The organism is Paraburkholderia sejongensis (assembly GCF_020880815.1).
Lineage (GTDB): Bacteria > Pseudomonadota > Gammaproteobacteria > Burkholderiales > Burkholderiaceae > Paraburkholderia > Paraburkholderia sejongensis.
The window spans coordinates 1-115343 of sequence record NZ_JAJITD010000014.1 but is presented as its reverse complement, the minus strand read 5'-3'; the positions used below and the strand labels follow the sequence as shown (position 1 = coordinate 115343).

General features: G+C 64.9%; 101 protein-coding genes, 1 rRNA gene and 1 pseudogene (1 of these 103 running past the window's edge). 37 read left to right on the top strand and 66 right to left on the bottom strand.

The window, feature by feature from the left end; all coding sequences use genetic code 11:
* A protein-coding gene (locus LJ656_RS25135; RefSeq protein ID WP_230512231.1) for an ABC transporter substrate-binding protein crosses the window boundary here: on the bottom strand, positions 1–362 show its beginning. It extends 1228 nt beyond the left edge of the window; 362 of the gene's 1590 nt are visible here — the first part of the coding sequence; its start codon is at positions 360–362; the stop codon falls past the left edge of the window.
* Between the two features lie 11 nt (positions 363–373).
* Positions 374–955: an OsmC family protein gene (locus LJ656_RS25130; protein WP_230512230.1), complete on the bottom strand. Its 582-nt coding sequence runs from the start codon at positions 953–955 to the stop codon at positions 374–376.
* A gap of 412 nt (positions 956–1367) precedes the next feature.
* On the opposite strand from LJ656_RS25130, the gene LJ656_RS25125 reads away from it, so the two are divergent.
* From LJ656_RS25125 to LJ656_RS25105, 5 genes are read left to right on the top strand one after another with little or no spacing between them, the layout of a single operon-like run.
* A complete protein-coding gene (locus LJ656_RS25125; protein WP_230512287.1) occupies positions 1368–2510 on the top strand; it encodes an LLM class flavin-dependent oxidoreductase in 1143 nt (380 codons plus the stop codon).
* Between the two features lie 46 nt (positions 2511–2556).
* Positions 2557–3618, top strand: a complete 1062-nt coding sequence (locus tag LJ656_RS25120; protein ID WP_230512229.1) for an ABC transporter substrate-binding protein — start codon at positions 2557–2559, stop codon at positions 3616–3618.
* Between the two features lie 39 nt (positions 3619–3657).
* Complete coding sequence (locus LJ656_RS25115; RefSeq protein ID WP_230512228.1) at positions 3658–5283, top strand: ABC transporter substrate-binding protein; 1626 nt, start codon at positions 3658–3660, stop codon at positions 5281–5283.
* Between the two features lie 38 nt (positions 5284–5321).
* A complete protein-coding gene (locus LJ656_RS25110) occupies positions 5322–6377 on the top strand; it encodes an aldo/keto reductase (RefSeq protein ID WP_230512227.1) in 1056 nt (351 codons plus the stop codon).
* The gene (locus LJ656_RS25105) at positions 6374–8038 is read left to right on the top strand and encodes an ABC transporter substrate-binding protein (RefSeq protein ID WP_230512286.1); all 1665 of its coding nucleotides are present in this window, start codon (positions 6374–6376) and stop codon (positions 8036–8038) included. The genes LJ656_RS25110 and LJ656_RS25105 overlap by 4 nt, the downstream gene beginning before the upstream one ends.
* Before the next feature lie 56 nt (positions 8039–8094).
* Here LJ656_RS25105 and LJ656_RS25100 read toward each other — a convergent pair whose 3' ends face one another.
* From LJ656_RS25100 to LJ656_RS25085, 4 genes are all read right to left on the bottom strand, one after another.
* On the bottom strand, positions 8095–9813 hold the full coding sequence (locus tag LJ656_RS25100; RefSeq protein ID WP_230512226.1) for an ABC transporter ATP-binding protein: 1719 nt from the start codon (positions 9811–9813) through the stop codon (positions 8095–8097).
* A 60-nt stretch (positions 9814–9873) separates the two neighbouring features.
* Entirely contained in the window at positions 9874–10866 is a 993-nt protein-coding gene (locus tag LJ656_RS25095; RefSeq protein WP_230512225.1) for an ABC transporter permease, read from the bottom strand.
* Between the two features lie 70 nt (positions 10867–10936).
* Positions 10937–11917: an ABC transporter permease gene (locus LJ656_RS25090; protein ID WP_230512224.1), complete on the bottom strand. Its 981-nt coding sequence runs from the start codon at positions 11915–11917 to the stop codon at positions 10937–10939.
* Between the two features lie 46 nt (positions 11918–11963).
* Positions 11964–13574 (bottom strand): ABC transporter substrate-binding protein, encoded by a 1611-nt coding sequence (locus tag LJ656_RS25085; RefSeq protein WP_230512223.1) that lies wholly within the window; start codon positions 13572–13574, stop codon positions 11964–11966.
* 432 nt (positions 13575–14006) lie between these two features.
* Between LJ656_RS25085 and LJ656_RS25080 the strand changes: the two genes are divergently transcribed.
* Complete coding sequence (locus tag LJ656_RS25080; protein WP_230512222.1) at positions 14007–15236, top strand: porin; 1230 nt, start codon at positions 14007–14009, stop codon at positions 15234–15236.
* A gap of 81 nt (positions 15237–15317) precedes the next feature.
* Here LJ656_RS25080 and LJ656_RS25075 read toward each other — a convergent pair whose 3' ends face one another.
* On the bottom strand, positions 15318–16535 hold the full coding sequence (locus LJ656_RS25075) for an acyl-CoA dehydrogenase family protein (protein WP_230512221.1): 1218 nt from the start codon (positions 16533–16535) through the stop codon (positions 15318–15320).
* A 407-nt stretch (positions 16536–16942) separates the two neighbouring features.
* Here LJ656_RS25075 and LJ656_RS25070 point away from each other — a divergent pair, with 407 nt between their 5' ends.
* The gene (locus LJ656_RS25070; protein ID WP_230512220.1) at positions 16943–18523 is read left to right on the top strand and encodes an amidase; all 1581 of its coding nucleotides are present in this window, start codon (positions 16943–16945) and stop codon (positions 18521–18523) included.
* Positions 18520–19740 (top strand): acyl-CoA dehydrogenase family protein, encoded by a 1221-nt coding sequence (locus LJ656_RS25065; protein WP_230512219.1) that lies wholly within the window; start codon positions 18520–18522, stop codon positions 19738–19740. Before LJ656_RS25070 ends, LJ656_RS25065 begins: the two co-directional genes overlap by 4 nt.
* A 32-nt stretch (positions 19741–19772) precedes the next feature.
* Here the strand turns inward: LJ656_RS25065 and LJ656_RS25060 are convergent, their stop codons facing one another.
* The 15 genes from LJ656_RS25060 to LJ656_RS24990 all read right to left on the bottom strand — a co-directional run bounded on the left by LJ656_RS25060 (position 19773) and on the right by LJ656_RS24990 (position 35248).
* The gene (locus tag LJ656_RS25060; RefSeq protein ID WP_230512218.1) at positions 19773–20138 is read right to left on the bottom strand and encodes a DUF4148 domain-containing protein; all 366 of its coding nucleotides are present in this window, start codon (positions 20136–20138) and stop codon (positions 19773–19775) included.
* Positions 20139–20235: 97 nt separating this feature from the next.
* On the bottom strand, positions 20236–20664 hold the full coding sequence (locus LJ656_RS25055; RefSeq protein ID WP_230512217.1) for a PaaI family thioesterase: 429 nt from the start codon (positions 20662–20664) through the stop codon (positions 20236–20238).
* 11 nt (positions 20665–20675) lie between these two features.
* A complete protein-coding gene (locus LJ656_RS25050) occupies positions 20676–22190 on the bottom strand; it encodes an aldehyde dehydrogenase family protein (protein ID WP_230512216.1) in 1515 nt (504 codons plus the stop codon).
* A complete protein-coding gene (locus tag LJ656_RS25045) occupies positions 22187–23836 on the bottom strand; it encodes a GMC family oxidoreductase (RefSeq protein ID WP_230512215.1) in 1650 nt (549 codons plus the stop codon). Before LJ656_RS25045 ends, LJ656_RS25050 begins: the two co-directional genes overlap by 4 nt.
* An 87-nt stretch (positions 23837–23923) precedes the next feature.
* Positions 23924–24700, bottom strand: coding sequence for an enoyl-CoA hydratase/isomerase family protein (locus LJ656_RS25040; RefSeq protein ID WP_230512214.1), 777 nt, complete (start codon positions 24698–24700; stop codon positions 23924–23926).
* 9 nt (positions 24701–24709) lie between these two features.
* The gene (locus tag LJ656_RS25035) at positions 24710–25372 is read right to left on the bottom strand and encodes a 4-carboxy-4-hydroxy-2-oxoadipate aldolase/oxaloacetate decarboxylase (protein WP_230512213.1); all 663 of its coding nucleotides are present in this window, start codon (positions 25370–25372) and stop codon (positions 24710–24712) included.
* Positions 25369–26037: an RraA family protein gene (locus tag LJ656_RS25030; protein WP_230512212.1), complete on the bottom strand. Its 669-nt coding sequence runs from the start codon at positions 26035–26037 to the stop codon at positions 25369–25371. The genes LJ656_RS25035 and LJ656_RS25030 overlap by 4 nt, the downstream gene beginning before the upstream one ends.
* A gap of 6 nt (positions 26038–26043) precedes the next feature.
* A complete protein-coding gene (locus LJ656_RS25025) occupies positions 26044–26700 on the bottom strand; it encodes an RraA family protein (protein ID WP_230512211.1) in 657 nt (218 codons plus the stop codon).
* Between the two features lie 77 nt (positions 26701–26777).
* Complete coding sequence (locus LJ656_RS25020) at positions 26778–27776, bottom strand: DODA-type extradiol aromatic ring-opening family dioxygenase (protein ID WP_230512210.1); 999 nt, start codon at positions 27774–27776, stop codon at positions 26778–26780.
* Between the two features lie 34 nt (positions 27777–27810).
* Positions 27811–29040 (bottom strand): CaiB/BaiF CoA transferase family protein, encoded by a 1230-nt coding sequence (locus LJ656_RS25015; RefSeq protein ID WP_230512209.1) that lies wholly within the window; start codon positions 29038–29040, stop codon positions 27811–27813.
* Positions 29041–29064: 24 nt separating this feature from the next.
* Complete coding sequence (locus LJ656_RS25010; RefSeq protein WP_230512208.1) at positions 29065–29550, bottom strand: Zn-ribbon domain-containing OB-fold protein; 486 nt, start codon at positions 29548–29550, stop codon at positions 29065–29067.
* 3 nt (positions 29551–29553) lie between these two features.
* A complete protein-coding gene (locus LJ656_RS25005; protein ID WP_230512207.1) occupies positions 29554–30717 on the bottom strand; it encodes a thiolase domain-containing protein in 1164 nt (387 codons plus the stop codon).
* Entirely contained in the window at positions 30714–31859 is a 1146-nt protein-coding gene (locus LJ656_RS25000) for an acyl-CoA dehydrogenase family protein (protein ID WP_230512206.1), read from the bottom strand. Before LJ656_RS25000 ends, LJ656_RS25005 begins: the two co-directional genes overlap by 4 nt.
* Before the next feature lie 14 nt (positions 31860–31873).
* Positions 31874–33055, bottom strand: coding sequence for an acyl-CoA dehydrogenase family protein (locus tag LJ656_RS24995; protein ID WP_230512205.1), 1182 nt, complete (start codon positions 33053–33055; stop codon positions 31874–31876).
* Between the two features lie 30 nt (positions 33056–33085).
* Positions 33086–35248 carry an acetate--CoA ligase family protein gene (locus tag LJ656_RS24990; RefSeq protein ID WP_230512204.1) on the bottom strand — a complete coding sequence of 721 codons (2163 nt, stop codon included), beginning with the start codon at positions 35246–35248 and terminating at the stop codon, positions 33086–33088.
* 318 nt (positions 35249–35566) lie between these two features.
* On the opposite strand from LJ656_RS24990, the gene LJ656_RS24985 reads away from it, so the two are divergent.
* From LJ656_RS24985 to LJ656_RS24955, 7 genes are all read left to right on the top strand, one after another.
* Positions 35567–36310, top strand: a complete 744-nt coding sequence (locus tag LJ656_RS24985; RefSeq protein ID WP_230512203.1) for a GntR family transcriptional regulator — start codon at positions 35567–35569, stop codon at positions 36308–36310.
* A 30-nt stretch (positions 36311–36340) separates the two neighbouring features.
* On the top strand, positions 36341–36718 hold the full coding sequence (locus LJ656_RS24980) for a RidA family protein (protein ID WP_230512202.1): 378 nt from the start codon (positions 36341–36343) through the stop codon (positions 36716–36718).
* Between the two features lie 55 nt (positions 36719–36773).
* Positions 36774–37775 (top strand): amidohydrolase family protein, encoded by a 1002-nt coding sequence (locus tag LJ656_RS24975; protein WP_230512201.1) that lies wholly within the window; start codon positions 36774–36776, stop codon positions 37773–37775.
* 32 nt (positions 37776–37807) lie between these two features.
* A complete protein-coding gene (locus LJ656_RS24970; protein ID WP_230512200.1) occupies positions 37808–39049 on the top strand; it encodes a Rieske 2Fe-2S domain-containing protein in 1242 nt (413 codons plus the stop codon).
* A gap of 19 nt (positions 39050–39068) precedes the next feature.
* Positions 39069–40052, top strand: a complete 984-nt coding sequence (locus LJ656_RS24965) for a PDR/VanB family oxidoreductase (RefSeq protein WP_230512199.1) — start codon at positions 39069–39071, stop codon at positions 40050–40052.
* A gap of 68 nt (positions 40053–40120) precedes the next feature.
* The gene (locus tag LJ656_RS24960; RefSeq protein ID WP_230512198.1) at positions 40121–40903 is read left to right on the top strand and encodes a crotonase/enoyl-CoA hydratase family protein; all 783 of its coding nucleotides are present in this window, start codon (positions 40121–40123) and stop codon (positions 40901–40903) included.
* 7 nt (positions 40904–40910) lie between these two features.
* Positions 40911–42248, top strand: a complete 1338-nt coding sequence (locus LJ656_RS24955; protein ID WP_230512197.1) for a 3-hydroxyacyl-CoA dehydrogenase — start codon at positions 40911–40913, stop codon at positions 42246–42248.
* Positions 42249–42324: 76 nt separating this feature from the next.
* Here the strand turns inward: LJ656_RS24955 and LJ656_RS24950 are convergent, their stop codons facing one another.
* On the bottom strand, positions 42325–43338 hold the full coding sequence (locus LJ656_RS24950; RefSeq protein WP_230512196.1) for a Gfo/Idh/MocA family protein: 1014 nt from the start codon (positions 43336–43338) through the stop codon (positions 42325–42327).
* Between the two features lie 344 nt (positions 43339–43682).
* Here LJ656_RS24950 and LJ656_RS24945 point away from each other — a divergent pair, with 344 nt between their 5' ends.
* Positions 43683–44531, top strand: a complete 849-nt coding sequence (locus tag LJ656_RS24945) for a hypothetical protein (RefSeq protein ID WP_230512195.1) — start codon at positions 43683–43685, stop codon at positions 44529–44531.
* A 68-nt stretch (positions 44532–44599) separates the two neighbouring features.
* Positions 44600–44860 (top strand): annotated as a pseudogene (locus LJ656_RS35130) (DUF4062 domain-containing protein); the annotation flags it as partial.
* A gap of 189 nt (positions 44861–45049) precedes the next feature.
* Here LJ656_RS35130 and LJ656_RS24935 read toward each other — a convergent pair.
* Positions 45050–45328 (bottom strand): hypothetical protein, encoded by a 279-nt coding sequence (locus LJ656_RS24935; protein ID WP_230512193.1) that lies wholly within the window; start codon positions 45326–45328, stop codon positions 45050–45052.
* Here LJ656_RS24935 and LJ656_RS24930 point away from each other — a divergent pair.
* From LJ656_RS24930 to LJ656_RS24920, 3 genes are read left to right on the top strand one after another with little or no spacing between them, the layout of a single operon-like run.
* On the top strand, positions 45221–47773 hold the full coding sequence (locus tag LJ656_RS24930) for a tetratricopeptide repeat protein (RefSeq protein WP_425606004.1): 2553 nt from the start codon (positions 45221–45223) through the stop codon (positions 47771–47773). The genes LJ656_RS24935 and LJ656_RS24930 overlap by 108 nt on opposite strands.
* A complete protein-coding gene (locus LJ656_RS24925) occupies positions 47770–48195 on the top strand; it encodes a PGDYG domain-containing protein (RefSeq protein WP_230512191.1) in 426 nt (141 codons plus the stop codon). The genes LJ656_RS24930 and LJ656_RS24925 overlap by 4 nt, the downstream gene beginning before the upstream one ends.
* On the top strand, positions 48098–49480 hold the full coding sequence (locus tag LJ656_RS24920) for a tetratricopeptide repeat-containing protein (RefSeq protein ID WP_230512190.1): 1383 nt from the start codon (positions 48098–48100) through the stop codon (positions 49478–49480). Before LJ656_RS24925 ends, LJ656_RS24920 begins: the two co-directional genes overlap by 98 nt.
* A 78-nt stretch (positions 49481–49558) precedes the next feature.
* Here the strand turns inward: LJ656_RS24920 and LJ656_RS24915 are convergent, their stop codons facing one another.
* The 3 genes from LJ656_RS24915 to LJ656_RS24905 form a co-directional block, all read right to left on the bottom strand.
* Entirely contained in the window at positions 49559–50305 is a 747-nt protein-coding gene (locus LJ656_RS24915) for a GntR family transcriptional regulator (RefSeq protein WP_230512189.1), read from the bottom strand.
* 272 nt (positions 50306–50577) lie between these two features.
* Positions 50578–51672 carry a porin gene (locus LJ656_RS24910; protein WP_230512188.1) on the bottom strand — a complete coding sequence of 365 codons (1095 nt, stop codon included), beginning with the start codon at positions 51670–51672 and terminating at the stop codon, positions 50578–50580.
* 396 nt (positions 51673–52068) lie between these two features.
* Complete coding sequence (locus LJ656_RS24905) at positions 52069–53478, bottom strand: spinster family MFS transporter (RefSeq protein ID WP_230512187.1); 1410 nt, start codon at positions 53476–53478, stop codon at positions 52069–52071.
* Between the two features lie 489 nt (positions 53479–53967).
* On the opposite strand from LJ656_RS24905, the gene LJ656_RS24900 reads away from it, so the two are divergent.
* Positions 53968–54219 (top strand): DUF4148 domain-containing protein, encoded by a 252-nt coding sequence (locus tag LJ656_RS24900; protein ID WP_230512186.1) that lies wholly within the window; start codon positions 53968–53970, stop codon positions 54217–54219.
* Between the two features lie 79 nt (positions 54220–54298).
* Here the strand turns inward: LJ656_RS24900 and LJ656_RS24895 are convergent, their stop codons facing one another.
* Positions 54299–54931 (bottom strand): helix-turn-helix transcriptional regulator, encoded by a 633-nt coding sequence (locus tag LJ656_RS24895; RefSeq protein ID WP_230512185.1) that lies wholly within the window; start codon positions 54929–54931, stop codon positions 54299–54301.
* 236 nt (positions 54932–55167) lie between these two features.
* Here LJ656_RS24895 and LJ656_RS24890 point away from each other — a divergent pair, with 236 nt between their 5' ends.
* From LJ656_RS24890 to LJ656_RS24880, 3 genes are all read left to right on the top strand, one after another.
* Positions 55168–56139 (top strand): ornithine cyclodeaminase family protein, encoded by a 972-nt coding sequence (locus LJ656_RS24890; protein WP_230512184.1) that lies wholly within the window; start codon positions 55168–55170, stop codon positions 56137–56139.
* A gap of 24 nt (positions 56140–56163) precedes the next feature.
* Positions 56164–57138: a threo-3-hydroxy-L-aspartate ammonia-lyase gene (locus LJ656_RS24885; RefSeq protein WP_230512183.1), complete on the top strand. Its 975-nt coding sequence runs from the start codon at positions 56164–56166 to the stop codon at positions 57136–57138.
* A 118-nt stretch (positions 57139–57256) separates the two neighbouring features.
* On the top strand, positions 57257–58003 hold the full coding sequence (locus LJ656_RS24880; RefSeq protein WP_230512182.1) for an HAD family hydrolase: 747 nt from the start codon (positions 57257–57259) through the stop codon (positions 58001–58003).
* Here the strand turns inward: LJ656_RS24880 and trpC are convergent.
* The 8 genes from trpC to LJ656_RS24840 all read right to left on the bottom strand — a co-directional run bounded on the left by trpC (position 58000) and on the right by LJ656_RS24840 (position 66806).
* Positions 58000–58782: an indole-3-glycerol phosphate synthase TrpC gene (gene trpC / locus LJ656_RS24875; RefSeq protein ID WP_230512181.1), complete on the bottom strand. Its 783-nt coding sequence runs from the start codon at positions 58780–58782 to the stop codon at positions 58000–58002. The genes LJ656_RS24880 and trpC overlap by 4 nt on opposite strands.
* A 105-nt stretch (positions 58783–58887) precedes the next feature.
* Positions 58888–60009 carry a porin gene (locus LJ656_RS24870; protein ID WP_230512180.1) on the bottom strand — a complete coding sequence of 374 codons (1122 nt, stop codon included), beginning with the start codon at positions 60007–60009 and terminating at the stop codon, positions 58888–58890.
* 115 nt (positions 60010–60124) lie between these two features.
* Positions 60125–61363 (bottom strand): dienelactone hydrolase family protein, encoded by a 1239-nt coding sequence (locus LJ656_RS24865; protein ID WP_230512179.1) that lies wholly within the window; start codon positions 61361–61363, stop codon positions 60125–60127.
* Between the two features lie 52 nt (positions 61364–61415).
* The gene (locus LJ656_RS24860; RefSeq protein WP_230512178.1) at positions 61416–62129 is read right to left on the bottom strand and encodes an SDR family NAD(P)-dependent oxidoreductase; all 714 of its coding nucleotides are present in this window, start codon (positions 62127–62129) and stop codon (positions 61416–61418) included.
* 95 nt (positions 62130–62224) lie between these two features.
* Positions 62225–62530 carry a Zn-ribbon domain-containing OB-fold protein gene (locus tag LJ656_RS24855; protein ID WP_230512177.1) on the bottom strand — a complete coding sequence of 102 codons (306 nt, stop codon included), beginning with the start codon at positions 62528–62530 and terminating at the stop codon, positions 62225–62227.
* On the bottom strand, positions 62527–63693 hold the full coding sequence (locus LJ656_RS24850; protein WP_230512176.1) for a thiolase family protein: 1167 nt from the start codon (positions 63691–63693) through the stop codon (positions 62527–62529). Before LJ656_RS24850 ends, LJ656_RS24855 begins: the two co-directional genes overlap by 4 nt.
* Positions 63694–63717: 24 nt before the next feature.
* Positions 63718–65073: an MFS transporter gene (locus LJ656_RS24845; protein WP_230512175.1), complete on the bottom strand. Its 1356-nt coding sequence runs from the start codon at positions 65071–65073 to the stop codon at positions 63718–63720.
* Between the two features lie 110 nt (positions 65074–65183).
* Positions 65184–66806, bottom strand: a complete 1623-nt coding sequence (locus LJ656_RS24840; RefSeq protein WP_230512174.1) for an ATP-dependent acyl-CoA ligase — start codon at positions 66804–66806, stop codon at positions 65184–65186.
* An 86-nt stretch (positions 66807–66892) separates the two neighbouring features.
* On the opposite strand from LJ656_RS24840, the gene LJ656_RS24835 reads away from it, so the two are divergent.
* The gene (locus tag LJ656_RS24835) at positions 66893–67801 is read left to right on the top strand and encodes a LysR family transcriptional regulator (protein ID WP_230512173.1); all 909 of its coding nucleotides are present in this window, start codon (positions 66893–66895) and stop codon (positions 67799–67801) included.
* 48 nt (positions 67802–67849) lie between these two features.
* Here the strand turns inward: LJ656_RS24835 and LJ656_RS24830 are convergent, their stop codons facing one another.
* Positions 67850–68212 carry a winged helix-turn-helix transcriptional regulator gene (locus tag LJ656_RS24830; protein ID WP_230512172.1) on the bottom strand — a complete coding sequence of 121 codons (363 nt, stop codon included), beginning with the start codon at positions 68210–68212 and terminating at the stop codon, positions 67850–67852.
* Between the two features lie 137 nt (positions 68213–68349).
* Here LJ656_RS24830 and LJ656_RS24825 point away from each other — a divergent pair, with 137 nt between their 5' ends.
* Entirely contained in the window at positions 68350–68985 is a 636-nt protein-coding gene (locus LJ656_RS24825) for a glutathione binding-like protein (protein WP_230512171.1), read from the top strand.
* A 92-nt stretch (positions 68986–69077) separates the two neighbouring features.
* Here the strand turns inward: LJ656_RS24825 and LJ656_RS24820 are convergent, their stop codons facing one another.
* The 15 genes from LJ656_RS24820 to LJ656_RS24750 form a co-directional block, all read right to left on the bottom strand.
* Positions 69078–70379, bottom strand: a complete 1302-nt coding sequence (locus LJ656_RS24820) for an APC family permease (RefSeq protein ID WP_230512170.1) — start codon at positions 70377–70379, stop codon at positions 69078–69080.
* Between the two features lie 218 nt (positions 70380–70597).
* Positions 70598–71440 (bottom strand): helix-turn-helix transcriptional regulator, encoded by an 843-nt coding sequence (locus LJ656_RS24815; protein WP_230512169.1) that lies wholly within the window; start codon positions 71438–71440, stop codon positions 70598–70600.
* 87 nt (positions 71441–71527) lie between these two features.
* On the bottom strand, positions 71528–71860 hold the full coding sequence (locus LJ656_RS24810) for a Rieske (2Fe-2S) protein (RefSeq protein ID WP_230512168.1): 333 nt from the start codon (positions 71858–71860) through the stop codon (positions 71528–71530).
* 3 nt (positions 71861–71863) lie between these two features.
* Positions 71864–72175, bottom strand: coding sequence for a YciI family protein (locus LJ656_RS24805; RefSeq protein WP_230512167.1), 312 nt, complete (start codon positions 72173–72175; stop codon positions 71864–71866).
* Positions 72176–72177: 2 nt separating this feature from the next.
* Positions 72178–73053: an intradiol ring-cleavage dioxygenase gene (locus LJ656_RS24800; protein WP_230512166.1), complete on the bottom strand. Its 876-nt coding sequence runs from the start codon at positions 73051–73053 to the stop codon at positions 72178–72180.
* Between the two features lie 64 nt (positions 73054–73117).
* Positions 73118–74185: a maleylacetate reductase gene (locus LJ656_RS24795; RefSeq protein WP_230512165.1), complete on the bottom strand. Its 1068-nt coding sequence runs from the start codon at positions 74183–74185 to the stop codon at positions 73118–73120.
* Between the two features lie 7 nt (positions 74186–74192).
* Positions 74193–75659, bottom strand: coding sequence for an aldehyde dehydrogenase family protein (locus tag LJ656_RS24790; protein WP_230512164.1), 1467 nt, complete (start codon positions 75657–75659; stop codon positions 74193–74195).
* 118 nt (positions 75660–75777) lie between these two features.
* The gene (locus LJ656_RS24785; protein ID WP_230512163.1) at positions 75778–76797 is read right to left on the bottom strand and encodes a hydroxyquinol 1,2-dioxygenase; all 1020 of its coding nucleotides are present in this window, start codon (positions 76795–76797) and stop codon (positions 75778–75780) included.
* Between the two features lie 42 nt (positions 76798–76839).
* Positions 76840–77340 carry a cupin domain-containing protein gene (locus LJ656_RS24780; RefSeq protein WP_230512162.1) on the bottom strand — a complete coding sequence of 167 codons (501 nt, stop codon included), beginning with the start codon at positions 77338–77340 and terminating at the stop codon, positions 76840–76842.
* A gap of 172 nt (positions 77341–77512) precedes the next feature.
* Positions 77513–78442, bottom strand: a complete 930-nt coding sequence (locus LJ656_RS24775; protein WP_230512161.1) for a LysR family transcriptional regulator — start codon at positions 78440–78442, stop codon at positions 77513–77515.
* A 140-nt stretch (positions 78443–78582) separates the two neighbouring features.
* Complete coding sequence (locus tag LJ656_RS24770; RefSeq protein ID WP_230512160.1) at positions 78583–79893, bottom strand: MFS transporter; 1311 nt, start codon at positions 79891–79893, stop codon at positions 78583–78585.
* A gap of 482 nt (positions 79894–80375) precedes the next feature.
* Complete coding sequence (locus tag LJ656_RS24765) at positions 80376–81668, bottom strand: TRAP transporter large permease (RefSeq protein ID WP_230512159.1); 1293 nt, start codon at positions 81666–81668, stop codon at positions 80376–80378.
* On the bottom strand, positions 81665–82219 hold the full coding sequence (locus LJ656_RS24760) for a TRAP transporter small permease (RefSeq protein WP_230512158.1): 555 nt from the start codon (positions 82217–82219) through the stop codon (positions 81665–81667). Before LJ656_RS24760 ends, LJ656_RS24765 begins: the two co-directional genes overlap by 4 nt.
* Positions 82216–83232: a TRAP transporter substrate-binding protein DctP gene (dctP, locus tag LJ656_RS24755; RefSeq protein ID WP_230512157.1), complete on the bottom strand. Its 1017-nt coding sequence runs from the start codon at positions 83230–83232 to the stop codon at positions 82216–82218. Before dctP ends, LJ656_RS24760 begins: the two co-directional genes overlap by 4 nt.
* A 234-nt stretch (positions 83233–83466) precedes the next feature.
* Complete coding sequence (locus LJ656_RS24750; RefSeq protein WP_230512156.1) at positions 83467–85050, bottom strand: alkaline phosphatase family protein; 1584 nt, start codon at positions 85048–85050, stop codon at positions 83467–83469.
* A 102-nt stretch (positions 85051–85152) separates the two neighbouring features.
* Here LJ656_RS24750 and LJ656_RS24745 point away from each other — a divergent pair, with 102 nt between their 5' ends.
* Positions 85153–85962 (top strand): IclR family transcriptional regulator domain-containing protein, encoded by an 810-nt coding sequence (locus tag LJ656_RS24745; RefSeq protein ID WP_230512155.1) that lies wholly within the window; start codon positions 85153–85155, stop codon positions 85960–85962.
* Between the two features lie 74 nt (positions 85963–86036).
* Here LJ656_RS24745 and LJ656_RS24740 read toward each other — a convergent pair whose 3' ends face one another.
* The 4 genes from LJ656_RS24740 to LJ656_RS24725 all read right to left on the bottom strand — a co-directional run bounded on the left by LJ656_RS24740 (position 86037) and on the right by LJ656_RS24725 (position 89717).
* Positions 86037–86654 carry a hypothetical protein gene (locus tag LJ656_RS24740; protein ID WP_230512154.1) on the bottom strand — a complete coding sequence of 206 codons (618 nt, stop codon included), beginning with the start codon at positions 86652–86654 and terminating at the stop codon, positions 86037–86039.
* Between the two features lie 5 nt (positions 86655–86659).
* Positions 86660–87832 (bottom strand): glutathionylspermidine synthase family protein, encoded by a 1173-nt coding sequence (locus LJ656_RS24735; RefSeq protein WP_230512153.1) that lies wholly within the window; start codon positions 87830–87832, stop codon positions 86660–86662.
* A 1-nt stretch (position 87833) separates the two neighbouring features.
* Positions 87834–89252 carry a saccharopine dehydrogenase C-terminal domain-containing protein gene (locus LJ656_RS24730; RefSeq protein ID WP_230512152.1) on the bottom strand — a complete coding sequence of 473 codons (1419 nt, stop codon included), beginning with the start codon at positions 89250–89252 and terminating at the stop codon, positions 87834–87836.
* 207 nt (positions 89253–89459) lie between these two features.
* Positions 89460–89717 (bottom strand): hypothetical protein, encoded by a 258-nt coding sequence (locus LJ656_RS24725; protein ID WP_230512151.1) that lies wholly within the window; start codon positions 89715–89717, stop codon positions 89460–89462.
* A gap of 131 nt (positions 89718–89848) precedes the next feature.
* Here LJ656_RS24725 and LJ656_RS24720 point away from each other — a divergent pair, with 131 nt between their 5' ends.
* Positions 89849–90754, top strand: coding sequence for a cation diffusion facilitator family transporter (locus LJ656_RS24720; protein ID WP_230512150.1), 906 nt, complete (start codon positions 89849–89851; stop codon positions 90752–90754).
* Here the strand turns inward: LJ656_RS24720 and LJ656_RS24715 are convergent.
* On the bottom strand, positions 90729–91715 hold the full coding sequence (locus LJ656_RS24715; RefSeq protein WP_230512149.1) for a LysR substrate-binding domain-containing protein: 987 nt from the start codon (positions 91713–91715) through the stop codon (positions 90729–90731). The two genes, LJ656_RS24720 and LJ656_RS24715, sit on opposite strands and share 26 nt — an antisense overlap.
* 249 nt (positions 91716–91964) lie before the next feature.
* Here LJ656_RS24715 and LJ656_RS24710 point away from each other — a divergent pair, with 249 nt between their 5' ends.
* Entirely contained in the window at positions 91965–93353 is a 1389-nt protein-coding gene (locus tag LJ656_RS24710) for an MFS transporter (RefSeq protein WP_230512148.1), read from the top strand.
* Between the two features lie 236 nt (positions 93354–93589).
* Positions 93590–94279: a CBS domain-containing protein gene (locus LJ656_RS24705; protein ID WP_230512147.1), complete on the top strand. Its 690-nt coding sequence runs from the start codon at positions 93590–93592 to the stop codon at positions 94277–94279.
* A 9-nt stretch (positions 94280–94288) separates the two neighbouring features.
* On the opposite strand, the gene LJ656_RS24700 is transcribed toward LJ656_RS24705, so the two are convergent.
* The 7 genes from LJ656_RS24700 to LJ656_RS24670 form a co-directional block, all read right to left on the bottom strand.
* Positions 94289–95284, bottom strand: coding sequence for a 2-hydroxyacid dehydrogenase (locus LJ656_RS24700; RefSeq protein WP_230512146.1), 996 nt, complete (start codon positions 95282–95284; stop codon positions 94289–94291).
* Between the two features lie 51 nt (positions 95285–95335).
* A complete protein-coding gene (locus LJ656_RS24695; protein WP_230512145.1) occupies positions 95336–96925 on the bottom strand; it encodes an aspartate:alanine exchanger family transporter in 1590 nt (529 codons plus the stop codon).
* 64 nt (positions 96926–96989) lie between these two features.
* On the bottom strand, positions 96990–99101 hold the full coding sequence (locus tag LJ656_RS24690; RefSeq protein ID WP_425606003.1) for a glycogen debranching protein: 2112 nt from the start codon (positions 99099–99101) through the stop codon (positions 96990–96992).
* Positions 99085–101547 (bottom strand): glycogen/starch/alpha-glucan phosphorylase, encoded by a 2463-nt coding sequence (locus LJ656_RS24685; RefSeq protein WP_230512285.1) that lies wholly within the window; start codon positions 101545–101547, stop codon positions 99085–99087. The genes LJ656_RS24690 and LJ656_RS24685 overlap by 17 nt, the downstream gene beginning before the upstream one ends.
* Before the next feature lie 149 nt (positions 101548–101696).
* On the bottom strand, positions 101697–103499 hold the full coding sequence (gene ptsG, locus LJ656_RS24680) for a PTS glucose transporter subunit IIBC (protein WP_230512143.1): 1803 nt from the start codon (positions 103497–103499) through the stop codon (positions 101697–101699).
* A 33-nt stretch (positions 103500–103532) separates the two neighbouring features.
* Positions 103533–106148, bottom strand: coding sequence for a phosphoenolpyruvate--protein phosphotransferase (gene ptsP, locus LJ656_RS24675; RefSeq protein ID WP_230512142.1), 2616 nt, complete (start codon positions 106146–106148; stop codon positions 103533–103535).
* A 109-nt stretch (positions 106149–106257) separates the two neighbouring features.
* Positions 106258–108657 carry a phosphoketolase family protein gene (locus LJ656_RS24670; RefSeq protein WP_230512141.1) on the bottom strand — a complete coding sequence of 800 codons (2400 nt, stop codon included), beginning with the start codon at positions 108655–108657 and terminating at the stop codon, positions 106258–106260.
* A 419-nt stretch (positions 108658–109076) separates the two neighbouring features.
* Here LJ656_RS24670 and LJ656_RS24665 point away from each other — a divergent pair, with 419 nt between their 5' ends.
* On the top strand, positions 109077–109601 hold the full coding sequence (locus tag LJ656_RS24665; RefSeq protein WP_425606001.1) for a hypothetical protein: 525 nt from the start codon (positions 109077–109079) through the stop codon (positions 109599–109601).
* Positions 109602–109648: 47 nt separating this feature from the next.
* A complete protein-coding gene (locus LJ656_RS24660) occupies positions 109649–109873 on the top strand; it encodes a hypothetical protein (protein ID WP_230512140.1) in 225 nt (74 codons plus the stop codon).
* Positions 109874–109921: 48 nt separating this feature from the next.
* Here LJ656_RS24660 and LJ656_RS24655 read toward each other — a convergent pair whose 3' ends face one another.
* Entirely contained in the window at positions 109922–110836 is a 915-nt protein-coding gene (locus LJ656_RS24655) for a LysR family transcriptional regulator (protein ID WP_230512139.1), read from the bottom strand.
* A 194-nt stretch (positions 110837–111030) separates the two neighbouring features.
* Between LJ656_RS24655 and LJ656_RS24650 the strand changes: the two genes are divergently transcribed.
* From LJ656_RS24650 to dmpG, 5 genes are all read left to right on the top strand, one after another.
* A complete protein-coding gene (locus LJ656_RS24650; protein ID WP_230512138.1) occupies positions 111031–111240 on the top strand; it encodes a tautomerase family protein in 210 nt (69 codons plus the stop codon).
* Positions 111237–112052 carry a 2-keto-4-pentenoate hydratase gene (mhpD, locus tag LJ656_RS24645; RefSeq protein WP_230512137.1) on the top strand — a complete coding sequence of 272 codons (816 nt, stop codon included), beginning with the start codon at positions 111237–111239 and terminating at the stop codon, positions 112050–112052. Before LJ656_RS24650 ends, mhpD begins: the two co-directional genes overlap by 4 nt.
* On the top strand, positions 112049–112816 hold the full coding sequence (locus LJ656_RS24640; protein WP_230512136.1) for a 2-keto-4-pentenoate hydratase: 768 nt from the start codon (positions 112049–112051) through the stop codon (positions 112814–112816). The genes mhpD and LJ656_RS24640 overlap by 4 nt, the downstream gene beginning before the upstream one ends.
* Positions 112817–112911: 95 nt before the next feature.
* Positions 112912–113871, top strand: coding sequence for an acetaldehyde dehydrogenase (acetylating) (locus tag LJ656_RS24635; RefSeq protein ID WP_230512135.1), 960 nt, complete (start codon positions 112912–112914; stop codon positions 113869–113871).
* Positions 113871–114935 (top strand): 4-hydroxy-2-oxovalerate aldolase, encoded by a 1065-nt coding sequence (gene dmpG / locus LJ656_RS24630; RefSeq protein ID WP_230512134.1) that lies wholly within the window; start codon positions 113871–113873, stop codon positions 114933–114935. Before LJ656_RS24635 ends, dmpG begins: the two co-directional genes overlap by 1 nt.
* 294 nt (positions 114936–115229) lie before the next feature.
* On the opposite strand, the gene rrf is transcribed toward dmpG, so the two are convergent.
* Positions 115230–115343: ribosomal RNA gene (rrf, locus tag LJ656_RS24625) — 5S ribosomal RNA — on the bottom strand.

Here is a 115343-nt window from a genome sequence, read left to right as displayed (position 1 = left end):
ATCGAAAACGCCACGTCGGCCGAAGTGAACGGCTTGCCGTCATGCCACTTCACACCATGACGCAGATTGAAACGGTATTGCAGTCCGTCCAGGCTGACCGTCCATGAGGTGGCCAGCAGCGGCTTCGGGTTCAGGTTCGGGTCGTAGGTCAGCAAGCCTTCGACCACCTTCGGTCCGATCTCCGCATTGCCGCCGGCGGTGGTCGTCAACGGCACGATCGACGCCGGTTCCGGGGTCACCAGCCAGGTCAACGTGCCGCCGCTGGCGGGCGCGGCGCTCGCGGCGGCGCTCACGCCGGCAAGCCACGCACCGACCAGCAGCGCGCCGAGCACGCGCGCTCGTGCGCCATGAGTCGTTCTCATCGGGATCCTTATTATTTTGCGGAAGCGGTTACCAGATGTCGCGCCGACTCGCCGGGCGCGCGGGCCACGCTGACGTGACGCAATTCGCCGGCGATCACCTGCGGGTTCTTCAGCAGGTTGTAGATCGGGCACACCGCCTCCACCGCCTCATGCAGCGCGCGAATCGCGGCGGCCGGCTCGGGCGACACGATGTCGAGCGTATAGCGGATGTTGTGCGGAAAGATCGGCACATGTTCGAAGCCCGGCTGCTGCGCGAGCGGATGCTGGTCGCCGGTGACTTCCACGTCGATCGAATCGATTCGCAAGCCGCGCTCCGCCGCCTGGATCAGCGTGATGTGCGTGAGGCAGCTGCCGAGCACGCCGAGCTGCAATTCCGGCGACGCCGGCCCGAGGTTGTAGCCGGCGAAATCGGCCGGACTGTCGCTGATCACCTGGAAATCGCGAATGCGGATTTCGCGCACGCCGCTGCGCCCTAACGCGCGCACATTGGCCTTGAGCCGGTTGGCCTTGAGATCCGGATCGTTGCGCGCGGCTTCGCGTTTGGCAAGCCAAGCCGCGCGCTTCTGTACGAGGTACTCGTTGAGCGTCGTCATGTGTGGGTGGTTCGATTGAGCGGATTGAGCTGATTGAGCGGATCGAGCGGTGAGTCGAACGATACGGATACGCCGCACAGGATAGCTAGCCGCCGCGCGCGCACGAACCAAGCGATTCTGCTTTGCTTACGCGTGTGCGTCATTTCCGGCGGGCGCCTGGCACCGAGCGCCGGGCGCCGCGCTATCAACGCAGATAAGGATAGAAATTATTGTTCGTTGTCCGATCGGTCGAGTTGCCGGTAAGTTTTCACGGTTCGGCGATCGCTCCGAGCCGCTCGCCGCCACCGCCCCTCTCTACGCCCAACGACCGATTCTCATCGTGACCGAAACCGCCGAAACCCCCGAAACCCGCGAACTCCTGCGCGCCGCCGCCTCGCGCGCGTCCGCGCCATCTCCGGACGCCACGCCGTTCATGCCGGTACGCTCGCCCGCCGAATTTCCCAGCTCGCCGGTTGCGCGCGCACTCGAACAACCGCTGTTGCTCGGCCTGTTCCTGCCGATTCAGGCCGGCGGCTGGAGCGCGTCGACGCTGCCGCGCAGCACCGACTGGAATTTCGACTACAACCTCGGCTTAGTGCAGAAAGCGGAGAGCCTCGGCTTCGACCTGGTGTTCGCGCTGTCGCAGTGGCTGCCGAAAGGCGGTTATGGCGGCGTGTTCAACGGCGAGGCGCTCGACTCGTTCATGTCGCTCGCGGCGATGACCGCGCGCACCGAACGAATCATTCTGGTCGCCACCAGCCACGTGCTGTACGGCCCGTGGCATCCGCTGCACTTCGCGAAGTTCTGCGCGACGCTCGATCACATTTCGAAAGGCCGCTGGGGCATCAACGTGGTGACCGGCCATCGGGCGATCGAACACGAGATGTTCGGCTGGCACCGGATCGAGCACGACCGCCGCTATGAACTCGCGAGCGAATTTCTCGACGCGGTCCAGCAGCTATGGGCGCAACCGGATAACTTCAGCTTTGCGCCGTTGCTGTCGAGCTGGAAGCTCGACAAGGCGTTCGTCACGCCCAAACCGCAATTCGGGCGCCCGTTGCTGGTCAACGCGACCGGCTCGGACGCCGGCATCGAATTCGCCGCGCGGTACTCGGACGTGGTGTTCATCACCAGCCCCGCCGGCTCGGAAATCGAGGCCGCGCTGGCCGCGTTGCCCGCGCACACCGCGCGCGTGAAAGCCGCCGCCGCGAAGCACGGCCGCAAGATCCGCACGCTGATCAATCCGATGGTGATCTGCCGCGAAACGGCCGCGGAAGCGCTCGCCTATCGCGATGCGATCGTCGCGCACGGCGACGAGGGCAGCTTCCACCGCTTCGAGAGCGACGCGCACGCATGGCGCGGCAACGCCGAGCAGCGCAACCAGGCGGCCGCGCGCGCGGTCGGCGGCAACATCTCGATCGTCGGCTCGCCGCAGCAGGTCGCCGATTACATCGTGCGCCTGCATCGGGCCGGGATCGACGGCGTGCAATTGAGCTTTTTCGATTTCCAGCCGGACCTCGACTTCTTCGGCGCGCGCGTGTTGCCGCTATTGCGCGAAGCCGGTCTGCGCGTTTGAGCGTGCGTTCGAATTGCCGTTCTCCTTCCACTTCATGGTGAAACGCATGAGCCGACTCTGGTACACCCGCTGCCCCGCCCCCACTCCTTTCGGCATCGCCGCGCAGAAAGGCTGGCTCGACGAGGAATTCGCCGCCGACGGCATCGACGTAAAAGCACTGCAGGACGCCGACGACGTCGCGATCCGCCGCTCGCATTTCACCCACACGCAACCGTGGTCGTTTCGGCAGGGCGGCAATATTCCCGCGCTGTGGGCGCGCTCGCAAGGCAGCGATACGCGGTTGATCGGCCTGAGTTGGGTCGACGAATTCCAGGCGCTGATTACGCTCGACCGGCAACTCGATGCGAGCGCCGACGCGCTGGCCGGCCGACGCTTCGGACTGCCGCGCAATACCCGCGCGAGCGTAGTCGATTTTCATCGCGCGACCGCGTTGCGCGGCTTCGGTTCGTTGCTCGGCGCGCTCGGCGCGACGCTCGCGCAGGTGGAACTCATCGACCTGCCGCATACGCCGCGCGGTCTCGAAGACGCCAAACCCGCCGCTGATGCGCCGCTCGCGAGCTGGCTCGACGCGCAGCGCTCGCACGAATTCGCGCGTGAAGCCGCGGCCCTGCTGCGCGGCGAAGCCGACGTCGTGTTCGTGAAGGGCGCGACCGGCCTCGATATCGCGAATCTGCTGAACGCAAAGATTCTCGTGGATATAAACGCGCAGCCGAACCGGCTGCTGCACGCGAACAACGGCACGCCGCGACCGCTGACGGTCGACGCGCAATTGCTGCGCGAGCGTCCCGATCTGGTCGAGCGGGTGCTGGTCCGCACGCTCGATAGCGCCGACTGGGCCCAACGTCATGCCGGCGAGGTCGCGCAATACGTCGCGCGCGAAACCCGCAGCGCCGAACATTGGGTGCAGCGCGCGTATCCGGGTGGGCTTCACACGCAATTGCAGATCGGTCTCGACCCGCAAGCGTTGGCCGCGCTCTCCGACTTTAAGCAGTTCCTGTTCAAGTCGGGCTTTATTCCCACCGACTTCGATTTCGACGCATGGATCGATCCCGCGCCTTTGCGCGCCGCGCTGGCGCGCCGTGAAGCAGCGGCGCCCGCCACGGTCTGACGCGCGGGTTTTCCTCTTCTCTTTCTACCCAACCGTACGATGACCCATGTCACCTCGCTGGCGGCACCGCGCCGCCGCGGCTCGCTTTTGTCGCGCGGCGCGCTCGGACTCGGCGCCGCGCTGCTGATCGCGCTGTCCGGCTCCTTTGCAATTGCACAGACGCCGCAACGCGGCGGCACGCTGAACTTCGTCGTCACACCGGAGCCGACCGCGCTCGTCGATCTCGCGACCACCGCGACCAATGTGCTGAAGGTCAGCCCGAAAGTCGTCGAAGGCCTGCTCGATTACGACTTCAAGTTCCAGCCGAAACCATCGCTCGCGACCTCATGGGAAGTCGCCGACGACAGCCGCAAATACGTATTCCACTTGCGCCACGGCGTGAAGTGGCACGACGGCCAGCCGTTCACCTCCGCCGACGTCGCGTACTCATTGCAAACGCTGCGGCAAGTGCATCCGCGCGCCAAAACGACGTTCGCGAACGTCACTGAAATAGCCACGCCCGATCCGTACACGGTCGTCATCACGCTGTCGAAGCCGGCGCCGTATCTGATCAAGGCGTTCTCTTCGTCGGAGACGCCGATCGTGCCCAAGCACCTGTACGAAGGCACCGACCCGCTGACCAACCTGGCCAACAACGCGCCGGTCGGCACCGGGCCGTTTCGCTTCGTCAAATGGATGCGCGGCAGCTACGTCGAATACGCGCGCAACGACGACTACTGGGACAAGGGCAAGCCCTTTCTCGACAAGATCGTCGTGAAGATCATCACCGATCCGGCCGCGCGCACCGTCGCGTTCGAAGACGGCTCGGTCGATCTGAGCGGCGACACGCCGGTACCGCTGTCCGACCTCCAGCGGCTGAAGAACAATCCGAAGCTCGCGCTGGATTCACGCGGCTACGAGTTCCAGGCCGGCGTCACGCGCATCGAGTTCAATCTCGACAATCCGGTCCTGAAAAATCTTCAGGTACGCCAGGCGATTGCGTCGGCGATCGATCGCGACGTGATCCGCAAGGTGATCTTCTACGGCTACGCGACGCCGCTGGCGAGCCCGATCATCCCGTCGAACCCGTACCACGACAGCGCGCCGGCGCCCTATCCGTTCGACGTGGCGCGTGCGAACGCGCTGCTCGACGCGGCTGGTTACCCGCGCAAGGCCGACGGCACCCGCTTCACGCTGACGGTCGATCCGCTGCCGATCGGCGATCTGCCCACCCGCACCGCTGCTTACGTGAAATCGGCGCTCGCGAAAGTCGGCATCGCGGTCACCGTGCGCAGCCAGGACTTGCCCGCGTATCTGAAGCGGATCTATACGGATCGCGATTTCGATTTCTCGGTCAACGGAATGAGCAATCTGTTCGATCCGGTGGTCGGCGTCGCGCGGCTGTATACGACCGATAACTTCCGCCGCGGCGTGCCGTTCACGAACGGTTCGCACTACAGCAATCCGCAGATCGACCAGTTGTTCGCGCAGGTCGCCGAAGAAACCGACGAGGCCAAACGCAAACAGCTGTTCTCGCAGATCCAGCGGATTCTGGAGCGCGACCTGCCCGATCTGAATCTGGTGGCGCCGCAATACCTGACCGTCTCCTCGCGCGCGGTCCACAACCATACGAGCGGCCCCGACGGCGTATCGGCGAGTTTCGCCGACGTCTGGCTGCAACGCTGAAACGATTTCAACCCACACCCTGACGGAACTGCACACATATGGAATACAGACAACTCGGCCGCAGCGGCATCAAGGTCTCGACACTGACGCTCGGCACGATGATGTTCGGCGGCCCGACCGACGAAGCCACCGCCGCGCGCATCATCGACCAGGCGCTGGAGCAAGGCGTCAATTCGATCGACACCGCCGACGTCTACGGCAAAGGCGAATCGGAGCGCGTGGTGGGCCGCGCGATCGCCGCGCAGCGCGAGCGCTGGGTGCTCGCCACCAAGTTCGCGAACCCGCTCGACGAGCGCGACGTGAACGCGCGAGGCGCATCGCGCAAGCATATCCGGCGCGCGGTCGAGGCGAGCCTGCAGCGCCTGGGCACCGACTATATCGACGTGCTGTACCTGCATCGCGAAGACCACCAAACGCCGGTCGAAGAAACCGTGCGCGCGTTGAACGACCTGATCCGCGCCGGCAAGCTGCGCTACTACGGGCTGTCGAATCATCGCGCGTGGAGAATCGCCGAGTTCAGCCATACCGCGCAGGCGCTCGGGCTCGATGCGCCGGTTGCGAGCCAGCCGCTCTACAACATCGCGAACCGCCAGGCCGAAGCCGAACAGTTGACGGCCGCGCACCGCTACGGCCTCGGCGTGATTTCATACAGCCCGCTCGCGCGCGGCGTGTTGACCGGCAAATACGAACCCGGTGCGACGCCCGGCGCCGACACGCGCGCCGGCCGCAGCGATCGGCGCTTGCAGCAAACCGAATGGCGACCCGAATCGATCGAACTGGCGCGGCGGGTGCAGGAACATGCGCAGGCGCGCGGACTGACGGCCGGCCAATTCGCGCTCGCGTGGGTGCTCAATAGCCGCTACATCAGTTCGACGATTGCCGGCCCGCGCACCGAAGCGCAATGGCAGGACTATCTGCCGGCGCTCGGCTATCGGCTGAACGCGGAAGACGAGGCCTTCGTCGACTCGCTGGTGACGACCGGACATCCGTCCACGCCGGGTTTCAACGATCCGGGGCATCCGTTCTTCGGGCGCCTCGCGCGCGATGGCGCGCAGCAGGACGACCGCGCATGGCCGGCACAGGTGTCGCGATGAGCGTCGATCGGCGCGATTTCATCCAACGTTCGCTCGCGATGCTGTGGGCCGGCACGCTCGGCGCCGCGTGGCCGCTCGCGCACGCCGCCGCGGCCGGCGCATCGGGCGGCGCATCCGCCGGTACATCGACCATTCCGTCGGCCGCCAGCGCGGTGACGCCGACGCGCGGCGGCACGCTGACCTACGCGGTGCAGCAGGAGCCGCCGTCGCTGGTGTCGCTGCTCGACACCAACACGGTGATCCGCAACATCAGCGCCAAAATCACCGAGGGACTGTTGCGCTACGACGCGCAGTTCAATCCGCAGCCATTGCTGGCAATCGCGTGGAGCACCAGTGCCGACGGCCTGCAATACACGTTCAGGCTCAGGCCGGGCGTGAAGTGGCACGACGGCGAGGCTTTCACCTCCGCCGACGTGCGCTACTCGATCCTCACGCAAAAACGGCTCGGCCCGCGCGGCCGTATCACGCTCGCGAACGTCGAACGGGTCGATACGCCCGATCCGCTGACCGCCGTCGTCGTGCTCGGCAAGCCCACGCCGTACTTCCTGAAGGCGTTGTCGTCGGCGGAATTGCCGATCGTGCCGCAGCATCGCTACGGCGACGGCGATCCGCTGACGAGCCCGAATCTGAGCGCGCCGGTCGGCACCGGTCCGTTCGTGTTCGATCAGTGGGTGCGCGGCAGTCATGTCAGCCTGCGCAGGAATCCGCACTACTGGCGCGCGGGTGCGCCGTATCTGGACCGGGTGGTCTACCGGATCGTGCCCGACCAGGGCGCGATTTCCGTCGCGCTGGAAACCGGCGAGGTCGATGCCGCCACCAACGTCGGTCTCGCCGATCTCGGCCGCCTCGCGAAGCTGCCGCATTTGAAGATCGACGACACCTACGACGCCTATCTGAACAATGCGGCCTTCCTCGAATTCAACCTCGACAATCCGGTGCTCGCGAAGCCCGAAGTGCGCAAGGCGATCGCCCAGGCGATCGATCGCAACTTCATTCGCGACAACGTGTTCTACCGGCGTTCGAGCGTGGTGGATTCGCCGGTGCCGAAGGTGCTATCGAGCTATTACGACGACAGCACGTTCCACTACCCGTTCGACGTGGACGCCGCGAATCGCCAGCTCGACGCCGCCGGCTATCCGAAGCAGGCCGACGGCCAACGCTTTGCGGTAAAGATCAATTACATCACTGGCTCGGATTTCCGCCGCGCGGCCGAGTATCTACGCGCGGCGTTGGCGCGCATCGGCATCAAGGCGACGATCCTCGACGGCGATCTGCCGACCTATCTGCGCCGCGCTTACACGGCGCGCGACTTCGATCTGAACCTGAACGGCCTTGGGCGCCTTTACGACCCGACGGTCGGCGTGCAGCGCATCTACTGGTCCGACGGCGTCAAGCATCCGCTGATCTGGATCAACGCGTCGCATTACCAGAATCCGCAAGTCGACGAGCTGTTCCGCACGGCCGCGATCGATACCGACGACGCGCGCCGCGCGGCCGCGTTCCGGCAGATTCAGCAGATTGTCGGCCGCGAACTGCCGGTGCTGCCGCTCGTCACGGTGCCGGCGTTGCAGGTGTATCACAGCCGCGTACATCACCTGAACAACAGCATCGATCTGACCGCCGGCGATTTCTCCGACACCTGGATCGAAGCGAAGAGCTGATTTTTAGGCCGGCGCCCCCGGTTGGATCGGGCGGCGCCGCATCCTGCCTATGAGAATCACGCCGCCCGCGCGTCGTCGAACGTACGGCCCGGAATCGCGTCGAGCAGCGTGCGCGTGTACGGATGCCGCGGCGCGCGCCAGATCTCGTGGTGGTCGCCGCTCTCGACGATTCGCCCCGCCTGCATCACATGCACGCGGTCCGCGATATAGCGCACCACCGACAGGTCGTGCGAAATGAACAGATACGCGAGCCCGAGGTCGCGCTTCAGATCGACCAGCAGGTTCAGAATCTGCGCCTGAATCGACACGTCGAGCGCGGACACCGGCTCGTCGCAGATCAGCAGAGCCGGTTCGAGCACCAGTGCCCGCGCAATCCCGATGCGCTGCCGCTGGCCACCGGAGAACTCGTGCGGATAGCGACCCAGCGCGCTGTTCGGCAAACCGACGCGGTCGAGCATCGCGGCAATCCGCGCGCGGCGCTGCTGCGCGTTGCCGATCCGGTTGACCACCAGCACCGTATCGAGAATCTCGGCCACGGTGCGGCGCGGGTTGAGCGACGCATAGGGATCCTGAAAGACCATTTGCACATGGCGTCGCAAAGGCCGCAATTCGCGTTCGCCGAGCGGTACGAGGTCCGTGCCGCGCAAGCGGATTTCGCCGGCCGCCGCCGGCACCAGCCGCAGGATCGCTTTCGACAGCGTCGATTTTCCGCAGCCCGATTCGCCGACGAGGCCGACCGTCTCGCCGCGCGCGATGCTCAGCGACACGCGCTCGACCGCCGGCAACGCCGCGTGGCCGCGCCGCTGCGGGTACTCGACCCGCAGGTCGCGCAATTCGAGCAACGGCGCGTCGCCATGCGCCGCCGACTGCGCTGCCGGAACGGTCGCCGCCACGGCAGGCTCGGTGCGCGCCGAGCGCGGCAGCACGGTAAACGACGGCCGGCCGTCCGCGCCGAGCCCATGGCGAATCTCCGGCAGTTTCCAGCCGCGATAGTGCAGATCGTCCGCCAGATTCAGCGACGCGCCCAGCAAGCCGCGCGTATACGGATGCTGCGGCTGCGTGAACAGACGCGCGACCGGCGCCTCCTCGATCTTCTCGCCGGCCAGCATCACCGCGACCCGGTCCGCGTGCTGCGCGACCACGCCCAGGTCGTGCGTGATCAACAGCAAGGACATCGACAGTTCGCGCCGCAAGCCGTCGAGCAATTCGAGAATGCGCGCCTGGATCGTCACGTCGAGCGCGGTGGTCGGCTCGTCGGCGATCAGCAGGCGCGGTCGGCAGGCCACCGCCATCGCGATCATCACGCGCTGCCGCTGGCCGCCCGACAACTCGTGCGGATAGTCGTGCACGCGCCGTTGCGGCTCCGGAATTTGCACCAGTTCGAGCAGTTCGACCGCGCGTTTGAACGCCGCCGCTTTCGACAAACCTTCGTGCTGGCGCAATGTCTCGACGATCTGCGCGCCGATCGACAACACCGGGTTCAATGAAGTCATCGGCTCCTGAAAGATCATCGAGATGTGCTGGCCGCGTATTTCGCGCACTTCGCGCGGCGACAGTTCGAGCAGCTCGCGGCCGTCGAAGCGCAGACTCCCGCTCACGCGCCCCGGCTCCGGCACGAGCCGCATCAGCGACAACGCGGTGGCCGATTTACCGCACCCGGATTCGCCGACGAGCGCGAGCGTCTCGCCTTGCGCGATATCGAAACTCAGGCCGCGCACCGCTTCGTGCGCGCCGAAACTCACGCGCAGATCGCGTACTTCAAGCAGATTGGCCACAGGGACTCCTCGATCACATTGCCGGCCGCGCGCGCAGCGCGGCCGCTTTTCAGGTTGCTGTCAGGTTCGTTCGCGCAGGCGCGGGTTCAGCGCGTCGTTCAGACCGTCGCCGAGCAGATTCAGCGCGAGCACCGCCAGCACGATCGCCGCGCCGGGCACCGCGGTCAGATACCAGGCAGTGCGCAGCGAATCGCGGCCCGCGCCGATCATCGCGCCCCAGCTGACCACGTTCGGGTCGCCCATGCCGAGAAACGACAGCGACGATTCGATCAGGATCGCGCTCGCCACCATCACCGACGCGGTGACGATCACCGGCGGCAACGCATTCGGCAGGATCTCGCCGAAGATGATGCGCGCGTTGCCGAAGCCCTGGCTGCGCGCGGCCAGCAGGAAGTCCGAGCGGCGCAGGCTGCGAAATTCGGCCCGCACGATCCGCGCGACGGTGGGCCATGACGCGATGCCGATCGCGAGCGCGATGATCGTCACGCTCGGATGGCCGATCGCGACGATCACGATCACCAGCAGAAACGACGGCACGGTCTGGAACAGCTCGGTGATCCGCACCAGCACGTCGTCGACCACGCCGCCGAAGAAGCCGCCGATCGCGCCGACCAGCGTGCCGATCACGAGGCCGATCCCGGCCGCGCTCGCGCCGATCAGCAGCGACACGCGGGTGCCGTGCGCGATGCCGGCCGCCACGTCGCGCCCGAGCGAATCGGTGCCGAGCCGGTATTGCGGATCGCTGCCCGGCCATTCGAACGGCGCCGCCACCATGTCGAGCGGGTCGCCCGGAAACAGATGGCCGGCGGCGAGCGCCAGCGCGACGAAGGCCGCGAGCAGCACGAGCCCCGCGAGCGCCGACGGATTGCGCAGCAGCGCGCGCCACACGCCGCGCCCGGCCGGCCGCTGTGACGGGTTTGCCGGCTCGCCGGCGGCCGCGCCGCGCCGCGTGCCGAAGCGTGAGCCGAACAGCGTGCCGCCCAACTGGCGGCGCCAGCTCGATGCGCGAGGCTCGGGCTGCGGCGAAATCAGATTCGAAGAGTCGGGAGCCATGTGATCTCTCTGTGAAAAAACGCCTGGCGCAAAGGGGGATGCGCGTTTCGTTCAGCCATTGCAGCGGCCTTCACGCGATGCGCGGATCGAGCCACGCCTGCAGCAGATCGACCAGCAGATTGGCGACGATCACCAGCATCGACGACAGCAGCAGCACGCCGAGCAGCACGCTGAAGTCGCGCGCCATCACCGCATCGAGCGCGAGCCGGCCGAGCCCCGGCCAGCTGAACACCGTTTCGGTGACGGCCGCGCCGCCCAGCAGCGTGCCGAAATGAATGCCGACGATCGTCGTCAGCGGGATCAACGCGTTGCGCAGCACATGACGCACCGTCACGCGCCACGGATGCAGGCCCTTCGCCTGCGCGGTGCGCACGAAATCCTGGCGCTGCACTTCGAGCATCGCCGCGCGCGTGAGCCGCGCGTAGATCGCGACGAAGAAAGTCGACAGGGTCGCGGCCGGCAGCAGCACGTGCCTGAGCGCGTCGACGAAATACGCGAAGCCGTGCAGCTGCACGCCGAGCGTGACATTGCCGCCGCTCGGCAGCCAGCCCAGATGCACCGAGAACAGCACGATCGCAAGCAGGCCGATCCAGAAGCCCGGCGTCGAGTAAAACAGCAATGCGAGCACCGACAGCACGCGGTCCGGCCACTTGCCGGCCCAATGCGCCATCACCGCGCCGAGCGCCACGCCCGCGACGATCGCGAACGACAGCGCGACGCCCATCAGCAGCAGCGTATTGGGCAGCCGCGACAGAATCAGCTGCATCACGGGCATGTCGTAGCGCGGCGAATAGCCGAGACTGAAATGCGCCAGATGCGCGAGATACGACCACAACTGCTGCAACACCGGCTGATCGAGACCGAACTTCGCGCGCAGCACCTGCATCGTTTCGACGGTCGCCGAACCGGACTCGCCGGCCAGCACGTCGGCCGCGTCGCCCGGCATCAGCTTCAGCAGAAAGAAGTTCAGGATCACGATGCCGATCACGGTCGGCAACGCCTGCCACGCGGTACGCCGCGCAATCGCGGCAAAACGCAGACCACGGCTCATCGTCTCGCTCCCTTGTGCTCAGTCATGGGCTCATTCATGCGTTCATTCATGCGCTCAGATAAACGTCCGCCAGATTGCCTTCGAGGCCTTGCGCGGACACCGTATGGTTATGAACCCGCCGGTTCGCGAGCGTCACCATGCGCGGCGCGACGAGGTTGAGAATCGGCAGATCGCGGTAGACGATCTGCTGGAACTGCTGATACAGCGCGACGCGTTTGCTCTCGTCAGTTTCGATCGCGGCGGCTTCGAGCAGGCGGTCCACCTCGGCATTGCTGTAGTGCGGCGCGTTCGAGAACGGCACGCCTGGGCGAATGTTCTGCGACCAGTACAGACGCTGCACGCCGACACTCGGATCGAACAGCGTATTCACGCCGATGCTGCTGAAGTCGAACTGACGGTCCGCGTACACGCGCTTCAGGAACGCGGGCAAGTCCTGCGAGCGCACCGTCACGTCGATCCCCACCTTTGCGAGCGCCGATTTCACGTAGTCGGCCTGGCGGCGGTACATGTCGCCGTACGGCAAAAAGTCGTGCGTGAGACTGAAGCGCACGCCGCCGGCCTTGCGCGGATAACCGGCGGCGTCGAGCAGCTGTTCGGCGGCGGCGGTATCGAATGCGTACGGTGCGAGCTTCGCGTCGTGATACGGGGAGCCCGGCGTGATCGGCGTCGGCGACAGGTCGGCGTAGCCATACGCGACCGTGCGCAGCACCACTTGCGGATTGATCGCATGCGCGATCGCCTGACGCACCCGCAGGTCCTTCAGGATCGGATGCTGAAGATTGAAGTCGATCTCAGCCAGCGGTTCGAGAAAGCGGTAGCCGCGCGTTTCGACAGCCAATTGCGGCAATTGCGTGAGGCGCGGCAGATCGGTGAGCGGCACCGGATTCTCGCCGCCCAGATCGAGGGCGCCGGTTTCGAACGCGGCAGAGCGCGCGGCCGCGTCGGGAATGACCTTCAGCACCAGCGCGTCGATATACGGCTTGCCGGCGTCCCAGTAGTCCGGATTGCGCTCGTAGACGATATTCGCGCCGCGCGTCCACGACTTGAAGCGAAACGGCCCGGTGCCGACCGGCGCGTTGTTGTGCGGATTGGTGAGCGGATCACCGGACGCATACAGATGCTTCGGCACGATCGGCGACTCGCCGGCCGACAGCGCCTTCAACAGATACGGCGCGGGCTTCGATAGTTCGATCACCGCGGTGCGCGCATCGGGCGTCGAGACTCGCGTGACGTTCGCGAAGGTACTGCGGCCACGCGGATGAATCGACTTCAGCAATTCGATCGAGAACGCGACGTCCGCCGACGTAAACGGTAGGCCGTCATGCCAGCGGACGTTTTCGCGCAGCGTGAAGATGTACTTCAGGCCGTCGGGACTGGTTCTCCATGCGGTCGCCAATTGCGGCTTGGGCCGCAAATCGAAGTCGTACGCTAGCAGACCTTCGAGCACTTTTGAACTCGCGACCAGCGCGGGGCCGGTGGTCTGAAAAATCGACACGAGCACCGGCGGCTCGGGATTGATCAGCATGTTCAGCGTGCCGCCGCGCGTGGGCGCCGCACCATTGGTGGCGCTCTGCGCGAAGCTTAATGCCGGCATGCCGGAGACCGCCAGCGCGGCAGTCGAGGAAATCAGAAAGGCGCGGCGATTCAGTCCTGCCATGTGATTCACATCCTTGTATCTATGCGTCGGTCTAAACGGGTTGGCCCGCGAAAGAGTTTCGAGCGCGCAGCGCCGCTCGTGCAGCACTTACGATAAAGGCGCAGCCGCGCTAATAGAACCAATGGTTGCGCATATGCAAAGCAGCTTGCGGACGAAGGCGATTTCGTTCTCTGCGAAACCACGCTCGACGACTAATCCAACAGCACGGTAATCGCGAATCCAATAAGGATTGCAAATGCATTGCCGGCGCTCGTCGATATCGCCGATCTATTGGCGTGCCAACATTTTTTCGAAATAAACCACTGAAATCGATATTGGATTTGATTGTTTGTTTCGCCGTTCGATTCTGCTTATCGTTCACGCCGGCTGCACCAGAACTCTTTCCCGGTCTCTCGCTCACCTCTCCTTCTTCAAACAACGTTTCGAACAACTATGAAAAAACTGCTTTTCGCTTTCAGCATGTCTTCGTTGATGATCGGTACCGCCAGTGCTCAAAGCAGCGTCACGCTTTACGGGATCGTGACCGGCAACGTCACCTACGTGAACAACGCGCAGACCGCTGCGACGTCCTCCTCCGGGCGGCCGCGCGGCGGCTCGCAAGTCGCACTGTTCGATAACGGCACGTCGGGACTTTCGTCGAGCCGCTGGGGCCTGAAAGGGGTCGAGGATCTGGGCAATCAGATCAAGGCGATCTTCGCGCTCGAGGGCGGCTTCAGCATCGCCAACGGCTCACTCGGGCAAGGCGGCGCGCTGTTCGGCCGCCAGGCGTACGTCGGTTTCACCGCGCCGCGGTACGGCACCTTCACACTGGGCCGCCAGGGCGACGCGCAGGTCGAACTGGTGTCGCCGCTGATTTACGGGTGGTATTGGGGCAATCTGTCGATCCACCCTGCCGACCACGACAATCTGAACTTCACGCACCGTATCAACAACTCGCTCAAGTATCTGTCCGATACCTACGGGGGCTTGCGCTTCGCCGGCCTGTACAGCCTCGGCGGCGTCGCTGGTAACGTCACGCAGAACCAGTACTGGTCACTCGGCGCGAGTTATACCGGCGGTTCTTTCGCACTCGCCGCGTCGATTCTGAATGCGCGCAATCCGAATACGTCGCTATACGGCACCAACCCGAATGCGAGCAGCACCGGCAATAATCTCGGCTCGGCCGGCTCGGCCACCACCGCCGAATCGAATCCGGCCATCGCGGGCTTCGCGTCGGCCAATACGCAGCAGACCGTGTCCGTCGCCGCTACTTATACGGCGGGCAGCGCGATCTTCGGTCTCGCATATGCGAATACCCAATACCGCGGGCTCGGCGCCAATCCCACGCTCAATACGCTGAACTACAGCGGCACCGCGGTGCTCGGCACCGTCAGCGCGAGCCTGCGTTATCAGGCGACGCCGTTCCTGCGCTTCGGCACTTCGTTCGACTACACGTCGGGCGGCAGCGTGAACGGCAAGGAAGGCGCGAAGTACGAGCAGGTCAATCTCGGCGCCGCGTATTCGCTGTCGAAAGCGACCGACCTGTATGTGACCGGCGCATTCCAGCACGCGAGCGGCACCGATTCGCTCGGGCGTCCGGCGGTCGCGGCGATCGGCTATCTGACGCCGTCCGCGACGAACAAACAGGTGGCCGTGTCGGCGGGCATCAAGCATACGTTTTAAAACGAAACATCCCGATCCGGCGACGGATCGGGATGTCTTTTGCCGCACACGCTACGACGGCCAGGCGCAGCCGCCCGCCGCTCAGAACACGCGCCCTTCGGTCAGATGCGTGGTCACGCCGTTCAACTCGTAATCGCCGATCACCCGCGCTTTGTGCAGCAACGGATTGTGGCTGAAGATGGTGCGCAGATTGCGCCAGTGACGGTCGAAGTTATGCGTGCGCCCGGTGGCCGATGCGCCGCCGATCTCGAACAAACGCTCGCCCGCATGCAGCGCGAGCTTGCTGACCACCAGTTGCGTCTTGGCGGTGGTCAGCGCGCCTTCGAGTACGCGTTCCTCCGCGTCCGCCGCGCCGCTGTGGATCGCCTGCGCCGAGCGGTCGAGGGTGCGCGCGTTGCTCGCGATCAGCGCATCGATGGACAGGCTGTGCGCGGCCAGTTCGCCGACCACCTGCTGCACGAAGCCGTCTTCGCGCGCGGACGGCGCGGGACTATGCAGCACCGGCCGGCCGTATTGCGTGACGTAGCGGCGCGCATCGGCGACGATATTGCGCACGATCCCCGCCGCGACCGACACCAGATGCAATTGCCGCACCGCGCTGCCATGCCGGCCGGCGAGACTCGTATAGCCGCGCGTGGCGACTTCGTCGGCGAACACCTGGACGTTCTCCAGCACGAGGCTGCCGCTCGCCGTCATGCGCTGGCCCATCCCGTCCCAATCGTCGAGCACGCTCAGGCCTTCGCGCGACACCGGAATCACGATCGACACTTTTTCGTCGTTCTCGTCCTGCACGTTGATGCGCGCATAGTCGGCAAACGCGGTGCCGGTCGAATAGTATTTCCGGCCCGTCACGCGGAAGTGCTCGCCGTCGCGCACCAGCTTCGTGACGATCTCACCCGGGCGCGACGTACCGAGCTCGGTCGACGCGCCGCCGAAAATCGCGCCTTCGCGAATCCGTTCGATCTGCCGGTCGTTGAACGCGGAACGCGGCGACAACAACAATTGCTCGGTCAGGTCGTAGTGAATCCGCAATGCGTGCGCGACATTCGATTCGTGCGCGGCGAGCGTCGCGATCACCTGAAACAGATCTTCGAGCGAGCCGCCCAGGCCGCCCCATTCGAGCGGAAAACGCAGCACGCTCAGGCGCGATTCGCGAAACAGCGCGAAACGGTCGAACGGCAACTCGCGCCGCAGTTCGCGCTGCGCGGCATCTTCGCCGATGGCCTGAGCGAGCGCCGGCAGCGCGGCGAGCGCCGCGTCCAGTTGCGCGCGCGCCGGATTTTGTTGTGAGACCTGCATGCATCGAGTCCTTGTAAATACGCGCGGATCGTCGCGGATCCGGCAGTTCGGAAAATCGAACCGGCACGCGCGCAGCGCGCGTGCCGAAGTGACGAATCAGTATAGGGACAGGCTCGCGCGCGCAAAACCAGTGAATCGAGCTATTTATATGCGTGATTCTGAAATGCGCGGCGCCCGGCATCCGCAGATAGTCAGGAATCCATTTCAATCGCTTGAGACCGGACCGTCGGGCTGCCGGCTGCTCGAAGCGAATTACTTAGCATGATTCGTTGGTTGGCGATCGGCGTGGCGCCGTGATCTACTCGATTTCCACAAAGGCATGCGCATGCTCAATCACCGCCTCGCCCGACGGCCGGCGCATTGCCGCCGCCGACCTGGCGCTTCCTGACTCCCTCGCTACCGCTCCTATGACCGCTATTCCGGAAACCGCCACCGAAACCGCGACGGACGCTGCAACAGACACCGGCACTGCCATTGCCGCGGACGCATCGGCTCTACTCGACACGCTCACGTTCGCGAGTGCCCGCGAGCAAGCCCGCGCGCTCGCCAATGGCCGCGTGTCGGCGGTCGATCTGCTCGAACATCTGCTGGCGCGGATAAATCACTTCGATGGCGCGCTGAACGCGCTCCCGGTACGTGACGTCGAGGGCGCACGCCGCGCCGCCCGCGAGGCCGACGCGGCGCTCGCGCGCGGTCAGCGCAAGCCGCTGCTCGGCGTGCCGATCACGGTCAAGGAGTCGTTCGATGTCGCCGGACTCGTGACGAGCGGCGGCGATCCGCGCCACGCGCAAAACCGCGCGACCAGCGATGCACTGGCGGTCGTCGCATTGCGCGAGGCGGGCGCGGTGATCGTCGGCAAATCGAACGTACCGCTCGCCAACGCCGATCTGGAGAGCTACAACGACGTATACGGCGTGACCCGCAATCCTTGGGATCCGGCACGCTCGCCGGGCGGCTCGTCCGGCGGTTCGGCCGCGGCGCTGGCGGCAGGCTATGTCGCGCTCGAACTCGGCTCGGACATCGGCGGATCGATTCGGATCCCTGCGCATTTCACCGGCGTGTTCGGCCACAAGCCCAGCTATGGAATCGTCCCGATGCGCGGCACCGGCGCACCGGGCGGCCGGATCGCCGACCGCGACCTCAGCGTCGCCGGGCCGCTCGCACGCAGCGCGCTCGATCTCGAACTCGCGCTGGACCTGCTCGTCAATCGCGAGCCGCTCGCCGCCAAAGGGTGGCGCTTGACGCTGCCGCCCGCGCGGCACACCGCGCTGCGAGAGTTTCGCGTGCTGGTGCTCGACGCATGGCCGAGCACCGAAGCGAGTCTGTCGGAACGCTGGGTGGTCGAGCGCGTGGTCGAACGGTTGCGCGCACAGGGCACGCGCGTGACCCGCGCAGCCGATTTGCCGGCAGGCGTGTTGCCGGACCTGAACGTGTCGCACGCGTTGTTCAGGACACTGTCCGGCTCGTCGCTGGCCGAGCCGCCGCCGTTGAGCGCGCAGTCTCTGAAGCAGCTCGAAGCATTGCATCCCGACGACCGCAGCGCGCGAGCCGCGCAACTGCGCGCGCCGGGCTTGTCCCATCGCGAATGGCTCAAAGCCAACGAGCAGCGCTATGTGCTGCGTCATGCGTGGGAAAAGCTGTTCGCCGGATTCGACGTGGTGGTCACGCCGGTCGCGCCGACGCCCGCGTTCGAACATGGCCATCAGGTACCGAAAGACGAACGCAGCTATCCGGTCGCTTATGCGGACGGTGTGCGCGACGTGCCGTTTTTCGATCTGTTTTATTGGGCCGGCCTGCCGGTATTGCCCGGCCTGCCCGCGACGAGCTTCCCGCTCGGCCTCGGCGACGACGGCCTGCCGGTCAGCGCGCAAGCGGTCGGCGCGTATCTGGAAGATCGCACCACGATCGCGTTCGCGCATGCGTTCGAAACCGCCTATGGCGGCTTCGTCGCGCCGCCGGCCTTTACCGCTTCCGTGAGCGCGCGATGACGACAGTTCAAACCTTCGAGGCGGCGCACGACGCGTCGCGCATCGCCGCGTGGAGCGAACGGGCCGCCGCGCTCGCCCGCGAGTTCGAGCAACTCGCCCCGCACCACGATCGCACTGGCGAAGCGCCGGCCGCGCAGTTCGACGCGTTGCAGAAGGCGGATCTGCTCAGGCTGGTGGTCGCGGCCGCGGATGGCGGCCACGGCGCGGGGCTCGCCGCGGCAAGCGCGGTCGTGCGCGAAATCGCTTATGGCGATCCGTCGGTCGCGCTGATCCTCGCGATGCACTACAGCCAGCACGCGGCGATCGTCTATTCCGAGCGCGAGGGCCTGGGCGACTGGCCGTCGCATCTGGCGCGCCGGCTGTCCCGCGCCGCCGCGACCGGTCCCGCGTTGCTGAACGCGGCGCAGGTCGAACCCGGCCTCGGCTCGCCGTCGCACGGCGGGCTGCCGGACACCGTCGCGCGACGCGACGGCGATTACTGGCGCGTGTCGGGCCACAAGCTGTACGTGACCGGTTCGACGCTGCTGTCCTGGATCAGTGTGCTGGCCCGCACCGACGAAGCCGAACCGCGCCTCGGCCAGTTTCTGATTCCGCGCGATGCGCGCGGCGTGCGCATCGTCGAGACATGGGACCCGCTCGGCATGCGCGCGAGCATCAGCCACGACCTGCTGCTGACCGACGTGGCCGTGCCGCTCGCCGACGTGGTGGCGCTCAAGCCGGCGACGCTCGGCTTGCAGCGCAGCGCGCATACCACCGCGTGGTATCTCACGCTGGTCGCCGGCGTCTACGACGGCGCCGCGCGCGCGGCGCGCGACTGGCTCGTGCAGTTTCTCAACGAGCGGCGGCCCAATGCGCTCGGCGGGGTGCCGCTCGCCGGTCTGCCGACCATCCAGCAGAGCGTGGGCGCGCTGGAGCTGCTGCTGCAAACCAACGACTGGCTGCTGAAAAGCTCCAGCGCCGCGCTCGATCACGGCAACGCGCCCGATTCGCTCGCCGCCACCGTCAAGCAGACGGTTGTCGACAATGCGATCAAGGCGATCGATATTGCACTGGAACTAGCGGGCAATCATGGGCTCGCACGTGCCAATGCGCTGGAGCGGCATCATCGCAACGTGCTGTGCAGCCAGATCCATGCGCCGTCGAACCGGCTGCTCAGCGGCAACACCGGCCGCGCGATCCTGACCGCCTGGCAAGCGCGGCCGGCTGCGCGGGATTGAACGTCGCGGGATCGGCGCCGCGATTGGCGACTTTACTGACTCGCGCCCTGCGCGGCCGCGGCCTTGCGTTCCGCCTTCTGGATATTCTCCGGATAGTTCGGATCGTTCTGGCCGGGCTGATAGCCCGCATCCTTGAGCCGCTTGATTTCCGCGGCATTCTTCGCTTTCGCCTCCTTGCGCGCCGCCTTGCGTTGCGCTTTACGCTCCGCTTTGCTGAGCGGCGCCGACGCGGCCGGCGTCGGCTGCACCGCGGCATTCGCGGCATTCGCGGCATGCGTGGCATTCGCACCCGCGTCGCCGCCCGCCGGCGTTTGCGCGAACGCACCGCCGCTCACGCCGATGGCCAATGCGATCGATCCCAACAGTACAACCCGTTTCCCTGCGTGCGCTACGTTCATCAGTCTCCTCCCAAGTGGTTTTCAACATGAGTGCCGGCGTCGCCGTTCACTGCGAACGGCGCCGGCGTTGCTTCGTCTTGCGACGAAATACCTGCTGCTAGCCGCCGCGCGCGACCATGCACACCGCCGACGCGGTCGCGACCAGCTTGTCCCCTTGCCACAATTGGCCGTCCGCGTTGCACACATTGCGGCCTCGGCGCGCGAGCGTCGCGATGCCGCGCAGCGGACCCGCGCCGGCTGCGCGCAGAAACGACGTGTTCAGATTCAGCGTCGCGCAATGCTCGTGTTCGGCAAGCGCGGCGGTGACAAGCCACGCGGTCACGTCGTCGAGCATCGCCGCGAGCATGCCGCCCTGCACCTGGCCGGCGGGATTCAGAAAACCTTCGCTGGCGGCGTATTCGCATTCGATCCGGCTGCCGTCGGCGGCCAGCGAAACGATCCGGCCGCCCAGCGTGGTCGAGATCGGCGGCGGCGCCACTTCGCCCAGTTGCACGCGCCGCACATAGGGATTGAGTTCGTTGTTCACCGGCTAGTCCCTCAAGCGCTCAGATCGACGGCGACCGATTTCAGCTCGGTATACGCTTCGAGACCTTCGCGGCCGTTCTCGCGTCCCCAGCCCGATTGCTTGAAGCCGCCGAACGGCATCGCGAAATCGAGCGCGCCGGCCGCGTTGATCCGCACGTTGCCCGCGCGAATGCGTCGCGCCAGCCGGTGCGCGTTCGAAATATCGCGGGTCCAGATGCTCGACGACAGGCCGTAGTCGGTGTCGTTCGCGCGGGTCGCGAGTTGGTCGAGCGTGTCGTCGTCGAAGATCTGCGTGGTCAGCACCGGGCCGAAGATTTCCTCGCGGACCGCGCGCATCGTCGGCGTCGTATTGACCAGCACGGTCGGTTCGACGAAATAGCCGTCGCGCTGCAACGCCCGGCCGCCCGCCGCGATTTGCGCGCCTTCGCTGCCGGCGCCGTCGATATAGTCGAGCACGCGGCGTTGCTGCTGCGCCGAAATCAGCGGACCCATTTCGGTGTCCTGCTCGATGCCGGCGCCCACTCTCAGTTTGCGCGCGCGTTCGGCGACCCCGCTGACCACGCGCTCGAACACCGCGCGCTGCACGAATAGCCGCGAGCCGGCCGCGCACACCTGGCCGCTATTGGCGAAGATGCCGCGCGCGACCGCGTCGATTGCGCGTTCCAAATCAGCATCGGCGAACACGAATACCGGCGACTTGCCGCCCAGTTCGAGCGACACGCGCTTCAGATTGCCCGCCGCCGACGCGAGAATCTTCTTGCCCACCGCGGTCGAGCCGGTAAATGAAATCTTGTCGACGCCCGGATGATCGACGAGCGCCTGGCCCGCTTCGCCGCCGAGCCCGGTCACCACATTGACGACGCCCGGCGGAAAACCCGCCTGCTTGATCAGCTGCGCGAGCCGCAACGCGGTCAGCGGCGTCAGTTCGGCGGGCTTGAGCACCACCGTGCAGCCGACCGCGAGCGCCGGCGCGATCTTGCTGACGGCCATCGGCAACGGCACGTTCCACGGCACGATCAGCGCGGCGACGCCGATCGGCTCGCGCAGCGTGTACGCGTGCCATTCGCCCGGCAACGACACGGGCCGCGTTTCGCCGTTGAACTTGGTCGCCCAGCCGGCGTTGTAGCGCAGGCATTCGGCCGCGTGCGCGACGTCGAACGCGCGCGCGATCTTCAACGGCTTGCCGGTGTTCAGCGTCTCCAGCAGCGCCAGTTCGTCCGCGTGCTGATCGAGCAGATCGGCGAGCCGCCACAGCAGTTTCGCGCGCTCGGCCGGCCGCGCGGTGGACCACGGGCCGCTGTCGAACGCGCGGCGCGCGGCGCGCACTGCGAGATCGACGTCGTGCGCGGTGCCCGCGGCGGCGCGCGCGATCACGCGGCCAGTCGACGGATCGATCACGTCGTGATGTGCTTCCTGATGCGCGGCTTGCCAGCGGCCGTCGATCAGCATCTGCAATGGCCGTGCGAGCCACGCGTCCACGCTCGCGCGCACCTGCGCGAAGTTCTGGTCGTTCGAATGTGCAGTCATAGTGTTGCTTCGAGTGAGGTGGGTTGTGCGGCCGCGCGCAGCGTCCGGCCGCGAATCAGGTCCGCGGCTTTTTCGCCGATCATCACGGTCGCCGCATTGGTGTTGCCGCCCGGAATCGTCGGCATCACCGACGCATCGACGACCCGCAGCCGTTCGACGCCGCGCACCCGCAACTGCGGGTCCAGCACCGCGTCGGGGCCGCTGCCCATCGCGCAGGTGCCGACCGGATGGTGGGTAATGCCGCCGAGTTCGCGGATCGCCGCGTCCAGCGCATCGTCGCTGAGCACGTCGGCGCCGGGGATCGTTTCCTTGTCGATCAGCTCGGCCTGCGGCGACATCCGGTAGATGTCACGCGCGGCCCGCACGCCGTTGCGCATTGTTTCGAAGTCCGCAGGATCGGAAAACAGATTCAGCGCGATCCGCGGCTTGTCGCGCGGATCCGCGCTGCGCAGACTCACGTGGCCGCGGCTCGCCGCATGCAGCTGGCACACGGTGATATAGAAGCTGTGCTCCTTCGGCTTGACGACGCCGGGAAACCACAGGTTCGCGTCGAGCCGCACCGGATTGCACAGCAGCTGGATGTCGGGCCGCCGCAGCGACGGATCGGTCCGCAACAGCACGGTGCCGCTGCAAATCTGCGTCGCGAACGTGCCCTTGCCGAACAGCGCCCACTTCAGCACCGACGCGATCGCGCGATCGAAGCGCAACTGGTTGGTGAACGTGACCGGCCGGCTCGCGCGGTATTGCAGCATCATGCGCGGATGCTCGACCAGGTTGCGGCCGACGCCCGGCAGATCGGCGACCACGCCGATGCCGTGCTCGCGCAGCTCGGCGCCACGGCCGATGCCCGACAACATCAGCAATTGCGGCGAGTTGTACGCGCCGCCGCAGACGATCACCTCGCGCCGCGCGCGCAGAATTTGCAGCGGCCCGCCGCCGATACTGAATTCGACGCCGGTCGCGCGGCCGCCCTCGACGACGATCCGATGCACGAGCGTGTGCTTCAGCAGCTGCAGATTGGCGCGCGCCAGTACCGGATGCAGATACGCGCGCGCGGTGCTCGAACGGCGCCCGCGCGCATCGATCGCGACATCGCCGCGCGCGATTCCTTCGCCGTGCTCGCCGTCGTAGTCGTCGAGCACCCGGTGCCCGGCGCGCGCGGCCGCTTCGCGCAGCGGCGCATCGAGCAGATGCTTGCCGTCGATCGCGCGGATCTGCAACCGGCCGTCGCCGCTGTGAAACCGGCCGCTACCGCGCCAGTTGCTTTCCGAGCGCAGAAAATAAGGCAGCACGTCGTCATAGCCCCAGCCGGTGCAGCCGAGCTCGCGCCATTCGTCGAAGTCGAGCCGATGGCCGCGAATATGGAACATCCCGTTGATCGACGACGACCCGCCGAGCAGCCGCCCGCGCGGAATCGGAATGCGCCGGCCGTTCAGAAACGGCTCGGGCTCGCTCTCGTACTGCCACGTCAGCTCGGGCTTGCGCAACGCGCTCATGAAGCCGACCGGCATCCGCACCAGCGGATGATTGTCGCCGCCGCCGGCTTCGAGCAGCGCAACCGACACATCGCGGTCCTCGCTCAGCCGGTTCGCCACCACACAGCCGGCCGAACCGGCGCCGACCACCACGTAATCCGCTTCCTGCATGCCGTCTCCTGTTGCCGGCGCGCATCGCCGGCGAGATTGTTGTGCGCGACCTGCGTTGCGTCGTTGGCTTCGTTTGCGTCGTTGGCGTCAGTTGCCGGTAAACACCGGCCGGCGCTTCTGTTGCCACGCGAGCGAACCTTCGCGCAGGTCGTCCGACGCATCGGCCTGCGCGACGTCGCGCGCGAATTGCGCCGCGTCGAGCGTGCCGCGCGCGATCTGGTTCAGATGCTTTTTCATCCCGAGCAGCGCGAGCGGCGCCATCGTCGCGAGTTCGGCGCTCAGCAGATTCGCTTCGCTCTGCAAAGCTTCGCCATCGACCACGCGATCGAGAAAGCCGCACTCGAGCATCTGCTGCGCGTCGAAGGTGGCCGCGCCGAGCAGCAGCTTCTTCGCGACGTTCAGCCCGAGCCGCGACACATAGCGTTGCAGCCCACCGCGATAGAACAGCAGGCCGAGTCGCGCGGCCGGCACGAACATCTGGCACGCGGGCACGCCGAGGCGGAAATCGCAGGCGAGCGCGAGATCGGTCGCGCCGCCGTAGACGCCGCCGTTGATCATCGCGATCGTCACCGGCCGCGCGGCTTCCAGTTCGTCGACGAAGCCCTCGAAGCGGGCGCCCGCGCCGCTGTCGGCGAGACTGCCGATATTGAAGCCCGCGCAGAAGTGCTTGCCGAGCGCGCGGATGCGCAGCACCAGCACGCCGCGCATCGCGTTCACGTCGCGCACGAAGCCGCGCATCAGGTCGAGATCGGCGAGTTCGAGCCGGTTCGCGACGCCCGGGCGGCGCAGCGTGATGGTCGCGATCGCGCCGTCGATCGTCAGTTCCGGCGCGTCGCCGGTTGCATGTTGAGCAGGCTGCGTCATGGTCGTCGCTCAGTGGAAGTGGTAGACCTGCATCGTGGTTTCGCCGGCTTCGATCCGCGTCAGGATGCGTGCCTCGTCGGCTTCGCGTTGCTGCGCGCTCTCCACCACCGCGGCCGCGCGCTCGCGTTCGATCGCGACCACGCCGTCGCGGTCGCCGACGATCAGGTCACCCGCGCGCACCGCGACGTCGCCGATCAGCACCGCTTCGTTGAGCCAGCCGATTGCGCCGTAGTCCTTACCAGTGCCGCGAATGCATAGACCGCGCGCGAACACCGGAAAACCGATCTGCTCCAGCAGGTCGCCATCGCGCACGCAGCCGTCGATCACGAGCCCGGCGAGACCCGCGCATTTCGCCGCGGTCGTCATGATTTCGCCCCAGTAGCCGTGTTCGTATACGCCGCTCGTATGGACGACCAGCACGTCGCCGGGCTGCGCGAGATCGAGCGCGCGATGCAGCCACAGGTTGTCGCCGCCGGGCGAATGCACGGTCAGCGCCGGCCCGCAGATGCGAAAACCGGGCGCGACCGGCTTGATCGCCGACGGCAATGCGCCGGTCTTGCCGGCGGCCTCATGGAGCGTCGCCGCCGGCAACGCGCGCGCGGCCGCCACGACGTCACTGCCGACCCGCGCGAATTCGCGCCGGATCGTACTCGCTGCATCGTGTTCTTTCATGACTGAGCTTCCCGCGTCTGCAACTGGTGATAGCGGAACTGCTTGCGCGCTTCGTCGAGACGCATGCCGTCGCGCACCGCCGCCCGAATCGCGTCTTCCGCGCGACCGATGGCCTCGGCCGCGTCGAGCACCGCTTCTTCGTGCTGGCGGGCAATCACGATCACGCCATCGGCGTCGCCGCGCACGATGTCGCCCGGCTGCACGCGCGCGTCGCCAATATTGACCGGCACGTTGACCGCTTCGACCTGCACGCGGTCCTTGCCGGTGCGCATCCAGTGATCCTTGCTGAACACCGGGTAGCCGAGTTCCGTGCACAGCGCGACGTCGCGACAGACGCCGTCGATCACGGTGCCGGCCACGCCGCGCCGGTACGCGATCTCGGTCAGGATGTCGCCCCATACCGTGGCGTTCTCGCGCCCGCCGTTATCGAGCACGATCACGCTGCCCGGCGGCACGTCGTCGATGTAGTCGCCGACCGTGCCGGGCGGATTCGCGGCCGGTCCGTATTGCAGCGTGTACGCGCGGCCGCTCATGCGGAATTCGCCACTGCGCGGCTTGATCCGGTAGCACTGGCCGGCGATGCCGAGTTTGTCGAGCGCGTCGCTGAGCGTCGCGGTGTCGAGCGCGGCTGCGCGCTCGACGTTCGCGTCAATGATCTGTTCCATGTCGTATCAGTCCCTGAGCATGTGCTCGTAGTTGCCGCCCATTACTTCGTTGATCGGCGTGCCGGCCAGAATCGCCTTGGCCATCGCCGCCTCTTTCGCGACGATCGCCTCGGCCGCGTCCAGCACGCGCTCGATGTCGTTCGCGCCGATAAAGATCACCGCGCTGCGATCGGCGAGCACGTAGTCGCCTGCATTGACGGTCGCGTTGCCGATCTGCACCGGCACCTGGGTGCCCTTCTCGACCACCCGGGCCCGCGCGGTGAACGCGGTCACGCTACGGCAGAACACCGGCAACCCATAGCCGCGCGCTTCGTCGATATCGCGCACCGGGCCGTCCGCGACGATCCCGGCCACCCCGCGCACCTTCGCGCCGAGCGACAGTAGACCGCCCCAGCAGCCCGCTTCGACGCCGCTGCGCTGTTCGACGACGATCACGTCGTCGGCGCCGGCGGCGAGCACCGCGGTGCAGCCCAGATGTACGGGCGGACCCGACGGCGGCTCGCCGACGCCGAGCTTGACGGTCACCGCGCGGCCGGCGATACGGCCTTCGCCCGAGCGCTGCGGCAGCCCGGTGACGACGCCCGTGAGCTTGAGCTTGTCGAGCGCATCGGAGACCGCGCAGCAGTCGAGCCGGCGCAAGCGCCGTACGTTGTTATCGGACATACAGTTATCCTTAAGAATCAGATTGGGTGCTTTGGCGGGTGAAGTTCGCTATGCGTTCGTTGCGCTTTCGTTGCGCATCAGGCCAACGTCTTCCACGCCGCGAAGCAAAGTCCGGTGCCGGTCAGCGCCGGGCTGCGATAGCCGGGCGTGTACGACACCCACTCCAGATCGAGCCCCTGCAACGCCTCGACCGCGATCAGCCAGTTGCGGATTTCCGAGCTGCCCGCCTGCAACTGGCGCGGATCGAGACTGGCCAGATACGCGGTGTCCTTCGCGCGGATCGCGTCGATGATCGACTCGTCGAGCGCTTCGTCGACGACGAAATGGCTGAGGCCGCCCGAGGCCAGCACGCCGACCCGCAGATCGGCCGGATAGCTGGCGATCAGCTCGCGCAGCGCGGCGCCCAGTTGCACGCAGCGGCGCGGGGTCGGCTGGTTCGGCGGATCGAACGTGTTGATGATGACCGGCACGATCGGCAGTTCGACGTCCTGCAGATAGCGGCGATGAATGAACGAGAACGCGTGCCCCTCGAACTGGCCGCGCTCCAGACCGTCCATCGCGGCGATGTCGAAATCGCGGTCGCACAGCTCGCGGATCAGCCAGCGCGCGAGCTGGCTGTCGACCGGATAGTCGCGGTCGGCGTCCGGTTCCTGACGCGCCATCCGCGCCTTCTTGTACCAGCCGTCCGACGCGCCCTCATCGCGCTTCGCGTTGCGGATCGTGTCGCCGTAGTAGATCGCGAACGCCGGGTTGTTGGTGGTCCGAAAGAGTTCGGTCTGGTCGTCGCCGACCACCAGCAGCACGTCCAGACGCGCCGCGCGAATCCGTTCGCGCAACTCGTCCATCGCGGCTTCGACCCGGTCGTAGCGCTCGCCCATCTTCTCTTCGGTGACCATCGCCTCGGCCTCGGCCGGCGCGCCGGCAAGCAGTTGCGCGTAGGTGGTGGGATTGCCCTGCCGGTCGAAGTAATGCGGATTCTTCGGATCGACCTGCTTGAAACCGTGCTGCCAGTCTTCGCGCTGGCAAACCAGCATGATGCTGTGCGACGAACCGAATCCGGCGACCAGTCGTGCCATGAGTCTGTCTCCTTATAGTATTGCGGTCCGCGCGTCAGACCACGAAGGTCTCGCGCCACCGGTCGATCTGCTCGTCCGGATAGCCGAGTTCGTTCAGGATTGCCTGGGTATGCGCGCCCTGTTCGGGTGCGAGGCGCGGCGACTGCGCGCGCGGGTAGCGCGACAGCCGGAACGGCTGGCCGACGAACGCGACCTCGCCGCGGCCGGGCACCGTCGCCGGCCATGCGATGCCCAGGTGCTTCACCTGCGGATCGTCGAATACTTCGTTGATCTGATAAATCGGCCCGCACGGCACGCCGACCTTCAGCAGCAGTTCGGTCCATTCGCGCGTGGTGCGTGTCAGGAATACCTCGCCGATCGTCTTGTTGATCGTGTCGCGGTTCTGCACGCGCGCCGGGTCCGATTCATAGCCGGGCTGGCCGACCAGGTGCTGCAGGTTCATCGCCTCACACAGCCGCGCGAACATCGCGTTGCCGATCGCGGCGAGGTTCAGATAACCGTCTTTGGTCGCGAACACGCCGGTCGGCACCGTCAGCGGATGCTCGTTGCCGACCTGCTCGGGCAGCTTGCGATCCACCAGCCATTGCGCGGCCTGGAAGTCGAGCATCGCGATCTGCGCTTCGAGCAGCGAGGTCTGCACCCACTGGCCTTCGCCCGATGCTTCGCGTTCGAGCAGCGCGGTCATGATGGCCTGCGCGCAGAAGTGCCCGGCGCACAGATCGGCAATCGGAATGCCGACCCGCATCGGCCCTTCGCCCGGCTTGCCGGTCACGCTCATCAGACCGCCCATCCCCTGCGCGATCGAATCGAAGCCGGGCCAGCGCGCGTACGGGCCGTCCTGGCCGAAGCCCGAGATGCTCGCGTAGACGAGCCGCGGGTTCAGCGCGCGCAGCGCGTCGTAGCCGATGCCGAGCCGGTCCTTCACGTCGGGACGGAAGTTCTCGATGAACACGTCCGCGCGTTTGACCAGGTCGTGCAGGATCGCGAGACCGGCCGGGTCCTTCATGTTCAGCGTCAGGCTTTCCTTGTTGCGGTGCAGGTTCTCGTAGTCGGCGAGATTGTGATTGCGCCCGCCGATCATGTCGTCGCCGCCGGGCGCGCCGGGCGGGATCTCCAGCTTGATCACGCGCGCGCCCATGTCGGCGAACACGCGCATCGCCGCCGGGCCGGCGCGCACGCGCGACGCGTCGATGATCGTGAAGCGCGACAGCGGGCCTTTTTTCGGGTCGTGTCGCCGGTGCTGTTCTTTGAAGTCGGTAGGCATACCAGTTCGTCTCCTGCTTGTGGTTCAGGCCGGCGTGAACATCGGCACCGGATAACCGCCGTCGCTCGGCTTGAACACCAGCCTGACGCGCTGGCCGATCGTGAGCGCCGCCAAATCGCAGTCGACCAGATTGGTCAGCATCGTCACGCCTTCGTCGAGCGTCACGTAGGCCAGCGTGTAGCGCGCTTCGTCCTTGCCCATCGGGCTGAACGTATAGATCGTCCCGAGGCCCGTCGCGTCGAGCCATTCGGTGTTCGCGCTCAGGCAGTGCGGGCAGATGTCGCGCGGGTAGTAATGGGTTTGCCCGCAGTCCACGCAGCGCTTGACCAGCAGCCGCCCTTCGTTGGCCGCTTCCCAGAACGGCAGCGCTTCGGGCAGCACGCGCGGCGCGGGAATGCGGCGCGGACCGGCGGGCGGCCTGGCGGGCTTGTCGGTTGGCTTTTCCGCTGGCTTGCCGATTCGTTCGGGGTGCGAATCGAGTACGCCGGCTGTCGGCTGATTGGTGCTCATCTATTACTCCCGTTCGAGGATCAACGTCGCCGCGGTATGACGCGACGCGAGCGCGCCGCCGATACCGTTCGCGAGAGCGATGTCGCAATCGCGGACCTGCACGGCCGGATGCGCTTCGCCGCGCAGCTGGCGCACCGCCTCGATCACCTTGGTGACGCCGCCGCGATTGGCCGGATGGTTGTTGCACAGGCCGCCGCCGTCGGTATTGAACGGCAGCTTGCCGACGCCCGAAATCAGATTGCCGTCCATCACGAAGCGGCCGCCCTCGCCTTTCTTGCAGAAGCCGAGATCTTCGAGCTGCATCAGCACGGTGATCGTGAAGCTGTCGTACAGCGACGCGTATTTGATGTCGTTCGGGCCCAGACCGGCCTCGGCGAACGCCGCCGCGCCGGACCAGCGGGCCGCCGACCACGTCAGGTCGATGTTGCCGCCGGCCGCGTGCTTCGGCGCTTCGCCGGTGCCGCGCACCTTGACGAGCGGGCGCTTCAGCTGCCGCGCGATTTCCGGACGCGCGACGATCAGCGCGCCGCCGCCGTCGCTCATCACGCAGCAGTCCAGACGATGCAGCGGATCGGCGACCATCGGCGAATTGACCACGTCCTCGACCGTGACGACGTTGCGCAGCATCGCGTGCGGATTGTGCTGCGCGTGATGCGACGCGGCCACCTTGATCCATGCGAGTTGCTCGCTGGTGGTGCCGAATTCGTGCATGTGCCGCTTCGCGACCATCCCGTACAGGTTCTGCGTGGCCGGGCCGAACGGCAGTTCGAACTGCACTTCCGGCGCGTCCGGGTCCGGCGCCTTCAGCGACAGCGCGGCACCGGCCGCGCGCGGCCGGCCCGCGAGCGTGATCAGCGCGACGTTGCAGCGGCCCGCCTTGATCGCCTCGGCCGCGTGCGCGACGTGCAGGATCGGCGCCGAGCCGCCGCACTCGGTCGAATCGACGTGGCGCAGTTCGAGGCCCAGATATTCGGCCACCGTGGTGGTGCCCAGACCCGGCGCATCGCCGGCGCAGAAATAGCCGTCGATGTCGTCTTTGGTCAGGCCCGCGTCTTCGAGCGCGCCTTTGGCGACGTCCGCATGCAGGCGAAGCACCGACAAATCATCGGCCTTGCGGGTCGGGTGCTCGTAAGCGCCGACGATATACGCGGCTCCGTTCAGGCTCATGCGGCCTCCCGCGCGGCGCGCAGTTCGGTGAAGCGTTGCAGATGCCAGCTCGCGTCGCCGTAGGTCTGGTTGATCGCGAACATCCGCTTCGCGTAGTGACCGGCGCGGCACTCTTCGGTCATGCCCATCCCGCCGTGCAGCTGGATCCCCCACTCGCCGGCCGCGCGGCACGCGTCGCCGACATAGGCCTTGGCGGCCGACACGAAGCGGCGCCGCTGTTCGGCATCGGCGCCGTCGACGGCCATCGCCGCCGCGCAGGCCATCGACTTGCTCTGTTCGAGCGCGATCAGCATGTCGGCGATCCGGTGCTGGAGCGCCTGGAATTTCGCGAGCGGCGCGCCGAACTGCGTGCGGGTGCGCAGATGTTCGGCGGTATGGTCGAGCAGCGCTTCGAGCGCGCCGACCGATTCCGCGACCAGCGCGGCGTTCGCGCGATCGAGCGCGGCTTCGATCAGTTCGTAGGCCTCACCAACCTTGCCGAGCAGGTCCTGCCTGCCGACCGCAACCTGATCGAAGCTCACGTGCGCGGCTTCGCGCGCGTCGATCGTTTCGAACGTGCGCAGGTGAAGACCGGCGGCTTGCGCATCGACCACGAACAGCGACAGACCGTGCCGGTCGCCGCGCTGCCCCGAGGTCCGCACGGCGACCACGAAGGCGTCCGCATCCGCGGCATCGAAAACGATCGTCTTGGTGCCGTCGATGCGCCAGCCGTCGCCGGTTTCGACCGCCGCTACCGCGATGCGCGCGACGTCGTAGCGCGACTCGGCCTCGCCGACCGCAAACGCGAGCAGCTTGTCGCCGGACGCGGCCGGCGCGAGCCAGCGGTCCTGCTGCGCGGCGCTGCCGGCCGCGCCGATCAATGCGGCGGCCGGCAGCCCGCTCGCGAGCCAGCCCGCGCCGCCGAGCGCGCGGCCCAACTCCTGCGCGACCAGCATCGTTTCGACCGCGCCGTAGCCGCTGCCGCCGTGCTGCTCGCCGATCGCAAGACCGGTCACGCCCAGTTCGGCCAGACCCCGGCGGCGGCTCGCCGCGAGTTCGCGCGATTGCGCATCGCCGCGCCGATGGGCGGGATACTCGCCGTCGCAGAAGCGCCGCACCGCGTCCTGCAGCGCGACGTGATCTTCAGTCAGAGAAAAATCCATATTCGTCTTTCGCCTCAAGCATTGAAGAACGCGCGACTGATCAGGTTGCGCTGCACTTCGTTGGTTCCGCCGTAGATCGATACCTTGCGCGCGTCGAAATAGTTCGCCGCCACCGCGATCAGTTCATCGGGACTCGGACCTTCGTAGCCGGCCTCGTCGAGCAGTGCGCGCTCGTCGAACGGCAGCGCGTACGGGCCGGCGATATCGGCTAGCAACGCGTAGATGCCCTGGCGCAATTCGGTGCCGCGCACTTTCAGCATCGGCGCCTCGACCATCGGCACGCGGCTCGATTGATGCGCGCTCAGCATGCGCAGGCCGGTGAATTCCAGCGCCATCAGTTCGGTCTCGAAGCGGCTGATGCGCGCTTGCAGCAGCGGATCGTGCTGCAAGCCCTGCTGCTTCGCGAGCTGTTTGGCCCGCTCCAGCTGCTGCTTGCATGAGCCGATGCCGGCGATGCCGGTGCGCTCGTGGCCGAGCAGGAACTTGCCGTAGGTCCAGCCCTTGTTCAGCTCGCCGACGAGGTTCTGCTTCGGCACCCGCACGTTGTCGAGATAGACCTCGTTCAGGTCGGTGCCGCCTTCGAGCATCCTGATCGGCCGCGTTTCGACGCCGGGTGCATGCATGTCGATCAGCAGAAACGAAATGCCTTCCTGCGGCTTCGCGTCCGGGTCGGTGCGCACCAGCGCGAACATCATGTCGCACCAGTGCGCGTACGAGGTCCACACCTTGTGACCGTTGACGACGAAGTGATCGCCGTCGAGTACCGCGGTGGTGCGCACCGCGGCCAGATCGGAACCGGCGCCCGGCTCCGAAAAGCCCTGCGCCCACCAGGTTTCGCTGCGCAGAATCTTCGGGATATACGCGGCTTTCTGTTCAGGTGTGCCAAACGCATTGAGCACCGGGCCGAGCATGTTGATGCCGCTTGCGACGATCCGCGGCGCGCCGCCGAGCAAGGTTTCTTCGTCGAAGATATAGCGCTGCACGTGGGTCCAGCCCGGGCCGCCGTCTTCCTTCTTCCACGACGGCGCGATCCAGCCTTTCTCGTACAGCCTGGTGTACCACTCGAGATAGTCGTCGCGTTCGAGACGCAGGCCGAGTTCGGCCTTGCGCTTCAGACGCGGCGACAGATTCTGTTTGACGAACTCGCGCACTTCGGCGCGAAAGGCCTGATCCTCGGCAGAGAATTCGAGCTTCATCGGGTTGTGTCTCCTCTGTCTGGTTGGGGCCTAATGATGAGCGGGACCATGAGCGGAACCATGAGCGCCGCACACGACCAGCGCGTCGAGCGCCAGCACGCGATCCGGATAGGCGACCAGCGGGTTCACGTCGATCTCGGTGAGCGCGGGGTTCGCGCGCATCTGCTCGCCGATCGCGGCGACCGCGCGCGCCACCGCGTGCACGTCGACCGCCGCGGAGCCGCGCACGCCGTGCAGCATGGCGGCGGCCTTCAAACGGTTCAGTTCGACCACGATGTCCTGCTCGGCGAGGTCGGCCGGCAGCAGACGCACGTCCTTCAGCACTTCGATAAAGATGCCGCCGAGCCCGACCAGCACCACGGGTCCCCAGTCCGCATCGCGCTTCGCGCCGACCACCAGTTCCAGACCCCGCGGGCCCATCGTCTCGACCAGCACGCCGTCCAGTTGCAGGTCGGGACGCTGCGCGGCGACGCTGGTATGCAGCTTGTCCCAGCCGGCGCGCAGCGCGGCCGCATCGGCGAGACCGACCACCACGCCGCCGACGTCGCTCTTGTGCGGCAGCTCGCTCGCCTGCGCCTTCAGCACGACCGGATAGCCGATCTGCTGCGCAATCGTCAAAGCGTCGTCGAGCGAACGCGCGAGATCGCCGGCCGGCACCGGCAGACCGGCACGCGCGAGCCAGCCCTTGCCCTGGTATTCGGCGAAGATGCCGTTGGCCGGCACCGCGCCGGGCAGCGGCAGCGCCGCCGGCTGATCGGTGCGAGCCCGCTCAGCGCGCGCCAGCGCTTCGCCGTACGCGGCGACGCGGGCACACGCGCGCAGCGCGCGGTCCGGCGAACGGAATAGCGGCACGCCGCTCGCGGCGATCGCCTCGGAGAAGAATTCTTCGAGCGGCTTGTCGTCGCCCATCACCGTCAGTACGGCCGGCTTGGTTGCGCGCGCCAGCGCCGGCACCAGGTGATCGGCCTTGTCGCGCTGCGCGATCGCCGGGCCAGCCATGATCGACAGCACCAGAGAGCCGATATTCGGATCGGCCAGCACCGTGTCGATCAGCTCGCCGATCAGACCCGGGTTGCGCACGCCGATCGTCGTGTAGTCGAGCGGGTTGTCGGCCACCGCGTAGTCAGGCAACAGTTCGGTCAGCTTAGCGATCGTCGCTTCGGTGAGCGGCGGCAGCGTGAGGCCGATATCGTCGGCGAAGTCGAGCGTGATGTTCTTGACCGCGCCCGACGCCGTCATCACCGCGGTGCCGGCGGCCGGCGGGACCGGGAAGCGCGCGAGGATCGTCGCGGTATCGAACAGTTCGTCGAGCGAAGCGACCACCACCACGCCTTCGCGCGCCAGCAGCACGCTGGCGGTCGCGTGGTCGCCGGCCAGCGCGCCGGTATGTGACTGCGCGGCTTCGCGGGCCCGCGCGCTCTTGCCCGGCATCAGCATCACGATCGGCTTGCCGGCCGCGCGCGCGTCGCGCGCCAGTTGCAGGAACAGTTGCGGACGACGGATCTGCTCGGCGTAGATCGCGATCGCGCTAGTCTGCGGATCGGCGATGAACCAGGCCAGATAGTCTTCGATGCCCAGGTTCGCTTCGTTGCCGGTGGAGACCGTCGCGGTCAGCGGCTGGCCTCGGCCCATGAACGCGTCGCGCAGATTGGCGGCCATCGCGCCGCTTTGCGCGACCACGCCCACGCCGCGGCGGCCGCCGTTCGAATACGGCGCGACCGCTTCGAAGGTCACCGGCACGCCGTCCGCGAAATTGGTGAAGCCCATGCAGTTCGGGCCGATCAGCGCGACCCCGCCGGCCGCGGCGACGCGCGCCAGCTCGTCCTGCTTGACGCGGCCGGCCTCGCCCGCTTCCGCGTAACCGGACGCGAAGATCACCGCGGCGCCGGCGCCCAGCGTGCCGAGCGTACGCACCGTATCGAGCACGCCCGCTTCTGGAATACAGAGCACCGCCAGATCGATGCCTTGCGGCAGCGCGTCGACGCTGCTCACGCACGCACGGCCGTTGATCTGCGTGCTGCTGCGCGACACCAGATGAATCTCGCCCGCATAGCCGAAGCGTTCGAGGTTTTGCAGTACGAAGTTGCCGAACGCGCGCGGATCGGCGGACGCACCGACGATCGCGATCGACTTCGGTCTCAGCGCGCGCTCGACGGAGCGCACGCCAGCCATCCCGGTAAAGGTCTTGCTCATCTTGCCTGACTCGATGGAGTGGATCGGAAGCCCTGAAGCGATACAGCGGTTCCGGGGCACATGCGTTGCATTCTGGCATACACAAATCGGCTTCTCAATACACCAGACCCCTCAAAACCACCCTAGTATTTTCCCTAGGCGGGAACGGTGCAGCGCAAGCGAAACGCGCTAAACCGTTGATCCATATGAGCTCCGGCCGACGCTCATCAATAAAACCCAGAGGACTAGGAGCACCCGAATAAAAACCCTATGTTGCATACCACTAAACCACATTGGTATATTTTGTCCCGTCAATCACATACCGGACCGGTCATCGCGATGAAATCTGCAACCGCCCTTCCCATTACGAGCGCTCCCGCCCCGGCCCCCGGGTCCGATGCGCCGGCTCCCGGCCGGGCGAGTCTCGCGAGCGATATCCGCGACACGCTGCAGGCCGAGATCGAACAGGGCGTGTTGGCGCCGGGCGCGCTGATCGACGAACGCGCGCTCGCGGCGCGCTTCAACGTATCGCGAACGCCGGTGCGCGAAGCGCTGCAACACCTGGCCGCGCGCGAACTGGTGGTGATCTCGCCGCGCCAGGGGATCACGGTCGCGCGGCTGTCGATCGCCAATGTGCGCGCGATGCTCGAATACATCGGCGAACTCGAGGCGCTGTGCGCGCGTTTCGCCGCGCGCCGTGCCGGCGACGAACTGCACGAACAACTCGACCGCTCGCTGATGATTTGTCAGCAAGCCGCGGTGGCCGGCGATCCGGCGCAGTACGCGCTCGCCAACACGGCCTTTCACGAACTGATCTACGAAGGCAGCCGCAATCAGTATCTGGCCGGGCAAATCCGGCTCGCGCGCCGCCGCTCGGAGCGCTACCGGATCGCCGATCTGCGCAGCCGCGGCCAGATTGCGCGCTCATTGCAGGAGCACTTCGAGATCGCCCGCGCGATCCAGAGCGGCGACGAAGCGAAGGCCGCCGCCGCGATGCTGCAGCACGTGCCGGCCGGCACTACCGGTTTTTCCGAATTCCTCGCGTCGGTGCCGCGCCACTTTTTCGACGTCAGCGCGGACTGAGCCGCGCTCACGCTTTCCCACGGAGAACTCATGCCTGAATCCATCGACGTCCCCGGTCTCGCGCACAAGGTCCCGATCCCGGTCGGCGCGCGGATGGGCAATCTGCTGTGTTCGTCGGCGCTGGCCGGCAAGGATCCGGCCACCGGCCAGCTGGCGGCGACGCCGGCCGAGCAGGTCCGGCTCGCATTCGAGAACCTGCAACGCTTCCTCGCCGCCGGCGGCGCGACGCTCGATCACGTGGTGAAGCTCGCGATCCACGTGAAGGACGACTCGGTGCGCGAGTACCTCAATTCGCACTGGCTCGCGTTCTGGCCGGATCCCGCGCGCCGGCCGGCTCGGCACGTGACCGTGCAGGACTTGCAGCACGGCATGGCGATCCAGCTCGAAACCATCGCGGTGATCGCCTGAGCACCGCCCCCCGTAGTTCTACTGAACACCTCGAAACGAAAGCAAAGGCTCAATCATGATCATCGACTCCCACGCCCACGTCGTCATGCCCCCGCAAAGCTTCCGCTACATGGCTGAACTGGTCGGCGGCCGCGCCAATCCGTCGACCACGCCGAACATCCCGGACGAAGCGGTCCGCAAGCAGGCCGAAGAACTGGTGCGCAGCATGGATTCGGTCGGCACCGACGTGCAGTTCATCTCGCCGCGCCCGTATTTGCAGATGCATTCGGTCAAGCCGGCTCGCGTGACCGAACTGTGGACGCGCCACTGCAACGACCTGATCAAGCGCTTCGTCGACATGTTCCCGGACCGCTTCCGCGGCGTCGCCGGGCTACCGCAATTCATGAACGAGTCGCCGGCCGACAAGTGCGTCGCCGAACTGAAGCGCTGCGTGAACGAGCTGGGTTTCGTCGGCACGCTGCTGAACCCCGATCCGACCGAAGGCGAAGGCCCGGCGCCGGCGGGCCTGGGCGATCCGTTCTGGTATCCGCTGTATGAAGCGATGACCGAACTCGACGTGCCGGCGCTGATTCACTCGGCCGGCAGTTGCAATCCGCGCGAGTCGTACACGCTGAAGTTCATCAACGAAGAGAACATCGCGGTGATTTCGCTGCTGCAATCGCAGGTGTTCGAGAAATTCCCGGGCCTGAAGATCATCGTCGCGCACGGCGGCGGCGCGATTCCGTATCAGATGGGCCGCTTCCGCTCATGGGCGGTGCGCCGCAACGACGCGCAAACGTTCGACCAACAGCTGAAAAAGCTCTATTTCGACACCTGCAACTACTCGAAGGATTCGATCGAGCTACTGCTGAAAGTGGCCGGCACCGACAACGTGATGTTCGGCACCGAAAAACCCGGCACCGGCAGCGCGCGCGATCCGGTCTCGGGCCGCGACTACGACGACATGAAGCCGGTGATCGAAAGCATCGAATGGCTGAGCGAAGAACAGCGCAAGAACATCTTCGAATGCAATTGCACACGCGTCTATACGCGTGCATTCCGCAACTACAAGGCGTGACGCGCTAGCGCGCCGCGCGAGGAGAACTGGTCATGGCGATGAGCCGCGAAGACAACGAACTGCTCACCCGCGTCGAGAACGGCGCGCCGATGGGCGAGATGATTCGTCAGCATTACTGGATTCCGGCCGTGCCGTCGGCCAAACTCGAAGCGGACGGCGCGCCGGTGCTGGTGCGGCTGCTCGGCACCAATTACGTCGCGTTTCGCGCGACCGACGGCCATGTCGGCCTCGTCGACGAACTGTGCCCGCATCGCCGCACGTCGCTGATGATGGCGCGCAACGAGCACAACGGTTTGCGCTGCATCTTTCACGGCTGGAAAGTCGATGCGAGCGGCGCGGTGATCGAGGCGCCCAATCAGGTCGGCGATCAGGCGCAGTTCTGCAAGCGCGTGAAGACCAGCGAGTATCGCGTGCAGGAACGCGGCGGCGTGGTGTGGGTGTGGCTCGGCAAGGGCGAAACCGCGCCGCGTTTTCCGGAGCTGCCGTTCATGGACCTGCCGCCCGAGCACCGTTCGGTGACCAGCGTCGAAGTGCCGACCAACTGGGTGCAGGCGGTCGAGGCGTCGATGGATTCGTCGCACGTCGGCGTGCTGCACGAGTCGACCACGCAGATCACCGCGGGCGGCGGCAACGAACGGATGCTGATGAGCAAGGCGCTCGCGCCGCGCTTCGAATTCGAGGACCGGCCGTACGGCTATCGCTATGCGGCGCTGCGCGATACGCCGGACGGCAAGGTCTACGCGCGCGTGAACAACTTCGTGATGCCGTGGTACGGGATCATCTGCCCGCCCGACGCGAAAGGTCCGACCACGGTGTTCCTGTCGACCCCGGTCGACGACGTCACGCACCGCGCGTGGTTCATCCAGTACAACCCGCACCGGCCGCTCGGCATGACGATCATGTCGGCCACGCCCGACGTATGGAATTTCCCGCCGCTGCCGCCCGGTCCACGCGAACAGAGCTTCGGCCAGAACCGCGATCTGATGAAGCGCGGTCACGCGACCGGCTTTTACCAGCACCTGGGCACCGAAGACTTCGCGATGTTCCTGGGCCAGGGGCCGATCTACGACCGCACCCAGGAGCAGTTGTGCTCGGCCGACGGCGCGGTGCTGCGGGTGCGCGCGCAGTTGCTGAAGGCGGCGCGCGAATTCCTCGCGGGCAAGACGCCGACGCTCGCCGACAGCCCCGAACTCGATTACACCCAGGCCGTGTCGGTCGGCGGCGTGGTGGATGCCGGCACCGACTGGCGCGTGCTGACGCGCACCGCCGGCTAAGTCTCACGGAACGACTCCGATGCTCGCTGCTACTCTCGAACTGCGCGTGGTTGCCGTCGATGCGCCGACCTCGCTGATCAAGTCCTTCACGCTCGAAGCCGCGGACGGCGCGCTGCTGCCCGGCTACGCGCCCGGCGCGCATCTGCAGGTCGAAATCCCCGGCGGCGACGGCGCCGCCCCGCAGTGGCGTTCGTACTCGTTGATCAACCTCGAACCGGGTCTCGATACGCGCGCCGGCGTGCGCGCGTATCGGCTCGGCGTACGGCGCGAGGACGACGGCCGCGGCGGTTCGCGGCACATGCATACGCTGCGGGCCGGCGACACGCTGACCGTGCGCGCGCCGCTCAATCACTTTCCGCTCGCCGCGCCGCCGGCGGTGCTGCTGATCGCCGGCGGAATCGGCATCACGCCGATGGCGGCGATGGCGGCCGAACTGCACGCGCAGCAGCGCGACTACACGCTGCACTTCAGCGGCCGCACGCGCGACGCGCTGCCGTTCGTCGACGAATTGCGCGCGTTCGCGGGCGAGCGGCTCGTGCTGCACGCGGACGACGATCCCGCAAGCCGGCTGTCGATCGACGCGCTGCTCGCCGGCTGCGAACTCAATCAACCTATTTACGTGTGCGGGCCGGCCGGCATGATCGACGCGGTACTGAGCGCGGCCCACGCGCGCGGCTGGCACGACTGCGATCTGCACTACGAACTCTTTACCGAAATCGCGCCGCTGGCAGGCGATCAGCCGTTCGAAGTCGAACTGAAAACGTCGGGCAAGGTGCTGACGGTCGCGGCCGACAAATCGCTGCTCGACACGCTGCTGGAACACGGCACCGACGTGATGTACGACTGCCGCGCCGGCTACTGCGGGCTGTGCTCGACCGCCGTCTGCGCGGGCGAGATCGACCATCGGGATACCTATCTTTCCGACGCGGACAAGGCGGCCGGCAAAACGATGCAGGTGTGCGTATCGCGCTGCCGCGGCGCACGGCTGGTGCTCGATCTATAGCTCCATCTATAAGCGCGGCCCCGCGCCGCTAAACACTCTCACAAGACCTGATTCCAACGGAGCGCCGTATGAGCGAAACACTGGTTACCTATGAACTCGACGGCGCGGTCGCGCTGATCGGGCTGAATCGTCCCGACAAGCGCAACGCGATCAACGAAGAGGTGATCGCGCAACTGCGCGACGCGGTCAATCGCGCCGGCGACGAAGCGATGTGCGCGGTGCTGTTCGGTCACGGCGGCAACTTCTCGGCCGGCCTCGATCTGCGCGAGGCACTGGCGCGCGCAAGCGGCCAGAGCGCGCCGCCGAAAAAACGCCGCCGCCACTCGTGGCACGAGGTGTTCGACATCATCGCGCGCGGGCCGATTCCGTTCGTCGCCGCGCTGCACGGCGCGGTAGTGGGCGGCGGTCTCGAACTGGCGACCGCCGCGCACGTGCGGGTCGGCGACCAGACCTGCTTCTTCGGCCTGCCCGAGGGACAGCGCGGGATTTTCGTCGGCGGCGGCGGCACCGTGCGCATCCAGCGCGTGGTCGGCTACACGATGATGGCCGACATGATGCTGACCGGCCGCCTGCTCACCGCCGAGGAAGGCCAGCGCGAACACATCATCACGTACCTGACCGAGCCGGGCGGCGCGCTCGCGAAAGCGCGCGAACTCGCCGCGAAGATCGCGCAGAACGTGCCCGACACCAACTGGCGCATCACCAACCTGCTGCCGCGCGTGAACGATCTGTCGCACGAGGACGGTCTGTTCCTCGAGTACATGAGCTCGAACATGATGCGCTCTCCCGAAACCTCCGCGCGTCTGCAACATTTCGTGGACGGCAACGCCAGGCTCGTCAAGCCGGAGTAATCAACGCATGAACGCCCCCGCAGAACTGAACCCGCAGGAAGCCGCCGCGCTCGCGCACGTGAAGGCCGCCGAACGGGCCGCCGCCAACATCCCGGTGGCGCCCGGCGTGCAGCCGCGCAGCATTGAACGGGCCGCCGTGATCGGCGCCGGCACGATGGGCGGCGGCATCGCGATGGCGCTCGCCGCCGCCGGCATCCCGGTCACATTGATCGACGCCGACGACGCCGGCCTGCAACGCGGCCTCGCGCGCATCCGTGACAACTACGAGCAGAGCATCAAACGCGGCAAGCTCGATCCGGCCACGCGCGACCAGCGGCTCGCGCTGATCGTCGGCTCGACCGCGCTCGCCGATGTCGCGAGAGCCGATATCGTGATTGAAGCGGTATTCGAGGATCTCGGCCTCAAACAGCGGATTTTCGACGAGCTGGACCAGTACGCGAAAGCCGGCGCGATTCTCGCGACCAACACGTCGGGCCTCGACATCAACGAGATCGCCGCGGTCACGCAGCGCCCGCAGGACGTGGTCGGCGCCCACTTCTTCAGCCCCGCGCACGTGATGCGTCTGCTCGAAGTCGTGCGCGCCGACCTCACTTCGGACGACGCGGTGATCACGCTGATGGAACTGGGCCGGCGCATGGGCAAGGTGTCGGTCTATTCGCTCGTGTATCCGGGCTTTATCGGCAACGCGCTGTTTCGCAATTACAACCGTGAAGCGCATTTCCTCGTCGAGGACGGCGCGCTGCCGCATGAGGTGGATGCCGCGTTGAAGGACTTCGGCTACGCGATGGGGATTTTCGCGGTGCACGATATGGCCGGCAACGACGTCGGCTATCAGACTCGCAAGGCGCAGATGGCGACGCGGCCGACCGACCGGCGCTGGAACGATCTGATCATGAAGCTGGTGGAGATGGGCCGGCTCGGCCAGAAAAGCGGCAAAGGCTGGTATCGCTACGAAGCCGGCGACCGCAGCCCGCACCGCGACCCCGAAGTCGAGCAGTACATCGTCGACGAGTCGGCGCGCATGGGCATTACGCGCCGCGCGATCTCACGCGAGGAGATCATCAAACGCTGCGTGTACGGGATGATCAACGAAGGTGCGAAGCTGCTCGAACAACGCATCGCATTGCGCGCGAGCGATATCGACGTCGTCTACGTGACCGGCTACGGCTTTCCGGCCAAACGCGGCGGCCCGATGTACTACGCCGATCAGATCGGGCTCGATAACGTGTATCGGGATATCTCGCGCTTTTATGCGCAGGACGGCTACTGGTGGAAGCCGGCGCCGCTGCTCGAACGGCTCGCGCGCGAAGGCAAGAAGTTCGCCGATCTGCCAACGCTTGCTTGAGGTGAAGGCGTGGAAGCGGGCTCCCAGCGCTTCCGTTGGCCGGCGCGGCTTGATGGCCGCGCCGGTTTTTTTGCGCTTACTTGTCCGTGATTTTTTCCCACTCGCCCGAGCGGCCCGAGCGGAACACCGCGTCGATCACCCGCATATTCGCGCGCGCGTCCTCGAGCGAATTAGCCTGCGGCGTACCGCTGAGGATCGCGTCGGCGAACGTCGCGGCCGCCACCCCGTACTGATCGCAGGCAGGAATTTCCAGCCAGCGTTCGGTCACGACACCGTCGTCGCCACGCTCGCTCAGCAACAAACGAGTCGGCCGATCGTTCGGCGCATTGAACGGAATTTCGACTTCGATCCGTCCTTTGTCGCCGTGGAACTGCATCCGCTGGTATGGCTGCGTCTGCGTCGAATAAAAGAAACTCGCCTGCACGCCGTCGAAATCCATCAGCACCGAACCGAGCCGGTCCACCTTGAATACCGGATCTTCATCGATCAGCGCGACCACTCGCGCGGGCTCGCGGCGCAGCGCGAAACGCGACGTCGTAATCGGATAACAGCCGATGTCGAGCAGACCGCCGCCGCCGAATTCCGGGCGGTTGCGGATGTTGTCCGCGTTCGTGTTGTGATAGGTGAACGCACCGGTCACGGCCCGCAACTGGCCGATCGCACCGTCGTCGATCAGGCTGCGCACCTGCAGCCATTGCGGGTGCGTGCGGACCATGAACGCTTCCTGAATGTAGCGGCCGGTACGGTCGCGCGCGGCGATCAGTTGCTCGATCTCGTCAGCGTTCAGACCGAGCGGCTTTTCACACAGTACGTGCTTGCCGGCCTCGACGGCGCGGATCGTCCATTCGACGTGGACGTGATTGGGCAGCGGAATATAGACCGCGTCGATTTCCGGGTCCGCCAGCAGTGCTTCGTAACTGTCGTACGCAACCGCCAGACCGTATTTCGCCGCGGCTTCGCGCGCCTTGTCGGCGGAGCGCGAAGCAATGCCTTTTACCCGGCATTTGGGCGCGTGGTGCATCGGCACGACAACTTTGTCGTTGATCTTTGCGGCGCCCAGGATACCCCAGACGATTTCGTTCTTTGCCATGCGATTCCTTTTCGATCGAGTATCCCAGCGGTCGAACGGCCTGAGCATTCGCGAGAACCGGCTAATCGGCGAATAAGGCAAATCGGCGAGTCCGCGCATTTGGGAAAGGCGCTCAGTTTACACTCGGCCGCCGCGCTTCACGCGGGTAATCCGCATCGTGCGGCGGGTCAATCCGCTATGTCGTAAGCGTCCCCTAAAGTTTCCGAAAGCTAAACCGTTAAAAAGAGGATCGCTGCCAGGGCAACCGCCGGATTTCTCACCGCACCCTCTCCATGAAGCTTCTCCATTCCCGCTTTCCAGATCTGCATTCGTTACACCTGAAGACGTTGGCTCTGGTTGGCCGCATGTTTCATATCAGGCGCCACGCTGCCGCGCCAGCTCGCATCGCCGATGCCGGCGACTTCGAGTACCTCGACCGGCAGGCCGACAAATGGGGGCGACGATACCGGGGCGCGGGCATCCTGATCGGCTATCTCGGCATCGCGGTGATCTTCTGCGCGATCGCGCCGGTCGCGTTGCAGATCGAGGACGCCCATACGCTGCAAACGATGGGCGCGCTGAAGGTCGCGATGATGATCGCGACGCTGGTGCTGATCCTGCGCGTGAGCGGGCCCAATGGCGCGAAACAGCGCTGGATCGCTGCCCGGCGCGCGGCCGAGGCGCTTCGCTATCGGCCTTTACAGCGTCTGCTGCTCGAATTCGAAGCCACGTTGAAACACGGCGCTGTCGACGGTGCCGCCGTCAGACAGCAGCTTCACGAGCGCATCCGGATCGATCTCGAGCAACAGGTGGCTTACAACCGCAAAAAGCACCACGATTGCGAACTCATCGAACAAGGTGCGAAACGTCTGAGCTGGCTGGTGTTTTTCGTCGCATTGGGTTGCGCGATCGGGCTCTTGCTGTCGGAGCTGGAGCTGATCGGTCACCATCCGTGGCTGATTCTCGGGACCGCCTTCCTGCCCGCACTGCTGGGCGGTATTCACGGCATCAATGCATTCCTCGATATCAGCGGTCTGGCCGAACAACACGAGCGGATGGCCGGCACGCTCGACACTATTCTGAAGCGGGTTTCGTCGGCAACGCTAACCGATGCGCAATTGATCGCGGAAGCGCGCAGCGCGTGGCTGATGCTCAGCGAGCGCGACAGCGAATGGGCCGACAAGTCCAGCGCCAGCGAATTGATCCCGGGCTAACGATCGGTCCACCGGCTCGTTAGGCCTCGTCGGTTCTGCTTCTATCATCCGCAAGCACGAAATACGAAATGTCTGCTACCCAGTCGTCGGCGCGTGAAATCCGCGTGTTTCTCTCCAGTACTTTCAACGATATGGAGAGCGAACGCACCTATCTCGCGAAGTACGTGTTTCCCAAAGTTCGGGCGGCCTGTCTCGCTCGCAATGTCGGCTTTACCGAGATCGATCTGCGCTGGGGTATCACCGAAGAGGACGCGAAAAATGGCGCGACAGTCGAAATCTGCCTCGCTGAAATCGACCGGTGCCGCGACTTTCCGCCGTTCTTTATCGGTTTTCTGGGCGAGCGCTACGGCTGGATTCCGACCCGTCAGGAACTGGCTTCGTACTGGGAAACCCGCGCCGACTCTCCGTATGCGCAGCCCATTCGAGCGGCGATCGAGCAGAACATCAGCATCACCGAACTCGAAATGGAACTCGCGGTGCTGGGTGCGGACGCCGAAGCGAAACTGCAAGGGCATGCGCTATTTCTGTTGCGCGACCCCGCGCTTACCGAACGGCTCTGCGGGAAGGAAACGGGTTCGCGCGCCGCTCTCGCCAATCCGCGCTTTTACGACAACGCCAATGGCAAACTCGCCGCGCTGAAAACGCGAATTCGCCAAAGCGGCTATTTCACCGGCACCGACTACGCGGAAATCGAGCAGTTCGGACAATGCGTCGAAGATTATCTGCTCGCGCAACTCGACGCCGCGTTCCCGCAGGATGCCACCCCGACGTCGCTGCAGCAAAGCGAGCAAGCGCACGCGAGCTTCCGGCAGCAGCGTCTGCAGAATTTCATTGCGCGTCCCGAGGTCACCGACGCGTTACTGCGCGCGATGTATCAGCGTGTGGAAAAACCGGCTCGCGGCGCAATCCTTTTGAGCGCGCCATCGGGATTCGGCAAAAGCTCGATCATCGCGGACCTCGCGCAGCAACTCGAAACGCAGTCGCATAGCCTCCAGTGGCATGTTTTCGATCACTATTTCGGCGCCGACAAGATCAATACGCTCAACGGTTGGTTACAGCGCCTTTACGAGACACTGCACCCGCAGATCGCGGATCTGACTGGCCCGATTCCGACCAGTCCCGCGCAGCAATGGCAACAGCTATCAACCTGGCTCTCTCATGCCGCTCGCCGCCTCGAACAGAAGGCAGGCGCGGATAGACCGGTCCGATTTGCACTACTGCTGGATGGCCTCGATCAACTGGTGGACGGTGGGCGCAATCTGTCGCCGTTCACCGCGGCCCTTTCAGCGGATGCCGTGCTCGTTGTCAGTGCCGCCGAAAACACCCCGGCTCACGACGCGGCCAGAAAATTCACCGGCATCGCGGTCCCAGCTCTGGATGACGCAAGCAAAGCCACGCTGGTCCGGCAAACATTGCGGCGTTATTCGAAAGCTCTCCCCGAGGCCGGTATTCGCAAGTTGAGCGACGCCGCGCAAACCGGCAACCCGCTGTACCTTACCCTGGCGCTGGAAAAACTCCGCCTCGATGCCAGACACGCGAGTCTCGACACACTGCTCGATAGCGTGCTGGCTTCGCCCGATGCATCGCACCTGTTCCTGCATCAGTTCCTGCTCGATCCGGCCTACAACCGCCCGGAGCAGCCGACCCTGGCCGCCGATTTCATGGCGCTGCTCGGCGCCGCGCGCAACGGACTCGGCGAAAGCGAAATCGCCGGGCTTCTGGCTTTGCCGGCGGACCCGGTCGACGCGAGTACCGGCAAGCCGCGCTTGCCGCAAATTTATCTGTCACGGCTGATCAACACGTTCCAGGCCGTTTTGCTCAGCAAACAGGGCAATCGTGCGTCGATGCACCGGATGCTCGACGCCGCCGTGCTCGCCCACGCCGGCGAAGCGGCGATCCGGCGGCGTCTCTACGCGTATTTCAGTCCTGCTTACGACACAGCGATGCGGGACGCGCAACTGCGCGCGGCCAACGAGGCGTTGACGCAAATAAGCTGGCTCGCGCGGATTCCCGGCGCGGATCAGGCGGCCGCTCGCGAGCGGTTGCGGCAAGACCTCGGGTTCCTGCCGTTGCCGCTCGGGTTGTATCAGGAAGAATGGGCGACCCTGCGCGCCGCCATCGATACGCTCGGCGACGAAATAAACGCCGTACTGGAGTGCTGGCAAAACACCATCGACGCTTTTTCGACCGAAGAACTGCTGGCAAAGAAAACGTCCATTAGCGGATTGGCAAGTCTGCTCGGCGTGTTTGCCGTCGATCACCATCGCCCGGCGCGCGCGCTGCTGGAGTCGCTGCTGAAGCGACTGGAAGCGGCCGCCGATGCCGCCGCTGACGCAGCAGATACAGGGGCGGCTCTCGAGCGCGAACGCGTGGACGCACTCGACCAGTTGGGCATGGTCTGCCACCGGCAGCAGGATTTCGCGGGCGAACGCCGCTACCTCGAGCGAGCCTTTGCGATCAGCGAAGGCATTGCGGAACTCGAAAGCGATGTCGCTCACCGCTACAACAATCTGGCCGAGTGCCTGATTGCATCGAACGATCCGGATGACTTTATTGCAGCCCGGGCTCTCTACGAGAAAGCGCTCAGCGCGATCGAAGCCACGCATGGCCCGCACGACAAAGCGGTTGGCGACGTCTGCTGCAATGTCGGTAAATATCTGCGCGAAACCGATAAGCCGGCGGATCGCACGAGGGCACGTGAACTTCTGCTCCGCGCCCATCGGATTCACACAAATGCGACCGAGCCCGATTGGCTCAGCATAGCGAGCGCCAATATCAATCTGGCGCTGTGTTTAGAGGACTCGGGCAACATTGAAGAATTCGGCCTCTGCCGCGGTCTATTCGAGCAATCGCTGCGGATTCGCGAGACGATCTTCGGACCATGGCATCCCGATGTCGCCGACAGTTGCAACTATCTCGCGACGTACCTGAAGAAAACCCAGCGGCGTGCCGATTTTGTGCAGGCTCGCGCGTTGTTCGAAAGGGTGCTGGAAATTCGCGAGGCCGCTCTTCCCGAGCAGCATATGGATACTGGCGAAGCGTGCTATCAATTGGCGCAATATCTGCATGCGTCCGCGAACCCATTCGAGCGAGGCAACGCGAACCGGCTGTTCGAACGCGCGCTCGCCATTTTTATCGCCAATGGCGAGACCGGCGCGCGCCGGGCGCATGAAATGCGGCAGTTGATTACGCTCAATAGAATGAAGCCGCGCACGAGCCCGAGAAAAGGACGCCGCAAATGAACAGAGTGAGCATCGCCGCCAGAGCCGGCGCGTTCCGCACATGCAAGCGCCCGCTGCGGGTGCAGGTGTCGTTTGCCGGCGCTGCCGGCCAGCTCGAAACGCTCGAAGGCACCGTGCAATACGCGCGCGGCGATGCGTTGCTGACCGGCGTCGAGGGCGAGCTCTGGCCGGTGCCAAGAGAGCGGTTCTTCGCGACCTATGCGCCGCTTGCGCCGACCCGTCACGGTGAAAACGGCAGCTATGTGAAGGTGAGCGAGCAGGTATGGGCGTGGCGCGCGGACGCGCCGACCGACCTGGCGCTTGCGGGTGCGCGCGGGACTTTGCATGTCGCCAGCGGGGACTTCATCGTCGAAAGCGACAGCGGCGAAGTATGGGTCGTGGCCGCGTCGATATTTGCCAAAACCTACGAGGCCGAAGCTTAGCGTCGTCTCATCGCTTCTTCCGCCGCACAATCCGCCGCATACTCCGCCGCCTTTTATCAAATTCGCACTTATGTCCAGTACATGGGAACTGCCCCACGAAGCGTCGCTTGCCGTCTGCGCCAATTTCCACGTCGGCCCTGAAACCCTGCTCGATGAATTGAAGAAGCTGGCGAGACTTCACCTAGCAGGCCTGCCCGATGCGGTCGCGTTCTATGCCGGCCGTATCGTCGAGGGACTCGCGAGCGCGGCGCTGCAGATTCATCATCTATACGCGGGCTCAACGGTGATAGAGAGCCTGGATACGCTCGCTCTATCCGGCAAGGTCAGCGACGGTGCGCTGTTGTGCGGGCATGCGATCCGCAGACTGGCGAACGAGGCACGCCACCTCGAACGTTCGGTTCTCGTCGATGAGGAAGCGACCATCGTCGCGTTACTGCAATTGTGGGTGGAATGGTTCGTGTCCGCCTGCGGCGCGAGCACTGCATCGCAGTCATTTTCATGGAACGACTGGTCGTCCCGCACCCCGATGCTGCGCACGCTGGCGGCAGGCAGTCAGCCCGAAATGGTCGCGCTGTCCACGCACGAAGATCAGCTTCAGCCGTTGCTGGCCGATTCGGCCACTGCCGCATTCGTCGCGGAACGCCTGGTCGACTGCAACGCCGCAACGGCGGATCGCTTTACCCGCGCAGCAAAAGACAGGTTTCCTCACAATCGCCGGATCACTCAGATTCGGGCGCTGCATTTCAGCCGCGCACAAAATCCCGAACAGGCAATACGTCTGTTGCTGCCGCTGCGCAACGGCAATCCGCGGCGGCTCGATATCGAAACCATCGGCATCCTCGGCGGCGCTTATAAAACGCGCTGGCTACAGTCGCGGATCAGCGCTCATCTAAAGTGCGCGTACGACACCTACACGCTGCCGGTTGCCGATGCGCCCAGAAGCCATTATCTGCAGATCAATATCGCGGCGACGGCTCTCTGGATGGACAAAGCCGCGCTCGCGCGCTCGCATGCGCAAGCCGCCATCGATCTGCTGGCGGAGCAAAAGATCACCAGCGACGAGGCTCTGGAAGGCACGGTGAATTACTGGATGGTCGCGACGCTGGCGGAGGCTCAACTACTGGTCGGCAACGATTGGCTGGCTTCGGTTCTCTACGCGAAAGCCAGCGCGACCGACAACCCGACAGGACCATGGGCGCGCACCGCCGCGCAATTGCGGGTGCATCTGGAGTTCCTGCCGAAAACCCGCTATTGGGAAACGATGCACGCGCTCGTTTCGCGCTGACGCAGAACTAGCGAGGCGCAGCGGATGCCCGCGCGAACCAGACGCGTCGGGCGATCGGCGACCGCCCCGCCCTCACTGCTAGCCCGCGTTATCCTGCGGCGTCAGCGCCCCGCTATTGCCCGCGCCGGAAAAGTCCGCCGCCACCGGCGCCGCGGTACTGAAGTACTCGGGCGGCAACGTCGCCAGAAACTCGGAGAAGCCCGCCGCACCGACCGGCGCGTGTTCCATCATCAGCGTTTGCGCGGCTGCCTCGTCGCCCGACAGCAGCGCGTCGCCGAGCTTGCGATGCTCTTCGAGCGCCTTTGCGCGACGCACCGGCGTCAAAAAGAGCTTCGGCCGGTAGCGACCGATCAGCCGGCGAATCGAACGGATCTGACCGGCCAGATATTCGTTGTGGCAAGCCGCGTAAATGACGTCGTGAAACGCCTCGTTGGCCTTGGCGAAGCCCCGGCCGTCGCCCGCTTCGAGTGCTTCGACGCCCGCGTTGATCGCGCGCGTCAGCGCATCGCGTTGCGTGTCGCTCATCCGCCGCGCCGCGAGCTTCGCGGACACCGCTTCCATTTCGCCGAGCAACTCCAGCATCTCGCGCAGTTGCGGCACGGTCATCTTGGCGACGAACACGCCCTGGCGCGGCACGATCTGCACGAGGCTCTGCGCGGCCAGTTGCTGTAGCGCCTCGCGCACGGGAGTACGGGAAACGCCGAAACGCGCGGCAAGCGCACGCTCGTCCATCGATGCACCCGGTGGCAACTCGCCCTGTTCTATTTCTGTTTCGAGAATCGATTTGATCTCGGTCGAGCGGCTCGGTCTCGGAACCTGATTCATCGTTAGTCCTGCCTGGGGTAGTGATATTGAATTTGTCGTCGAATGCGCGCGGCGGGCCGAACCTCGCGGGCTGCGTCGAAATCCCCGCGCAGCCCGCAAAACGCGGACCCAGCACACCGGAAGCATTCTAGCCAACACCAATCATACCTTGTTGGCATATTCAATCGACAGCCGCCGCATACGTCTCCGAGCCGGGAGATGCACGCGGCGCAGGGGCCGGAACAGGCCCGGGTGTTGGGTCCAGTACTTCGCGCAACACCCGGCTCCGGCACTTAGAACAGGTGACGAATCCCGAGCTGCACCGCGGCCTGATTGCTGTTCGACGAATAGCCGACCGTCGTCGCCGGGGTCACGACGAGGAAGTTGCCGGCCTTGCCCGCGCCAGCGAACGCGTGCTGGTAGGTGCCGAACAGATACACGTCGGTGCGTTTCGACAGCCGGTAATCGACGCCCGCGCTGCCGATGTGGAACTTGCCGTTGCGCTGGTCGACGTACGCATAGCCGATGCCGGTATTCAGGAATGGCGAGAACTGGTAGGTCAAGCCGCCTTCGAACACGTGCGTGAGCAGCGCGCCGCCGCCGAGCGTCGGCGTCGCATTGGTGTACGTGTACACCGCGTTGACCGCGGCGCCGCCGAACTGCACGCGGCCGGCGAGCGCCGCGGTCTCGATCGACTTCGCGTTCAGCGCGATCTGCGCGAGCGTGCCGTTGGCGCCGTCGGTCTTCGTGTACGCGGCCGCCAGCGAGAACGGCAGCGTCGGATTGCCGGTCGGCGCATAGCTGATCCCCGCGCTATAGACGCGCGGATTGCCCGGCGCGCCGGCAAACGCGCCCGCGACGTTGCTGAAGCCGTACATCGCGCCGATTGTGAAGCCGCCGAGCGTCGGCGATTTGTACTTGATCGCGTTGTTGACCGGCTCGCCGGCCAGCCGGTCGATGTCGTACGCGAGGTGGAACGAGTACGACGGCGCGAACTGCGCGACGTTGGTGTACATCGTCACGAAGTCATAGATGAAGTCGTAGTCGTGACCGGCCGTCAACGTGCCGAAGCGGTCGCTGGACAGACCTACATAGGCGCGCCGGCCGAACAGCGCGCCGCCGTTGGTGAGCTTGCCGCTACTCAGGTCGAAACCGTTTTCGAGCGTAAACACCGCGCGCAGACCGCCGCCGAGGTCTTCCACGCCGCGCAGACCGAAGCGGCTCGCCTGGTTGATCCCGCTATCGAGCTTCACGTTGCTGGAGCCACCCTGATTGCTGATGTAGGTGATCCCCGTGCTGATGATGCCGTACAGCGTGACGCTGCTCTGCGCGTGTGCGGCCCCGGTCATGGCCAGCGTCATTGCCCCAACTGCGGTCAGTCTCTTCACGTCTATCTCCTTATGAATACCACACTACTTTTAATAAATACCACGTTGTTATTTGCAGATACTAGTTGCGCTTTTTGGCATTTATAATTCGGGTTTACGCGTTCCACAAAGGCTAAAGAGCAGGTGGCCGCTCGGCCCCGGTTTTGGGCCTAACAAGCGCCGCAGCGGCCATGGGCGGCGGACGAACGCCGGCCACGGGCCGCCCGCGCCGGCGTTACCACGCGCAAAGGCGGACCATGGGCGAGCCTATGGAGAGAACCTCGAAACAGGGAGCTGAATCAGGCCGCGCGGCGGACGCCGGGGCCGGTACTGGAAGATGCCGCGAGCGCTAGCCAAAGCGCCCGCCGCGAGCGAAGTCGCTGCGCGAGCGGCCGGCACCGGCCGCTGCGCGCGGCTTTATGCGGCTTCGCGCCGGCGCATATGGCGCGACGCGAGGAAGTAATGCAGTGCGGCCCATGCGAGCACCACGGTCAAGGTGAGCATCGCGTAGCGCACGCCGACTGCCGACGCGTCCCGGCATGCCAGCGCGATCGGATCGGTCACCGCGGTGAGTGCGCCGTGCGCCGCGTGTGCGCCGCCGCCCTGGCCGCTGCACATCAGCCGATAGTCGCCGCCTGAGAATGCCCGCGCCGCGAAGCGGTCGCTCAGCAAGCCGATAGTCGCCGGCCCGAAGCCCTGGCCGATCAGGTTCATCACCAGGAACACGATAGCCGCCGCGGTGGCGCGCATGCGCGGCTCGACCAGACCGTGCACGATCGCGAAAGTCGGCCCGTTCCACACGTTCAGCAGCAGCGTCGCGACGAACAGCAAACCGACGCCGAGCGGCCAGTCGTGCTGCAGAAATGCGAGCACCAGCAGCGGAAAGCCGGCGAACGTGCCGAGCGCCGGCACCCACGCATACCAGCGGCGGTCGCGGGCGCTGGCCCAGTCCGCCGAATAGCCGCCGAGCGTATTGCCCACAATCCCGCCGATCCCGACCACAAGGCCGAAAATCAGCCCGGCCTGCGCGAAACTCATCCCGTACACGCGCACCAGATACACCGGGATGAACATGTTGATCCCGTACTGCGCGAACGCGCCGACCACCGTACCGAGCAGCATCTGCACGAACACCTTGCTCGACATCAGCAGCGCCAGCACTTTTTTCAGCGGCGGCACTTCCTGCGAGACCAGCTTCAGGTCGGGATCGGCGCCGCCGCGCTTCGGTTCGCGCAGCGTCAGCCAGGTCAGCAGCCCGAAGATCAGGCCCGGCAGACCGACCACGAAAAACACCGGCCGCCAACCCAGATGCTGGACCACCCAGCCGCCGCCCAGCGCGCCGGCAATCACGCCGATCGGCGGGCCGAGCGCGTAGATCGCGAGCGCGCTCGCGCGCCGCGCCGGCGGAAACTGATCGGCGATCAGCGAATGTGCGGTCGGCGTGCTGCCCGCCTCGCCGATGCCGACACCGAGCCGATACAGCAGCAACTGCCAGTAGGTCCCGGCGGTGCCGCACAGCGCGGTCATCGCGGACCACGCGATGATCGAAATGGAGATCAACATCACCCGGTTGAAGCGCTCGGCGAGCCGCGCGATCGGGATGCCCAGCGTGGTGTAGAAGATCGAAAACGCGAGCCCCCCGAGCAGACCCAATTGGAAATCGCTCAGGTTCATTTCGACCTTGATCGCCTGGCCCACGACCGCGATGATGATCCGGTCGACGAAGCTCGACGCGTATACCAGGATCAGCAAAAGCAGGAACCATCGTCGATACCAACTGCCGCGGGCCGTCCCCGCCCGCACATTGAGGCTGGTGAGCTCTTCCATTTGATTGTCTCCTGTATTTCCGCCGCGAGCAGCGGGCGGACGCCCGTGCGAGCCGAGCGCGCGGCTGATTGATTGGACCAAAAGCCGCCTTAAATATGCCACAAGCGTCCCGTGGAATTTTTTCTGATTCTGGGCCATAAACTTATGACGCGCAAGGAAATCGGCCGCCGCGCTCATCATCGTTTTCACCTAGCGGGGGAAAGGGTTCGGCATGACTGCCGGCGAGCGTGACGAGTTGGCAATTGGTATACGCATGGGCGTCGCAAGACTCGTTCACGGTCACCGGAAACGACCGCTCGCCGGTTTGCGGCGCAGGCAAAAATACCAGCGACGCCAGCCATTGCGCCGGCTAAAAAGCCCTGTCTCAGCGAAGAAACCGCGCTCCTATACTCGTTCGTGTACGGCCTCGTGATGCTCCGTACTGCCACGTAAAGTCACGCCGCAATGTCATGAACAGGGCGTCGCCCGACGCCGCAAGGAGTGCCCAACATGAAGACGACTTTGAAGATCTGCGCGGTCGCGGTCGCGCTCGCGCCGGTGGCGATGCCGTCGGTCGCGCAAACCAGCCGTCAGGACGCGGCGACGCGTCAGCAGGTGCGGCAAGAGGTGGTCGATCTGGCCGCCGTCGGCTATTACCCGATCGATTGGGTGCATTACCCGGAAAGCGTGCTCGCCGCGAAGCAGCGGCTCGACGCGCAACGCGCCGCGCAGGGTCAGCAGGCGCAGCCGCGTAACCCGTAGCCGGAATTGCGTTGAACTGGGGCCGCCGCCGCGCCCGCGGCCCTGCTTCAAAAAAATGCCGCGACGGGCGGCATTTGTCTTATCTGGCGTCGTTATAGACCGTCGCGCGCGAGACGCCCAGATGCTGGGCGACCGTCTCCATCGAGCGCCGCAGATCGAGATAGCCCTCTTCTCTTAGCGCCTGCATCAACGCCCGGCGCTGGTCGGTGCGCAGCGCTTGCGGTGTCGTCGCAAGGGCGACCGCGAACCGATCGATCCGCTCGCGCAGCGACTGCGCGCCAGAGTGCTCCAGCGATTCGTCGACACCGTCTGTTTTAGGGGCGGAAAACTGTTCGAGCATGTTGGCCATGCCGCGAAACAGCGTCACGTCGACATTCAGGCACAGCGCGGCGATGTAGTGCCCGTCCGAGTCCTTGATGCCGATCGAGGTGCTTTTCGCTTGCCGGCCATCCGCGAAACGATTGGCGTAGTTCGCCAGCACTTGCGGGTATTGGGCATCGGCAATGCGCGCGAGGCCGAGTTCGGTCGCGGGGTCGCCGATCTGCCGCCCGGACAGGTTGTTGTGGATCGCCAGAATCGCGTTCTTCGGATGCCGCAGATCGTGGACCACGACCTCGGTAAAAGGCGCGAGCGTTTCGCCCAGGCCGGCGGCAATGTGCTTGACCTGATCGAGGATTGTCTGCTGCTCGCGAGTGAGTTTGCGCCTGGTCATTGGACGATTCATCCAGAATTTTTCGCATTGTATAGGCTCTTTGCCGTTCGCGCGCGCGAGATGTTGCTCGTGTCGTTGCCGATTGCCGGCGCTGAAATCAGCAGCGATTATGCGAATATTCGTTCGTCGCGGCCCGGATTGGCGCCGCTGCCACCCGGTACAACCATCTTGATACTTTGTCCATATTTGGACATAATGTATAGATCGCCGAATCGTCCAATTGGGAAACCGTCACCATGCCGACCGATGCAAAGCTGCTCCTTCTCGACCGCGATGTGGTTGAACCTGCTCTGCAAGCCGAGCAGGTCATGGCCGCGGTTCGCGAAGCATTCATCCTGCACAGCCGGCGAGCCGGACGGATTTTCCCTGTCGTGCGCGAGAAGTTGCATACGGGGGGTGTGTTCGGCATCAAGTCCGGCGACATCGCAAGCCGCAATCTTCTCGGTTTCAAGGCGGCCGGATTCTGGCCGGCCAACCGGGGCGCCGGCGGCGAACCGCATCAGGCGACCATTGCTCTGTTCGATCCTTCGACTGGCCGCCCGCTGTGCATCATGGACGGCAACGCGATTACCACCGCGCGCACCGGCGCCGCCGGCGGTTTGGGACTACAGCAACTCGCACGGCAGGACAGCACGCGGATCTGCGTGTTCGGTACCGGAGTTCAGGCGAGGGTTCAGCTTCAATATGCACTGAAACTGCTCCCGCAGCGTTGCACGGTTCAATACGTGAATGTCAGCGGTGCGACCGACCCGGCGTTCGAGGCCGCTTTTCACGACCGGTGCGCAATTGGCGTTGCGAAAGACCGCAACGATGCGGTTGCTGACAGCGATATCGTCATTACCGCGACGCCGGGCGGCGGTGCGTTGTTCGAGGCCGCCGCGGTGCAGCCCGGCACGCACCTGACCTGCGTCGGCGCCGACACCGACGGCAAGCGCGAACTGCCTGACGCAGTGCTGCAACGCGCGCGCATTTTCGTCGACGACGAGGTTCAGGCGCGCAGCATCGGCGAATGCCAGTGGGCGCCGTCGTTGCCGTGCACGGAAATCGGCGACCTGCTGGCCGGCACGGTCTCTTTCGAGCGCGCCGCGACCGACATCACCGTGTTCGATATGACCGGCCTTGCATTACAGGACCTGACGGTTGCAGAGTTTCTCTATCGGCATGCGCAGACAGAGCATCTCGGCACGTCCGTCGCATGGCCCTGGTAAATCAAATCCACTTTCGAGTCCGACATGACTACCTTCGAGCTTCCCACCTATGCCGACGTCGAGGCCGCTGCCGCCCGGATCGCCGGCGTCGCGCATCGCACGCCGGTGCAAACCTCGCGCACGCTCAATGAAATCACCGGTGCGCAAGTGTTCTTCAAGTGCGAGAACCTTCAGCGGATGGGTGCGTTCAAGTTCCGCGGCGCCTTCAACGCGCTTGCGAAGTTCTCGCCCGAGCAGCGTAAAGCCGGCGTGGTCGCGTTCTCGTCGGGCAACCATGCGCAGGGAATTGCGCTGTCCGCGAAGCTGCTCGACATTCCGGCAACCATTGTGATGCCGCACGACGCCCCCGCAGCGAAGGTTGCCGCGACGAAAGGATACGGGGCGAACGTGGTCGTCTATGACCGCTATACCGAGGATCGCGAAGCCATCGGTCGGCGTCTTGCTGAAGAGAACGGCCTCACGCTGATTCCGCCGTACGACCATCCGGACATTCTGGCGGGCCAGGGAACTGCCGCGAAGGAGCTATTCGAGGAGGTCGGCGCACTCGACTATCTGTTCGTGCCGTTGGGCGGCGGCGGTCTGCTGTCGGGTAGCGCGCTGGCGACTCGCGCATTGGCGCCACAATGCGCGTTGTACGGCGTCGAGCCGGAAGCGGGCAACGACGGTCAACGGTCGTTCCGAAGCGGCGAAATCGTTCATATCGACACGCCGAAGACCATCGCCGATGGCGCGCAGACCCAGCATCTGGGCAACTACACGTTCTCCATCATCAAACGCGATGTGAACGACATCCTGACGGCATCGGACGCGGAACTGGTGGACGCGATGAAATTCTTCGCGGTGCGGATGAAAATGATCGTGGAACCGACCGGGTGCCTTTCGCTGGCGGGTGCACTGAATATGAAGGATTCGTTGAAAGCCAAACGCGTCGGGGTTCTGATCAGCGGTGGGAATATCGACCTCGAGCGGTTCTGTGCGCTTGCGGCGGCGGCTGTTTGATGAATGCCGCGGAGCGGGTTGGCAACATTGAGGCCAGCGCCGGGCGGCTCGACTGCTCGATATCTCCGGCTTCCGTCCCCGGTCAGATACGGATCGCCACAACACTTCTGCAATCGCTATGCGCCTGAATAAAGTATCGGCCATCTCGTTCGATCTGGATGACACGCTTTGGCCATTCGGACCGGCGGTCGCGCGGGCTGAAGCCGCTCTTCACGCGTGGCTGCTAGAGCAGGCGCCGGGAACTGCTCTAGCACTGCCCACCGCGCAGGCGCTCCGCACGCTGCGCGACGAACACGAACTCTCGCGTCCGGATCTGGCGGGCAACTTCCGCGCGTTGCGACTGGGCTCGATCCGGCTCGCGCTGGAGTTGGCAAACGAGGATGTCGCTCTCGCGGAAGCTGCTTACGAGGTTTTCTATCTGGCGCGGCAGAAAGTCGAGTTTTATGAAGATGTTTTGCCGGCATTGAGCTGGCTCAGTGCCCGGTTTCCGCTCGTCGCGGTCACCAATGGCAATGCCGATCTGAAGCTCGTTGGATGCGGGGAGTTCTTTCGCGCGCATCTGAGCGCCGAGGGGTTCGGTTGTGGAAAGCCCGATGCGGGGATTTTTCTGGAGGCGGCCATGTCGGTTGGTGTGCCGCCTGAGGAGTTGCTGCATGTTGGCGATGATTTCAATCTCGATGTTGTCGGCGCGCTGAATGCTGGTTTGCAGGCTGCGTGGCTGGTTCGGGATGGTTTCACCGAGGCGGAAGGCGGTGGCTTCAACGCTTCACGTCCGCATCTGAAGATTCGCGATCTGGCGATGCTGTGTCAGGCGGTGGGTGGGCCCGGTTCACTAATATCGGCGCCGCGGAGCACTGCCTGTTAAAAGATCTGCCTGAGCGCTTCACCTGGGTTCTCTGCGCGAATCAGCGCTTCGCCGACGAGAAAATGATCTACGCCCACTGAACGGAGCCTTTTCACATCGTCCGCGGTCCGAATGCCCGACTCCGAAATGACGATCCTGTCGTCGGGGATGAGACGGCGCATCGCAATGGTTGTTTCAATGGTCGTTGCAAAGGTTGCCAGATCGCGGTTGTTCACGCCTATCAGCGGCGTCTTCAACGTTAGTGCCGTGTCCAGCTCATGAGCGCTATGAATCTCGACGATCACGGCCATGCCTAGTTCTGACGCGAGGCTTTCCAGTTCCCGTATCGCGCCGGAATCGAGGACTGCTGCGATAAGCAGGATGCAGTCGGCGCCCATTGCGCGCGCCTCCCAAACCTGGTAAGCATCCACGATGAAGTCTTTTCGAAGAACCGGCACGCTTGACGCGCGGCGCGCCGCAGCAAGGTCCGATGCCGTTCCCTTGAAGAACGTCCAATCGGTAAGCACGGAGAGACAGGCGGCGCCGGCTTGCTCATACGAGGCCGCGATAGTCGCCGGATTGAAGTCCGGCCGCAAAATCCCTTCCGACGGACTCGCCTTCTTCACCTCGGCAATGACGCCAGGCAGCCCTTGTCTACGCTTGCGGCGAAGCGCGGCGATAAAATCTCTTGAGTCGACAGTCGCTGCAATCTCCCGAAGTTCAGTTTGCGGCATGCGTTCCGCTGCCAGCCGAACTTCACGAGTCTTGCAGTCGACAATCCGCTCGAGAATCGTATTCATGCTGTTGTCCAAACCATTGTCTGCCCCGATATAGCCGACACTCAAAGTACTGCTTCAGGGATTGCAGAGGCCGGGCCGGTTAGCTCGCTTGACGCGAGCCCGGCCTCAAAACTTATGACGTATCCCTGCCACTACAGCCGCTTGCTCCCTGTTGCTCGATGGCGACGAGAGGAACAGGACGGCGGGTGCGTTGGATCCGGAAGCACGGATGTAGTTGGCGTAGGCGAATACGTCCGTTCTCTTCGAAAAGAAGTAGTCGACACTCAGTTGTCCCTGGTTCCAGTGCGGATTCGAGACGACGCCGCCGTAGCTGCCGTGCGTATATAGATAGGCAACCGATACGGACAGTGCCGGATTTAGCTGGTACGCACCCACCACGCTGAGATTGTCCAGATGCAGACTCGTCGTATCGAGATAGTTGTAGCGGACATCGGAAACGATTCCCGCAATGCCGAGTTTGTCGAACCTGTACTCGGCGCCCCCGGCAATCACGCGCTGTTTGCGCACGCCCACCGAAGAACTGAGCGGGCTGGTATGAAACAGCTGGAATGGGCCGCCGGCATAGTCGTCGCTCACCGCGCCAGCTGGGTTGGCCGTGCCCGGATGGTCGATTTGCACGTAGACCAGCGAATAGCGTTGCGTACGCCTGTCGAAATTGACACCGGCACTGAACGCTCTGTTCTGCTGGAAGCTGCCGGCCTTGTTGCTGAACGCGTATAGCGAGTCGAACCCAAAGCCGCCCCAGACCGGACTCGCGTACTTGACCGCGTTGTTGTAGCGGAAGTTGCCTTCGATGTTGTCGTTGCTGCCGACACTGACGCCAAGACCCGGGCCCATCGCCTGTGGTTCGATACGGTTCAAGTAGTCCCACAGCACGTCGTACTGCCGGCCGAAAGTGATCGTCCCGTAGGTTGCACTCGACAGTCCGACAAATGCCTGCCGTCCGAACATCCGCCCGCCTTGCCCGAGCTTGCCAGTGTTGCTGTCGAAACCGTTCTCCAGGGTTCCGACCGCCGACAGACCGCCGCCGAGGTCTTCCGTCAACTTGAATCCCAGGCGATTATTCTGGTTGGCTCCGCTTATCATCGTCCAGTTGCTGTGGCCGCCCTGATTGCTCACATAACCGAGCCCATTCGAGATGATCCCGTACATCGTCACCGAGCTTTGTGCGAACGCCGGAGTTGACGCAAACGCCACACCCACCAGTACACCTAACTTGATTTTCATGACGGAACCTGTATGGCCGATGCCCGCAAGGGGGCACCATTTTCGTTTGAAAGCAAAGCTCGACTAGAGGATCCCGCTTGCGCCGACAGTCAGGCGTCGCGCTGGCTACAGAACCTTAGATCGGCTTTCCTTCACTCGATGCCCAGTTCCTCATCAACTCGTTGCTTGGCAATGTCTCGTCTATCAATTTCTTTGCAGTGCGAATTCCGGCAACCGGCAGTCCCGTGGGATCGAGAACTCCGATCTGCACCAGAACCGAAGCCTGGTCCCAGTAAATATGCTCGTTGTAGAGCTTATCGCCACGGAAACAGATGACTGCCAGCATCGGGATCTCGATGTACTTACCCGTAGGCGCGAGGCCGGGCAGCATCCAGTCGATCTCGCGATCGTGAGTAGCACAGAAAATGAATTCATCGACGATACGGTCCGCGCCGATAGTGCGCGAGATAGGAATAAAATGCGTGTCCGCCGGATTGGCGTGGACGAAGTGATACTTGTAGAACCGTTTGAGATCGTCGTGTCCGACTCCTCCCGTCATGGTCGGCACGTGGTTGACGTACGGCGCGGCAACCATGGTCGGCAAGATCGAATCGACATCGCGCGACTCGAACTCGTGATAGCAATGCAGTTCCCAGAGCGAATTCAGGTCATAGACCGGTCCGAGTACCTTACGCAACAGCGCGATGGTGCGCGAATAGGCCATCATCGCTGCCGGCTTGTCGAAGTGCTCACGCCGCGGGGTCGCGAAAGCGTGGTCACACCCTGGATACACGTATTGCTCGACCGCGGGCAGCGTAGAAAGCACTGACTGGATCGTCTCGCGCGTTGCCTCGGGGCACAGCGCGTCGTCACCGGCGAAATGAAAAACCATCGGGCAGCGGATCGACCGCGCATCATCCAGATAGGCATCGAGGCCCACCCCGTAGTAACTGACGGCGCAGTCGATTTCCGTGCGAGCGGCCGCCAGCATCGCGAGTTTGCCGCCCAGGCAATAGCCAACCGCGCCGACTTTTCCAACGTGTTGCTCGAGCGAGCGGAGGGTCTTGATCGTCGATGCGATGTCGGTTATTGCCAGATTGACATCGAACTCGTCGTTATATCGCAGCGCAGTGGCGAAATCCTCGCCGCTGTAGCCGAGATCGACACCGCGCTTCATGCGCCAGAACAGGTCGGGCACCAGCACCACATAGCCTTCCTCGGCAAATCGATCGGCCGTTTCCCTCATGTAGGCGTTGATGCCGAAGATTTCCTGCAACAGGATCAAACCCGGTCCGGAACCTTGCCGGGGCCGCGCGAGATACGCAGAAAAGGTTTGGCCGTTGCCGGCGTCAATGTCAATGAATTCACCGTTCATGATTTTCTTCGTCCTTTACTCAATTCAACGTTATTGCGGTGTCCGAGGTTTTTCAGAGCGTCAAAAGGCGCGCGTGCAGAGCCTGACGATCCGCGGCGAGTCCGTGAGCGATTTCCTGTGCCATCGCGCCCATGTAGACCTCGTCCTGCTCGCCTTCCAATGCCGCCAGCACGGCGTCGACGGCTTCTGCGACCGGTATCTTCGGAGGCGGAACATCCCGGCTCATCTCGGTATCGATGGGTCCGGGCAGAACGGAAATCACTCGCACGCGATGCGGCGCGAGTTCGGCTCGTGCGCCTTCGGTCATTCGAAGAGCGGCAGCCTTCGATGCACTCAGCGACGCCATCGCCGGCAAGGCGACGCGCGCGAGTATCGAAAGAATGTTGATGATCGCGCCGCCGTTGGTTTTGAGCGCCGGTGAGAATGCACGCATCATGTTCAACGTTCCGAAGTAATTCACCTCCATTTCGGCACGCGCCGCTTCGGCGTCATTGGTCTCCAGTACCGGCTGCGTCCGATTGAGTCCGGCGTTATTGATCAGCAGCGTGAGGTCTTTCGCGTTCGACGCCGCCCTCGTCACCTGTTCGACATTCGTGATGTCTATTTCTACCGGCACGACGCGCGGATCACCGTCAGCAAGGCCCCCTTTTTTCCTGACACCCGCATAGACCTTGCGCGCGCCGCGCTCCAGCAACTTTTCGAGCAAACCTGCACCGAGCCCACGATCGGCGCCCGTCACAAATGCCACGCAGCCTTCAATTTGCATTACTACCTCCTGAACTGGACTGAGGCGTCAGTTTGAAAATACGTTGTGATTTGACGCCGAGGTGGCATCGTTCGACGAACAACTGCCGTCTGGGGTCAGGCAATCGGCAGCGCTAGAACGCGGTTCTGTTCGTCGATTGCAAGGCTGACTTCGTCGCCCACCCGCACGGGGCGTTCGAGTCGCGCGATCACGACCGGGCCGGCATCCGTCGTCACGCTGGCAACCAGCACGTCACCGCCGTCCTGCGCACCGACGCGACGGCGCACGGTCGTCCATTCATTGACAGTGCCGGATTCGGCCACTCGCTCGTGCCACTCGGCTCCGCCGCATTCGAAACAGAAATAGCGCGCGGGAAATACGGTCGAACCGCACTGATTGCACTGGAATACCTTAAGTGTCATTGCTCACCCCGCTCAACCGCTTCGAGCACGACGGCATTCGCACACATGCCGTAGCGATACTCGACCATTCCATAGCCGCTCACGACCGCGAGCCGGGCATTCGGCACCTGCCGCGCCCCCGCACGCCCGCGCAACTGTGTCAGCGCCTCCACGAGACCATGCATGCCGCCCGCGGCTCCTGCCTGCCCAGCGGACAGTTGACCACCGGATGTATTGACCGGCAGTTCGCGCGATTTGATGCGCGCGATCATCGCGCGCAGGTCGCCGTCGGGCGCGAAGCCGAGATCAGCCAGTTGCGCAATCGCCATCACCGGGTAGTCGTCGTAGACCGAGACCATGTCGATGTCCTCCGGCGTGACACCAGCCTGCCGCCACAAGTCGCCGGCGATCGTCGCCAATGAAGTCTGCGTGCCGTCGCCTGTCTGGTGATCGCCGTTGTAACGGCATTGCAGAGAACGCACCCGGACATTGCGGGCGCGACGCATGAGATCGGCGCGCGCGATGATCACGGCGTTTGCGCCGCAAACCACGGGTACGCAATCGAAGCGGCCCAACGGATCAGCGATGATCGGCGCTTCCAGATAGTCGTCGATCGTCAGTGGCGCTCGATAGACTGCACACGGGTTCAGTGCCGCCCACGCGCGTTGCGCGACGCAAAGTTCTCCATAGTCGCGGCGGGTCAGGTTGTGACGCTTCGCGTGGCGTTGTGTGAGCATCGCGAACAGTCCGTTCGGCCCACCCACCTCCAGCGGCCGTAACCAGTTGCGCGTCGTCAGGTTGTAGTGATCGACCAGTTGCTTGAAGTCGGCCGGCTCGAACCGGTCACCGGACACCAGCGCAATGACGTTCGCGTCGCCATGCTCGATTGCGCGTATCGCATGCTGCAGCATATTGATGGCGCTTGCTCCACCGTGACAATCGTCCATGCACCAGCGTGGGCTGAGCCCGAGCCGCCAGGCGAGATCGATCGCATGGTCGGGAGCGAGCGTAAAAGACGCTACGCCAAGCCCGTCGACGTCTTTCGCCGAGAACCCCGATTCGTCGAGCGCGGCGGCGAACGCCCGGGCAAGCAGGTCGCCGGTGGATTCCGACGTCGCCTGGCGCCGATACGGCACTTCCACACCGGCTGTCAGCAGTGCTTCCGCGCATTTGTCGAGTGTCATATTCGATCTCCTTGAGCGAGACGATCAACGCTTAAGACGGGTAACCGTCTCGTGCGTGAACAACAGTGAGATCACGGTGATCATGCCGAGAGCCGCCATCAGCAAAGCCACGGGCCAGGCTGCGCGGTAGTGCGCGAGCAGCGCCGTCGCCAGCAACGGCGACAAGCCGCCTGCAAAGACCGACGAGACCTCGTGTCCAAGCGCCATACCCGAGTAACGCACTTCCGTGCTGAACAGCTCGCCCATCAGCGCGGGTTGCGTGCCCAGCATCGCGCCGTGACACACCGCATTACCGAGCAGGAATGCGAGCCAGATGAGCGCCGGGACCTTCGTATCGAGGAGCCAGAAAAACGGAAACGCGATAATGACGACCCCCACGGCACCGATCATGTACACGGGCTTGCGACCCAGACGGTCGGACAGGCGACCCCACAACATCAGCGTGACCATTTCCACCGCCATCGAGACGATCACGCCGGTGAGCAAGATCTGGTTGGGTACGCCGATAAACTTTCCATAAACGAGCGCAAAGGCAATCACAATGTATGAAGCGCCGTTTTCCGCCATGCGCAGCCCCATTGCCATCAGAACTTCCTTCGGATGTTGGCGGATCACGTCGAGCACCGGCATCCGCGCCCTTCTCCCCTCAGCCTCGGCCTTCGCGAATTCGGCGCTCTCCGGCAACCGCGAACGGATATAGACGCCAACGCCGAAAATCGCGATCGACAGCAGGAACGGGATACGCCAGCCCCACGTCATGAACGTGTCTTTCGGCAACATCTGCACGAGAAAGAACACAGTGGCCGACAGCACGAAGCCTCCGCCGACACCGATCTGGCTCATCGACGCGTAAAATCCGCGCTTCTCAGGCGGTGCGGACTCGCTGATCATCAGCACTGCGCCACCCCATTCGCCGCCGGCCGCGATGCCTTGCAAGATGCGCAGGACCATTAGCAGCGCCGGCGCCCACAGTCCGACCTGCGAGTAAGTCGGCAGGAAGCCAATGAGGAACGTCGCACCGCCCATGATCGACAGCGTCCATACGAGAGCACTCTTTCGACCATAGCGATCGCCGATGTGCCCAAACAGCGCGCCACCCAATGGACGAGCGGCGAACCCGACCGCAAAGCCGGCGAATGCGACCAGCGTGCCCACCAGCGGGTCGGTTCCTTTCGGAAAGAACAGCTCGCCAAAAACGAGCGCGGCGGCAGTGCTATACAGAAAAAAGTCGTACCACTCGAGCGCGTTTCCCGCGACGGACGCGAACACGATTCGCCGTAGGGATCTGTCGTCGACAGCGACCGCGTGGGGCTCGGGTATCACTTGAGGGGGCGTACTTGCGGCAGAGAACGTTCGCGTGCCAGTCATCGGAGTCTCCATGTGTACATTCGAGATGTACTCAATGTTGCTGTCTCGGTTGCCATGCGTTGAAGCGGGTCGCTCTGTCCCAGGCTTCTGCGAGCCTTTTGGGGAAAATGGCGAGCTTCACTTCATCGACGCTTGAGCCGGTATCCGGACGTTTCCAGATCCCATGTGGTGGCGGTCAGACCCGTTTCCCGCAACTTGAATTTCTGGATCTTGCCGTTTTCCGTCTTCGGCAATTCCTGGTCGAAGTCCAGATAGCGTGGCACTGCGAAGTAAGGCAAGCGCGGTTCGCAGTAGCGGATCAGATCGAGCGGCTCTAACGCCTCGCCGTGGCGCAGGCCGATGACGGCCATCACCTCGTCTTCCGCGAGCGCCGATTTCACGGCGAACACCGCCGCGGTTTCGACTGAAGGGTGACTCAACAGCACTTGCTCGACTTCGTATGAGGAAATGTTCTCGCCTCGGCGGCGAATCGCATCCTTCTGGCGGTCGACAAAACGGAAATAGCCATCGGCCTCGCGTATCACGCGGTCGCCCGTGTGAAACCAGAGATTGCGCCAGGCCTTCACCGTTTCAGCCGGCATGCCGAGATAGCCGTTGGCAAACGAAAACGGCTCGCTGGAACGCAGGATCAGTTCTCCGGGCTCGCCGTCGGGGACAGGCTGATCGTGCTCATCGACGACGCGCGCTTCGAACCCGCGAGCCAGCTTGCCCATATAGCCCGGGCGTCGAGCGCTCGCTTTGCCGCCGATCACCGCATTGGTTTCCGTCGAGCCATATCCGTCGATCAATGCAATGCCGCAGCGAGCGGTGAATTCTTCCTGGAAATGTCCCGGCACGCCCGGCGCGAGCGCGACGCGCACCCGATGGTTGCGCTCGTTCGCAGCGACCGGCCGGCCCAGCAAAATGGGCACCATTGCGCCGAGCACAAACGTAATGGTCGCTTGCGTGGCCACCAACGCGTCGAAGAAGCCGCTGGCCGAGAAACGCCGGCCCACGACGAGCTGAGCGTCGTGCAACAGAGCCTGGAAGAAGCTGTTCAGTGCGTTGGTATGGAACAGCGGCAGGCACGTGTACAGCACGTCGCCCGCGACGACGCCCAGATCATGCGCAGTGTTATATCCCCACCAGTAGAACTGGGCGTGCGGGCAGATCACCCCTTTGGACAACCCGGACGTGCCAGACGTATAGAGCACGGCCAAAGGATCTCCGTTTTCGACTTTCGCGGCTGGAATCGGCTCGGCCGCCGGTGGAAACGGGGAGGTCGCATAACGGGGCGCAAGCGCGTCCGCCGCCGGCTCGTCGATCAGCCAGATGTGCTCGAGCGGTAGATCTCGCGCCGCCAGCGCGTGCACGACATCCACCAGTTGAGCTTCGGCGACTAGCAGGCGCGCGCCGGAGTTACGCAGAATGTGCTCGAGTTGCGGACCGCGCGATGCGGTGTTGATCGGCACGACCACCGCGCCGAGCCATCCGCAGCCAAGGACGACTTCCATGAATTCCGCACGGTTTGTGCAGAGCAGTGCGACGTGGTCACCGCGCTTGATGCCATGGGCCGCCAGCGTGCCGGCGCGGCGCGATGCGACCTCCATGGCATCAGCGGCACTCCATACCGTAGGGCCGTCGGAAAAGAGCGGCGTCGTGCCGTTCCGGGTAACGCGTGCTGCGAGCAACGCTGGCAACGTGCGCGACGAAACCACGTCTGACTGCTGCGCACGCTGTTCGGCGATTGTATCTATCAGTTCCATGAACGCTTGCCTCTCTTATGTGTGAGGCCAGTCTAGGATTCGCTAAGATATCGGTCAAATCGATCAATTTTAGGATCCACATAGACATGATCAATTTCCATAGCGTCGATCTCAACCTGCTGCGCGTGTTTCAGGTGATTCTCGAAGAGCGCAGTCTCACTCGTGCTGCGCAGCGGCTCCAGCTATCGCAGCCCACGATCAGTTATTCGCTGGGGCGTCTGCGCTCGTTGTTCGATGATCCGCTTTTCGTTCGCACGCCTGATGGCATGCTTCCCACCGCTACCGCGGAAAGATTGGCCGTGCCGCTCAGCAGCGCCATTGCGTCAATCCGCGAAGCACTGCGGCAAAGTGAAGAGTTCGATCCCGCGACCAGTACACGCGAATTCCGCCTGGCGATGTCCGACATTGGCGAACACGTGTTTCTGCCGCGCATCTGCGAGAAGCTGCAACGCGTTGCGCCGGAGGTGCGGATATCGGCCGAGCAGGTGCCGCTGCGCGAGGTCGAGGAGAAACTGCGGCTTGGGCAGATCGATCTGGCCATAGGTAATCTTCCGTCGCTTATGCCGGTCACTAGCCACGCACTGCTGTTCCGCGATGAGTTTGTGTGCATGACGCGAAAGCGCTCGGGGCTTCCGGTCCGGAAGTTGTCACGGCAAAAGTTCTTGGAATTTCTGCATGTGAGCGTGACGACGAGCGACAGCAGCCACCTGGCCATCGACGAGATCTTGCGCAATCAGGGTTTGCATCGGCGCATCGCGCTGCGGGTACCCCATTTCACGGTTGTTCCGCAGATTTTGCAGCGCACGGACTGGATGGTGACGCTCCATAAAGGCGCGGCACTGATGTTCAATGAAACAGGCCAGTTCTCGATCTATCCGATGCCGGCGGAAATTCCTGAGATCGAATCCACCGTCCATTGGCATCGCAACTTCGACAATGACGAAGGGATCAGGTGGTTCCGCGAACTTGTGATCGAGACGCTGCATCGCGATTGAACGCGCAGCGAGATCCTCTTGTGGGAACGGTCAACGCAGCACCGTTGTTTATGCTTCGTCGACCGTCTCGGGCACTGCACTGTCGGCTTCCGTTTCCGGGCGACTCTTAAGCCAAAGTCCAAAATCGCGCATGACCTCGACGACGGGTTTCAACCGCTGACCATCGTCGGTCAGCCGGTACTCCACTTTTACAGGGACTTCGGCGAACACGGTGCGCTGCACCAGACCCGCCTGCTCCAACGCACGCAAATCAAGCGTCAACATACGCTGCGATATTCCCGGCACGTCCCTGCGCAGATCGTTAAACCGCTTCGGACCGTCAAGCAGGTACGACACGAGTAGCAGGCGCCACCGACCGCCCAGCAAGCGCATCGCCTCTTCGACCGAACATCCCGTTGCACTTCTCTTCATCGTCTTTCCAGGTAAGTATATTTTTTGTACCTATATCACAAACTTCTGCCTTCTTCTCTTTTTATCCCCGGTGGGCGATATTAGCCGCCACGCCATATCGGCGGCGACATACCGTTTTCGATCATGAGGAAAAATGCATGAAGCTCTATCACGCTCCCGGCAGTTGCTCGCAGGCCATTTGCATCGTCTTGCAGGAGGCCGGATTGAGTGCGGACATCGTCAAAGTCGATGCCCGCAAGCATTTGTTGGAGGACGGAACCAGCTACTACGACCTCGCCGAGTTGGGCTACGTGCCCCTCCTGCAACTCGATAACGGCACGGTTCTGCGCGAAGGACCGGTCATCGCGCAATATCTTGCGGATCTGCGCCCCGAAACAGGATTGGCGCCCACGTACGGCACGTTGGAGCGTTATCGATTGCTCGAATGGCTCAACTTTCTGACTTCTGAAATTCATAAAGGCTTCATTCCACTGCTCTATGCGGTCGCAGCCGGCAAGTGGGTCGAGACCGCGAGACCCAAGCTCGAGCGCAGATACGAATGGATCGATCAGCAGTTATCCGGCAAGCGGTTTCTGATGGGAGACATTTTCACTGTCGCCGATGCCTATCTATTCGCGCTGACGGGCTGGGGTAAAGCTGCATGGATGAAGTCTGTCTACAACGCAAATATCGACTTCACTTCGCACCGCCATCTTCAGGCATGGTACGAACGCGTCCGGGATAGACCGGCGGTGCAGCGCGTTCTGAGTGAAGAAAGATTGTCGGGCAGTTGAAGCACTATGCCGAAAATTCGCTGCCGCGTGCGATTGATGGCGCGGTTGCAGCGTAGCGATTCTTCAACTCGGTGCGGTCGAATCAGCCCCCGTCACTTCCCAACCCCCGCTTCAACAGCCCACCGCCCGACCCATGCAACCGCCACCCCAATCGCAAGCCACAACGCTCCGCCGACAATTCCCCTGGTACCGCTTGCGACAAGCAACAACACCGTCATACCCAACGCCAACGGCAACATCACGTGCGGCAGCGGTGTCCTGAACGCCGGCGAAGCGCTTTTACTGGTCCGCAGTTTCATCAGCACGAGCAGTGGCGGCACGAAATGCAGGACATAGAGGAAGCCGCCGATCGATGTTGCACTCGCCGACGAGCCGAATAGCGCCATCAGTATCAACATGCCCCCGCTCACCAGCACTGCGACCTGGGGCGTGCCGGTTTTCGGATGCACGTACGCGAGCGGAGACGGCAACAAACCGTCACGCGCCATCGCGAAACTGATCCGCGATGTGACGACCAGTACCGCGTTCGCGGTCGCGGCGGTCGTCACCACCGCAATCACGGCAACCAGACGGCCGCCGCGATTGCCGATGAAATGCTGCGCGGCCTCGCTGAGCGGCGCCGACGATGCGCCCAGCGTGTACCAGTCGACTGTTCCCAACGCAGTGAATGCAACCAGCAGATAAATGCCGAGTACGATCGCGAGCGTGATCAGGATTGCGCGCGGCAGGTTTTTCTCCGGCCGCTCGATTTCTTCTCCCGCGGCCGCAACCATATCGAAGCCGCCAAACGCGAGGAAAGCAATCAGAGCGCCCGACAGGATCCCCGCGATGCCATGCGGCGCCCACGGGTTGAACCGGCTGAGTACAATCGCATGCGCGCCGGCCAACGCAAAGCCGAGCAGGCCCGCAATCGCGAGGCCAATGACCAGCACCTGAACCTTGCCCGCTATTTCAACCCCGCGTGCGTTGATCAGTACGCACGCCAGCACGAGCGCAACCGCGCTCCAGCCTTGTGGCGCGCCGGTCAGCGCATTCAGGTACCCGCCGAACCCGAGCGTCACATATCCGCTGACGAACACGTACGAGCCCCAGAACACCCATCCCATCAGAAAGCCCCAGCGGCTTCCGAGTACCTCGCGCACGAATGCATAGCCGCCTCCCGCGTGCGGGAACCGGCAGGCCAACTCCGCGTAAGGCAGTGCGATCACCAGCGATGCGACGAATGCGAGAGCAAACGACAGCAGCGCAGCCGGCCCTGCCAGCGCGGCCGTCTGGCCGACGAGCACGAAAATGCCGCCCCCGATCGTTCCGCCGACTCCCACTGCCACCGCGCCGCGCAAGCCCAGTGAACGCCGCAATTGCACGCGTGCAGTCGTCCGGGTGTCCGCGCTCATGAGCGCGACCCCGTCGCGTTTTGTCGATTGTTTCGTCGCTTGCACATGCATTGCGTCTGCGACCGATGCGAGGACGTGATGAGTGGATCAGAAACGGGGCGAGCGACGAGGCGCTCGCAGGCGAATACGGCCATGGCGACTTCCAGATTGATTCGAAAGCCCCATTGTTCGGCCAGTTGCGACCGGCGTATTGGCAAAAATTGCGGCGCCGCGCGCTTTCAGTGCCGGTGACCCGTCGCAGCGGCTGCCGCGAACTGTTGCGGTGTGATGCCATAACAGCGCTTGAAGTTTTTGGTCAGCGCGCTCTGGTCATAGAATCCGGTCAACGCGGCCACGTGCGCGATCGGCAGTCCCTGTGCAAGGTAATGACGTGCGTTCGCGAGTCTCACTTGCGTCAGATACAGGTGCGGAGTCAGGCCGAGGCAGCGCTTGAAAAGACCGATCAGCTGGAACGGTGTCAGGCCGACCGCGGCACTCAGGTCCTCCAATAACAGTTCATCGGCGTATCGATCGTTGACGAGGTCGGTTACGACGCGCAGCAGCGCCTTGTCGCGCGGTGCCGGCTCGATGCGCGCAGCGCCGCAGCCGTGGCGGTCGTAAAGCTGGCCGAACGTGGAGAAGAGCAGTTCGCGCTCACGAAAAACGTCCTTCCCTTCCTCGAGGCAAACGTGCAGCTTCAGGAAGGAGGCGATCAGATCCGGGTCGTCGAAGACATTTCGTATGAAGTACGGCGATTCCTCGATTCCGAGGCCGTCCGTGACGGTAGCGATCGCCGATTCCTCGAGATAGAGCGACCGGTACCGCCAACGCTCGCTCCATCCCATCCACCCCGAGTGCGCTTCTGCCGGGTTGAAGACGAGCAGCGTGGAGGTCCGCGCCTCATCGGTTACGCCACGGCTTTTGAAAACCGAACCGCCCGACTCGGTCATCGCGATGACAAACCCGTCGTGCGTGTGAGGCGCGTATTGCTGAGTCGTGAAATCGGCCCGCATCAGGCTCAGGCCCGGCGTGCGCGCGTGCCACCAGAAGTGAGCGTGGTTTGCTGGATCGTTGCGGGCCACGGATAAGTATCGAAGCGCTAAGAGAGAGTATTCGACGCTGGAACTCCAACATCGAACCGCTATTGTAGCGTCGGCCCAGCCGTTCACTTACCGGTCCAGCACCACGCGCGTGCCCTCCTCCACCCGCACCCGAACCACGTCCAAACCGGCTCCCATACAAGGTCCATCGATACAGTGCCCATCCTCGAACCGGAACAGCGCACTGTAATGCGCGCACATCAGCACCTGCGAGCGATAGCACATCACATCGCCGGGCTCGAAATCGAGCGGCACCGAAAAATGCGGGCAGCGGTTTACATAGGCCCACACCTGCGCGCCGCGCCGCACGATCACCACCGGCCCGCCGGCCTCGGGCGCATCGACCACGCGCGCGCCGCCGTCCGGCACGTCATCGACCGTACATAACGCCGTCGCGTTCATCGCTCACACTCTCCGCTCGGGATTGCCGAGGCTCCAGTCCCACGGCCGGATCTCGACGCGGTCGAACAGCCCCGCCTGCATATACGGGTCGTGGCTCATGAACTCCATCACGTCGTCGATCCGCTCCGCTTCGACGACCAGCAACGTGCCGTTCATCGCATCGCATTGCGGCGCCAGCGTCGGACCGCCCAGGCGCACGAACACACCGCGATGCGAGTCGCCGCGCAACCACGTCCGATGCACCGGCCGCACCCGTTCGCGCACGTCGCGCATGCCGGGTTTATCGGTGGCGAACACCGCGAAAAAGCGTCCCATCGTCACGCGCTCCGGTCGAGTACGAAGTCGTAGCGCGCCTCGCGGAACGGTCCGTCGAAGCCGAATCGCCGTGCGAGTTCATGATCCGCGGACCGCTCGCGATAATCGACCAGCAACGACGGCTTCACGCCGAACACCGCGTCCGAGCCGAGATACGGATCCTCGCGATCGAACACGTGTGTGACCAGCGTGCGATGGCCGGGCGCGTCGATCATGAAATGCAGATGTGCGGGCCGCCACGGGTGCCGCCCGGTCGCGTCGAGCATGCGGCCCACCGGACCGTCGGTCGGAATCGGATAGCTGACCGGCACGATCGTCGAGATCGCATAGCGACCCTCCGCATCGGTGCGAAAGCGTCCGCGCAGATTGCCGTGCGGCTGTTCGGTGTCCTGTCCGGAGTACATGCCGTTCTCGGCGGTCTGCCATACGTCGAGCACCGCATCGGCGATTGGCGCGCCATCGGTCGACGTTACGCGGCCATGCACGAGTGCCGGCGTGCCCGGGCTCAGCGCGATGTTCTCGCCGTACGCGCGCTCGGGCATCCCTTGAATGTAGAACGGACCGAATACGGTGGTGTCGGTCGCGCCGGTGGCGAGGCGGTGGTTGATCGCATCGACCAGCATCGACACACCCAATGTATCGGACAGCAGAATAAATTCCTGGCGCACGACGTCGTCGCACATCTTGCCGGTGTCGGTCAGGAAGCGGATCGCCGTCATCCATTCCGCTTCGGTCGGCTCGACTTCGCGCACAAACGCATGCAGGTGCCGCACGAGCGCCTGCATCATCGTGCGCAGCCGTTCGTCGGGCGTGTTCGCGAAGCTTGCGACGACCTGCTCGGTCAACGCCCGTTCGGTGTCCTTGTTATCGATCGACATGTCTTCCTCCATGATTGTTTGGGCCACGCGCGGCGCGCCGCAGCGCATTGCGGTGCGGCGCCGCTCAGGCCGGCTCCGCCCCCTGCCACGCGCGTTGCAGCAACGCGCGGATCGCCGTGCGCTCCACCGGCCGAGGGTTCGCATACGGATTCTGGCACGCGAGGTCGGCCGCTTCGTCGAGTCCCTGCTCGGGCATGCCGATCTGTTCGAGCGCGGCCGCAATACCCAGTTTGCGGTTCAACTCGAACAGCAGCGGCCCCGCGTCGGCGGCATCGGTGCCGCCGAGCGCGCGCGCGACCCGCGTCAGCGCATCCGCGGCAGCCGTGTGATTGTAGTGCGCGGTATGCGGCAGCATCGCCGCATGGGTCTGCGCGTGCGGCAGATTGAACGTGCCGCCGAGCGTATGACAAAGTTTGTGATGCAGCGCCATCCCGACGGCGCCGAGACAGGTGCCGGCGAGCCATGCGCCATACAGCGCGCGGCTGCGTGCTTCGCGATCGGACGGCGCGCGCACGATTACCGGCAACGCTTCGCCGAGCGCGCGGATCGCTTCCTCGGCCATCAGGCTGATCACCGGGTTCGCGTCCTCCGCATACAGCGCCTCGACCGCGTGCGCCATCGCATTGATGCCCGATGCCGCCGAAATCGGCACAGGCAGCGACAACGTCAGCGACGGGTCGTAAATCACGGTGCGCGGCAGCACTCGCATATCGCGGCCCGTGCGCTTCAGACGCCCTTCGGTGAGGCCGTAGATCGGCGTCATCTCGGAGCCCGCGTAAGTGGTCGGTACCGCGAGAATCGGCAGCGACGATTCGAGCGCGATCGCCTTGCCGAGTCCGACTGTCGAGCCGCCGCCCACCGCGACGCAGCAATCGGCATCGAGTGCGGCGGCTTTATCGCGCGCCGCCCGCGCGACTTCGACCGGCACGTGCATCACCGCTTCGGCGTGCACGCCGGCCGCGCGCGCGCCGAGTACGCGCGCGACCTGATCGGCCAAACCGCGTTGCTCGGGCGTCGCGAGGATCAGCGCGCGCTGCGCGCCGAGCCGTTCGATTTCGGCAGGCAGCGCGGACAGCCCGCCCCATTCGAACACCACGCGCGACGGCGTGCCCTGATAGACGAAGCGCTCCATACGCACCTCAGCGTTTGAAATGCGGCGGCACGTGACCGTCGACGTTGACCCATACCGAGCGCGCTTCGGTGTAATCGTGCATCGCCTCGAAGCCCATCTCGCGGCCGTAGCCCGACTGACCGACGCCGCCGAACGGGCTGCCCGGATTCACGCGCTTGTAGCAGTTGACCCAGCACATGCCCGCGTTGATCTGCGCGGCCATCTTGTGAGCGCGCGACAGATCGCGGGTCCACAAACCGCTGCCGAGACCGTACTCGGTGCCGTTCGCGATCGCCAGCGCTTGTTCATCGCTGCCGAAACGCAGCACCGTGACGAACGGGCCGAACACTTCTTCCTGCGCGACGCGGTCTTTCGTGCTCGCCGCTTCGACGATGGTCGGACGCACGTAATAGCCGTTCGCGAGCGCGGCATCCTGCGGCGCGCTGCCGCCGGTCAACACGCGTCCGCCCTGCTGACGGGCGACGTCGACGAATTGCAGCACCCGTTCCTGATGCTGCTTCGACGTCAGCGGTCCCATTTCGGTGTTCGGGTCGAGAGGATTGCCGAGCCGGATCGACGACGCGAGCGCGACGAAACGTTCGAGGAACTGATCGGCGATCCGCTCGTGCAGCACCAGCCGCGAACCGGCGATGCACGCCTGCCCCTGGTTGTGGAAGATCGCCCACGCGGCGCCGTTGATCGCGGCGTCGAGATTCGCGTCGTCGAATACGATGTTCGCGCCCTTGCCGCCGAGTTCGAGTTGCACGCGCTTCAGATTGCCCTGCGATGCCTCGACGATACGCCGGCCGGTCGCGGTCGATCCGGTGAACGCGATCTTGCCGACGCCCGGATGCCCGGCGAGCCGCTGCCCGGCGGTATGCCCATAACCGGCGACGATGTTGACGACGCCCGCCGGAAAACCGACCTCGGCCATCAGTTCGACGATCCGCAGCGTCGACAGCGGCGTGATCTCCGACGGCTTCAGCACCACCGTATTGCCGGCCGCGAGCGCCGGGCCCATTTTCCAGCTGGTGAACATCAGCGGGAAATTCCACGGCACGATCTGCCCGACCACGCCGATCGGCGCGCGCTGCACGTAGTTCAGAAAGCCGGTTTCGACCGGAATCACCGAGCCTTGCAGCTTGTCGGCCATGCCGCCGAAGTAGCGGAAGCACGCGGCCGTGCGCGGCACGTCGAGGCCGCGCGAATCGCGGATCGGGTGACCGGTATCGAGCGATTCGAGTTGCGCGAGTTCTTCGGCGTTCGCTTCGATCGCGTCGGCCAGTTTCAGCAGCAGGCGGCCGCGTTCGGCGGCGGGCAGCGCGGCCCACTTCGGGAACGCGCGGGTCGCGGCGGCTACCGCGAGATCGACGTCGGCGGCGGTGGCCGCGGCGATCTTCGTGATCAGCGAGCCGTCGTGCGGATTGAGCACGTCGATCGTGCCGCCTTCGACGGCGTCGGTGAAGCGGCCGTCGATAAACAATTGGGTTTGCATGAAGAGTCCTCGGGAAAGGCGGGCGCGGCCAGGCCGCGCGTGAGGTGCGGATGAATCTCGGACAACGCACGGCAGAAACCGCGCGCTCAGAAGCTCAGAAGCTCGGAAGCTCGGAAGCTCAGAAATCGACCGGATACGGCTTCAGTTCGCCGCTCTCATAACGCTTGGGCAGATTCGGCGTCGCGTTTTCCCACACCAGCAGCATCGAACGCTTGGTCGAATAGCCCTGGTGACGGATATCGGCCGGCATCGCGCAGATGTCGCCCGCGCGCATCGTGATCCGCGCGCGCGGCGCGCCGGTGTTCTTGTCGCCGATATCCCAGACGATTTCGTCCGACAGTTGCAGGAACCACTCGACCCGGTCGTTGCCGTGGAACACCGGCAGGATGTACTCCTCGGTGGTCGGGCAGAACAGGCTCTGCCCGCACACCGACGTAACCGACGGATTCCACGTGACATCCGAGCGCGACAGGTACTTGAACAGATTGAACGCGTGCAGCTGGCCTTCGAACCCGGGTTCGACATGCACTTCCGGTTCGTCCTGGCTCACGTCGGCGAACGCGCGATTGACGGGCAGATCGTTGCGCAGCGGCGAATCGCCTTCGAGGCCCGGCATGCGGCGCGTCGCGATTCGCGAGCGCTCGATCGCCGCCTCGTTCTCGCCGTGCTTGCGGCCGAACGCGGTGCCGGTTTCCTCGGGCGCGGCGAACGGGTCGAAGCCTTCGTTGGTCCAGTCGTGCAGGATCGCCTTGAAGGTCGCCATGATGGTCGGCGTTTCGAAGGTCTCCGAATAATCGACGCCCGCCTCCTTCATGATGCCGTTGAACGATCCGGCGTACACGTCGACCTTGCCGTAGTGGTTACGCGTGCCGAACACGTGGTCGAAGTTGACCCAGCCGTAGAAGAAGCCCCACGCGACGTCGCGCATCATCGCGCGCAGGAAGGCGTCGGCGGGCACCGCGTGAGTGCGGGTCTGGCCTTTCGCCGGCCATTGAATCTTGACGAAGTACTCGTCGCGCATGAACTCGAACGCGCCGAGCGTGAAGCGGCGATAGCCGGTCACCGCGTCGGGTTCGCTGGCGCGGACGGTGTCGGCGGCGAAGCCGGCCGGATGATCGAGGGTTTCGAGGGATGCCATGTGTTGTCTCCTGATGGGTCGGATGATCGTTCGGGATGCGTATCAATGCAGGCAGATATCGGCCCACTTCTGCACCGACAGCTCGCCGGCCATCGTCTGTACCAGCGCGGCACCGGGCTTTTGCGCGGTGAAGCGGTACGCGCAGCCGGCCGGCAGCAGCGACTGATGACCGCGGCGCAGCACCACATGGCCCATCGCGCGGCCGGCGGGCGGCGCACCGGCGCCGGCGCTGACCGTGCCGTTGCCGCTTTGCGGCGGCGTATCGAGCTTGATGAAATCGATCCGCACTTCGCCGTCCATCTGGATCGCGAACTCGTCGTGCGAGCACGCGAACCACGGCGATTGACCTTCGGTGCGCAGCACCTCGATCACGTAGTCGAGGTTCTTGCCGACCACGACCTTCTCGTAAGGCGCTGATCCGGCGGCGACTTCGAAAACGTTGGAGAACACGTAGTGGCGGGCGTCGCCGGTGGTGATTTCGATCTCGCCCTTGCGGTAGCCGTCGAGCGAGCCAAACACGGTATGGAATTGCGCTTCGGTCATTGCTGTCTCCTGTCAGAGTTATCGCACCGCGTCTGCTTCGAATCGAGGCAACCGGGTGGTGTTGGCTTCAACTGTAGGAGCACGGCGGGATCGCAACAACCGGCGATCGGGCGATTACAGCATTCGCGCTTTGCAAATAATCGCGCCGCGCAATGCCGTTCGCCGGGCTGGCTTACGTCACCCAGCCGCGCTCGATGAGCGGCCGGTCCCACGCGGGTTCGGGACCCAGGTACTCGGCCAGAAACTCGACCAGCGCCCGCACTTTGAGCGCCTGTCGTTGGGTAGCGGGATACACGGCCGCGAAGTTCAGCGGCGACAGCGTGTAGTCGGTCAGAATGGGCACCAGCGCGCCGTCGAGCAGCGCCGCGCTCGCGACCAGCGTCGGCAGGCACACCACGCCGCCGCCGGTCAGCGCGTAATCGCGCAGCAGATGCACGGAGTTCGAACGGATCATCCCGGGCAATTCGATTTCGACGGCCTCGTCGCCGCGCGTCATCGTCCAGCGATTGCGCGACGGGTAGCCGGAATACAGCGCGGTGGTGTGTTGCAGCAATTCGCGCGGATGCTGCGGCGCGCCATGCTCGGCGACATACGCAGGGGTCGCGCAGAACAGCCGCCGCACCTTGAACAGACGCCGCTCGATCAGCGATTCGGCGATCGGCGGAAAGATCTGGAACGCGACGTCGAAGCCTTCTTCGATCGGATCGACGACCCGGTCGTTGACGATCACGTCGAGCTGGATGCCCGGATAGCGGCGGTTGAATTCGGCCAGCGGCGCGCCGAAGTGGCCGAGCGCGAAACCCGGCAGCATCTGGATGCGCAGCCGCCCGGTCGGCGTCGCGCGCAGCTCGCGCATCTGGTCGGTCAGTTCGTTCACGCGCCCGACCACCTCCGCGCACTCGCGATAGAACGCCTCGCCGACGTCCGAGAGCCGCACGTGCCGCGTACTGCGATGAAACAGCGGCGCGTTGACGAACTTCTCCAGTTGCTGGATTCGCGTGGTGATCACCGAACTCGTCACGCCCAGCTGCCGCGCCGCCTCGGCGAAGCTGCTGGTTTCCGCCACCCGTACAAATGCTTCGATACTCAGAAAACGGTCCATGCTGGGTCCTTGTCCACGCGAGTTGCCCGTCAGTGTAGCCGGGCTCGCGCGCGTGAATAGGCAGCGTTTTCAGCAATAGCGGCCTGCTTGCGGGCCTCCTCGCTTGCTCGCCTGCGGAACCCGGCACGGGCCTCATCGGACTACTCGCTCGCCGGCAATTCGAGTGCCGGCGCGCCGCCGCGCCGCCGCACCCTGGCCGGCGCGGTCTCTTCGAGCAGCAGGCTCACCACGATGCCGAGCAGCACCGCGCAGATCGGCAGCCACAAAATATTCTGGATCCCGAAGTGAGTCGCGACGAAGCCCGCGAGCGCCGGCGCGATGCCGCCGCCGAAAATCTCGCCGGCGCCGACGACGATCCCGATCGCGGTCGAGATCATCCCGAGCGGCGCGGCCTCGGTGGCGACCGGTCCGGACAGCAGCGACACCAGCCCGAGCGTGAAGAACGACGCGACGAACAGGACCGCGAACAACTGGACCGGCTGCGCGCCGAGGCCGCGAAACAGATACAGCATCACCGCGGTGCCGGCGAAGCCGACGATGCTGGCAGGCCGGCGGCCGATCAGATCCGACAGCCCCGGCAAGCCGAACTGGCCGATGAAGCCGCCGAAGCCGATCGCCGACACGACCACGCCCATCCGCTGCGTATCGAGCGACAGATACTCGGTCAGATACAACGGCAGCATCGCGCCGAGCACGAACACGCCGGTCATCGCGCAGAACAGCGCGGCCATCGCGACCGGGATGTTGCGGCTCTTGAGCACGTCGCGCCAGTTGCCGCGTTCGGCGGACGCGGCCGCACCGTGCGCTGCGCCGTGCGCCGAAGCTCGCGCCGCCGGCTTTGCAGCCGGGTCCGCAGCCGGCTTTGCAGCCGCCTTCGGCTCGCGGATCACGAAGTACATCAGCGCGCCGAGAATCAGCCCCGGCACCGACACCAGCGCGAACACGCCGCGCCACGACATCACGCTGAGCAGTTGCGTCGCGATGATCGGCGCGAGCGCGAGGCCGAACAGCGCGAAGCCGCTTTGCTGCAGCCCGAGGTTAAAGCCGCGCCGCTTCGGATGCGATGCGTCGGCGGTCGCCGCGAAGCTGGTCGGGCAGAACGAGCCCTCGGCGACGCCCATCAGCGCGCGCACCGCGAGCAGGCTGGTCAGCCCGCCCGCGATACCGGAAAAGCCCGACAGCAGCGAAAACGCGATGATCGACGGAATCAGCACCTTGCGGCGGCCGATCCTGTCGGAGATGCCGCCCATCAGCGCCGCGAAAATCCCCCACGACAAGCCGAGAATGCCGATGCAGTTGCCGAGGTCCTGCGCGTTCAGATTCAGGTCTTTCATGATGGACGGAAAGAGCGGCGCGATCAGCCAGCGGTCGAGCCCGACGAGGCCGAAGCCCAGCGCCAGCAGCGCGACGGCCTTCCATTCGTAGGCCACGTCCCAATCGTTCGATTTCATTTGTGTCTCCATGAGCCGGCCGCTGCGCGCAGCCTGGCAGTCGCTGCCGCGATCAGCGGCGCCGGGGTTCGTCGATCAAGTAGGGGATGCCGCGCCGCGCTGCGCGATGCGCGATGCGCGATCCATCGGGGATCGACGCGATGGTCGAGGCGGCGGCGACGTTGTGAAGATTGGCGCAAGCGCGCCGCGTCAGGTACGGGACAAGCGCCGAATGCGGCATTTGCGAATCGCGAATAATCCCGGCGAATGGCGTGACAGCGAGCGTGCATCAGGCTCGGCGCCGGGTGGCGCTCATCCGCCGGCGCTGCGGCGAGGCACCCCAGGACAAGCCCGGGTAGACGCGCGCGCGGCGCGCTGGCGGTGGCCTCAGCGCCGCACCAGCCGATAAACCCGCCTGCGCAGCGCATTGCGCAAACGCTGCAACTGCCGCGGCCGCCAGATCCAGCGCCCCCTGCTGCTAGAGCGGCCCCAGCCGTTGCAGTTCATCGCATCAACCCCACCAGCCCGAGCGCGATCCCCGGCACCAGAATCACCGCGATCAGCGCGACGATATTGGCGACCAGGAACGGGATCGTGCCGCGGAAGATCGTGCGGATCGACAGATCGGGCAGCATCGTTTTGACCATGAAGATGTTCATGCCGACCGGCGGATGGATCATGCCGATCTCCATCATCATCGCGACGTAGATGCCGAACCAGATCATGTTCGCGCCGAGCGGCTGGACGATCGCGGCGAAGACCGGGATGGTCAGGAGCATCATCGCGAGCGCTTCCATTAGCGAGCCGAGCACCACGTAGATCACGGTGATCACGGCGATTACGCCGAGCAGCGGCAGATGCAGCGCATGAATCCACGCGACCAGCGTCGCGGTCAATCCAGACAGCGTGATGAAGTTCGCGAAGATCATCCCGCCGAACGCGATCGCGAAGATCATCGCGGTGGTCTTGCCTGCCTCGACCAGCGATTCGAGCAGCAGCTTGCCGTTCAGCTTGCGGCGCAGCGTCGCGAACACAAGCGCGCCGCACGCGCCGATGCTCGACGCTTCGGTCGCCGTGAAGATGCCGCTATACAGACCGCCGACCACCAGCACGAACAGCGCGAGCACGCCCCATATCTTGCCGAGCTTGCGCAGCCGCGTCGGCCAGTCGACCCGTACGCCCTCGGGTCCCTTGGACGGATCGCGCCGCACGGTCCACCAGATCGACAGCAGGAACAGCGTGCCGAGCAGCAGCCCCGGCCCGATCCCGGCGATGAACAGCTTGCCGATGTCCTGATCGGTCAGCACACCGTAAATCAGCAGCGGAAAGCTCGGCGGAATCAGCGCGCCGAGCGTGCCGCCCGAACTCACGCAGCCGGCCGCGAGGCTGTCCGCGTAGCGATGGCGGCGCATCGACGGCATCGCAACCTTGGTCATCGTCGCGGCGGTCGCGATCGAGCTGCCCGACATCGACGCGAAGCCGGCGCAGGCCAGCACCGTCGCATGCGCGAGGCCGCCCTTCAGATGGCCGATCCACGCGTTGGCCGCGTCATACAGTTCCTCCGCGAGATCGGCCTTGTAGATGAAGGTGCCCATCAGGATGAACATCGGGAGGACTGACAGGTTCTCGTTGGCGGCGAGATCGGCGATCGTCATGCCGGCCATCGCGAGCGCCGGTTCCCAGCCGCGGATCAGCGCGAAGAAGCCGACGCCGATGCCGAGCATCGCGAAGCCGAGCGGCACGCCGACGAAGGCGAGCAGCAGCACGGCGAAAAATGCGGTCAGAGCGAGTGTCATGCGGCCTCCCGGCGCAACAGCGCGGTCAGATGAACGAGCGTGAGCGCGACGAGCACGATCAGCGTGACGCCCGACAGCGCGCTCATGTAGTACGAAAGCGGCGCGAGCGGCCATTCGAGCACGGTGGTGGTGAGGCGGTTGTGCGCCAGATCGGCGCCGTCGCTGGCGAGCTGCCACGTCATGATGGCCAGCGCGAGCGCGCTGACCAGCAGCACGAACAGCTGCTGGACCCAGCTGCCGACGCGACCGAGCTTGCCTTGCAGCAGATTCACGGTGATGTGCTGCTGATCGAGCGTGACGAGCGGAAACGCCGAGAAGATCAGGATCGCCATCGCGAAGCGCACCATCTCCGACGCGCCGCGAATCGGCGCGGAGAACCAGTAGCGCATGAACACATCGCAGAACGTGAGGCCCATGATCACGCACAACACCAGCGCGACGATCGCGCCGAGCACGCGGCGCAGCCAGCGGGTCGCGCAACCTTTGTCGAGCGCGACGCCGCGGCGCGTCGCCATCGTGTTCAGCGGATCGGATTGCTGTGACGGAATCATTGCGCCTCCTGTTGGGCAACCGAGCGGTAGTACGCGAGCGCGGCGGGACCGTCGACGTGCAGATGCGCCGCATTCGCGAGCCATGCGCGGTCGAGCGGCTGCGCGAGGCCGCGCAGCCCGTCGAGGAACGCGGGGCTCGGCTCGATCAGCTTCAGGCCTTGCGCGACGGCGTCGGCGCGTGCCTGGCGGTTGACCTTGTCGAGCGCGGCCATCCGGCGCGCGAACGCTTCGCCCGACAGCGCGGTGATCGCATCGCGATCGGCCGGTGCGATCGAGTCCCACACCTCGCGGTTCACGAACAGCGAGAAGCCGGGCGCGGTCACACCGCCGGGCACCGTAGTCTCGTAGCGCGCATAGCGCAGCACGTTGAAGCGCGCGGCGTCCATCTCGGGGATGCCGGCAAAACCATCGACGGTGCCGCCCGCCACCAGCTCGCTCATCTTCGCGGCCGGGGTCGCGACGACGCCCGCGCCGCCGCGATCCATCAGCGTCGACGCGACGCCGGGCAGCGCCCAGAACTTCACGCCGTGAATCGAATCGAGCGAGGTGACCGGCCGATGCAGCCCGTAGATCTCGCCGGCCGGGAACACCACCAGCGCGAGCAGATGCACGTCGTGATACTGGTCGGCCGGCTCGAGATATTTCTTGTAGGTGCGCCACAGCGACACCGACATCGCCTCGGCGGTCGACGAGCCGAGCGGCAGATGCGCGAGCTGCACGAGGCTAGCCTTGTTCTGGATCATCCCGTTGAAGATGTATGCGCCGTCGACGATGCGCTTTCTGACCACGTCCCACTGCTGTTGCGGCGAACCGATGCTGGTCGGCGGGAACACGACTTTCACGCGCCCTTGCGTGGCGCGTTCGACGTCGGCCGCCCACGGCTTCATCACCGCGACGTTGAAGATGTGCTGCGGCGGCAAGAACGCGTTGATGACCAGCGTCGTCTGTGCACGCACGACGGCAGGCAATGCGATCCACAGCGCCGCGAAGGCGACTGCGATAAAGCGGACCATGAGTTGTCTCCAGCTATTGAAATAGTTTTACCGGCGCCCGCGCGTGCTGCCCTCTGACCGGGCTCACAGCGCGCGGGGTGGTGCTGCGGGGGCCGGTGCCCGTTGTTGCGGCTGATGCCGCGGTACTGCTACTGCCCCTCTCCCTGATGCCTGCTGCCTGCTGCCTGATACCGGTTGATCTTGCGTGATGCTTTTATTCGTTAGGAGTTGCCTGCCGCGAACTCGCGGGTCTTATCACCAGTCGCCGAGCACAATGCCGCCCTTCTCCGACACCTCGGTCCAGCGCTCGACCATTCGCGCCGGCGCGGTCTGCCGCAACGTGCGATGCCGCAACCAGTCGAACAGCGCTTCGTGCATCCGCGTCCTGACCGCCGCATGCGCGCTGTGGTTGCCGAGATCCACCAGTTCGTCCGGGTCGTTCCCGAGATCGAACAGCTGCGGGCGAAAGCCGTCGTAGTACACGTATTTCCAGCGCCCGTCGCAGGCCATGAAGCAGCGGCAGCCGTCGAGTTCGCGGCCGAGCCGTGTGCGGGTGCGCGAGCGGAACGAGTAGTCGAACTCGCTGAACACCATGTCGCGCCACGGCGTGTTCGCGTCCGCGCCGTGCAGCAGCGGCTGCAACGAGCGGCCTTCGACGATATGCGCGGGAATCTCGACTCCGCACGCATCGAGAAACGTCGGCAGCAGATCGATTGCCTCGACGAGCCGGCGCTCGACCGTGCCGCGCGTCGCATCGGCCGCCCGGCGCGGATCGACGACGATCAGCGGCACGCGCGCGGACGCATCGTGAAACAGCTCTTTTTCGCCGAGCCAGTGATCGCCGAGATAATCGCCGTGATCGCTGGTGAACACGATCAGCGTGTCCTGGTCGCGGCCGGTTTCGCGCAGGAAGGCGAACAGCCGGCCGAGGTGATCGTCGATCTGCTTGACGAGGCCCATGTAGGTCGGCACGACCGTGTTGCGCACTTCGTCGCGCGAGAAGCTCAGGCTTTCGTCGTGCTGCATGAATGCGTCGTAGACCGGATGCGGGTTGTCGCGCTCGGCCTCGGTACGCGCGGCGGGCTTGACGTCGTCCGGTCCATACATGTCGTTGTACGGCGCGGGCACGATATACGGCCAGTGCGGCTTGATCAGGCTCAGATGCAGGAACCACGGCGCGTCGCCCTGCTCACGGATGAACGATATCGCGCGATCGATCATGTACGGCGTTTCGGAATCCTTTTCGTCGATATTGGCCGGCAGCGACGCGTGCCGCATCTTCCAGCCGCTGAGAATTTCGCCGTTTGGCCCTTGCGCCGAATTCGCGTAGTCATGCCAGGGATTGTCGCCTTCGTAGCCCTTGCCGCGCAGGTACTCGCAATACGGGGTGGCGACGCGCTTGCCGAACAGCCCCGGATGAATGCCGTCGTCGCGATCGTACGGCTCGAAGCCGCATTCCTCGACCAGCACCGCGCGCTCCGAGCCCTTCTCCATGCCGAGCCGCTGCATGCCGGCGGTATCCGCGACCATGTGGGTTTTGCCGGCGAGCGCGACGCGCATGCCGTGCGGGCGCAGATAATCGCCGATCGTCAGCTCGCCGACTGGCAGCGGCACGAAATTCCAGTACGCGCGATGGCTCGCGACATAGCGACCGGTGTAGTACGACATGCGCGACGGCCCGCAGACCGGGCTCTGCACATACGCGCGTTCGAAACGCACGCCGCGCTGCGCGAGCGCGTCGATATTGGGCGTAGCGAGCGTCGGATGTCCGTAGCAGGACAGGTAATCCCAGCGCAGTTGATCGCACATCACGAACAGGATGTTGCGGACAGTCTCCATCGTTTTGATCTCCTTCAGGTGGAGCTAAGGTAGATCAACGCGTCGACATTACCGAGCGATTTCGAATAACATTTCACTGAGTGAAACGCACGGGAACTGGCGATGTGGTCTCCGAAAGTCAAGACGATCGATGCGCTCGAGCGCGGGCTGGTGACGCTGAAGACATTGCAGGAAATGCAGGCCGCCAGCCTGCACGAGCTGCATCTGCGCACCGGCATTCCGAAGGCGACGCTGCTGCGCATTCTTCTGACGCTCGAGCGCCAGGGGCTGATCTGGCAGCGGCTCGCCGATGGGCTGTTTCGTCCGAGCTATACGCTGCACGAGCGCGCGCGGCGCATCGACCGGGTCGATCATCTGATCGAATGCGCGGCGCCGGAGCTCGAGCAGTTGCAAAGCAGCATCCTGTGGCCCTCGGATCTGGCGGTGCGGCGCGGCACCACGATGGCGCTGTGCGAGTCGAACCGCACGCATTCGTACTTCGTCGTCAATCGCGACAAGCTCGGCTACGAGATCAACATGCTGCGCTCGGCGATCGGTCGCGCGTATCTCGCGTATTGCCCGGGCGACGAACGAGAGGAAATTCTGGCGGCGTTGCGCGCCAACCCGCGCGCCGGCGACGAACTGGCCGGCAATCGCCGCTATGTCGCGCAGATGTTGCGCGACACGCGCCGGGCCGGCTACGGCGTGCGCGATCGTCATTTCGGCGGCTCTTACGACAAAAGCCGCGCCGCGTACAACGATGGACTGTCCGCGATCGCGGTGCCGATCATGCTGCCGGACGGCACGGTGGCTGGGTGCATCAATATCGTGTGGATCGAACGGTTGTTTAAGACTGAGGAAATGGCCGCGAAACATCTGAAGCGGCTGGTTGATGCGTCGCGCAAGATTGCGGTGAAGATTGCGGGGAGTTGAGGCCGCACTGCTCACCGTGGACCCGCGACGAAGCGTTGCGGGTCGTGCCGCCGCCCGAGGCGGGCGTACAGCGATCAGCCCCCGCCCGAGCCATGGCCGCCGCCACCGCCGTGACCTCCGCCTTCGCCACCGTGCCCGCCTCCGCCTTCACCCTCGCCGTGTGCCGACATGAAGCCGCCGCGTGAGATCGCATGTTCCTCGCTGACCGAAACGGCTTCGGGGGAATGGCTGAATGCGTCCGAACCCGCTTTGAGCGCGCTCGTGCGCACCAGCAACGAAGAGACGGTGCCATGCAGCGACGAATGCACGCCATGTTCGGTCTGCGCGCCGTTCGCGTGATAAATCCGGCCTTCTTCGGTGTAGTACGGGCCGTACCAGCCGCCGTGACCGCCGCCACCGTGACCGCCGCCGTGCCCGCCCGACGCCGAATCGGTAGCAGTTGCCGACGCGGCGTCTAACGCAACACTGCCCGAAGCCGCCGAAGCCGCCGACGCGGGAGCTGCGGCGCCCGCGATCTGTACACAGTCGTCCTGATCGTCCCAGTCGGCAAGACAGGCGTCGTGCGACGCATATTCCATCCGCTCGACATGCACAGTCGGCTCGCTGTTGTCGCAGGCGGTCAGCACCCCGGTTGCCGCCACCACGCTACCCACCCCGATCAGCAGTAACGCCGGCGATTTTTTGTTGTACATGGCGATCAGTACTCGATGAAATAGTGAGGCACGAAAAACGACGTGTTGGTCGCGATCGGCCCGGGCTGCTCGCGCACGCACAGACCGACGGGAACGTCGTCGACGATCCACGCGCCGAGCGTGACGTGCTGGCCGGCAAAACATTGCGCGGGCGCCCATGCCTGATAAACGAAGCCTTCCTTGCCGTAGTCGCCAGGAAGCTCGTAGCGGCCATCCGGCGTGTTCAGCGTGATATTCGCGCCTTCGCGCGAGAACAACGGTTTTTTTGCGTGCGGCCGGCCGGCGAAATGCGCGGCATCGAACGACGCTTCGAGCAGATTCGGATGGTCGGGAAACAGCTCCCACAGGATCGGCAAAATCCCCTTGTTGGACAGCACCACCTTCCATGGCGGCTCGACCCACCGGCAGCGATCCTTGCACAGTTCGCCGCCATAGGCAGAATTTGCCATCCATTCCCACGGGAACAGCTTGAACATCAACTCGATCTTCAGGCCCTCGACGTCGAAGAACTGGCCCTGCCCGTCGTTGCCGATGTCCTTCATGTCGATCAGCTTGACGGCCCAGCCGGCTTGCACCGCGGTGTCCATCAGATACTCGACGTTGCAGACGTCTTCCTGCGAGTCGAACATGCACGCGAAATGCAGCAGCTTGACGTCGCGATAGTGCGCGCGCAAAAAAGACCAGCGCGCAATCAGCGCTTCGTGCAGGCTGTTGAACTGATCGGCCTCGGGATGCACGTCCTCTTTCCAGAACCACTGCGCGAGGCTCGCTTCGACAATCGAGGTCGGCGTATCGGCGTTGAATTCGTACATCTTCGCGTGGCCGTCCGCGCCGATCGTCAGATCGAAGCGGCCGTACAGCGTCGGGTCGTCCCGCTCCCAGGACGCACGGATCAGCTCGCCCATCGGCGACGAAATACCGAGCTGCGCGAACAGATCGTGCTCGATCACAAGTTCGACCGCATCCAGACAGCGGGCATTCAGCTCTAGCGCCGCCGCATAGATTGCCTCCACTTCGCCCCTGCTCAGCCGGTACGCAAAATTTTCGCGCCAGTACACGAAAGTGTTCTGATCGACCTCTTGCGGCACGTTGTGTTCGTCGAGCGAGTGAAAATGAAATCCGATCGATTCGAGACGCCGCGGCCAATCCGGGCGAGGCATCTGTATGAGGCGTTTCATGTCAGAAGATCTGTTCGGGTTGCGCGACAGAAAAGTCGCAACGGACCTCGTCGCGCGCTTCGTCGCGCACGATGAATTCGTCGAACTGCAACTGGGCTTTGTTCTGATCGGGACGCCAGGGTGTGAACACCCGCTGGATGGGCGCCCAATAGTGGCACGCACTTGCAAAAGCGCTTGCGTGATCGATCTCGTCCGACTCGACGACTCCGGCGGCCGGATGCGCGGCCATCCACTGCATGCCGGCGACGATGCTCGAGACCACCTGCAAGCTCGTTGCATTGTTGCCGGGTGCGAGCGCCCGCGTCCGCTCGATCGATAACGCGGAGCCGAACCACAGCGACGTGCCATTGCCGCTCATCAGCAGCACGCCGAGTTCGTCGATACCCTCGACGATCTCCGCTTTGAGCACACGCTGCGCGACATGAGGCGCGCGATCGCCGTCCAGCAATTGCATCGATTCCAATGTGGCTACGGTCGGCCGGTACGCGTAATACACGGTGGGCCGATACGCGGGCCGATGCGAGTCTCCCACGGTCAGATAATCGGCAATGGAAATCGCTTCGTTGTGAGTCAACACATAAGCCGGGAATTCGCCGTGCAGGGGTGTCCAGGTTTTCACCACCGTTTCGTAGCCGCGCTGCGCGAGTTCGATCGCCGCGCGGCTACCGGTCTGATGGACGCGCGCGCCACCGGGCACACGGCGTTCGTGCGTTCCCCAGCCGAGTTCGGCCGGCTGCTGGCACTCGGTGACGAAACCTTCGACCGACCAGGTATTGACGAACTCGCGAGCAACACGCGCGATGTCGGCGCGTTGCGTATCGCGTTCGGAAATCTGAATCACGCGGATCTCTAAAGCCGCCGCCAGCTCCGCCCATTCGTCGCGACGGGTGGGGATTCGGCGACACCAATTCGCGCAGCCGACTTTGTCGGCCATTTCCAGCAGTGCGTGTTTGACGAGAATCGAAACGAAACCCGGATTCGCTCCATGCGCGATCAGCGCGGTACGGGAATGACGCGAAACCCGACGCCATTCGAGCATCTGCTCGCGCAATGCGTAATTGCTGGTGGCGGAGAGATCGCCGTGCGCATATTTCCAGGGCTCGATACCAGTGTCGAGATAGAACGCATCGCGGCTTTGCGCGAGGCCGAGTAATGCACGGCTACTCACTTCAGGCGCGAGATTCAATAAAAAATCATCGGCGCGAAGCAGCGGGCGTAATGTCCGTTCGAAATTGGTCTCGGTCACCCGGCACTCGAACAGACGAATCCCCATCTGCACGGCAAGCTGCGCGCGCTGCGCATCGACCTGTTGTTCGATGGCGATGATTTCCCGGTTCGGGAAATGACGATGCAGCAACGGGATCAGCCCCTGCCCGAGATTCCCGAAGCCGACGATTACGATCTTGCCGCTTGAATTCATTGCTTATGGTATGCCCGGCGGAGAGCCATTTCTTTTTCTGCGAGCATCATGCCTGATTTAAAAGCGCCATGGAGGTTAATAATGTTTAAAATCCTCCGCGCATAATCGACAGGAAAACGTAAGTTCCTGGTTGGCACTGAACCGTTGATAGGCCGATGGTTCCGATCTCGATTGGTTAAGTCGGGAATAAAAACGGATTTACCATCGTCATTCACCGTTGCCACTTCCGCCAGGTGTTTCCCGCTCGAAGTTGAAATCGGCGGGCAGCCGGCCGCGATACTGTTCATCGACGACGCCCGCGGGCAGCCGAACAGCCAAACCGCTTCCCCATTTTTCGACCCGCATGATCGCTTCCATGAATTTGCTAGCAAGCACTTTAATCCTCGCCACCTCCACCGACAGCAAAAAGTAAGCTAGCGTCGGCCCAATCCCTGCGAGCCGTCTGGTTTTGACCTTCGTCGCCAAGGCCGCACGAACTTGACAGTTAGTTGCGTTAATAAACTCATACGAGACCTCGCCCACCCGCTATCCGCCGCGCTCCGTCCCGATATACTTCTCACCACTCCACTTCTTTCACTACCGGGCGAGTCCCCATCATGAAAGGCACGGACCTCGAACAGCGCATCCTCAGACAATCACTGCAGTGCACGGTGCTGATCGCGGCGCTCGGGATCGCGTTCGGGATTCTCAGCGGCTCGCTGGCGATCATCTTCGACGGCATGTTCTCCGCGCTCGACGCCGCGATGTGCAGCCTGTCGCTGCTGGTCACGCGGCTGCTCAAGCAGGAAACCAGCCGACGCTTCCAGCACGGCTTCTGGCACATCGAACCGCTGGTGCTGGTGCTCAACGGCAGCGTGCTGTCGGTCCTGTGCTCCTACGCGTTCGTCAGCGCGGTCAGGGGTCTGCTCGAAGGCGGCCACGAACTCGAATTCGGCTGGGGCGTTGTCTACGCGGTGGTGGTCGCCGCGTTCTGCTTCTTCATGTTCTGGCGCGAGCGGCGCGTGAATCGCGTGATCGAATCCGAGCTGATCGGCCTCGACATCAAAAGCTGGCTGATGTCGGCCTGCATCAGCTCGGCGCTGCTGGTCGCATTCTCGGTCGCGTGGCTGCTCGAACGCCTCGGCCACGGCCATCTGACGCCGTACATCGACCCCGGCGTGCTCGCGGTCCTGACGCTCGCGCTGATCCCGATGCCGCTCGGCACCGTGATCGCCGCGGTCAAGGAAGTGCTGCTGATCACGCCGCCGGAACTGGACCACGAGCTGCGCGAACTGATGCAGCAACTGACCGTGGACTACGGCTTCGTCAAACACTCGTACTACGCGACGCGGGTCGGCCGAGGCCTGTTCGTCGAAGTGCACATCGTGCTGCCCGAGGCGATGGAGCATGCGGGCGTGCGCCAGCTCGACCAGATCCGCGACCGCATCTCCCGCGCGATCGGCGAGTCCGGTCCGGACCGCTGGCTGACCGTCGCGTTCACGCGCGATCCGCGCTGGCTGTAACGGCGTTGGCGCCGCGCACGGGTTCGCCGTAATCGGCTTCGCCCGGCAGACCGCGCGCGCATTCGCGCAGACTCTCGATCGCCAGCGCGACCGCCGCGCGATCCATGTTCTCCGCGCGCCAGTACATCGACACCGCTGCCGCGCCGGCCAGTTCGATCGGCAAGATACGGATCGTATTGAGCCGCTCGAAGCGCAGCGCCGAGCGATGCGACGCGACGCCGAGCAGGTCGGTGTGATTGAGCAGCGTGATGTTCAGAATCGACGAATTCGACTCGACGAAATGATGGTTCGCCATCGTGCGCCCCGCTTCGGCGAGCGCCTGTTCCATCGCGGTGCGCACCGGCGTGCCCTGCGGCCAGACGATCCACGGATAGTCGAACACATCGTTCCAGCCGAGCGGCCCGCGCCCGACCAGCGGATGGCCGGGCCGCGCGACCAGATTGATCGGCTCCATATAGAGCGTCTCGACGCAGATTTCCGGATTGTCGTTCGGCGAACCCGAACGGCCCACCACGATGTCCAGTTCGCCGCGAGCCAGTTGCGGCAGCAATTCGTTCATCGTGCTTTCCTGCAGCCGCACCTGCGCGCGCGGGATCCGCTGCAGCAGCCGCGCGACCGCGCGCGGCACCGTATCGGCCGCGGCCACCCCCGAGGTGCCGATCGTCACGAGGCCGCTGCCGCCGTCGCGCAACGCCTGCATGTCGTCGCGCGCGTTGTCGAGGCGCGCTTCGATGCGCCGCGCATGCTGGATCAGCGCTTCGCCGTAGACCGTCGGCCGTAAGCCGCGCGCGTGCCGCTCGAACAGCGGCAGACCGACGTCCTCCTCCAGTTCCTTGAGCCACTTCGAAAGTCCGGGTTGGGACGAGTTCAGCGCCACTGCGGACTGGCTCAGATTGCCGGTCTCCGCGAGACTAAGCAGCACTTGCAGATGCCGCAAACGCAGCCGGTGAGTCCAGTCCATGTCGTCGCGTCTCCGTGAGGTATGTCCGAAGTATTATAGGTAAGAATATTTCGTTATTTTACGAGTTATATCTCGCTGCCTTATAACTATCCGACGATCAGATTTCCGGCCGCCGATCCGCGCCACGCGGGGGCCAGCGAAGCCGAAAACAGCAACCGGACCGGTTGCACGGAGACACCCTGCCTGAACGACGCGTAACCGCGCGCCCGGCACAACCCGCGTCATCGATAAAAACCACTGGAGACACCCATGACCGCTTACAGCGCACACGCGCAGCCGCCGCAATCCGCGCGGCTCGTCAACGTGACCGAGATGATCGACCGCAACGGCATTTCGCCGTTTCAGGTGCTGATCGTCGTTCTCTGTTTCCTGATCGTCGCGATCGACGGTTTCGATACGGCCGCGATCGGCTTCATCGCGCCGGCGATCCGCGCGCAATGGCAGCTGAGCCCGGCCGAACTCGCGCCGGCGCTCGGCGCCGGCCTTGCCGGCCTGATGGCGGGCGCGCTGCTGTTCGGGCCGATCGCCGACCGCATCGGCCGCAAGCGGATGCTGCTGCTGTGCGTGTTCGGCTTCGGCCTCGCCAGCGTCGCGTCCGCGTTCTCGACCTCGCTCACGATGCTGGTCGTGCTGCGCTTTCTGACCGGCATGGGACTGGGCGCGGCGATGCCCAACGCGATCACGCTGACCTCCGAGTACTGCCCGGCCGCGCGCCGCTCGTTCCTCGTCACGACGATGTTCTGCGGCTTCACGGTCGGCTCCGCGCTCGGCGGCTTCGCCGCGGCCGCGCTGATCGAACACTACGGCTGGCACTCGGTGCTGCTCGCGGGCGGCGTCGTGCCGCTGTTGCTGCTGCCGGTGCTCGCACGCTTTCTGCCGGAGTCGGTGCGCTATCTCGCCGCGGCCGGCCGGCCCGCGCCGCAGATCGCCGCGATCCTGCAACGCATCGCGCCGCATGAAAATTTCGCGGGCGCGAGCTTCGTCACGTCGCACGGCAAGGCGGCCGGCTCGCCGATCGCGCGCCTGTTCCGTCCGGATCTGCTGCGCGGCACCGTGCTGCTGTGGTTCACGTTCTTCATGAGCCTGCTGGTGATCTATCTGCTGTCGAGCTGGCTGCCGATGCTGCTGCGTAGCACCGGCGTGTCGCTGCAAACCGCCGCGCTCGTCACCGCGATGTTCCAGGTCGGCGGCACGATCGGGGCGATCGCGCTCGGCTGGCTGATGGACCGCGTCAACCCGCACTACGTGCTGGCGACCAGCTACGCGCTCGCCGCCGTGTTCACCGCGGCGATCGGCACGCTGACCACGACGCCGTGGCTCGCCGCGCTCGCGGTGTTCGGCGCGGGCTTCTGCGTGTCGGGCTCGCAGGTCGGCGCGAACGCGCTGGCGGCGGCGTTCTATCCGACCGACTGCCGCGCAACCGGCGTGAGCTGGGCCAACGGGATCGGCCGGATCGGTTCGGTGGTCGGCTCGCTGTCGGGCGGCGCGATGCTCGCGGCCGGTATGTCGATGCCGGCGCTGTTCCTCGTGGTCGGCGTGCCGGCCGTATTCGCGGGCATGTCGATGCTGGCGCTCGGGGTGTTCGGCGGCCCAACAATTTCCCACGACCGCGGCGCACGCGTTTCGCAACATACTTAGATACGAATTCCCGCACTCCGGCGCAATGCCGCGACGGCCAACCCGACGCGGCAAAACCTTCCGCGCCGCGCTTACCGCGCGGCAAAGTTAACCTACACTCAGTGCGTGTCGATTTTTCGCAGGCCCATGTTTATCCAGGCGCCTCAGCACCGCGCGTACCGCCGCCGGTGCGTCTGCCGGAATCGCGCGACGAGTGCAGTAGTTGAGGACGCGTCGCGGCCCGCAAGGGGACCAACATGCGCGCAGCCGACATCATGACCTCCACCGTCGTGACCGCCACCCCGGACATGACGATTCACGACGCAGCCAAACTGTTCGTCGACCACCACATCAGCGGCATGCCGGTGCTCGACGCCGACGGCCAACTCATCGGCATCGTCAGCCAGGGCGATCTGCTGCACCGGGTGGAAAACGGCACCGGCCATGCGAAGCGCCGATGGTGGCTGGAACTGCTGTCGACCTCGCGCGAGGAAGCCGCCCGTTACGTGCGCGAGCATGGCCATTGCGTCCGCGACGTGATGTGCGAGCACGTGATTTCAATTCCCGCCGACATGCCGTTGCAGCAGATCGCCGATCTGATGGAGCGCCGTCATCTGAAGCGCGTGCCGGTGCTGCGCGACGGCCGCCTCGTCGGCATCGTCAGCCGCTCGAATCTGATTCGCGCGCTGGCCAGCGTCGAGCCGATCGTCGACTCCGGCACGCACGACGATGCGAGCCTGCGCGACGCGATCGTCGCGGAAATGCACGGGCAGCGCTGGGGCCTCGCGAAGCACGGCGTGATCGTCCAGGACGGTGTCGCCCATCTGTGGGGCGTGATCGAGTCCGAAGAGGAAAAGCGCGCGATCCGCATCGCGGCCGAGAACGTGCCCGGCATCAGACGGGTGGAAAGCCACCTCGAATCGCCAACCGTGCTGCCGACCATGTAGCGTACGTCGCTACGTCGCCTTCACCTCGTTTTCCAGCGGCTCCCCGCGTTCGAACGCGGTGATGCTGGCGAGCGTCGTTTCGCAGATGGTGGTCAGCGCCTCACGCGTCAGATACGCCTGGTGGCCGGTGACGATCACGTTCGGAAACGACACGAGGCGCTGGAACACGTCGTCGGTGATGATCTCGCTCGACAGGTCGCGGAAAAACAGATCGGCCTCCTGTTCGTACACGTCGATCCCGAGACCGCCGAGCTGGCCGCTCTTGAGCGCGTCGATCACCGCCTCGGTATCGACCAGCCCGCCGCGGCTGGTGTTGATCAGGATCGCGCCGGGCTTCGCGCGCTCCAGCGTTTTCGCGTTGATGATGTGATGCGTCGCCGGCGTGAGCGGGCAATGCAGCGAAATGATGTCGGCCTTCTCGCCGATCTCGCCCGGCTTCACATAGCGCAGCCCGAGCGCCTCGAATTCCTTCGATGGATACGGATCGTAGCCGATCACCTCGCAACCGAAACCGAGCATGATCTTCGCGAACACGCAGCCGATCTTGCCGGTGCCGACCACCGCGACCGTCTTGCCGCACAGGTCGAAACCGGTCAGGCCGTCGAGCGAGAAATTCGCGTCGCGCGTGCGGTTGTACGCGCGGTGCACCTTGCGGTTGATCGCGAGCAGCAGCGCGACCGCGTGTTCCGCGACGGAGTGCGGCGAGTAGGTGACGACCCGCACCACTTTCATGCCGAGCCGCGCGGCGGCCTCGAGGTCCACATTGTTAAAGCCCGTGCAGCGCAATGCGAGCAGCCGCGTGCCGCCTTTGTGCAGCGCCTCCAGCACCTGCGCGTCGGCGCAGTCGTTGACGAACACGCAGACCGCGCGGTAACCCGCCGCGAGACCGACGCTGTCCATCTCCAGCGCGACGTCGAAGTATTGCAGCCGGTGCTGGCCGGCGTGGTTGGCCGCGTCGAGATACTGGCGCTCGTAGCGCGTCGAGCTGAATATCGCCACTTCCATGATGGACTCCTTATCGAATCGAAATCGGACCGCGTGCGCGTGGGTTCGTGTCTAACCCGCTGCAATCGAAATCGCGATCTGCACGAACAGCACCTTGACGATGGTCATCGACGGAAAAATCATCGCGTACATGACGTCGGGCTGTTCGGTCGGCGCGATCCGGTTCGCGAACGCGAGAATCGCCGGGTTGCCGGTCGCGCCGCAGATCACCCCAACCGACGTATCGAACGGCAGCCGGAACAGCCACAGGCAGCACGCCGCCGTCACGCCGACCAGCACCAGCAGCGTAATCGCGCCGTAGAGCAGCAGCAGCGGCCCGGCGCTGCCCACCGTCGCGATGAACTTCGGCCCGCACGCGATGCCGACCTGGGCGAGGAAGATCGTCAGCCCGAGATTGCGCAGCACCAGATTCGCCGACAGCGGCATCACCCACACGAACGGTCCGCTGCGGCGCGCCTTGCCCAGACACAACGCGACCAGCAGCAAGCCCGCCAGCCCCAGACTGAAGGCGCTCAGACCCGGCAAGCGCAGCGGGATCGCGCCGACCAGCAGCCCGGCCGCCGCGCCGATCCCGAGGCAAATGAAACTCAGGTCGGCCGTCGTCTTGATCGAATCGCCGAAGAACGCGCGCACCGTCGCCTGATGCGCGCGATTGACCAACAGGCCGACGCGGTCGCCCGCTTCGAGGATCAGATCGGGCGTCGACAGCAGATCGGCGTCGCCGCGCCGCACGTGCGCGATCGAGCAGTTCACGCCGTCCGGAAAACGCAGATTGCCGAGCGCGATGCCGACCACCGCCGGGTTCGATGCGAACACGCGCATGTAGTCGAGGTCCTCGCGATGACTCGCCATCCGTCCGGGCTGCAGCTCGCCGCATAGCGCGGTGGCTTCGTCGAGCAGGCGGCGCTCGGTGGCGGTCGCGAGCAGCACGTCGTCGGCGCGCAGCGTGAAATCTTCGCTCGGCAGCTGGTTGTGATGCGCGCGCCGCACCGCCGCGATCGCGACGCCGGCCGGCAAGCGGGTCGACAGCTCCGCGAGCCGCAAGCCGAACAGACTCGCATTTCGCAGCGCGATTTCCGCGGTCTTCATCAGCTTCGCGGGCGGCTTCGCGATCTTGACCTTCAGCGCGACACTGAGCGCGTAGATGAACAGGATCGGTCCGGCCACGCCGAACGGATAGGCGACGCTGTACGCGACCGCCGCATCGTTGCTTTTCATCGACGCGATCGCGACCTGCAGGCTCGCGGTGCTGGTGCCGCTGCCCGCGAACATGCCGAGCGCATCGGCCAGCGTGATGCCGAACCGGATCAACCCGCAGGCGACCAGACCCGACGCGATCACGCCGAAACACGCGGCCGCGTTCGCCTTCGCGCCCTCCCGGCTGGTCAGCCCGCGAAAGAACTGCGCGCCGTACTGAATGCCGATCCCGTACAGAAACAGCAGCAGCCCGAGCGTGCCCAGCAACGCCGGCGGCGTCGATTTCGGCGCGAACGCGCCGACCGCCAGCCCGACGAACAGCACGGCGCCGGAGCCCAGCGCAACGCCTTTGATATTGATCTCGCCGATCAGGTAGCCGAGCGCGATGGTCAGAAACAGCGCGAACAGCGGCTGACTGTCGAGGAAAGTTCGGACTGCTTCCATACCGGCCTCCTATGGCTGGACCACGCAACACGGCAAGAGATCGCATCGCGGGCGCTGCCGCGCTTCACCCCGCTTCGAACACGACGACGCTGCGCGCCTGCACCCGGCACACATCTGTCTCGACGCGCGCGCTGCGGGGATCCGTCACGCAACAATCGTGCGGCGCCGCCTCGCCCGTATCGACGACGCGCCGCCAGCTCGCGCCGTCCGGCGCCGGCAGCGCCACGTCGCAGGGGTCCACGTTCATATTGAGGACGACGTGCAACATCGGCTCGCCGCTCGCCGCACCGGCAAGCGTGAACGCGACGAGGCGCGCGGCCGGATCGCCCCACGGCGGCGCGTCCAGCCGTTCGCCGTGCCACGCGACATCCGGCCGGCTCTGTCCCGGCGCGGGCCGCCCGGTCAGAAAGCGGCGCCCGCGCAGGCTCGGGTGGCGCTTGCGCAGCGCGATCATCGCGCGCACGAAGCGCAGCATGTCGAGCGCGTCGGCGGAACGGTCCCAGTCGAGCCATGAAATCGGGTTGTCCTGACAGTACGCGTTGTTGTTGCCGCGCTGCGTGCGCAGCGTTTCGTCGCCGGCCAGCAGCATCGGCACGCCGCGACTGAGCAGCAGGATCGCAATCAGGTTGCGCGCCTGGCGCAGCCGCAAGGCGACGATCTCGCAGTCTTCCGTCTCGCCCTCGGCGCCGCAATTCCACGACAGGTTGTCGTTGCTGCCGTCGCGGTTATCGTCGCCGTTCGCTTCGTTATGCTTGGCGTCGTAGCTGACCAGATCGTTGAGCGTGAAGCCGTCGTGGCAGGTGACGAAGTTGATGCTGTTGGCGGGCAGCCGGCCGTCGTCCTGGTACAGATCGGCGCTGCCCGCGATGCAGCTACACAGCTCGCCGACGAGACCGGGCTCGCCGCGCACGTAGCGGCGAACCACGTCGCGATAGCGGCCGTTCCATTCGGCCCACGCCATGCCCGGAAACGCGCCGACCTGATACAGCCCGCCCGCATCCCACGCTTCGGCGATCAACGGCACGCGCGCGAGAACCGACGACGCCTCCATCACCCACGGCAACGGCGGCACGCGCAACAGCTGGCCGTTCTCGCCGCGCGCGAACACGCTCGCCAGATCGAAGCGGAAACCGTCGACACCGAGTTCACGCACCCAGTACTCGAGGCAGCGCACGATGAACGCGGTCACCAGCGGATGATTGCAGTTGACCGTGTTGCCGCAGCCGGTGTAGTCGAGATAGTGCTGCGGATGATTCGGATCGACCAGGTAGAACGCGTCGTTGCCGAATACCTTGAAATGGATCACCGGCCCGTTCTTGCCCGCTTCGGCGGTGTGGTTGAACACCACGTCGAGCAGCACGCGAATGCCCACCGCGTGCAGCGCATCGACCAGCGCGCGAAATTCCTGCGGCGCGCGCGCCGGGTCGACGCAATAGCGCGGATGCGCGCTGTAGAAGCTATGCGTGCTGTAGCCCCAGTAATTGGACAGGCCGCGTGCGGCGACATGGGCGGGCACGTCCTGTTCGTCGAACGCCATCACCGGCAGCAGTTCGACATGGGTGACGCCAAGCGCCTTCAAATAGGGGATTTTCTCGATCAGGCCCGCGAAGGTACCCGGATGCCGGACCCCGCTCGACGGATGCCGCGTGAAGCCGCCGACGTGCAGCTCGTAGATGATCGCGTCGTCGAGCGTGCGGATCCCGATGTCGTGCGCGCGACGCGGCAGCGGTTCGGTGACGATGCCTCGGAGCGAGCCGGCCGGCACCGCCGCTTCCGGCGCCTGCGCCCGCGTGGCCTGCTCGCGCGAATACAGCCGGTCGCTGACGCCGCGCGCCTGCGGGTCCAGTAGTTCCTTGCGGCTCGCGGCCTCGTCGCTCATCTGCGGTACGCCGTGCGGGCCGGACGCGCGCCACGTATAGCAGCAACGCAGCGGCAGGTCCTCGACCAGCACATGCCAGTAGAAATAGGTGTGATTCGCTTCGCTGTCGAGCGTGACGACCTGAAACGGCTCGACGCTGTCGGGCGCCGCGTACAGCAGCAATTCGACGTGCGTCGCATGCCGGCAGAACACGCAGAAGTTCACGCCGTCCGGCACGACCGTCGCGCCGGGCGGAAAGCGCGAGCCGGGCCGGGTGCGATAGCGCGCCGGCGCGGATGCTTCAGGGCTGAGCAAGATCGATCCTCACCGCGCGCGTGTTCCAGATGCGCGCGCAATACTCGGCGATCGCGCGATCCGACGAGAACTTGCCCGAATGCGCGGTGTTCATGATCGACATCCGGGTCCATTGCCGAGCATCGCGCCATGCGTCGCTCACCTGCTCCTGACACTCCACATAGGCGGCGAAATCGGCCAGAACCAGAAACGGATCGTGGTGCACGAGATTATCGAGCAGCGGCCGGAACATCTCCGTGTCGCCGCGCGAGAAGCGCCCTTGTGCGATCTGTTCGAGCGCGTCGCGCAACGCGTCGTTGCGTTGCAGGTAATCGGCGGGACGATAACCGGACGCCTTCAGTTCTTCGACCTGCTGCGCGGTCAGGCCGAACAGGAAAAAGTTCTCGGCGCCCGCTTCTTCGCGAATCTCGACGTTCGCGCCGTCGAGCGTGCCGATCGTCAGCGCGCCGTTGATCATGAATTTCATGTTGCCGGTGCCGGACGCCTCCTTGCCGGCCGTCGAAATCTGCTCGGAAAGATCGGCGGCCGGATAGATCCAGTGGCCGTTCTTCACGTTGAAGTCCGGATAGAAAACCACTTTGAGCCGGCCATCGAGCGCCGGGTCGCTGTTCACCACTTCGGCGATTCCGTTGATCAGACGGATCATCAGCTTGGCCATCGCGTAACCGGGCGCGGCCTTGCCGCCGAACACGAAGCAGCGCGGCGCGACGTCGAGCTCCGGATGGCGGCGCAGCCGGTTATACAGATCGATGATGTACAGCGCGTTCAGATGCTGGCGCTTGTATTCGTGTATGCGCTTGACCTGAATATCGAACAGCGCATCCGGGTCGACCGCGATGCCCGTTTCGGCTGCGATACGGGCGGCCAGCGCCGCCTTGTTCTCGCGCCGGATCGCGCGCCACGCGTCGTGGAAAGCGGCGTCGCCGGCATGCGCGGCGAGCGCGTCGAGGCGAGCCAGGTCGCGGGTCCAGTCGGTGCCGATCGTCGCGTCGAGCAGCCGCGCGAGGCCCGGATTGCTTAGCATCAGAAAGCGTCGCGGCGTCACGCCGTTGGTCACGTTCAGAAAACGCTCGGGATACATTTCGGCGAAATCGCGCAGCACCGTGCGCTTGAGCAGGTCCGAATGCAGCGCGGCCACCCCGTTGACCGAATGACTGCCGACGCTCGCCAGATGCGCCATGCGCACCTTCTTCGCGCCGGCTTCGTCGATCAGCGACATCCGCGCGACGCGCGCGTCGTCGCCCGGAAAGCGGCGCCGCACGTCGTCGAGAAAGCGGCGGTTGATCTCGTAGATGATTTCGAGCGGGCGCGGCAGCAGGCTTGCGAACAGCGGCAGCCCCCAGGTTTCGAGCGCCTCCGGCAACAACGTGTGATTCGTGTACGCAAGCGTGCGTTGCGTGAGATCCCACGCGGCGTCCCACGACAACAGCCGCTCGTCGATCAGCAGACGCATCAGCTCGGCGACCGCGATCGACGGATGCGTGTCGTTCAGTTGCGCGGCGAACAGATCGGCGAACTTCTCGATCGACGTGCCCTTCGCATCCATCAGGCGCAGCATGTCCTGTAGCGAGCACGACACGAAAAAGTACTGCTGCGCGAGACGCAGGCGCTTGCCGGCGTCGGGCTCGTCGTTCGGATAGAGCACTTTGGACAGCGTCTCCGACACGACCTTTTCCTCGACCGCCTGGTAGTACTGCCCGGCGTTGAAGTCCTGAAAGTCGAACGATTCGACCGCTTCGCTCTTCCACAGACGCAGCATGTTGCAGGTGTTCACCCGGTAGCCCTGCATCGGCATATCGCAGGCGACGCCCTTCACCTGGCGCGAGGGTATCCAGCGCACCCGCAGGCGGCCTTCGGCATCGGTCGTGCTTTCCGTGTGGCCGCCGAACGACACGTAATAGCCGACGTCGTACCGCACGATCTCCCACGGGTTGCCCTTTTGCAGCCACTTGTCCGTGCATTCGACCTGCCAGCCGTCGCGGATCTGCTGATCGAAGATGCCGAATTCGTAGCGGATTCCGTAGCCGATCGCGGGAATTTCGAGCGTCGCGAGCGAGTCCAGATAGCACGCGGCGAGGCGCCCGAGACCGCCGTTGCCGAGTCCCGGTTCTTCTTCGAGCGCGAGCAGCGCGTCGAGATCCTGGCCGAGCACGCGCATCGCGTCGCGCGCTTCGGCCTGCATGCCCAGATTCAGCAGACTGTTGCCCAGTTGCGGGCCGATCAGGAATTCGGCCGACAGATAGCACGCGACTTTCACATCGCGCGCCGCGTAGGTTTTGGTGGATGCGGCCCAACGCGCCAGCATGCGGCCCTGCACGCTGTACGCGAGCGCCATGTACCAGTCGTGCGGGGTGGCGACGTCCGGGTAGCGTGCCTGGCGGCAGATCAGGTTGCGCACCACGTCCTGATGAAACGGCGCCGTGGATGCGTCCGTGGGCGCGTCGTTCATCGCCGCGCCGTGCTGTGCGATCGTGGCGACCGCAGGAATGTCGGTCATGCTGGTACTCCGCTCCGGTTCGGCGGCGCGCGGGCAGTAGCCGGCCGCGCTGGCCGCCGCCTGCTGGCCTGCTGCCTGCGTGCCAACTGCCTGCTTGCCTGCTAACGCATCGCGCCCGCGAGTCTCGCCGCGCTGAGCCCCACGATCAGATCGAGCGCGCCGTTCTTCAACGCCTGGGTCGCGGCCACGCCCGCCGCGGTCAGCGCGGCCGCGTCGATCCGCGATGCGTCCAGTACTTCGACGCGCAGGCGCGTGGCGGCCACCGCGTCGAGTTTCCTGATGTTGGCCGCGCCGCCCAATGCCGCGCGAATCTGTTGGGCGCGCGCGGTTTCGTCGGGAGAACTTTGCTGCGCGGCGACGGCGGCGGCGGCGGTCTCGGCGGGGGCGGTCGCGGTGCCCGCAGCCGCCACAGCATCAACGGCACCAACCGCCGGCAGATCCGCGTCGCTTCCCGCGGTCTTCAGATACTCCTGCATGTCGGTCTTCATGTTCTCCGACAGCGGCCCGAAGATCGCCTGCACGCCGTTGCCGACCCGCACCACGCCGGCGGCGCCGAGCGCCTTCAGCTTGTGTTCGTCGACCCGCGCCGGGTCTTTGACCGAAATCCGCAAGCGCGTGATGCAGGCGTCGAGACTGGTGATGTTCGAGCGGCCGCCGAACGCCAGCACCAGTTCGCGCGAGCGTCCGCCCGCGCCGGCGGCGGCGACCACCTGAGCATCAGCCGTATCGTCCTCGCGCCCCGGCGTCTTCAGATTGAAGCGCTGAATCACAAAGCGGAACACGCCGTAGTAGATGACCGCATAGATCGGACCGAGAATGAACACGTACCACGCATGCGTCGCCTTGCCGCCGATCAGGTTGAACATCAGAAAGTCGATGCCTCCCTGCGAGAACGTGAAGCCCATCCGCATCCACAGCGTATTGGCGACGAACTGCGCGGACGCCGCGAGGCACGCGTGAATCAGGTACAGAACCGGCGCGACGAACAGGAACGCGAATTCGATCGGCTCGGTGATGCCGGTGAGAAACGAGGTCAGCGCGGCCGACACCATCATCCCGCCGACCGCCACTTTCTTTTCCGGCTTCGCGCAATGCCAGATCGCGATCGCGGCGGCCGGCAGTCCGAACATCTTGAACAGGAACGCGCCGGCGAGGATGCCGGCGGTCGGATCGCCCGCGAAATAACGGGTGATGTCGCCGTGCACCGTCTTGCCGGTGCTCGGGTCGAGGTAGCTGCCCATTTCGAAGAAGAACGGCACGTTCCAGATGTGATGCAGTCCGAACGGGATCAGCAGTCGTTCGACGAAACCGTACACCGTCGCCGCCATCCGCGGGTCCGATACCGCCGCCCAGTGCGAGAACGCGCGGATGCCGTTGCCGATCGGCGGCCAGATGAACGACAGGATCGCGCCGAGCACGATCGAGCCGATTGCCGTCACGATCGGCACGAAACGTTTGCCGGCGAAGAAGCCGAGATACGCGGGCAACGTGATCCGGTAGTAGCGGTTGAACATCCACGCGGCGAGACCGCCGGCCAGAATCCCGCCGAACACGCCGGTCTGGATCGATGGGATGCCCATGATCGTGTCGGTCTCGATCCCCTCGATCTTCGCGATCACGCCGAGCGTCGCGGTCATCACCAGATAGCCGATCGTCGCGGCGATGCCCGACACGCCGTCGTTCTCGGTGAAGCCGAGCGCGACCCCGACCGCGAAGATCAGCGGCAGGTTCGCGAAGATCACGTCGCCCGAATTTTTCATCAACGCGAGCACGACCGCCGGTACGTAACCGTGGAAGTCGGTCGCGCCCAGACCGAGCAGCAGCCCGGCCACCGGCAGCACCGCGACCGGCAGCATCAGTGATTTGCCGACCTTCTGCAACACTCCGAACGCCTGCGAGAACATGGCTCGTCTCCTCGTGATCCGCTCAACCGATGCTCATTCGGCGAAGCGGGCAAGATGCGCGCGAACTTGCGCGGCGGTGCCCAGCCGCAGCACTTCGGCGGCGAGCTGGCGCGCTTCGTCCATCGTGATTCGCGCGAGCTGCGCCTTGATCGAACCGACCGCCGGAATGCTGACCGACAGTTCGTCGATGCCGAGGCCCGCGAGCACCGGCACGGCCATCGCGTCCGACGCAATCCCGCCGCAGATGCCGACCCACTTGCCGTGCTGGTGCGCGCCGTCGACCGTCATGCCGATCAGCCGCAGCACCGCCGGATGCAGCGCGTCGGCCTGCTTCGCGAGCTGCGGATGGCCGCGGTCCATCGCCAGCGTGTATTGCGTGAGGTCGTTGGTGCCGATCGAAAAGAAGTCGACTTCGCGGGCCAGCGGCTCGGCGATCAGCGCGGCGGCCGGCACCTCGATCATCACGCCGACCTTGACCTCGGCCGCGCGCTCGCCGGCTTCTTCGCGCAGGATCTGGCGCGCCGCCAGAACTTCCTCGATCGCGGCGATCATCGGGAACATCACATGCAGCTTGCCGAGCGGCGCCGCGCGCAAAATCGCGCGCAATTGCGTGCGGAAAAGGTCGGGACGCGCGAGGCTCACGCGCACGCCGCGCAGACCCAGAAACGGATTGTCTTCCTTCGGCAGCGGCAGATACGACAGCGGTTTGTCGCCGCCGACGTCGAGCGTGCGCACTACCAGCGTCCGGTCGCGGCCGAGCGCTTCGGCGACCGCGCAGTATTGCGCGGCCTGTTCGTCTTCCGTTGGGGCCGTGTCGCGCGCGTCGAACAGGAACTCCGAGCGCAGCAGCCCGACGCCTTCCGCGCCGGCCGCGACCGCGTCGCGCGCTTCCTGCGCGTTGCGGATGTTGGCGACGACTTCGATGCGGTGACCGTCGGCGGTCATCGCGAGCTTGCCCGCCGCCAGTTGCTCCTGCTCGCGTCTTGCGATCTGGCGCTCGATCCGCTCGCGCGCCTTTGCGAGTTCGTCGGCGCTCGGGTTGCGCCGCAAGCTGCCGCGCGACCCGTCGAGCACGACCGGCGTGCCGTCCGCGAGGTCGAGCGCGCGCTCGTCGATCCCGCAGATCGCCGGGATGCCGAGCGAGCGCGCAAGGATCGCGACGTGGCTGGTCGCGCCGCCGCTGGTCGTGCAAAAGCCGAGCACCTTGCTGCGATCGAGCGACGTGGTGTCCGACGGCGACAGTTCTTCGGCGATCAGGATCGACTCGGCCGGCACGTCGATGCTCGCCTGGGTCGCGCCCGCGAGCAACGCGAGCACCCGGCGGCCGACGTCGCGGATATCGCCGGCGCGTTCGCGCAGCAGCGGATTGTCGAGTTTTTCCAGCGTGCTCGCGTGACGCTGGAATGCTTCGCGCCACGCGAATGCCGCGCTCTTGCCCGCGCTGATATGAGCGATCGCGATGTCGTTCAGATCGGGATCGTCGAGCAGTTCGAGATGGGCGGCAAGAATCTGCGCTTTCGATGGATCGGCGAGCGTCGCCTTCAGCGCCTCGATCTGCTGGCGCGCCTGGTGGCGGGCCGCTTCGAGTTGCGCGCGTTCGAGTGGCGGCGACTCGCCCGCTTCGCGCACATCGATCACCTGCTGGCGAAACTGCACGACATGGCCGACCGCGAGGCCTGGCGACGCGGATACGCCGGAGAACTCGTTCGCGTCGCGCGCGGCGGCGGGGGTGGGCGCTGGTGCGGGCGCGGCAGCATTGGCCGCGGCGGTTCCGGTTGCATTCGCTGCTGTATTTGCCGCTGTATTGGCTATGGCACTCGCCGCGCCGCCGTCCACCGGCGCCGCCGCCGGTGCCTCGCCGGGCTGTTCGCCCGAGCCCTCGGCAAGCAGACGCGCAAGCTGGTTCGCCGCCTCGGCCGCATCCGGGCCGCGCGCCTCGACGCGCAACTTGTCGCCGAACTGGGTCGCGAATCCCATGATCGCGACGACCGACTTCGCATTCACGCTAGTGCCGCCCGCGCGCAGCAGGCGGATTTCCGCCTGGAATTTCTTCGCCTCGGCGGCGACCACCGCGGCAGGCCGCGCATGCAGGCCCGCCGGATTCGGCAGCGTGATTTCACCGGACAGCACCGTGCCGCTCGGGTCCGGCGTCTGCCCCGCCGCGCTGCCGGCGACCAGTTCGAGGTACAGCGCGACGTCGATACCGGCGCTGACGATCCCTTGCGCCGGCAGGTAGCGCGCGACCCGCTCGCCGTTGGCGATCACCATCTGCGTGAGCAGACTCGCCGCCTTCGCGCCGACCACCACAGGATCGAAGCGGATCAGCGGCGCGCCCGCCGCGACCGTGTCGCCCTGCCTGACCAGCGGTAGGAAGCCCTCGCCGCGCAGCAGCACGGTGTCGAGCCCGATGTGCAGCAGCACTTCGAGACCGTTGTCGGCGGTGATCGTCACCGCGTGGTTGGACGCGTGCAGCAGCGTGACCTTGCCGGCCAGCGGCGCGAGCAGTTCATCCGAAGTCGGATCGATCGACACGCCGTCGCCGACCATCTTGCCCGCGAAGACCGGGTCGGGCACGCTGTCGAGCGGCACCAGCACGCCCGACAGGGGTGCGATCAGTTCGACGCGCAGCGAATGCTGAAGGGCTTGCATGGCGATGACTCCCGGTGCGGTGACGCCAGCGTGAAACGGTGCGATAAAGCCATTCGATCAAGCGGTTCAAGCCGGCGCGGCGATACAGCGGCCGGATACGGTGCCCGCTTCAAAACGGCCACGTCCATTCGGAGATTTCGGCGCGATCGGTGCCGTGCTCGTGCGCGTAATTCAGATTGAGGATGATCGCGTTCCTCATGTCTTCCCGCAGATGCGCGGTCCTGCCCTGCAACCTCGGCACCCGGTCCAGCACGTCGAGCACGAGGTTGAAGCGGTCCACCTTATTGAGGATGGCCAGTTCGAGCGGCGTGTTGATGTTGCCCTTTTCGGTGTAGCCGCGCACATGCAGATTCTCGTGGTTGCGGAAACGGTACGCGAGCTTGTGAATCAGCCACGGATAGCCGTGGAAATTGAAAATCACCGGCTTGTCGACGGTAAACAGGCTGTCGAACTCGCGCTCGCTGGAGCCGTGCGGATGCTCGCTGGCCGGCTGCATTCGGAACAGGTCGACGACGTTCACGAAACGCAATCTCAGCTCGGGCAAACGCTCGCGCAAGATCGCGGTGGCCGCGAGCGCTTCCTGCGTGGCGACGTCGCCGCACGAGGCCATCACCGCGTCCGGCTCGGCGTTCTCGTCGTTGCTCGCTCGCCGCCACACGCCCATCCCCTTCGCGCAGTGCACGACCGCTTCGTCGATCGTGGTGAATTGCAGATGTTTCTGCTTGTCCGCGACGATCACGTTGATGCAGTCGGTCGAGCGCAGGCATTCATTAGCGACGACCAGCAGCGTGTTCGCATCCGGCGGCAAATACACCCGCGTCACCGACGGACTCTTGTTGGTGACGAGATCGATAAAGCCCGGGTCCTGATGCGAGAAGCCGTTGTGATCCTGACGCCATACCGTCGACGACAGCAGGATGTTCTCCGACGCCACCGACGCGCGCCAAGGCACATGGTTCTTGCACACGTCCAGCCACTTCGCATGCTGGTTGAACATCGAATCGACCACGTGCGCGAACGCTTCGTACGTGTGGAAGAAGCCGTGCCGCCCGGACAGCAGATAGCCTTCGAGCCAGCCCATCAGCGTGTGCTCGGAAAGCATCTCCATCACCCGGCCGTCGGGCGCGAGTTCGCCGCCGTCGTCGTCTTCCGGCAGCCGCTCGGCCATCCATACTTTCTTGCTGACCTCGTAGATCGATTGCAGGCGATTGGACGCGGTTTCGTCCGGGCCGAACACGCGGAACGTACGCATGTTGCAGCGCATCGTGTCGCGCAGAAACTGGCCGAGCGGCTGCGTGTTCTCGCGCAGCACCGCGCCCGCGTGCGCGACTTCGACCGCGTAGTCGCGAAAGTCCGGCAGCTTCAACTCGCGGCGCAGCAGACCGCCGTTCGCGTGCGGATTGGCGCTCATCCGGCGCGGCCCGCGCGGCGCCAGCTCGCGCAACGCGGCCAGCAGGCGGCCGTTTTCGTCGAACAGTTCGGCGGGTTTATAGCTGCGCAGCCAGCTTTCCAGCAGCGCCAGATTCGCCGGATTGCCGCGCACGTCGGAAAACGGCACCTGGTGCGAGCGCCACGTGCCCTCCACCTTATGGCCGTTGATTTCCTTCGGCCCGGTCCAACCCTTCGGAGTCCGCAGCACGATCATCGGCCACAGCGGCCGCTCCGGAGTCGCGTCAGCGGCGCGCGCGCACTCGTGAATCGCGCGAATTTCGGCGAGCACGGTATCGAGCGTCGCGGCCATCTTCTGGTGCAGTTGCGCCGGGTCCGAGCCTTCGACGAAATGCGGCGTATAACCGTAGCCTTCGAACAGCGCTTTGAGTTCGCGGTGGCTGATGCGCGACAGAATCGTCGGATTGGCGATCTTGTAGCCGTTCAGGTTCAGGATCGGCAGCACGGTGCCGTCGCGCGCGGGGTTGATGAATTTGTTCGAATGCCAGGCGGTCGCGAGCGGGCCGGTTTCGGCCTCGCCGTCGCCGATCACGCAGGCGACCAGCAGATCGGGGTTGTCGAGCGCGGCGCCGTAAGCGTGCGACAGGCTGTAGCCGAGCTCACCGCCTTCGTGGATCGAGCCGGGGGTCTCGGGCGTCACATGCGAACCGATATGGCCCGGAAACGAGAACTGCTTGAAAAACTTCTGCATCCCCTCGGCGTCTTCGCTCTTGTCCGGATACACCTCCGAATAGGTGCCTTCCAGATAAGCGGGGCCGAGTACGCCCGGCGCGCCATGGCCGGGGCCGGCCATGAAAATCACGTCGAGGTCGTCGCGTTTGATCACGCGGTTCAGATGCGCCCACACGAACGACAGCGCCGGGCTCGCGCCCCAGTGGCCGAGTAGCCGGTGCTTGACGTGCTCGGCCACGAGCGGCTCGCGCAGCAGCGGGTTGTCCCGCAGATAAATCATGCCGACCGACAGGTAATTGCAGGCCCGCCACCACGCGTCGATGCGGGCGAGTTCGTCGGCCGCTAGCGGCATGCGAAGTGAAGCGTCTGAATCGGTTGTTGCGCTCATCGTGACGTCTCCTGTCCGTGCGGCGCGGGCCCGGCTTGAAACGGCGCAGCGCCGGGCGCGCTGCAATCGCGCGGTGTCGCAGCGGCAAGGTGCCGGAGCGCGGCGAGCCTCGCGACGGCCGTCGCTGTTGCCGACGCGGTGGGCGGTTTCCAAGCTTGGCGGTGTCCGGGCCTGGCGGTTCTCAGGCTCTGCGGCCTTCACGCTTTCCGGCTGCAACTCACAGGCTAGTCGCGCGCTGCCCGCTTGCCTATCGGACCTTGGTCCGATTTGCCGCCCGGCCGCGCGTGGCACGTTTGAGCCTGGTGCGGTGTTCGCCGCATGCGATTTGCGTGCGATTTTCACGTGACCGTCACGTGATGGTTACGTGAGAGTTACGCGACGGCCGCCACCGAAGCCATGCACAAACGCGGGAGAGACCCATGAAACAGCGCATTGCCCTTGCGTGGCCGCCGCGCGCGTGCGCCGTCGCGCTTACCCTGATGCTCCTGCTCGGCGCCTGCGCGCAGCCGCAGCAGCGCGTGCAGACCGGTATGGACCGGCAGACGGTGATCGCGACGCTCGGTCCGCCGAAGGAAACCTACGATCTGCCCGACGGCGGCAAGCGTCTGATGTGGCCCACGCAGCCGATGGGCACGACGACCACCGCGGTCGATATCGATGCATCGGGCAGGACGACCCGTGTGCAGCAAGTGCTTCAGGAAAACGAGTTCTATCGCGCCGAGGTCAACAAGTGGACCCGCGACGACGTGCTGGTCGCATTCGGCCGGCCTTTCGAGACCTCGTATTTCAAGCGGATGGAGCGCGAGGTGTGGTCGTACCGGTACATGGAAAGCAACATCTACCACATGATCTTCAATTTCTATTTCGACCCGCAGGGCGTGCTGAGACAAACGCAGAAGCAGCCGGACCCGGTATTCGATCCGAGCCAGCGCAATAAATTCTGAAGCGACGCGAGCTTTCGAGGCGACGGGTAGTTAGTTAGGGGAACGAGATGAACAGGTTTGGTACCGTCGTGCCGGCGCTCGCGGCATTCGTCATCGCTAATGCGATGTGGCCCGCCGCCGCTTCCGCGCAGATGGGTATGAGCGCGAACAGGCAGATGCAGGACACGCAGCGGGCCGCGCAGAAAAAAGCGCGTAAAGCGAAGAGCGAGCCCGCCGGGCAGACGAACAAGACGGACCATCCGGCGTCCGCGCCGGCTGCCGCCTCGCAGTGAACGAGAGGCTGTCGGGCCGAACGCACGGCGACCAAAAAACGCCTGCCGCTAAGCCGGCGCCGCCCGCGCCTTGCCCGTCTTGCCGCGCGACGCGCGGATCAGCCTCAGAAACGCCTGCAGAATCGGCGAGCTGTCGTCACGCCGGTACAGACAGCTCAACTCGATCTCGCGCAACCGCGTCGATCTGAGCGGCCGGTACACGACGCCCGGCAGCCGCAGATTGACCGCCGATTCGGTCGTCACGCACACGCCGAAACGGCTCGCCACCAGCGCGATACAGGTCACCACGTCCTCGACTTCCTGCTCGACCCGCAGCCGCACGCCCTCCGCGCGAAACGCCGCCGCGACCTCCTGCGCGAGCCCATGCACCGGCGCGTTCGGATAGAGGATCATCCGCTCGTTATCGAGGTCGCGCAGCGTAATGGTTTTCTTCTCGCACAGCGGATGCCCTTCATACAGCGCGATCAGATACGACTCGCGCTGCACCCAGTCGACCGCGATATCGGCCTCGTTCGGCACCAGCCGGTTAAAGCCGATCGTGATGCGCCGCTCGCGCAGCGCCGCGATCTGCTCGGCCTTCGACATATTGTGCAAACCGATCTTCACCGCCGGCCGCTCGGTATGAAAGTCCGCGAGCAGGCGCGGGATCACATTCAGAATCCCCGAGCTGAAAATGCCGACGTCGAGCCGTCCTGTATAACCCTGCCCCGCCAGTTGGGTCTGCTCTTCCGCGCGCCGCGACAGCGCGAGGATGTTCGGCACTTCCTCCAGCAGCGCGCGCCCCGCCTCGGTCAGCTCCGCGCCCTTGCTGGTGCGGATGAACAGCGGCGTGCCCAGTTCCTCTTCGAGCGCGCGGATGTTGCGCGTGAGCGGCGGCTGCGCGATATGCAGCCGCTCGGCCGCGCGGCCGAAGTTAAGCTCCTCGGCCAGCGCGAGGAAATAGCGCATCTGCTTCAGTTCCATCGGTTCGTTTCCTTGCGTGCGCGGGTAAATCAAGTCATACCGGAACGGTATCAGATTTTAAAAAAACAGTATTGGACGGTATGCCGCCGCAAGCGCGATCATGGCAGCCGATTCCGATGGCGCCGCCGCGTTGCCGCATCGTCCGCGCAACGTGTCGCCGCTTCCTTTCGTGCTCGCGCAACCAGGAACTCACCATGCCAATCGTTCATATTTCCCTCGTCGAAGGACGCGACGACGCCGCGATCAAGGCGTGCGTCAAAGCCGTCGCGCGCACCGTCCACGAAACGCTCGGCGCGCCGCTCAGTTCGATCCGCGTCTACGCGACGCTGACGCCGGCCAGCCACTGGGCCGTCGGCGATCAGACCAAGGACGAAATCGCCGCCGCCCAGGAGAAGGCCAAATGACACCGCAACAGATCGAAAGCGCGGCGCGCGCACTGGTCGACGCCGAGCGTAGCGGCGCCTACATCGCGCCGCTGCGCGAGACCTATGAACAAATGAGCATCGACGATGCTTATGCGATCCAGCGCGTCAACACCGAGCGGCGCATCGCCGCCGGCCGCCGCGTGGTCGGCTGCAAGATCGGCCTGACGTCGGTCGCGGTGCAGAAGCAGCTCGGCGTCGACCAGCCCGATTTCGGCATGCTGTTCGACGACATGGGCTACGGCGACGGCGAACCGATTCCGGCGTCGATTCTCACGCAACCGAAGATCGAAGCGGAGATCGCGTTCGTGATTGGCCGCGATCTGAATCAGCGCAATCCGGGCCAGCTCGACGTGCTAAACGCGATCCACTACGCGTTGCCGGCGCTCGAAATCGTCGGCAGCCGCATTGCCAACTGGAATATCCGCATTACCGACACGATCGCGGACAACGCGTCGTCGTCGGCGTTCGTGCTCGGCAACCGGCCGCGCAAGCTCGCCGATTTCGATCTGCGGCTGTGCGGGATGGTGATGGAGCGACGCGGCGAACCGGTGTCGGTCGGCGCGGGCGCCGCCTGCCTCGGCCATCCGATCAACGCGGTGGTCTGGCTCGCGCGCACGATGGCCGCGGTCGGCACCCCGCTGAAGACGGGCGACCTCGTGCTGTCCGGCGCGCTCGGCCCGATGGTCGCGGTCGCGCCGGGCGACGTCTTCGACGCGCGCATCAACGGACTGGGCTCGGTGCGAGCCGTGTTCGACGCCACCCCCACTTCCGCGAACGAGGCACGTCAATGAGCCAGATTAACGAATACGCGACGCTGCTCGACGACGCAGCGCGCACCGCCACCGAAGTCTCCCAGTTCGACCCCGAAGGCCGCCTGTCGCTCGACGAGGCCTATCAGATTCAGTCCGCGTCGATCCAGCGCCGGGTTGCGCGCGGCGAACGCCGCGTCGGCGTGAAGATGGGCTTCACGAGCCGCGCGAAGATGGTGCAGATGGGCCTGTCCGACGTGATCTGGGGGCGCCTGACCGCCGGCATGCAAATCGAGGAAGGCAGCACGATCGATTTCTCGCGCTTCGTGCATCCGCGCGTCGAACCGGAAATCGCCTTCGTGCTCAAGCATTCGCTCGACGGCGACGTGACCGGGCCGCAAGCGCTCGCGGCCGTCGAAGCGATCGCGCCCGCGCTCGAGATCATCGACTCGCGCTACAAGGACTTCAAATTCACGCTGCCGGAAGTGATCGCGGACAACGCGTCGTCGAGCGGCTTCGTGATCGGCGCGTGGCGCGATCCGCGCATCGACTTCAGCAACCTCGGCCTGACGCTCAATATCGACGGCCACGTCGTGCAGGTCGGCTCGACCGCCGCGCTGCTCGGCCAGCCGCTGCGCTCGCTGGTGGCCGCCGCGCGGCTCTCCGCGCAGGCCGGCGAGCCGTTGCAGGCCGGCTGGATCGTGATGGCGGGCGGCGCGACGCCGGCCGAATGGATCAAGCCGGGCCAGTATGTGTCGGTCGAGATGGAACAGCTCGGCCGCGCGGGCTTTCACGTCAACGGATGACGCGCCGGCGGCGCGCGGCCGTGGAGCCCCGGCGCGTGCGTCGCTCGACCCCCGAGCACGCAACCTGAAGCATCAAGCATGAGTCCGGAGTGAATATGACAGGTAAGGTAAAAGTGGCGATCATCGGGTCCGGCAATATCGGCACCGATCTGATGATCAAGGTGATGCGCAATAGTCAGCTCCTCGAAATGAGCGCGATGGTCGGCGTCGATCCGCAATCGGACGGCCTCGCGCGGGCCGCGCGGCTCGGCGTGACGACCACCGCCGAAGGCCTCGACGGGTTGCTCAAGCTCGATCTGTTCAACGACATCGACATCGTGTTCGATGCGACCTCGGCCGGCGCGCACAAGCGTCACAACGACGTGCTGCAACAGCATGGCGTGCAGGTGATCGACCTGACGCCGGCGGCCATCGGCCCGTACGTGATCCCGGCGATCAATCTCGAAGCCGAGAACGCGACCAACATGAACATGGTCACCTGCGGCGGCCAGGCGACGATTCCGATGGTCGCCGCAGTCTCGCGCGTCGCCAAGGTGCACTACGCGGAAATCGTCGCTTCGATCGCGAGCAAATCGGCGGGCCCGGGCACGCGCGCGAACATCGATGAATTCACCGAAACGACCCGCAGCGCGATCGAAACGCTCGGCGGCGCAACGCGCGGCAAGGCGATCATCGTGCTCAATCCTGCCGAGCCGCCGCTGATCATGCGCGACACCGTGTTCGTGCTGTCCGATCTGGCGGACCAGCAGGCGATCGAAGACAGCATCGCGCGGATGGTGGCGAGCGTGCAGGCTTATGTGCCGGGTTATCGTCTGAAGCAGAAAGTGCAGTTCGACGTGATTTCGCCCGATCAGCCGTTGAACGTGCCGGGACTCGGATTGAAGCACGGGCTGAAAACCTCCGTGTTTCTCGAAGTGGAAGGCGCCGCTCACTACCTGCCTGCGTATGCGGGCAATCTCGACATCATGACGTCGGCCGCTCTTGCCTGCGCCGATATGATGGCGCGCCGTCGCATTGCGGCCGGCATCGCGCGTGGACACAAGGAGGCCGCGTAATGACTACGATCGACAAGAAGCTCTATATCTCCGACGTCACGCTGCGTGACGGCAGTCATGCGATTCGCCATCAGTACAGCATCGCGCATGTGAAGACCATTGCGGCCGCGCTCGATCAGGCGGGTGTCGATAGTATCGAGGTCGCGCATGGAGATGGTGTCGAAGGTTCCAGCTTCAATTATGGTTTCGGTGCGCATAGCGATGTGGAGTGGATCGCCGCCGCGGCCGAGAGCGTGGCGAATGCGAAGATCGCCACGCTATTGCTGCCGGGGATCGGGACGATGCACGATCTGCGTAATGCTTACGATGCCGGCGCGCGAGTGGTGCGGGTCGCTACGCATTGCACCGAAGCAGACGTGTCGCGTCAGCATCTGGAATTCGCTCGCGAGCTTGGGATGGATCCGGTCGGCTTTCTGATGATGAGCCATATGACCACGCCGCAAAAGCTCGCCGAGCAGGCGAAGCTGATGGAGAGTTATGGCGCGAGTTGCGTATATGTGGTCGATTCGGGCGGCGCGCTGGGGATGAACGATATTCGCGATCGGTTTCGCGCATTCAAGGATGTTCTCAACGCCGACACGCAGACAGGGATGCATGCGCATCACAATCTCAGTCTCGGGGTGGCTAATTCACTGGTGGCAGTCGAGGAAGGCTGTGACCGGATCGATGCGAGTCTCGCGGGGATGGGGGCTGGCGCCGGGAATGCTCCTCTCGAGGTGTTTATCGCAGCGGCTGAGCGCCAGGGTTGGAATCATGGGTGCGATCTTTATCGCTTGATGGATGCCGCCGATGATCTGGTTCGGCCGTTGCAGGATCGGCCCGTGCGGGTGGATCGGGAGACGCTCGCTCTTGGCTATGCTGGCGTTTATTCGAGTTTCTTGCGACATGCCGAGGTTGCGGCTCGCAAGTATGGGCTTAAGACCGTCGATATTCTGGTCGAGCTTGGGCGACGCAAGATGGTCGGCGGCCAGGAAGACATGATCGTCGATGTCGCTCTCGATCTGCTTAAGCGCGATGCGCATGACGATGTGCGGGTTGCGGCTGCCGTGAGTGAAGCCGGCTAATTAGCAGCCTTTTGGTGTTTTCACGCATGGATTCGGCCCGCCACGCGCGGGCCGCTTTGTTTCCGGACGTTCACGCGCCGTGGCGACCATAATATCCGCCTTCTCTCCGGTCTCTTCCGTTGAGCGATTCACAGAAAACGTTTCGGACGACTATCGGGCCAGGTGCAAGTGGTTAAGTAAGGCTCGAGTGCTGTCGGAAAGGAGCGCCGGCAAGCCGCGCAAATCCGCCGCGTAAACGCGAAAACCCCGGTTCTCTTTCGGAGACACCGGGGTTCTGGACGTACTGCATGAGGAGCCTGACGATTACCTACTTTCACACGGGCAATCCGCACTATCATCGGCGTAGAGTCGTTTCACGGTCCTGTTCGGGATGGGAAGGGGTGGGACCGACTCGCTATGGTCATCAGG

Coding starts and splice junctions, on each gene's coding strand:
- LJ656_RS24970 (WP_230512200.1), top strand. CDS start 37,808: ATGGCGATGAGCCGCGAAGACAACGAACTGCTCACCCGCGTCGAGAAC.
- ptsG (WP_230512143.1), bottom strand. CDS start 103,499: ATGTTCTCGCAGGCGTTCGGAGTGTTGCAGAAGGTCGGCAAATCACTG.
- LJ656_RS25010 (WP_230512208.1), bottom strand. CDS start 29,550: ATGAGCACCAATCAGCCGACAGCCGGCGTACTCGATTCGCACCCCGAA.
- LJ656_RS24700 (WP_230512146.1), bottom strand. CDS start 95,284: ATGGAAGTGGCGATATTCAGCTCGACGCGCTACGAGCGCCAGTATCTC.
- LJ656_RS25050 (WP_230512216.1), bottom strand. CDS start 22,190: ATGACTGCACATTCGAACGACCAGAACTTCGCGCAGGTGCGCGCGAGC.
- LJ656_RS24870 (WP_230512180.1), bottom strand. CDS start 60,009: ATGAAAATCAAGTTAGGTGTACTGGTGGGTGTGGCGTTTGCGTCAACT.
- LJ656_RS25095 (WP_230512225.1), bottom strand. CDS start 10,866: ATGGCTCCCGACTCTTCGAATCTGATTTCGCCGCAGCCCGAGCCTCGC.
- LJ656_RS24840 (WP_230512174.1), bottom strand. CDS start 66,806: ATGGAACTGATAGATACAATCGCCGAACAGCGTGCGCAGCAGTCAGAC.
- LJ656_RS25035 (WP_230512213.1), bottom strand. CDS start 25,372: ATGAAAGAACACGATGCAGCGAGTACGATCCGGCGCGAATTCGCGCGG.
- LJ656_RS25110 (WP_230512227.1), top strand. CDS start 5,322: ATGGAATACAGACAACTCGGCCGCAGCGGCATCAAGGTCTCGACACTG.
- LJ656_RS24955 (WP_230512197.1), top strand. CDS start 40,911: ATGAACGCCCCCGCAGAACTGAACCCGCAGGAAGCCGCCGCGCTCGCG.
- LJ656_RS24825 (WP_230512171.1), top strand. CDS start 68,350: ATGAAGCTCTATCACGCTCCCGGCAGTTGCTCGCAGGCCATTTGCATC.
- LJ656_RS24765 (WP_230512159.1), bottom strand. CDS start 81,668: ATGACACTCGCTCTGACCGCATTTTTCGCCGTGCTGCTGCTCGCCTTC.
- LJ656_RS24945 (WP_230512195.1), top strand. CDS start 43,683: ATGTTTCATATCAGGCGCCACGCTGCCGCGCCAGCTCGCATCGCCGAT.
- LJ656_RS24845 (WP_230512175.1), bottom strand. CDS start 65,073: ATGGAGACTCCGATGACTGGCACGCGAACGTTCTCTGCCGCAAGTACG.
- LJ656_RS24665 (WP_425606001.1), top strand. CDS start 109,077: ATGAAACAGCGCATTGCCCTTGCGTGGCCGCCGCGCGCGTGCGCCGTC.
- LJ656_RS24705 (WP_230512147.1), top strand. CDS start 93,590: ATGCGCGCAGCCGACATCATGACCTCCACCGTCGTGACCGCCACCCCG.
- LJ656_RS24990 (WP_230512204.1), bottom strand. CDS start 35,248: ATGAGCAAGACCTTTACCGGGATGGCTGGCGTGCGCTCCGTCGAGCGC.
- mhpD (WP_230512137.1), top strand. CDS start 111,237: ATGACACCGCAACAGATCGAAAGCGCGGCGCGCGCACTGGTCGACGCC.
- LJ656_RS24780 (WP_230512162.1), bottom strand. CDS start 77,340: ATGACCGAAGCGCAATTCCATACCGTGTTTGGCTCGCTCGACGGCTAC.
- LJ656_RS24880 (WP_230512182.1), top strand. CDS start 57,257: ATGCGCCTGAATAAAGTATCGGCCATCTCGTTCGATCTGGATGACACG.
- LJ656_RS24775 (WP_230512161.1), bottom strand. CDS start 78,442: ATGGACCGTTTTCTGAGTATCGAAGCATTTGTACGGGTGGCGGAAACC.
- LJ656_RS24770 (WP_230512160.1), bottom strand. CDS start 79,893: ATGAAATCGAACGATTGGGACGTGGCCTACGAATGGAAGGCCGTCGCG.
- LJ656_RS24650 (WP_230512138.1), top strand. CDS start 111,031: ATGCCAATCGTTCATATTTCCCTCGTCGAAGGACGCGACGACGCCGCG.
- LJ656_RS24965 (WP_230512199.1), top strand. CDS start 39,069: ATGCTCGCTGCTACTCTCGAACTGCGCGTGGTTGCCGTCGATGCGCCG.
- LJ656_RS25045 (WP_230512215.1), bottom strand. CDS start 23,836: ATGCAGGAAGCGGATTACGTGGTGGTCGGCGCCGGTTCGGCCGGCTGT.
- LJ656_RS25125 (WP_230512287.1), top strand. CDS start 1,368: ATGCCGGTACGCTCGCCCGCCGAATTTCCCAGCTCGCCGGTTGCGCGC.
- LJ656_RS25130 (WP_230512230.1), bottom strand. CDS start 955: ATGACGACGCTCAACGAGTACCTCGTACAGAAGCGCGCGGCTTGGCTT.
- LJ656_RS24805 (WP_230512167.1), bottom strand. CDS start 72,175: ATGGGACGCTTTTTCGCGGTGTTCGCCACCGATAAACCCGGCATGCGC.
- LJ656_RS24640 (WP_230512136.1), top strand. CDS start 112,049: ATGAGCCAGATTAACGAATACGCGACGCTGCTCGACGACGCAGCGCGC.
- LJ656_RS25020 (WP_230512210.1), bottom strand. CDS start 27,776: ATGGCACGACTGGTCGCCGGATTCGGTTCGTCGCACAGCATCATGCTG.
- LJ656_RS25085 (WP_230512223.1), bottom strand. CDS start 13,574: ATGGCAGGACTGAATCGCCGCGCCTTTCTGATTTCCTCGACTGCCGCG.
- LJ656_RS24855 (WP_230512177.1), bottom strand. CDS start 62,530: ATGACACTTAAGGTATTCCAGTGCAATCAGTGCGGTTCGACCGTATTT.
- LJ656_RS24980 (WP_230512202.1), top strand. CDS start 36,341: ATGCCTGAATCCATCGACGTCCCCGGTCTCGCGCACAAGGTCCCGATC.
- LJ656_RS25015 (WP_230512209.1), bottom strand. CDS start 29,040: ATGCCTACCGACTTCAAAGAACAGCACCGGCGACACGACCCGAAAAAA.
- LJ656_RS24720 (WP_230512150.1), top strand. CDS start 89,849: ATGAAAGGCACGGACCTCGAACAGCGCATCCTCAGACAATCACTGCAG.
- LJ656_RS24685 (WP_230512285.1), bottom strand. CDS start 101,547: ATGAACGACGCGCCCACGGACGCATCCACGGCGCCGTTTCATCAGGAC.
- LJ656_RS24785 (WP_230512163.1), bottom strand. CDS start 76,797: ATGGCATCCCTCGAAACCCTCGATCATCCGGCCGGCTTCGCCGCCGAC.
- LJ656_RS24905 (WP_230512187.1), bottom strand. CDS start 53,478: ATGGAAGAGCTCACCAGCCTCAATGTGCGGGCGGGGACGGCCCGCGGC.
- LJ656_RS24885 (WP_230512183.1), top strand. CDS start 56,164: ATGACTACCTTCGAGCTTCCCACCTATGCCGACGTCGAGGCCGCTGCC.
- LJ656_RS24960 (WP_230512198.1), top strand. CDS start 40,121: ATGAGCGAAACACTGGTTACCTATGAACTCGACGGCGCGGTCGCGCTG.
- LJ656_RS25090 (WP_230512224.1), bottom strand. CDS start 11,917: ATGAGCCGTGGTCTGCGTTTTGCCGCGATTGCGCGGCGTACCGCGTGG.
- LJ656_RS25040 (WP_230512214.1), bottom strand. CDS start 24,700: ATGACGCAGCCTGCTCAACATGCAACCGGCGACGCGCCGGAACTGACG.
- LJ656_RS24890 (WP_230512184.1), top strand. CDS start 55,168: ATGCCGACCGATGCAAAGCTGCTCCTTCTCGACCGCGATGTGGTTGAA.
- LJ656_RS24820 (WP_230512170.1), bottom strand. CDS start 70,379: ATGAGCGCGGACACCCGGACGACTGCACGCGTGCAATTGCGGCGTTCA.
- LJ656_RS24655 (WP_230512139.1), bottom strand. CDS start 110,836: ATGGAACTGAAGCAGATGCGCTATTTCCTCGCGCTGGCCGAGGAGCTT.
- LJ656_RS24800 (WP_230512166.1), bottom strand. CDS start 73,053: ATGTCGATCGATAACAAGGACACCGAACGGGCGTTGACCGAGCAGGTC.
- LJ656_RS24830 (WP_230512172.1), bottom strand. CDS start 68,212: ATGAAGAGAAGTGCAACGGGATGTTCGGTCGAAGAGGCGATGCGCTTG.
- LJ656_RS24925 (WP_230512191.1), top strand. CDS start 47,770: ATGAACAGAGTGAGCATCGCCGCCAGAGCCGGCGCGTTCCGCACATGC.
- LJ656_RS24810 (WP_230512168.1), bottom strand. CDS start 71,860: ATGAACGCGACGGCGTTATGTACGGTCGATGACGTGCCGGACGGCGGC.
- LJ656_RS24835 (WP_230512173.1), top strand. CDS start 66,893: ATGATCAATTTCCATAGCGTCGATCTCAACCTGCTGCGCGTGTTTCAG.
- LJ656_RS24670 (WP_230512141.1), bottom strand. CDS start 108,657: ATGAGCGCAACAACCGATTCAGACGCTTCACTTCGCATGCCGCTAGCG.
- LJ656_RS25060 (WP_230512218.1), bottom strand. CDS start 20,138: ATGAACGTAGCGCACGCAGGGAAACGGGTTGTACTGTTGGGATCGATC.
- LJ656_RS24895 (WP_230512185.1), bottom strand. CDS start 54,931: ATGACCAGGCGCAAACTCACTCGCGAGCAGCAGACAATCCTCGATCAG.
- LJ656_RS24660 (WP_230512140.1), top strand. CDS start 109,649: ATGAACAGGTTTGGTACCGTCGTGCCGGCGCTCGCGGCATTCGTCATC.
- LJ656_RS25070 (WP_230512220.1), top strand. CDS start 16,943: ATGACCGCTATTCCGGAAACCGCCACCGAAACCGCGACGGACGCTGCA.
- LJ656_RS25105 (WP_230512286.1), top strand. CDS start 6,374: ATGAGCGTCGATCGGCGCGATTTCATCCAACGTTCGCTCGCGATGCTG.
- LJ656_RS24790 (WP_230512164.1), bottom strand. CDS start 75,659: ATGCAAACCCAATTGTTTATCGACGGCCGCTTCACCGACGCCGTCGAA.
- LJ656_RS24950 (WP_230512196.1), bottom strand. CDS start 43,338: ATGGCAAAGAACGAAATCGTCTGGGGTATCCTGGGCGCCGCAAAGATC.
- LJ656_RS25080 (WP_230512222.1), top strand. CDS start 14,007: ATGAAAAAACTGCTTTTCGCTTTCAGCATGTCTTCGTTGATGATCGGT.
- dctP (WP_230512157.1), bottom strand. CDS start 83,232: ATGGTCCGCTTTATCGCAGTCGCCTTCGCGGCGCTGTGGATCGCATTG.
- LJ656_RS25075 (WP_230512221.1), bottom strand. CDS start 16,535: ATGCAGGTCTCACAACAAAATCCGGCGCGCGCGCAACTGGACGCGGCG.
- LJ656_RS24635 (WP_230512135.1), top strand. CDS start 112,912: ATGACAGGTAAGGTAAAAGTGGCGATCATCGGGTCCGGCAATATCGGC.
- LJ656_RS25005 (WP_230512207.1), bottom strand. CDS start 30,717: ATGAGCCTGAACGGAGCCGCGTATATCGTCGGCGCTTACGAGCACCCG.
- LJ656_RS24730 (WP_230512152.1), bottom strand. CDS start 89,252: ATGAATTCAAGCGGCAAGATCGTAATCGTCGGCTTCGGGAATCTCGGG.
- dmpG (WP_230512134.1), top strand. CDS start 113,871: ATGACTACGATCGACAAGAAGCTCTATATCTCCGACGTCACGCTGCGT.
- LJ656_RS24715 (WP_230512149.1), bottom strand. CDS start 91,715: ATGGACTGGACTCACCGGCTGCGTTTGCGGCATCTGCAAGTGCTGCTT.
- LJ656_RS24760 (WP_230512158.1), bottom strand. CDS start 82,219: ATGATTCCGTCACAGCAATCCGATCCGCTGAACACGATGGCGACGCGC.
- LJ656_RS25115 (WP_230512228.1), top strand. CDS start 3,658: ATGACCCATGTCACCTCGCTGGCGGCACCGCGCCGCCGCGGCTCGCTT.
- LJ656_RS24795 (WP_230512165.1), bottom strand. CDS start 74,185: ATGGAGCGCTTCGTCTATCAGGGCACGCCGTCGCGCGTGGTGTTCGAA.
- LJ656_RS24750 (WP_230512156.1), bottom strand. CDS start 85,050: ATGGAGACTGTCCGCAACATCCTGTTCGTGATGTGCGATCAACTGCGC.
- LJ656_RS24735 (WP_230512153.1), bottom strand. CDS start 87,832: ATGAAACGCCTCATACAGATGCCTCGCCCGGATTGGCCGCGGCGTCTC.
- LJ656_RS25025 (WP_230512211.1), bottom strand. CDS start 26,700: ATGTCCGATAACAACGTACGGCGCTTGCGCCGGCTCGACTGCTGCGCG.
- LJ656_RS24915 (WP_230512189.1), bottom strand. CDS start 50,305: ATGAATCAGGTTCCGAGACCGAGCCGCTCGACCGAGATCAAATCGATT.
- LJ656_RS24975 (WP_230512201.1), top strand. CDS start 36,774: ATGATCATCGACTCCCACGCCCACGTCGTCATGCCCCCGCAAAGCTTC.
- LJ656_RS25065 (WP_230512219.1), top strand. CDS start 18,520: ATGACGACAGTTCAAACCTTCGAGGCGGCGCACGACGCGTCGCGCATC.
- LJ656_RS24995 (WP_230512205.1), bottom strand. CDS start 33,055: ATGAAGCTCGAATTCTCTGCCGAGGATCAGGCCTTTCGCGCCGAAGTG.
- LJ656_RS24850 (WP_230512176.1), bottom strand. CDS start 63,693: ATGACACTCGACAAATGCGCGGAAGCACTGCTGACAGCCGGTGTGGAA.
- LJ656_RS24745 (WP_230512155.1), top strand. CDS start 85,153: ATGTGGTCTCCGAAAGTCAAGACGATCGATGCGCTCGAGCGCGGGCTG.
- LJ656_RS24865 (WP_230512179.1), bottom strand. CDS start 61,363: ATGAACGGTGAATTCATTGACATTGACGCCGGCAACGGCCAAACCTTT.
- LJ656_RS24920 (WP_230512190.1), top strand. CDS start 48,098: ATGTCGCCAGCGGGGACTTCATCGTCGAAAGCGACAGCGGCGAAGTAT.
- LJ656_RS25000 (WP_230512206.1), bottom strand. CDS start 31,859: ATGGATTTTTCTCTGACTGAAGATCACGTCGCGCTGCAGGACGCGGTG.
- LJ656_RS24740 (WP_230512154.1), bottom strand. CDS start 86,654: ATGTACAACAAAAAATCGCCGGCGTTACTGCTGATCGGGGTGGGTAGC.
- LJ656_RS24860 (WP_230512178.1), bottom strand. CDS start 62,129: ATGCAAATTGAAGGCTGCGTGGCATTTGTGACGGGCGCCGATCGTGGG.
- LJ656_RS25030 (WP_230512212.1), bottom strand. CDS start 26,037: ATGGAACAGATCATTGACGCGAACGTCGAGCGCGCAGCCGCGCTCGAC.
- LJ656_RS24695 (WP_230512145.1), bottom strand. CDS start 96,925: ATGGAAGCAGTCCGAACTTTCCTCGACAGTCAGCCGCTGTTCGCGCTG.
- ptsP (WP_230512142.1), bottom strand. CDS start 106,148: ATGCAAGCCCTTCAGCATTCGCTGCGCGTCGAACTGATCGCACCCCTG.
- LJ656_RS24710 (WP_230512148.1), top strand. CDS start 91,965: ATGACCGCTTACAGCGCACACGCGCAGCCGCCGCAATCCGCGCGGCTC.
- LJ656_RS24900 (WP_230512186.1), top strand. CDS start 53,968: ATGAAGACGACTTTGAAGATCTGCGCGGTCGCGGTCGCGCTCGCGCCG.
- LJ656_RS25120 (WP_230512229.1), top strand. CDS start 2,557: ATGAGCCGACTCTGGTACACCCGCTGCCCCGCCCCCACTCCTTTCGGC.
- trpC (WP_230512181.1), bottom strand. CDS start 58,782: ATGAATACGATTCTCGAGCGGATTGTCGACTGCAAGACTCGTGAAGTT.
- LJ656_RS24985 (WP_230512203.1), top strand. CDS start 35,567: ATGAAATCTGCAACCGCCCTTCCCATTACGAGCGCTCCCGCCCCGGCC.